The organism is Sphingomonas sp. PP-CC-3A-396 (genome assembly GCF_004343105.1).
Lineage (GTDB): Bacteria > Pseudomonadota > Alphaproteobacteria > Sphingomonadales > Sphingomonadaceae > Sphingomonas.
The window spans coordinates 1-113874 of sequence record NZ_SLYF01000002.1 but is presented as its reverse complement, the minus strand read 5'-3'; the positions used below and the strand labels follow the sequence as shown (position 1 = coordinate 113874).

Here is a 113874-nt window from a genome sequence, read left to right as displayed (position 1 = left end):
GCACCTCGTCGGCGAGCACCACGCGCTACACCTTCGGCGCGCCGCGCACCGTGATCGGTTCGGTCCACTTCGAGTTCTGACCAACACCGCCCCGTCTTCCTGCTGGGTGACTCCTGCTGGATGACGGGGCGGCCTTCGCATTGGGTCGCCGAACAGGCGGCGCATGAAAAAGGGCGGGGTGGTGACCACCCCGCCCTTTTTCATGCCTATCAGCGCTGCCCCCTCCCCTTGCGGGGGAGGGGGACAGGGTCTCCTAGAACTTGACGTTCGTGCTGACGAAGAACGCCCGGCCGTACGGGTCGTAGGTCGACGGGTAGGTGTTCGCCTGCTCCTGGTTGTCACCCATGATCGGCGGCTGCTTGTTGAAGATGTTGTTGACGCCGACCGACCAGGTGAAGCCCGGCTTGATATCGAACGCCGCGGTCAGGTCGAAATAGTGATACGCCTTGATCCGCTCGACCGCGTAGAACGTGCCGCTGTCGTCGTCCTTCACCGGCGACAGATAGCGATAGAGCACCGACACGGTCACCGGACCGGTCGAATAGGTCGTCCGCCCCGACAGCCGCCACTTTGCATAGGGATTGCCGCAGGTCTGGCCGAACTTGCCGGCGCAGTTGATCGTCAGATCGGGAATGGCGGCGAGCGGGTTGTAGTTGAACGCGATCAACCGCGTCCCGCTAAGCCGGAAGTCGAGCTTGCTCGTATCAGCCCCGAACGCACCGAAACCGAGCGGCAGGCCGTAGCGCGCCTCGAAATCGACGCCGCGGGTGGTCACGCCGCCGGTATTGGCCAGCGTGTTGACCGCGTCGGTGATCGCATAGCTGTTGGAATCGCGTGGCAGCGACGCGCAATAGCTGGCGTTGTACGGCGTATACCCGTTGTCCGCATCGCCGTAGCAGGCGCGGATCAGGTTCGTGGTGCCGACCGTCGAGATGTAGTTGGCGATCTTGATCTTGTAGTAATCCACCGTGAGCGAGAAGCGCGGCAGGAAGCGTGGCTGCAGCACGATGCCGCCCGTATAGGTATCGGAGGTTTCCTCGCGCAGCGCGGGCTTGCCGCCGTTGACCGTCTGGATCTGCGTGCTGCCGCCGTCATAGGCGGTACCGATCAGCGAGGCCGGGACGCCCGTCGAAAGGCAGCTGGCGTTGAGGTTGGTGTTCGTCACCGCGACCGCGGTCGTGCACGGATCGGTTGCCGCCGGGAAATCCTGCGACGACCCGCTGTAGAGATCGGACACGGTCGGTGCCCGGACGGCGCGCGAATACTGGCCGCGCAGCGAGAGGTCGTCGATCAGCGACCACACCACGCCACCCGAATAGGTGTTCACCGACTTCGCCGCGGTCGAATAATAGGAATAGCGGTACGCGCCGTTCACCTCGAGCTTCTTGATCAGCGGGATGTTCGCCAGCAGCGGCACCGCGACTTCGGTATAGGCTTCCTTGACGTCATAGCCGCCGCTCAGGCCTTCGCCTGCGTTGAAGCCGACGACGTCGCCCGACGACAGCGCGAAGTCGGGATTGTAGCTGCCGTGCTCACGGCGATATTCGGTGCCGAACACGATACCGACGGGGCCTGCGCCCAGATCGAACAGGTTGCGGTTCGAGATCGACGCGCTGGCGACCTGCTCGCTGATCGTGCTGGTGTTCTGCGCCGGGATGGTGATGAAATCGGCGGCGGCCGCACTGATGTTGCCCGTGCCGAAGATGTTGAGCGGTACGCACCCGTTGCTGGTATCCGAGCAGACCAGATTGCCGCTGGCATCATAGGTCGTGCGCAGCGCCTGCAGCACGCGGCTGCGGGAGACGTTGCCCGACTGGGTCTCGGTCGATTTGGTACGCGAGTAGCTGTAATAGGCGTCGTAGTTCCAGCCGCCGCCGATATCGCCATTGGCGCCGAGCACCGCGCGATAGGCGGTGTTGTCGAGGTTCGACACACGCGAGCCGACTTCGGTCAGGCGGCGGTAGATCGTTGAGGTGACATAGCCGTCGCCGTCGGTGTCGAGACCGCGAAGGAGCGACTGCGAGCCGGCCGACAGGAACGACGAATCCACATCGAGCGCGACCGATCCGGTGAACGGCGTCGGCGCGAGCTGGTTCTTCACGCGGTTGTTGATGAACTGGCCCTCGGCATACACGTTCAGCGCCGGGCTGACCTCGTAATGCGTCTGCGCACTCATCAGGAACCGCTCCTGCGGGACCTGGAGATAGTTTGCTGGGGCATAGTTATACGCGTCGGTCGATGCGTTGTACGGCGTGTAGCTGCCGTCGGTCTCGAACTTGCGGTTGACGCCGCCGAGCGCGAAGCGCGTGCCTTCGATCGAGCCCGAGCCGCCCGCGATCAGGTTGCCGTCGCCGTCGTCGACCAGCGCCTGCTTCGAATAGTCGCGCGCCGACTGGAGGATGCCGTTGCGCTTGGTGTAATCGAAATAGATCGTCGCGTTGCCGCGGCCATCTTCGAAATTGCCGCCGAGCAGCAGGTTGCCGTTGAAGGTGCCGCCGTCGCCCGCCTCGTTGATGCGGTAGTTCGCATTGGCCTGAACGCCGCTGAAGTCCTTCTTCATCACGAAGTTGACGACGCCCGAGATCGCGTCCGACCCATAGACCGCCGAGCGGCCGCCGGTGACGATGTCGACCCGCTCGATCAGCGCCGCCGGGATGGTGTTCAGATCAACGACCTGGTTCGAATCATACGCGACGTACCGGCGATTGTTGACGAGCACGAGCGTACGCGTCGAACCGAGCCCGCGCAGATCCGCGGTCGCGACGCCGCCGCCTGGGTTGTTCGAGGCACCAGTCGTGCTGGGGATCAACTGCGGCAGGTCCTTGAGGACGCTCTCGACGTTGATCTGGCCCGACAGCGCGATCTCCTTGGCGCTGACGACGGAAATCGGCGAGGCCTGCTTCAGGCTGTCGCCACCGAGGCGCGAACCGGTCACGACGATCGTGTCGCCGTCCGCAGGCTCCGCCTGACCGGCGGCAGGTGTGACGGCAGCGGGGGCAGCGGGGGCAGGATCGGCGGGCAGAGGCTCTGCAGTCTGGGCCCAGGCCGGACCGGCGATACCCAACAGGAGAGAGGACGCCAAAAGGCGTGCGCGGAAATCGAGACGCATGAATATACTCCCTGAACCGCGATCCTTGACCGCCGCGGCAGATGTTGTGGGGTACGGATAAGGTCCGCCACTCGGGTTTGCGGTGCGATCTCCCGCTCGACAAGCGGTGTTCCGGTGCTCTCCTCATTACGCCGCAAGGTGTCGTCTTGCGAACACGGTTCTATTCATCGCCTTTCATAAAACTGTCATACCGTGACGGTTGTTACAGGCTCGTAACGCAGCGCGGGTCCCGCAATACTCTTTGCAAAGACGATACGCCGGATCCGGACGCCCGGCATGGTCGGCGCGCTCCAGACGACGCGCTTCGCAGCCGCCCTGCCGGAGCGCACGATGTCGTCGAACCGGACGGTCCGGCGGATCGAGGGATACCCAGCCGCGCTCACTGGAACGTCGCCCCGGCGGCGATCGCCTTGGACGGGCTTAGCCCCTGCTGTTCGAGAAACTGGTTGAGCCCCGCGACCAGATCCTGCGCGGCGCTGCTGGTCAGCGCGATCCGGCCGACGACGACGCGGTCGACGCTCGGCGGCTGGCGCGCATGGTCGCAGCGCGCACTTTCCAGCGTCAGTACGATCACGCCGCTCAGGTTCGCCAACCCGGCAAACCCGGTCGCGAAGATCTCGGGCGCAAAGGGATTGTCGACGATCGGCGGCGAGGCGGCGGGGCGGATGGGTTCGGGTGCCGGGACACCCTTGATGGCAACGCGCATGATCGGCCTTTCTTCAGACAGGCGCAGCATTGGCCTGCACCGCGGTCGCTACCGATCACGAATGTCCTGGAAATGTCCCCGCCAGCGATCCGTGACACGACTGAGACATATCACCCCAGGCGCCCGGCGAGCGTCCCGGGTCCCAGGTCCACCCCAGGCGATATGTTGCACGGCTGCGAACTTGCGACATATCGGAACATTCCGGGGAAACATGCCCCCCATAGCGCCGCGGTTCACTCCCGGAGACGCAGGCATGATGTTCGATTTAGGCGCCGGTTCCCTGGCTTTGGCCATGGCTGGAACGATGACGACGCCGGTCGCACCCGCGCAGTCTGCCCCGCAGGCCGCCGTACCGACTGCCGCACCGACTGCCGTACCGAATGCCGTACCGAACCAGATGACGCCCGCGCCTGCGCCCGTCGGCCGCATCATCAAGACCCTGCGCGTCGAAGGATCACAGCGGATCGAACCGGAAACCGTCCTGAGCTATACCAAGCTGCGCGTCGGCAAGCCCTATAGCGCCGAAACGCTCGACCAGGCGCTGAAGGACCTGCAGGCCAGCGATCTGTTCGCCGATTACTCGATCGCCGGCGTCGCCGACGGCAACATCGTGCTGCGCGTACGCGAGAACCCGATCGTCAACCGCATACTGATCGAGGGCAACAAGGCACTGAAGAGCGACAAGATCACCAAGGAGATCAAGCTGGCGCCGCGCCAGATCTTCACCCGCACCGCAGTCCGCCAGGATATCGCGCGGATCCTCGAACTCTATCGCCGCCAGGGCCGGTTCGCGGCGGTGATCGACCCGAAGATGGTCAATCTCGACCAGAACCGCGTCGACGTCGTGTTCGTCGTCAGCGAGGGCCCGAAGTCGAAGGTTCGCCAGATCAACATCCTCGGCAACGCAGTATTCTCCGAGGCGCAGATCCGCGCGCAGATGGCGACCAAGCAGGCGCGTTTCAACCGTTTGCTGTCGTCGGCGACCAGCTACGACCAGGATCGCCTCAGCTACGACCAGCAGAAGCTTCGCCAGTTCTATCTGACGCAAGGCTATGCCGATTTCCGCGTGACCTCCGCGGTGGCCGAACTGACCCCGGACAAGAAGGACTTCATCATCACCTATGTGGTCGAGGAGGGGAAACGCTACAAATTCGGCGATGTCAGCGTCGACAGCCAGATCCGCGACTTCGACAGCAAGAAGCTGGCCGCCACCCTGCCGCTCAAGAAGGGCGACTGGTACAATGCCAAGCTCGTCGAGGATTCGGTCGACAACCTCAGCCAGACCGCAGGCCTGTTCGGCTACGCCTTTTCCGAAGTGAATCCGGAGTTCCAGAAGGACGCCGACACGCTGACGATGGGGATCAACTTCAACATCGCCGAAGCCAAGCGCACCTATGTCGAGCGCGTCGAGATCAACGGCAACACGCAGACCAAGGACAAGGTCGTCCGCCGCGAGATCCGCCTCGCGGAGGGTGACGCGTTCAACAGCTTCCAGGTGAAACGCTCGGAGGACCGGATCAATTCGCTCGGCTATTTCCAGGACAAGATGACGATCAAGCAGTTGCCGGGCTCTGCCCCCGACCGCGTCATCCTGGAAACCAACCTCGAGGAGAAATCCAGCGGCGAGCTGCAATTGTCGGCCGGCTATTCGAGCCTCGAAAGCTTCATCGCCTCGGCCAGCATCACGCAGCGCAATTTCCGCGGCATGGGCCAGGAACTGCGCGCGAACGCCAGCCTGTCGAGCTATTCGAAGTCGGTCAGCCTAGGCTTTACCGAGCCGTATATGTTCGACACCAACGTGGCGCTCGGCGGCGACATCTTCCGCCGCGACTACAGCTCGTACAGCACCACCGGCGACAGCAACGACACCACCTACGAACAGGTCTCGACCGGCTTCCAGATCCGCGCCGCCGTGCCGCTCACCGAATATTGGTCGGCCACCGCGCGCTATGGGCTGTCCTACGACCAGGTCACGCTCGACGAGGACACCTATTACACCAACGGCGTCTGCGATCCCGCGATCGCCGGGACGTATCTGTGCGACGCGGTCGGCAATCGCTGGACCTCGTCGATCGGCTATTCGCTGGTGTTCGACAACACCAACAGCCGCCTGCGTCCGACCAAGGGCAGCAAGTTCAGCGTCAGCCAGGACTTCGCCGGGCTCGGTGGCGACACCAAATACATCCGCAGCACCGCCAACTACACCAAGTACATGAACCTCGGGTCGAGCTTCATCCTGTCGGCGCATGCCGAGGGCGGGTATATCAAGGGACTGGGGCAGGACGTCCGGCTGACCGACCGCTTCTACCTAGGCGACCCGCAGATGCGCGGCTTCGACATCCGCGGTGTCGGCCCGCGCGTGACGCGGACCTACTACGATACGTCGACGGTGCCTGCGACTCTGTCTAGCACCAGCAGCTCGAACACCCAGACCGCGCTCGGCGGCACCGCCTATTATCAGGCTCGCCTCGAGCTCGAACTGCCGCTCGGCGCCGGCGCGCGCGAGCTGGGGCTTCGTCCGTCGATCTATATGGACGTCGGCGCGGTGTTCGGCGGCAAGACCCCGACGCTCACCGACACCTGCGCGACCGCCAACGCGACGTCGGTCGCGTGCGTTGCCGGCACGCGCCAATATACCAACACGGCGGGCGACCTTCTGTATCTCGATTCGGCCGGCGCCAGCACCACGACGAACACCGGCACGCCCTACACCTATTCGCTCGGCACCTATAAGGAGACCTATTCGGGCAACACCGCCAGCCCGCGCCTGTCGGTCGGCGTCGGCGTCAACTGGACCTCGCCGTTCGGCCCGTTGCGGATCGATCTGGCCAAGGCGCTCCTCAAGGCGCCCGGCGACGACAGCAAGCTGATCACCTTCAACGTCGGCGGGCAGTTCTAACGGGCATCGATCGTCCCCCGCCACGCGGAGGATCGGGAGGTCGCCAGACGTGAAGTCGGCTTGCCGGAATCACGGCGCTTGCCGCGCTCTCCCGATCCCGCCAGAACGCGGGCAAACTCAAAGAGGATGCCGCCATGTCCGTGAAGATCATCGCCTTCGTCACCGTGAAGCCCGGCAGCGAGGATGCGTTCGTCGAGGCCGCCCGCGTTTGCGTCGCCGCGTCGCGCGCCGAGCCGGGCGTGCTGCACTACGACCTGTGGCGCGAAGCGGATGGCGAACGCCGCTACGTCTTCAACGAACTCTACGCCGACGACACCGCGGTCCAGCACCACATGGCGTCCAATCATTTCAAGGCGTTCGGCCTCGCCGCGCGCGATCTTGCCGCCGCGCGCCCGGTGATCATCCAGACGCACGCCGTCGACGTCGCCGCCTGAGCGCGCGGACGATGCGCGTCGTGATGGCGGGGCTCGGCGACATCGCGCGCAAAGCCTATCTCCCAGTGTTGGCCGCGATGCCGGGGATCGAGCTCCACCTCGCCACGCGCAACCGCGATGTGCTCGCCGCACTCGGCGCGACCTACCGGATCGCGCATCGCCACGACAGCCTCGACGCGGCGCTCGCCTCCACCCGCTTCGACGCGGCGTTCGTCCATTCGGCGACGCCCGCGCACCCCGCGATGGTTGAGACGCTGCTTGCCCACGGTGCCGCGGTGCTGGTCGACAAGCCGCTCGCGGATACGTTCGACGCGGCCGCACGGCTGGTCGATCTCGCGCACCGCCAGGGTCGCCTGCTCGCCATCGGGTTCAACTGCCGCTTCGCCCCCGATTATGCCGCGCTGCGCAGCGAACCCCGCGCGTTCATGCTGATGCAGAAGCACCGCCACGCGCAGCCCGACACCCCGCGCCGAGTCATGTTCGACGACTTTATCCACGTCGTCGACACGCTCCGCTTCCTCGCCCCCGGCCCGATCGAGCGGACGCAAATCGAGACGATCGTCCGCGACGGTCTGCTGAGCGGCGTCACGCTGACGCTCGCCGGCGATGGCCATCACGCGATCGGCACGATGCAGCGCGACTCTGGGCTCGACGAGGAGCGGCTCGATATTATCGGTGGAGACCGCCGCCGCTCGGTCCTCAACCTGTCCGAGACGGGCGACCAGAACGGCACCGACACGCACGCCCGTCGCGGCGACTGGACCCCGGTCACCCGCCAGCGCGGCTTCGAAGCGATGTGCACCAACTTTCTCGCCGGCGTCCGCGAAGCCCGTCCCACCGCCGCCGAAGACATCCTCGCCACCCACCGTCTCTGCGAAGACATCGTCCGCCATGCGGAGGCAGGCAAGCAATAGGGTCAGCCGGTCTTCCACGGGCTGTCCGGAGTGGGAAGGAAAGCGGACAGGCGGCTTTCGGGCTGAAAGTTCAGCTTACTGAATTCCTAGATCAGGAACCACCTCGCCGTAGACAGAAGAGCAACCAAACTGCGGAAATATTGATTCCAGCCGCTCCGAGCGCGATCCACAGCAAACTAAGGTTGCGCTCGTGGTCTGTAGGGCAGCTAGGCACGCCGCCAGGGAGGCAATCGCCGATACCGGGACCAAGCATGGTCGAAAATGCACCTTATCCACGATGCCCCTCATAATAACCGTCTACCATCTTGTAGTGAATTACAGGCCCTACCCCTCACCAGCTAGGGTCACTGGGTATACAGGTTGCAGGTCGACGGCGTAGAGGTGGGCGCAGGATTATACATTTGAGAATAATCTCGCCGGTCGCGCACCACAAACGACGCGATATAGTGGATCGTTCGCGGAGGGGCGAGCCATGCACCGAACAGCGGCTTCGTCCGATAGTTTATCTCGACATACATCACCCCTGCGCCGCCAGGTGCCATGATGGGGGTCGAGCCGTTGTCGCTGATACCCAGCGGGAGGTCATACCCCTTGTCATTCACCGTAGCCGTGCTGCCAGCCGTCGTCGCCACGTTGGCTTTGAACTGACCGTCGAAACCCGTGCCGCTTTGAGCGCCGATACACCGCTGCCAGTGGATGCGCTGTACCGGTTGCGTGTCATAACTTTGCGCGACGTTTTCCAGGCTCGACAGCGTGATGCGCCCGTTCGCTGTCAGACTGATACCTGCACCCTGGTACCGCGCCGCTTGAAGGATATCGTTCACATCAACTTCGCGAAGCTGCTGCGTCGCCAAGTTGCTGTAAGCTCCGACACGAGAAGCGTTGTCGGCGAGGTTCAACGCGATCTGGCTGACCCGCATGTGGACTATAGCGAGGTTCGCCAATTCGACGCCGTAGCATCCGACCAACAGCACGATTGGCGCAGAAAGGGCGAACTCGATGAGCGCCAAGCCGGCTCGATCGCGATATAAGAGAAGTGCGAACCTGCGAAAATTGCCCTTGATCATGTGCATATCGTTGCGTTGGCGGAGACTGTCTGACCGGCGTAGGGCTGGTTCTTTAGCAGCGTGGTCGCTGCGATTGTCTGCATCGGCGACAATTTCATCAGCCCGGCTACTGGGAACAGACGCGGATAGGTGATCGTCATGGTGTATACCGTCACCGCGCTCGCCCCGCCTTGGCCGTTCAGGCCCGGGTCGGTATCCCATGCGCCGTTGCCGTTTACGTCCGTGTAACATTCGCCGGGATCGCGAACTCCGTTGCTGTTCGTGTCAGTAAACGGCTCGGGAGCGACCTCGCTGAAAGTGTCGTAGCTCTTGCGGGTCGAACACCACGTTCCGGTCGATCCCGAGGGCGCGCAATTATTGGTAAGATTTTTGATCAATGGCGTCATCAGCGTGATGACCTGTCCGTCAATGGTAGCGGCGTTGCTGGCGCCGCCTTCGAGCGCCGAATCCCGTGCCGCTTTCTGAATGGAACCATTGAGGATAGACTGCGCATAGGCCTGGTACAGCAGATCGCCCAGCCCCATCATTATCAACAGCATGACCGGGCAAACCAGAGCGAACTCGATCAGCGTCGCTCCGCGCCGATCTTTCGCCAGCCGCCTGCGGAGCATTACCATCACTTCGTGATCCGCAGCATGGCAAGATGCTGAGCAATCGACGTAAACGCTGCCGACAGGCCGTTGCCGCTGGTGGTGAAGAGCGCCTGGTTCGTCGTCGTCGCGCAGGTCTGCAACGGCGTCGATGTACTGGACGCGATCGCGACCGTCCACACATCGACATTGCGCGCCTTGGCGGCCGCGCACGCGGCAAGGAAGCGGGCGTTATGATAGCTCGTCAGTTTGCTGGTGTCGCCGTTGGCAACCCGCTTGTCATAATCCTCATAGCCGTACATCGAATAGGAATTGCTGTTCGGAGACATTACGCCGTCGGTAAGGAACACGATCACTCGGTTTGGCGGGTTGCGACCAGCCCATGTGGCGGTATCGTTCGCCCAAGCACCGGTGGGTGAAATCAGGCGACTGCCCCAGATCATGCCCGTGTCGTGGTAAGTGCCGCCCTGCGGCACGAAATCGGTCGCATACAGGTAATTGTAGATGTCGCTTCGCGCCATCACGCCAAGTCTCTTTACCGGCTTGCCACAGGCCGAATAGCCGCTCTGCATCATTGTAGTAGAACCCAAGCTTGGGCGGTTGTTGTTGTCGTCACCATTGGTGTAATCGGTCGCCGCGGTTCGCCAATATTCGATATCCTGCATATGCGGCCACCACCGCTTTGCCCCGCTCGGCTTCGCGTCAGGGTCGAGGTCGGAAGGCAGACTGTTTGTTGCGAAAACGGTCTGTCCGGGATTTTCAACCGGGGTTTCGACGCACCCGAGCCACTGCGTTTTAGAACCGTCAACTGCGGTGGGATCGGTCATCGACGATGCGCCGTTGACCAAGGAACTCACATCCCATTGAAGTTTCTTATATTCCCACCGTGGGCCAAGCGTATCCACCCTTTGAACGCAATAGCTGCTCGAAAAGAAACCGCCGCTCTTCCAATAGTAGTACGTGTTCGTAGCCGATCCCGATGAATTGTAGGTCAAAGGGGTAGAGGGATTGCGAACTGTTGGCCCCGTACAGGCAGTTTGCGACCTATTGTTAGGGGTACTATCGGACGTTGACGATACGTAGTCGTCAATGACACGTCGCGACTGGTAATAGGGCTGATCCGAAGACCCACCCGAACCGACAAGATAGCTGGGCGAGACGTCCAAGATCGCTTGTCCAGGATTCACGACCGAACTGTAGGAGACAAAGCCGTAGCGGACGTTCGTAGCGGGATCTGCATTAGCCGCGAATGCATCGTAGAAGCTCAGTACTGCTTTACGAAGCGCTTCCATGCGCGACACATTGCCTCCGTTCGATAACAGCTCATTTACGGCATAGCCCTTGCTGCCGGCATAGCCCGGTACGCCGCCGCTTGTCGGGCGCGTATAGGAATATGTGCCGGTCCCGCAGGTGTCGGGGCCGCCCGGTAGGCACGCCATTGAGCCCGTCGTATCCAGCACAAACATGACATCGGTGTCGGCAACGTCGTACCGGGCCTGACAATTTACCGCGATCGCTTTGTCGGGCATGTTGAAGATCTTCATCAATGTCATAGGCACCGTGGTCGAGGCGGTGCCGGCGACCTGGCTATCGCTGGTCTTGGTCGGCGTGAAGGCAACGTCGGTGCTTCCCATCCAGCCGGTCTTAAAGTTGTTAGAAAAGAAATTTTGCGCTTGCGTCACTGCAGTCGGATCGAGCGTGTTGTTGGTGCTCGTCATAAACTTGCGGCCCGCAAGGACCCCAGCATCACACGCTTGCTGAAGGCGCGCTTTGACGACGTAGAGACGCGCGACGTCTACCGCAGATCCGGCCAGTCCCAGCAGCGGAATGAGAAACGCGGCCATCATCGCCAGCGTGTTGCCGCGCCGGTCGCGGACAAGGCGCATGAGGAAGCCCGCGCGCGCGCGGTTGTCGCCAGACGTTGTCATGAAAAATCCACAAGCTCTGCCTCGTTACTTGGGGAGGCGTGTAAGCGCGCAGCCCATAAATCCGACTGAACCAAAATGATTAATTATGCGGCCACAAATCCGATAACCCACATATCCGATAACGACGTGCAGCTTTCTCCGTAGCCAATAATCAAACAATAGAGCCGCCTTCTCGCAAAGGGGATGGAGCGGGAGAGCCCCCCCCCCCGCCCGATGGTGCTGACAGCCGTCCGATTTGTTGGGTGAGACCAGACGGGAGCGCTCACCAGGCGATCCCCAAAACGCCGTCGATCCGTGTATAGGGACGCCTCCACATCACCCGAGGGCCCGCCGTTTTGCAGATCGTTACCTTGTGCCTGTTCCTGTTGCTCGCGGTCGTCATCAGCGGGATGGCGTCGCGGATGTTGCCCTCCGCACTGCCGCGGCCACTCGTTCAGATCGCGCTCGGCGCCTTGATCGGGATGGTCGCGCATGTCCGCGTCGAGCTCGATCCCGAACTCTTCTTCCTGCTGCTGGTGCCGCCTCTGCTGTTCCTCGATGGCTGGCGCATCCCCAAGGACGAGCTGTTTCGCGATCGCGGTGCGGTGCTTGGGCTGGCGCTCGGGCTCGTCTTCCTGACCGTGCTCGGCATGGGCGTGTTCATTCACTGGCTGATCCCGACGATGCCGCTCGGCGTCGCGTTCGCCCTCGCGGCGGTGGTCTCGCCGACCGATCCGATCGCGGTCTCCGCGGTCGCGCAGAAGGCGCCGATCCCGAAGCGCATGATGCACATCCTCGAGGGCGAGGCGCTGCTCAACGACGCGTCGGGGCTGGTTTGCGTGCGGTTCGCGATCGCCGCGGTGCTGACCGGTGGCTTCTCGCTCGGCGAGGCGACGCTGACGTTCGCGTGGATGGCGCTCGCGGGCGTCGCGATCGGCGTCGGCATTACCTGGGCGATCGTCGCGAGCAAGGCCGCGTTCGCGCGGAAGTTCGGCGACGAGACCGGCTCGAACATCCTCGTCAGCCTGCTGATCCCGTTCGCCGCCTATCTGGCCGCCGAGCATGTCCATGCCTCGGGCGTGCTCGCCGCCGCCGCCGCCGGGATCGCGATGACCTTTACCGGCGCCACCACCAGCGTCGCGGCGGGCACGCGGATCCGTCGCCGTGCGGTGTGGGACATGCTCCAGTTCACGCTCAACGGCGTGATCTTCGTGCTGCTCGGCGAGCAATTGCCCGAGGTGTTCGTCCGCGCGCGCGATACGGTCACGACGACCGGGCATGTCAGCCCGTGGTGGCTGGCGGTGTACGTGCTGGCGGTGGTCGCGGGGCTCGCGCTGCTCCGGTTCGGCTGGGTGTGGGTGTCGATGCAGTTCACGCTGTTGCGCGCGCGCCGCCGCAACGACGAGGCGGTCAGTCCGCCGCGACGGATCATCGCGGCGATGTCGGCGGCGGGCGCGCGCGGCGCGATCACGCTGGCCGGCGCGCTGACGCTGCCGCTCACGCTGAACGACGGCACGCCGTTTCCCGCACGCGATCTGGTGATCTTCCTTGCCTCAGGGGTCATCCTGTCGTCGCTGGTGATCGCCGCGGTCGCGCTGCCGCTGCTGTTGCGCAATCTGAACCTGCCGCCCGACGAGGGCGTGGCGGCGGCACGCGATCGGGCGCGGCTGGTGTCGGCCAAGGCGGCTATCGCCGAACTCGACCGCGTCCAGCACCAGATGGCGGAAGGCCGCGACGATCCCGACCGGTTCACCGACATCGCCGCGCGGCTGATGGATCAGTATCGCGAGCGGATCGACAGCCTGGCGACGCTGCCCGAGGATCGCACCGGACAGGCGGATGCACCGATCGAGCGCGACATGCGGCTCGCCGCCGTCCGCGCGGAACGCAATGCGATCTTCGATCTGGCAAGGCGGCGTGAAATCGGCGTGACGCTGGCGGAGCAACTCGGCCGCGAGCTCGACCTGATCGATGCGCGCCTGTCGCGACAGGGGCTTGCGTAAGCACGGGTAGAGCAGGGACACGGGCAGAGCAGGATTTTGCGCTCCGCCTGCCCGTGTGACTGAAACCGGCGGAGCGCAGAAGGTACGCGTTACTCAGCGAATCCTCTGCGGCCGCTTTGCAAGGACTTGGTGAATTTTTGGTGAACGATGGCGCCCCGCCCGTCCGTGCGACACTCTCGTATCCGGGCGGGGCGCCAAGGACGCAGCGCTTTGAGGCGCGCATCGCTGGCCATAAGCTAGCATCAGATTCTCACAGCGGAAGCACAGCCTGTCACGCGTGCGGCTCGCTTGGTCCGATATGTGTCCAAATCATGGCCATTGGCGCGCGTTTTGCCGCCAAGACCTTGTTAACGGCTGATCTTCAGTCGCCCGCGATCGTCTGCAGGGCCGTCGGATCGGGGATCTTCAGCTTTCGCAGACGGGCGATCACGTCGCGAGCGCCCGCCGGCGCGGCCTGTAGGAACAGCGCGAAAAGTGCCTCGTCGTCGAACGACTCCAGCGCGGTGCCGATCGGCAACGCAATGATCTGGCGGCTGCGTGCGCCCGGCTGCGCCTCCAGCACGATCGTCCGCCACGCCATCCCGACCGGCGGCGCACCCGTGACGTCGGCAAACTCTCCCGGCACCATGTTGCGGATCCGCAACCGCCGGTCCGCCGCCTTGCCGAACCATGCTGCGTCGCCCGCGGTCGCGATCTCGATCGCCAAATCCCGTCCGTTCATGTCGTCCTCGATCCTGCCGTTCTCCGGAGGCGGTGCTGCGGGAGCACAGCGGATGCAAGCGTTTGCGGACGCCTTCGCCACGAACTGGTGCGCAAATGCCACAATTTCCTTTTGCATAATGGAATGACGTTCTTCGCTATTGATAATAGTTATCATCAGCGGTAGCGCGCCGTCATTACGAAAGGGAACTCATGACACGACGTTTCGGCCTGGCCGTCCTGCTGGCCTCGGCAGCCGCCGCCCCGAGCTATGCACAGACCGCACCCGATGCCACCGCCAACGGCCCCGATACCGGGATCGTCGTCGTCACCGGCCAGCATCCGCGCAACCAGGCGTCGTCGGGCACCAAGACCGACACGCCGCTCGCCGAAACGCCGCAGTCGATCAGCGTCATCACCAGCGACGACATTACCGGCCGCAGCCTGCAGAACCTGAACCAGGCGCTCCGATTCGTCGCGGGCGTCACGCCCGAGACGCGCGGCGCCAGCGCGGAAGTCTACGACCAGTTCAAGCTTCGCGGGTTCGACGCGCCGGTCTATCTCGACGGGCTCAAGCAATTCGGCAGCCCATCCGGTTACGCCGTGCCGCAGGTCGACGTCTCGCGACTCGACCGGATCGAGGTCATCAAGGGCCCGGCCTCGGTGCTGTACGGCCAGTCGAGCCCCGGCGGCCTCGTGGCGGAATCGAGCAAGTTGCCGCTCGACCAGCCGCTATATGGCGCGATTAACGGCACCTACGGCAATTACGATCTCTACCGTGTCGATGCCGATATTGGCGGGCGCGCGGGCGACGGCGTGCTGTGGCGGATCAACGGCAGCGCGAACGGCGCCGACACGCAGCAGAAGTTCGGCAAGCGCGAGCGCCAGACCGTCTCCGCCGCAGTGACCGCCGGCGCCGGCAGCTCGACCAGCTTCACGCTGCTCGGCGCCTATTCACACGATCCATACAATGGCGATTACGGCGTGTTCCCGGCGAGCGGCACGTTGCTCGCCAACCCCAACGGCAAGCTGCCAACCAGCTTCGACGGGGGCGAGGCGGGCAACCGGTTCAGCCGCAAACAGGCCGCGCTCACCTACATCTTCCGCCATGATTTCGGTGGCGGCTGGGCGTTCCGTTCGTCGGGCCGGTATCAGTATGTGAAGGCGAACCTAGGGCTGATCTACACTGCAGGCGGGCTAGATGCGCGCGACCCGACCGGGCAGACGTTCCTCCGCGCCTCCTACGCGACGCGCGAACAGCTCAACAACTGGACGTTCGACAACCAGTTGAGCGGCACCGTCCAGACCGGTCCGATCAAGCACACGTTGTTGTTCGGCGTCGATCGCCAGGTCGCACATTCGATCGAGGACGCCGCGTTCGGCACGGCGCCGTCGCTCAACGGCTATGCCCCGGTCTACGGCACCGTCAGCGTCCCACGGACGCCATCGCAAGTTCCGACGGAATACGGTGTTGGCAACACGACCATCCGCCAGCGCCAACAGGGCATCTACGCGCAGGACCAGATGGCGCTCGGCGACCTCCGCGTCGTGCTCAGCGGTCGGCAGGACTGGGCGCGCGCGCAGCAGATCAACCTCGGCGTCAAGCACGACGAGAAGTTCACCTATCGCGCCGCCGCGCTGTACACGCTGCCGTTCGGGCTCGCGCCGTATGTCAGCTATTCGACCTCGTTCGAGCAGCAGGCCAGCCTGATCGAACTCAGCGACGGATCGTCGGGTCTCGCCGACCCATCGCTTGGCAAACAGCTCGAAGCGGGCGCCAAGTTCACCATACCGGGCACGCAGATCCTGCTCTCGGGTGCGTGGTTCCGGATCGACCAGACCAACGTTCTCACCTCGACGCCGAACTTCTCGCGATCGCGCCAGACCGGTGGCGTGCGGTCGCAAGGCGTCGAGTTCGAGGGTACCGCACCGTTGCCCTACGGCTTCAACGCCCGCGCCGCGTTCAGCCGTCAGCGCGTCAAGGTCACCGAGGATGCCGACAACCCGACGCGCGTCGGCCGCGGGCTCGAAACCGTCGGCCGCGGCGGTACGACGCTCGGCCTCGACTGGACCCCGCCCGAGGGTCCGCTCGCAGGGCTGACGGTCGGCGGGGCGATGCGCCATGTCGACCAGGTCTATGCAGGCGTCACGCCCGGCGAGACCGAGGGTCGCAACAGCCCGTCCTACACCGTGTACGATGCGCTGATCCGCTACGACCTGGAAAAGTTCGCACCGTCGCTGCGCGGTCTCAGCCTGGCGGTCAACGGCGCCAACATCTTCGACAAGAAGTATCTGACGTCGTGCTTCGCCAACTATAATTGGTGCTGGTACGGCAACCGCCGCACCGTCCAGGCGACGATCGGCTACCGCTTCTAAGGCCCCCTTACGATCCTCCCCCGCCAGGGGGAGGTGGCTGGCGCTTGCCAGACGGAGGGGAGGAAAGCGATAACGTCTGCGCCCTGTCCTCCCCATCCGTCACCTTCGGCGAGACCTCCCCCTGGCGGGGGAGGATCGTTCGGTTTCGACTCAGAATCCTGTCGCTTAAGAGCAATTTGCCTCGGAGATTACCCGCCCCCTCTGGAAAACCGGCTGCCTCGACGGCACTTGATGCACGTCATTCCGGATCGTCCCCGGGTTGACGCGGCCACCCCGACGCCGTCACCCTCGTACGCGTACACGTAAGGACCCCGGTTTCCCCATGCAGCTTGTCATCGTCGAATCGCCTGCCAAGGCCAAAACCATCGAGAAGTATCTGGGCAGCGATTACCGCGTCCTGGCCAGCTACGGCCATGTCCGCGACCTGCCGCCCAAAGACGGCTCGGTCGATCCCGACGACGCCTTCGCGATGACGTGGGAGAATTACGCGGACAAGTCGAAGCAGCTGAAGGCGATCACCGATCTCGCCAAGCTCGCCGACCGCCTGATCCTCGCGACCGATCCGGATCGCGAGGGCGAGGCGATTTCGTGGCATGTCCGCGAAGTGCTGCGTGCACGGAAGGCACTCCCCAAGGAGGTCGAGCGCGTCACCTTCAACGCGATCACTAAGGCGACGGTGACCGAGGCAATGAAGAACCCGCGCGAGCTCGACGACGATCTGATCGATGCCTACCGCGCCCGCCGCGCGCTCGATTATCTGGTCGGCTTCACGCTGTCGCCGGTGCTGTGGCGCAAGCTGCCCGGCGCCAAGTCCGCCGGTCGCGTCCAGTCCGTCTCGCTCCGCCTGATCGTCCAGCGCGAGCGCGAGATCGACGTCTTCAAGCCGCAGGAATACTGGTCGGTCACGGCCGAGATGGAGCATGACGGCACCGCGTTCACGTCGCGCCTAACGCAATTCGAGGGCAACAAGCTCGACCGCCTCTCGATCGGCAACGAAGGCGATGCCCTGCGCGCCAAGCAGGCCGTGCTCGACGGCAATTTCTCGGTCCAGTCGGTCGAGACCAAGCCCGCCGGTCGCAACCCGCCGCCGCCGTTCACCACGTCGACCTTGCAGCAGGAAGCCTCGCGCAAACTCGGTTTCTCGGCAGATCACACGATGCGGATCGCGCAGGGCCTCTACGAGGACGGCGCGATCACCTATATGCGTACCGACGGCGTGCAGATGGATAGCAGCGCGATTTCGGCCGCGCGTCTCGCCGTCGCGAACCGCTTCGACGCGAGCTATGTCCCCGACAAGCCACGCCAATATCAGTCGAAGGCGAAGAACGCACAGGAAGCGCACGAGGCGATCCGCCCGACCGATTTCGGCAAGGACAAGGCCGGCGGCGGCGATCACGCGCGCCTCTACGACCTGATCTTCAAGCGCGCGCTGGCGAGCCAGATGGCGTCCGCCCGCATGGAGCGCACGACGGTCGAGATGGCTGACGGCACCGGCCGCAACATCCTCCGCGCTACCGGCCAGGTCGTACTCTTCCCCGGCTACCTAGCCTTGTACGAGGAAGGGTCTGACGATTCCGCCGACGAAGACGCCCGCCGCCTGCCGCGGATGCGCGAAGGCGATGCGCCCGCCAAGAAGAAGGTCGACGCCGAGCAGCATTTCACCCAGCCGCCGCCGCGGTTTTCCGAAGCCTCGCTGGTCAAGCGTATGGAGGAACTCGGCATCGGCCGCCCGTCCACCTACGCCTCGATCATCAAGACGCTGAAGGACCGCGCCTACGTCCGGATCGAGAAGAACCGCTTCTTCGCCGAAGAGTCCGGGCGGCTGGTGACGGCGTTCCTCGAACGCTTCTTCGAGAAATATGTCGGCTACGACTACACCGCAGAGTTGGAGGAAGAACTCGACGACGTCTCCGGCGGCCGCGCGCAGTGGCAGTCGGTGCTCGACGCCTTCTGGCGCGATTTCAAGCCGCGCACCAACGAGGTGATGGAGCAGCAGCCGTCCGCGATCACCGCCGAACTCGACACCTTCCTCGCGCCGTACCTGTTCCCGGCCAAGGCGGACGGCGGCGATCCGCGTCTCTGCCCCAACTGCGGCGAGGGCCAGCTGGCGCTGCGTGGCGGCAAGTTCGGCGCATTCATCGCGTGCTCGAACTATCCCGATTGCAAATACACGCGCCGCTTCGCGCAGCCCGGCGGCGACGCCGAGGCGGATGCCGGCCCGTCGACGCTCGGCACGCACCCCGACACCGGTCAGCCGATCGAGCGCAAATCGGGACGCTTCGGCCCGTATCTGCAGATTGGCGAAGGCGAAGACCGCAAGATGGCGTCGATCCCGAAGGATATCGGCGAGCTCAATCTGGAGTGGGCGGTCAAGCTGCTCTCGCTCCCACGGACCGTCGGCAACCACCCCGAGACCGGCGAACCGATCATTTCGACGATCGGCAAGTTCGGGCCGTATCTGAAGCATGCGGGCAAGTATGCGCGGCTTCAGACCACGGCGGACGTGTTCGAGACGGGCATGAATGCGGCGGTGGTGAAGCTTGCCGAAGCGGCCGCTGGCGGCGGACGTACCGCGCGTGGGGCTCAGGCGCCGTTGAAGATATTAGGCAACCATCCGCGTACCGAGGCCGAGATTAAGCTGATGGAAGGGCGTTACGGCGCCTACGTCACCGACGGCACGACCAACGCTACGCTGCCCAAGTCGATCGAGAAGGACCAGCTGACGCTTGAGGAAGCCGCGTCTTTGATCGACGCGCGTGCCGCCGCTGCGCCGGCAACGAAGAAGAAGAAAGCGCCCGCCAAGAAGCCGGCGGCGAAGAAGGCACCGGCCAAGGACGCGGCTGAGGCGAAAGCCCCAGCCAAGAAGGCCCCGGCTAAAAAGGCCCCTGCCAAGAAAGCCGCCCCAAAGAAGAAAGCCGAAGCCTAATCCCCCTCCCGCTCGCGGGAGGGGCTAGGGGAGGGACCGAAATACCCCACGAACGCGACGTTCGCGGTGATCCCCTCCCCCGACCCCTCCCGCAAGCGGAAGGGGAGCCTTCAGCTCAAGCCGCCCGGCGTTGCGTCAACTGCATCCAATCCCGCGCGGCGCGCTGCGCCACCGAAATCTCCCGCGCGGTCATGTCCTCGGCGATCTCCGCGCGGCATTCCTGCGCCGCGATGTTCCCCGACACCGCCGCCAGGTTGAACCACTTGTGCGCTTCGATCAGGTCGAGCACGACGCCCGACGTCCCCGTCGAATACACCATCCCGAGTTCGTAGCACGCCCGGTCGTCGCCGCGCGCCGCATCCGCCAGACGGCGTTCGATCAGAAAATTCGCGTTCTTGAGACTGCTGCCCATGGTCTTGCCCCCAATGTTCTTGAAGGCATCCTGCGGTGATTCGGACTTCCAAATGGTTAATGGGTTAACGTCTGCTTTTTACAACTCGCCCGGACGGTCGATCGCGATGTTATCGATCAGCCGCGTCGCACCCATCCGCGCCGCCGCCAGCAACCGCCGCGGACGCTCCGCCGCAGGGTTCTCCGCCAGTGTCTCGGCATCCGCCAGCGCGACGTAATCGATCGTGAACCCCGCCCCGACCAAGGTCGTGCGCGCATCGTCGAGCACCGACTCGACGTCCTCGCCCTTCGCGATCGCACGCGCGGCGACGCCCAGCGCGCGCGGCAGGGCCACCGCCTGCTTGCGCTGCTCGTCGTCGAGATAGATGTTGCGCGACGACATCGCCAAACCGTCGTCGTCGCGCTGCGTCGGCACCCCGACGATATCGATCGAGAAGTCGAGATCGGCAACGAACCGCCGGACGACAGCCAGTTGCTGGTAATCCTTCTCGCCGAAATACGCCGCATCGGGGCCGACCTGGTTGAACAGCTTCGACACGACCGTCGCGACGCCGTCGAAATGGCCGGGACGCGAGGCGCCGTCGAACCCGTCGCTGACACCCGAGACGCGCACCGACGTCGCGAAGCCATCGGGATACATCGTCTCGACCGACGGCAGCCAGAGCAGGTCGCACCCGGCCTCGTTGAGCATCCGGATATCGGCCATCTCACGCCGCGGATAGCGCGACAGATCCTCGTTCGGCCCGAACTGCGTCGGATTGACGAAGATCGACGCGACGACCTTCGTCCCCGGCCGCTTCGCCGCCTCGATCAGCGCGACATGGCCGGCGTGGAGCGCCCCCATCGTCGGGACGAGCGCAACGCGCTGCCCCGCCGCACGGAAGGCGGCGACGCTTTCGCGCAACGCATTAAGGTCCCGGACGGTGTCCACGTGAAACTCCTACTCGATAAGTGCGGTCGCGGCTTCTATGAAGGGTGACTGTTACGATCAATAAGGAAACGCGCGTTGGCCACGGGCCCTGACTCACCCCAAGCTTCGACGCACGTCATCGTGTTCGCCAACGAGAAGGGCGGCACGGGCAAGTCGACGACCGCGGTGCACGTCGCGATCGCGCTCGCCGCGAAGGGTGCGCGCGTCGCGTGTCTCGATCTGGACCACCGCCAGCGCACCGTCGGCCGCTATCTCGACAACCGCGCCGAGACGATGAAGCGTAACGGCTCGGTGCTGCCGATGCCGCGCCACGCGACGCTGTCGGACCAGAGCGAGGACCAGTTCGAGGATCTCTGGCACTCGCTCTGCGAAGGCTCGGACTTCCTGGTCGTCGACACGCCGGGCCGCGACGATCCTTTTGCCCGCACCGCTGCGGCGCTGGCGAACACGCTGGTCACGCCGATGAACGACAGCTTCGTCGACTTCGACCTGATCGGTCAGGTCGATCCCGAGACGTATCAGGTGACCCGCCCAAGCTTCTATTCCGAACTCATCTGGGACGCGCGGAAGCAGCGCGCACGCGCCGACGGCACGACGATCGACTGGGTCGTCCTGCGCAACCGCCTCCAGCACATCGAGGCGCGCAACATGCGCCGCGTATCGGACGCGCTCGCGCAGCTGGCCAAGCGCGTCGGCTTCCGGATCATCCCGGGCCTCGGCGAGCGCGTGATCTACCGCGAGATGTTCCCCGCCGGCCTGACGATGATCGACTCGAAGGCGTTCGGCAGCATGGGCCTCGGCCACGTCGCTGCGCGCCAGGAACTGCGCGAGATGATGGCCGCATTGCAGTTGCCCGAGGTGGTCGCCGAGCGCGCACCGGATGTGGCTGCGTGAAGTGGATCGTAGCCGCGCTGTTTATCTGGGCGGCGTGGCATTACCTGCGCCCGAAGCCGAAGCAGCGCGTCGTCACCGATGAAGCAGAGGCTCGGTCGATCCTTGGCATAGACCGCAGCGCGGACGCAGACGCGATCCGCAGCGCACACCGCCGCCTGATCGCCTCGGTTCACCCCGACCGCGGCGGCTCTACCGACCTGACGCGGCGAGTGAACGCCGCGCGGGATCTGCTGCTGAAGCGGTCGCGCTAAACCGTTCTCCTGCGAACGCAAGGAGCCCAGGGTTACGAACGCTGTCGCTCTTGGCTCCCGGGCCCCCGCTTTCGCGGGGGAACCGCAGTGAGACATAATCGTCGAGAGGCCCATGACCCATCAGTTCGACCCGACCTCGCTCCGCGAATACGACATCCGCGGGATCGTCGGCAAAGCGCTCGGCCCCGCCGACGCCGTCGCGATCGGCCGAGGCTTCGCCACCCGCATCCGCGCCGCCGGCGGCACCCGCGTCACGGTCGGCTATGACGGCCGCAATTCCTCCCCCGAACTCGAAGCCGCGCTTGTCGCCGGCCTCACCGCCGGCGGCGTCGACGTCGTCCGGATCGGCCTCAGTACCTCGCCGATGCTCTACTACGCCGAGGCGACGCTAGAAGTGGATGGCGGCATCCAGGTAACCGGCAGCCACAATCCCCCCGAGTATAACGGCTTCAAGATGGTACACGCCCACGCGCCATTTTTCGGCGACGACATCCAGGGCCTGGCCACACTCGCCGCGTCGGGCGCCTGGAGCGAAGGCGCGGGCGAAATCACAACCGCCGATGTGCTCGACGCCTATGTCGGGCGACTGATGCTCGGCTATGCGGGCGGTGCGTACCGGATCGGCTGGGACACGGGCAACGGCGCGGCCGGCCCGGCAATCGAGAAGCTCGTCCAGCTGCTGCCGGGTGAGCATCATGTGATCTTCGCCGAAGTCGACGGCAATTTTCCCAACCATCATCCCGATCCTACCGAAGAGGCGAACCTTGCCGATCTCAAGCGCCTGGTCGCGGAGAAGAACCTCGATTTCGGACTGGCCTTCGATGGCGACGGCGACCGGATCGGCGCAGTCGACGGTTTGGGGCGGGTGATTTGGGGCGACCAGATTCTCTCCATATTGGTCGAACCTGCACTGCGCGAGCATCCGGGCGCGCCGATCGTTGCGGACGTGAAGTCTTCGCAAGCGCTGTTCGACCGAATCGCCGAACTGGGCGGCGAGCCGGTCATGGCTCCCACCGGCCACAGCCTGATGAAGACAGCAATGACCCGCACCGGCGCGCCCTTGGGAGGCGAACTCAGCGGCCACCTTTTCTTCGCCGGCGAGTATTACGGCTTCGATGATGCGCTGTATGCGGCGGTGCGGCTGATCCGTGCGGTGCATCTGTCGGGTCGCTCGCTCACCGAACTGCGCGACGGGATGCCGGCGCTGGTGGCGACGCCCGACCTGCGCTTTCCGGTCGAGGACGCGCGCAAATTCGCGGTGGTCGACGAGGTGATCGCACGGTTGAAAGAGGATGGCGCGGAGATGAACCTCACCGACGGCGCGCGTGTGACGACACCCGAAGGCTGGTGGCTCCTCCGCGCGTCGAACACACAGGCGATGCTTACGGTTCGCGCGGAGGCGAAGGATCAGGCGGCGCTCGACGCGCTGCTCGCGGAGGTCGACGCGCAACTCGCGGTCAGCGGTGTTGCGAGATCGGTACCATAACAAGGCCGCCACCCCGGCGAAGGCCGGGGCCCAGTTGGAAAGGTGGACATAACGAAGTGCCGCGTACCGTTAGCAACGTTCCCCAACTGGGCCCCGGCCTTCGCCGGGGTGTGCAGGGGGATGGGATGGTCGCAGAATTTGACGCCCGGCGAGCGCCGAGACTCGCGACGTAACGCGAAACTAACCGTTCCCCCGCGAAGGCGGGGGGCCAGGAATCACGAATGTCGTCGCCCAGAACCCTGGACTCCCGCCTCCGCGGGAGAACGGGAGGACGATTGACACGCGACCGCCCCAGCCTACCGTCCCGCCACCACCCCAAGGAGTCCCCAAGTGGAGCGCCCAGTCGACGAATTCCGCTCCAGCACGCGCCGCTGGCTGCTCGGCAGCTTTGCCGGTTGGGGCACGCTACTCACCTGCCTCGCCGGCATCGGCTTCGTCATCATCGGCATCCGCTGGCTCAAGAACCGCAGCGTTAGCTACGAGATCACCGACCAGCGCCTGATCATCAGGCGCGGAATCCTGTTCAAGACGATCGACGAGATCGAGCTCTACCGGATCAAGGACGTCCGCCTTGGCTATTCGCTGCTCAATCAGATGACCGACATCGGCACGATTACGCTCACCTCCAGCGACCGCACGACGAGCGGCGGCGAATTCATCCTCCGCGATATCCCGATGGCACGCGACCGCCGCGAGGGCCTGCGCAAACTCGTCGACCGCGCCCGCCAACGTCGCGGCGTCCGCGAGATGGATATCGACCATGAGGATGCATACGCGCTGGATTAAGCGCGCTTTTGTCCCCACATGGCGGGCATGGCGCCCCCCTACCCCAAGCCCAAACAGCAACCGCAGATGATCCGAGTCGTCGACCTGGAGACCACCGGTTCCGCCCCGCCCGCGCACGGCGTCTGCGAGATCGGCTGGCAGGACGTCGCGCTCGGCGAGGACGGCCGCTGGGAGATCTACGGCGAAGGCGGCAGCATCCTCGTCAATCCCGGCCGCCTCATCCCGCCGGTGACGCAGGCGATCCACCACATCCTCGACGAACAGGTCGCCGACGCGCCCTATTGGCATGATTGCGCGCGGCAAGTGCTCGACCCCTGGCCGCGCCGCCTCGCGCTGGCTGCGCACCGCGCCGATTTCGAGCAGAAATTCTGCACGTCTGCGCTGACCCGCGATGCCGAGTGGATCTGCACCTGGAAATGCGCGCTCCGGCTCTGGCCCGACAGCCCGAGCTTCTCGAATCAGGTGCTGCGCTATTGGCGCAAGCCGCACGGCATGGAGCATGAGCGCGGCCTGCCCGCGCACCGCGCGTTTCCCGACGCGTACGTCACCGCGTTCCACCTCCGCGACATGCTCAACGAGGCGAGTCTCGCGCAACTGCTCGAATGGTCGCGCGACCCCGGCCTCATCCCGCGCGTCCGTTACGGCCCCGATCGCGGCAAGGAATGGTCCGAGCTCGATCACGAGACCTTGATGGCGTTCATGACCGACCGCGACCCCGACATCCGCTTCACCGCCAACCACGAAATGGACCGGCGCAGCGGCGGCGGCCGCGTCGGCAAAGCCAGCGCGCAGGACCTGCTGCTGTAGCACCCCTATGATCCTCCCCCGCCAGGGGGAGGTGGCTGGCGCTTGCCAGACGGAGGGGGAGGTAAGGGAAACCGATGTTCCGTATCCTCCCCCTCCGTCGCCTTCGGCGCCACCTCCGCCTTGCGGGTGAGGATCTTGAAGCGGTCGCGCCCCTTGTTTCACGTCTAGCCAGTATCGCTGGCGTAACGACCGGCCCTGACGTAGATCGCCCCCAATGGTAAGCGTACGTCTGAAATTGCCCTCGTCGGAGGGGCGGGTCGCCCGCTGGCTGGTCGCGTTCATGACGCTCGGCTTCATCGCGCTCGCCGCCGCGGCGATCGCGATCGGCTGGATCACGATTCGCAGCCGCACCTACACCGCCGAGATCCTCCACACGCAGGACGTCCGCCAGGCGATCGCCACGCTCCAGATCCAGATGGAGCAGTCCGAGACCGCACGCCGTGGTTATGTCCTGGCGGGGAAGCCGCTCTTCGCCACCGCCTATGCGCGCAGCGCAGGCAACATCGTCCCCTCGATCGCCACGCTGCGCCGCCTGACCCACGACAATCCCGCACAGATCGCGCGACTCGACCGGATCGAGCCGCGCTTCGTCCGGTTGCGCGCGCTCAGGACCGAGTCGATGGCGCTGGTCGCGTCGGGCCAGATCGCCGAAGCACAACGCCGGTTCGCGGTCGACGCCAGCGTGCCGCTGATGCGCGGCATCCGCTACCGCCTCCAGGCGATGGCCGCCGACGAGGTCCGCCTGCTCGCGATCCGTACCCAACGCCAGCAACGCAGCAGCGCGCTGTTCCTCTCGGTCGCGGGCCTCGCCGCCGCGCTGCTGCTGGTGGTCGCGATCCTCGCGATCCTGGTGATCCGCCGCTACACCGCCGATCTCGCCGCCTCGCGCGACAGCCTGCGCGAACTCAACGAATCGCTCGAGGATCAGGTCGCGACGCGCACCGCCGATCTGAGCCGCGCGAACGAGGAGATCCAGCGCTTCGCCTATATCGTCAGCCACGACCTGCGCTCGCCCCTGGTCAACGTGATGGGCTTCACCGCCGAACTCGCGACCGCGGCCGGCCCGCTCGCCGAACTCGTCGACCGCGCCGAGGCCGAAGCGCCGCACATCCTCACCGCCGACGCCCGGCTGGCGGCGCGAGAGGATCTGCCCGAGGCGATCGGCTTCATCCGCACCTCGACGCAGAAGATGGACCGGCTGATCAACGCCATCCTCAAACTGTCGCGCGAAGGCCGCCGCACGATCGCGCCCGAACATATCGACCCCGCACAGCTGGTCGACACGATCATCGGATCGATGCAGCACGTCATCGATGATCGCGGCGCGGTCGTCCGCGTCGAACGGCCGATCCCCGCGGTCGTCACCGATCGCCTCGCGCTCGAACAGATCCTGTCGAACCTGATCGAGAACGCCACCAAATATCTCAAGCCCGGCCGCCCCGGCGAGATCGTCGTGCGCGGCCACAAGGAGCGCAACCGCGTCATCCTCTCGGTGGTCGACAACGGCCGCGGCATCGATCCGCGCGATCACCAGCGCGTGTTCGACCTGTTCCGCCGCTCCGGCCCGCAGGACCAACCCGGCGAAGGCATCGGACTCGCGCATGTCCGCGCACTCGCCTATCGTCTCGACGGCACGATCGACGTACAGTCGACGCTCGACGACGGCGCGACCTTCCGCCTCAATCTTCCCAGCGCACTGACGATCCAGGATATCACGGCATGAACCAGCACCAGACCGTCGGCATCGTCATGATCGAGGACGACGAGGGCCATGCCCGGCTGATCGAGAAGAACATCCGTCGCGCAGGGATCCTGAACGACATCAAGCACTTTACCGACGGCACCAGCGCGCTCGACTTCCTGTTCAACGCGGCCGACGGCCCTGCGAAAAGCGGCCCGGCGATGATCCTGCTCGATCTCAACCTGCCCGATATGAGCGGCACCGACATCCTCACGCGGATCAAGGCGGAGGGCAGCCCGCTCCGCCGTACGCCCGTCGTCGTGCTGACCACCACCGACGACAAGGTCGAGATCGAGCGCTGCTACGATCTGGGCTGCAACGTCTACATCACCAAGCCGGTCAATTATGAGAGTTTCGCGCAGGCGATCCGCCAGCTCGGGCTGTTCCTGTCGGTGATCCAGGTTCCAGACGTCGAGAGCTGATGCCGACGACCGTGCCTTTGTCCCCTAGCGTCCTCTATATCGACGACGACGCCGGTATTCGGCGGCTGGCGGCGCGTGCGCTCGAACGCCGCGGCTACCGCATGACCGTCGCCGAGACCGGCGCGGAGGGCGTGGTCAAGGCCGCCGCCGAGCCCTTCGACCTGATCGCGGTCGATCACTACATGCCCGGGATGGACGGCCTCGAGACGCTGGAAGCGTTGCGTCGCCTGCCCGATCATCCGCCGATCGTGTACGTCACCGGCTCCGAGGAAGGCCGCATCGCGGTCGCCGCGCTGAAGGCCGGTGCGTCGGATTACGTCGTAAAGACCGTCGGGGAGGATTTCTTCGACCTGCTCGCAGCGTCCTTTGCACAGGTCCGCGCGCGCGCCCTGCTCGAACAGGAGAAGGCGTCCGCCGAAGCCGATCTCCGCGCCAGCAACGCCCGGCTCGAAGCCCTGCTCGGCGAGGTCAACCACCGCGTCGCCAACTCGCTGCAACTCGTCTCGGCGATGGTCCGCCTCCAGGCGACCGCACTCACCGATCCATCCGCCCGCGAGGCACTCGAAGATACCCAGCGTCGAATCCAGGCGATCGCGCAGGTCCACCGCCGGCTCTACACCAGCAACGACGTCGATAGCGTCGACATGCAGGAATATCTCGGTGCGCTGGTCGACGAACTCGCCGAGACCTGGTCGACCGACGCGCTCCCGCGCGCGCTCAGCCTTGCGGCCGAACCGATCCGCCTGCCGACCGACCGCGCGGTATCGCTCGGCGTGATCGTCACCGAACTCGTCACCAACGCGTGCAAATACGCCTACCCCACCGGCGGCGGCGAAGTCCGCGTCGCACTGAGCCGGATCGACGACGACATCTTCCTGCTGGCGGTCGAGGACGATGGCTGCGGCATTCCCGAAGACGCCGTCCCACGCGGCACCGGTCTAGGCACGAAACTGATCCGCGCGATGGCGCAAAGCCTCCAGACGATCGTGGAGTACGACCCGACGCACACCGGCGTCAGAGCCACCCTCCGCGCTGCGGTACGGTAAAGGGTACGAAACCTCAGAACTCTCCTACCCCGTTGGTGCTGAACGAAGTCGAAGCACCCTCGCTTGGGGCATATCCTTCGACTTCGCTCAGGACGAACGGACAATAGCGCCAACCTGTTAGTTCGCAGGCTCCGACAACGGCGCAAACCTCGCCACCTGACGCCCGACCAGCCGCAGCTGCTCGATCACCGCAGGATCGTTCGCGCCGCCCTCGTCGTCGAACTTCGTCACCTGCGTATTGATTGCAGCCGCAAACGGTGTCGGCCACCCCCGCAGCGCATGGACGATCGAGCGCAGCGCCGCGATCGTGCTGCCGGTCGCCTGCCAGCCATAAGCCGTCGCGATCAGCCCGACCGGCATGTCCGCCAGATACGGCCGTTCGTCGCGCGACGTCTCCTCGAGCAGATCGAGCGCGTTCTTCACCACGCCCGAAATGCTGCCATGATAGCCCGGGCTGGCGATGATTACCGCCGATGCGCCGCGGACGGCCTCGACGAACGCGCGTTCGTCCGCGGTCCGCGTCGTCGCCTTCGGATCGTACAGCGGCAGCCGCGCCATGTCCGCGCCGCCGAACATCTGCGTGCGGAAACCCTGCTTCTCGACCGCATCGAGCGCGATCCGGAGTGCACGCTCGGTCGACGACACCCCGCCGATCGTGCCGCCAATGCCAACGACCAAGGGAAGAGTATCGGGAGCGGTCACGGTTTCATCCTGTTCGAACGTCATGCACCCGCTCTTCCCCGTTTCGTCGCGCGAAGACAACAGCGCTTGCGTCCGTTCTCGCTCCACGACCACCACGAACGCTGTCGCTAAGCCCCCGTACACGTTAAGCATGTGCATACGCCGGACACAGGCTTGCCCGAGCTGTCGTATGACGATAATACACCTGATGTCCGCCGCTTGGCCGACCCGCTGGAACGACCGATGCGCCCCGATCCCTTCGACACCAACCGTTCCAGCTCAAGCGGCGACCGCGAGCCCTATGCCTTTGAGCGCGAGCGGCTGATCACCGAACGCGAACGCCTGCGCCAGAAATACGATCGCGAGCGCGATGGCGAAGAGCCCGGGCCGTATGACGACCGCGATGCACTGCCGCCCTACGCGACACCCCGCGCCCCGCGACGCAAGCGCCCGATCGGTCGCTGGATCCTGCGCGGGCTGGGGATCGGCATCGTCCTGCTCGTGATCGCGATCATCTGGCTGGCGATCACTGCCCCCTTGTCGAAGTCGCTCCAGCCGCCCACCCCGCCTTCGATCACGCTGACCGCAGACGATGGCACGCCGATCGCGCGACGCGGTGCGATCATCGGCAAGCCGGTCGACGCGGCCAAGCTTCCGCCGCATGTCACGCAGGCGTTCCTCGCGATCGAGGACCGGCGCTTCTATTCGCACTGGGGCGTCGATCCCCGCGGGATCGCGCGTGCGGCGTGGGCCAACATGGGCTCGGGCGGCGTCCGCCAGGGCGGCTCGACGATCACCCAACAGCTCGCCAAGAACGCGTTCCTCGATTCGGACCGCACCGCGACGCGGAAAATCCGCGAGGCGATGATCGCGTTCTGGCTCGAGGCCTGGCTGTCGAAGGACGAGATTCTGTCGCGCTATCTCTCGAACGTCTATTTCGGCGACAACACCTACGGGATCAGCGCGGCGGCCAAGCATTATTTCGGCCGCACCCCCGACAAGCTCAACGTCGGACAGGCTGCGATGCTCGCCGGTCTGGTCAAGGCACCGTCGCGCCTCGCCCCCACCTCCAACCTCGAAGGCGCGCGCAAGCGTGAGGCCGTCGTGGTCGGCGCGATGGTCGATGCCGGTTTCTTGACCAAGGCCGAGGGCGACGCGGTCCAGCCGCAGCGCGTGCTCGGCAGCCGCCCGTCGCAGCTCCCCAACGGCACCTATTTCGCCGATTGGATCCTTCCCGAAGCGCGCGACCAGGCCGGCGAGATCAAGACCGAGGCGACCGTCCAAACCACGCTCGATCCGCGTTTACAGCGTGCGGCAGAGCGCACCGTCGCGCGTGCTGGTCTCAGGGAGGCACAGGTCGCGCTGGTCGCGATGCGTCCCGACGGCCGGGTCGTCGCGATGGTCGGCGGCAAGAACTACGCGAAGAGCCCCTTCAACCGCGCGACCCAGGCACGCCGCCAGCCCGGCTCGACGTTCAAGCTGTTCGTGTACCTCGCCGCAATGCGCCAAGGGATGACGCCCGATTCGACGATCGAGGACCGCCCGGTAACGATCGGCGATTGGACCCCCAAGAACAGCGATGGCCGCTATCAGGGCACGATCACGCTGCGCCAGGCGTTCGCGCGCTCCTCCAACGTGGCGGCGGCACGCCTCACGCAACAGGTCGGCGTGAAAGCGGTGATCAAGGCGGCGCGCGACCTCGGCATCTCGACGCCGATCCCGAGCGAGGCCACGATCGGCCTCGGCACCTCGACGGTGTCGCTGCTCGAACTGACCGCCGCCTATGCCGCCATCGCGCGCGAGCAATATCCGGTCCAGCCGCGTGGCCTCGCCGACGTGCGCGAAAAGGGCTGGTACCAGTCGCTGACCGGCGGCGCGACCGAGATGCCGAGCAAGATCCACGACGAGATGCTCGACCTGTTGGCGGCATCGATCCGCACCGGCACCGGGCGCGGCGCGAACCTGACGGTCGACGCGTTCGGCAAGACCGGCACGACGTCCGACAACAAGGACGCGCTGTTCGTCGGCTTCGCGCGCGATCTGGTGGTCGGCGTGTGGGTCGGCAACGACGACAATTCGTCGAACCCGGGGCTATCGGGCGGCGGTATCCCCGCACGGATCTGGCGCGACTTCATGCAGTCCGCGCTGGGGATCGCACCGATCGCCGCCCCTGCTCCGGCGGTGGAAGAGGTCGACCCGGATGCGCTCCCTGCGAACGACCAGGACAATTCGGTGCTGCCGCTCGGCGGCGAGATCGAAGGCCTCGGCTTCAACCTGAAGATGGGTGAAGACGGCACCATCTCCGTCGGCCCCTCCCGCCGCGACCGCGATGAGGGCCCGCCACCGCGCGACGATCGCCGGCCGCCGGAGGAAGACCCGGGAGCTTACGAGGGGCAGTAGGACTCCATAATCGCGAACTCGGTTGGGGCCTATTCGGTCGAACAAGTACACCTCCCCGGCGGAGGCCGGGGCCCAGTTGGAGAGGTCGCAGTAACGGCGCGCGGCCGTCGTCAGCAACGTTTCCCAACTGGACCCCGGCCTCCGCCGGGGAGGTGCTTGTGTTGAGGGCTCGCGTGCCGCTTCAGTCGCGACTTACCCTAACCGAATACCCCCGCGGGAGATCGCGCGGCATGGTGGATGCCGGAACAAGTCCGGCGTGACGAAAGCCCCCGTTGACGCCACCACCGCATCGCAGCATGTCCTGACCATGCGCTTCTTCTCCGACAACGCCGCCACGATCCACCCCCACGTCATGGCCGCGATCACTGCCGCCGATATGCTCGACACCGCCTATGCCGGCGACGCGTGGAGCCAGCAGCTCGACGGCCGTTTGTCGGACCTCTTCGAGACTGACGTCGCCGTCCTCTGGGTCCCCACCGGCACCGCCGCCAACTGCCTCGCGCTCGCCGCCCTCTGCCCCCCGCACGGCGGCATCGTCTGCCACCGCGACGCGCACATCCAGAACGACGAGGGCGGCGCGCCCGAATTCTACACGCACGGCGCCAAACTGTTCCTCGCCGACGGCGATGGCGCCAAGCTCACCCCCGACACGATCCGCACCGTCATCGACGCGATCCCCGACGACGTCCACCGCGTCCAGCCGCACGCGATCTCGATCACCAACGCCACCGAATATGGCCGCGTCTACCAGCCGCACGAAATCGCGGAAATCGGCGCGCTGGCGAAGGAGCGTGGGCTCGGCTTCCACATGGACGGCGCGCGGTTCGCCAACGCGATGGTCCACGCCGGCTGCTCGCCCGCCGACATGACGTGGCGCGCCGGCGTCGACGCGTTGAGCTTCGGCTTCGTCAAGAACGGCGCGATGAGCGCGGAGGCCTTGGTCTTCTTCAAGCCCGACCTCGCCGCCGTCACGCAATACCGCCGCAAGCGCGCCGGGCTGCTGCTGTCGAAGGGCCGCTATCTCGCCGCGCAGATCCTCGCGATGCTCGACGACGATCTCTGGCTCGCCAACGCCAAGGCGGCGAACGACGCCGCCGCCACGCTCGCAGCCGCTGCTGGCGACCGCCTCGTCCACCCGGTCGAAGCCAACGAAGTCTTCCTCCGCGCCACCCCCGAAGAAGCCGCAGCCCTCCGCGCAAAAGGCTTCGACTTCTACGACTGGGCGGCCGGCGAAATCCGCCTCGTCACCGCCTGGGACAGCCCGGCGGACGCGGTCGGCCTGCTCGCCGATGCGATCCGGGAGTTATGACCCCCGGCCCAACCGACCCACCACAGTCGACCCGCGCGGCCGTACTGATCCCGTTCGGCATCGTCACGCTGATCTGGGGCTCGACCTGGCTCGTCATCCGCGACCAGATCGCGGTCGTGCCGCCGAGCTGGTCGATCAGCTACCGCTTCCTCGTCGCCGGAATCGCAATGGCGATCTACGCAGGCATCAAGCGGGAAAGCTTCAAATTCGACGCGCGGGGCTACGCGTTCGCGGCGGTGATCGGCATCGCGCTGTTCACGTTCAACTTCAACTTCGTCTACCGCGCCGAGCATTATGTGACCTCGGGCCTCGTCGCGGTGGTGTTCGCGCTGCTGCTCGTCCCCAACGCGATCTTTGGCCGCATCTTCCTCAAGCAACGCCTCGGACGGCAGCTGATGGTCGGGTGCGCGGTCGCGATGGCCGGCGTCGCGCTGCTGTTCGTCAACGAAGCGCGCGTCGATCCGCACGGGCCGCGCTCGGCGACGATCGGCATCGTCCTGACGCTGTGCGGCGTGATGGCCGCGTCGGTCGCCAACGTCATCCAGGGCAGCGCGTTCGCGAAGCGCTATCCGATGGCGCCGACGCTCGCGATCGCGATGCTGATCGGAGCGACCCTCGACGCCGCGTTCGCCTGGATCACCACCGGGCCGCCGGTGTTCGAGCCGCGCTTCGGCTATGTCGCCGGCATCCTCTATCTCGGCGTGTTCGCGTCGGCGCTCGCCTTCCCGCTCTATTTCAACGTCATCCGCGCGATCGGCCCGGCCAAGGCGGCCTATTCGGGCGTCATCGTGCCGGTGATCGCAATGCTGCTATCGACGATCTTCGAGCGCTATCACTGGTCGACGCTGGCCGTCGCCGGCGCGATCCTGTCGGGCATCGGCCTTGTCATCGCACTCAGCGCGCGCAGACCGGCGCGGTAATCAGGCCAAGCGGGCGTCCAGCCGAGCACGCGCTTCGCCTTGCCGTTCGCTACCCGCCGGTTCTCGTTATAAAACCCGCGCCCCATCGCCGACAGCGCCTCGAGCGTCACGAACGGCGGCGCGGGCATCCCGAGCAGCATCGCCGCGAACGCCACCACGTCGTTCTGCGACGCGGGCACGTCGTCCGCGAGATTATACGCCCCCGCCGGCGCACCGAACCCGGCGATCACCCCCGAGACGATGTCGTCGACATGCGCGCGGCTGAACACCTGGCCGGGTTGCTCGATCCTGTGCGCCTTGCCCTGCCTCACCCGGTCGAGCGGCGAGCGACCGGGGCCATAGATCCCCGGCAACCGGAACGTCCGCGCACCAATGGCCAGCCAGTCCGCATCCGCCGCCGCCCGCGCGCTCCGACGACCGCCACCGATCGGCGCCGTCTCGTCCACCCACGCACCCTGCGCATCGCCGTACACCCCCGTCGACGACAGATACCCGATCCAAGCCCGCGTCCGCAGCAACAGCGAACCATAGCGCCCGAGCACGGGGTCCGCCTCATGCTCGGGCGGCACCGACGACAGGATATGCGTCGCCGCCGCGATCTCCGCCGTCACCGCGTCCGTATCGTCGAACCGGAGCGTACCACCCCGCCCATCCCGCGTCGTACCGACGACATGCCAGCCATCCGCCGCCAGCCGCTCGGCAAGCCGCGACGCGGTGTACCCCAGACCGAATACCAGCAGCCGGCTCATTTGCCCACCGCCGCGCCGGCCATCGGCCCCTTATACAGCGTCCCGAAATAATCGCCGGCATTCCACACAGGCCGCTGCGCGCCATCCGCGATCTCGCGCGCGATCCGGTAGTTCGCATCGACGAACCGCACGCCCTGATCCCACAGGATCGGCTGCGTCAGGTCGTCCGACGGCTTGTGATAATTATTCGCCATGAAATACGCGACCGCCGCCTTGCCCGGCCCCTTCTGACCCGGCCACAGGAACACCGACGGAATTCCCTTCTGGACGAAGCGGAAGTGATCCGAGCGGACGAAGATCCCCTCCTCCGGCATCGGATCGGGCGAGAGACCGACGCCGATCGCCGCCACCGCCTTCTGGACGATCGGGCCGATCGTCGAGCGCTCGGCGCCGAAGACCACCATGTCCTCGAACTTGTACGTCAGGATCGGCATGTCGAGGTTCACGTCCGCGACGATCGAGGTCAGCGGCACGGTCGGGTGGTTGGTGAAGTAATCGCTGCCGACCAGCCCCTTCTCCTCGCCCGTGACGGCGAGGAACATGATGGTCCGCTTGGGCGCCTGGCCGCTGGCGTTGAAGCGCTTGGCCTCCTCGATCAGGCTGGCGATCCCGATCGCATTGTCGAGCGCGCCATTGTTGAGCGCATCGCCCTTCACAGGCTTGGTGATGCCGATGTGATCGAGATGCGCCGACAGCACGACGACCTCCTTGCCGACTACCGGATCGCTGCCGGGGATCACGCCGACCACGTTGCTGCTCGCGCCGGGCACGAAGCTCGTCTTGGTCGCGACGGTTAGCGTACCGACCAAGGGCACAGCCTTGAACTTCGCATTGTCGCTGTCCGCCTGCTTGGCGACCCGGCTCCACGGCGTCTTCGCACCGGCAAACAGCTTGGCCGCGCCGGCCATGCTGACCGTGCCGAGCGACGGCGCGCCGGGAGCATCGACCTTGCCGGTGCCGTCGGGGTTCGCCCACGTCATCCGCGGCGTCGCGTAAAACTCCGCCATCTTGGCGAAGGTCCGCACCTTGGCCGAGCGCGGGCTCTCCAGCGTGATCACGCCGACTGCGCCCTTGGCCTGCGCGATCGCAGCCTTTGTCCCGCCCGAGCCGAAGAACGCACGCTCCTCGCCACCGAACCGCGCGGGCGAGCCGCCGAAATACGCGACGATCTTGCCGCGCACGTCGACACCCTTGTAATCGTCCTGACCATATTGCGGCGCGTCGATGCCGTAGCCGACGAACACCACCGGTACTGAAACGCTGGTCTCCCCCTTCGCGCCGTTCGCAGCAGGCACGTAGTCCTCACCGAACACGAGCGGCTGCGCAGGCCCGCGACCGGTCCAGACGAAATCGCCCTTGCTCGCCGCCTTGTACGACACGAGCGGCACGGTCTGGAGATACCCGCCCTGATCGCCACCGGGACGAAGGCCTGCCGCATAAAACTGCGCAGCGACATATTGCGCGGCGATGTCGAACTCGGGGCTGCCAGCCTCACGCCCCTTCATCGCATCCGACGCGAGGAACAGCACGTGCGCCTTCATCGCCGCCTGATCGGCCGGCAGCGGTGCGGCAAGCTTGGCGTTCAACTCGGCATTGTTCGGAGCCGCAACGGGCGCAGTCTGTGCGAGCGCAGAGGAAGAAAGCGCGAGCACCGCGAGCGCGCCGAGAGGACGATACATCCGGAAATCCTTGCAAAGGGAACGTGTTGCAGCGGCGTAGCATCCACCGTCACCCACGCAAGCTTTGGCTGGCGATAGGCGGCCACGGCCCTATATTCGCAAGCATATGCTCGATATCCAGAACAGTCTCGCCCACCCGCTCGTCATTCGCCGCGAGGATTACACCCCGCCGGAATGGCTGGTCCCCGAGACGAAGCTGGATTTCGACCTCGATCCGTCGACCACGCGTGTCACCGCGACCTTGTCGGTCACGCGCAACGGCGATCACGGCGCACCGCTGCGGCTCGACGGCGCTGGGCAAAAGCCACTGTCGGTCACGGTCGATGGCGTCGCGATCAACGACTGGCGGATCGACGGCGAACAGCTCGTCATCCCGCTCACCGGCGCCGCGCATATCGTCGAGACGCAGGTCGAGATCGCCCCCGATCGCAACACGCAGTTGATGGGGCTCTACGCGTCGGGCGGCAATCTCTGCACGCAGTGCGAGGCGGAAGGCTTCCGCCGCATCACGTATTTCCCCGACCGCCCCGACGTGCTCAGCGTCTATTCGGTCCGCATGACCGCCGACAGGAAGCACTTTCCCGTGCTGCTCGCGAACGGCGATCCGGTCGCACAGGGCGATCTCGAAGACGGCCGCCACTGGGCAACCTGGCACGATCCATTCCCGAAGCCCTCCTACCTCTTCGCACTGGTCGCCGGCGACCTCGCCGTAAACCGCAGCAGCTTCACGACGATGTCGGGGCGCGCGGTATCGCTCGGCATCTGGGTGCGCGAGGCCGACCTCCCCAAGACCGACCACGCTTTGAAGGCGCTCGAGCTCGCGATGGCGTGGGACGAGACGACCTATGGCCGCGAGTACGATCTGGACGTGTTCAACATCGTCGCGGTCGACGATTTCAATTTCGGCGCGATGGAGAACAAGGGCCTCAACATCTTCAATTCGCGCTACATCCTGGCCGACCCGGATACCGCGACCGACTACGACTACGACGCGATCGCCGCAGTCGTCGCGCACGAATATTTCCACAACTGGTCGGGCAACCGGATCACCTGCCGCGACTGGTTCCAGCTGTCGTTGAAGGAAGGCTTCACGGTCTATCGCGACCAGGGCTTCTCCGCCGACCAGGGCTCGCGCGCGGTCAAGCGGATCGAGGACGTCCGCGGCCTGCGTGCGTCGCAATTCCCCGAGGATTCCGGCCCGCTCGCGCACCCCGTGCGCCCGGAATCCTACCAGGAAATCTCCAACTTCTACACCGCGACGATCTACAACAAGGGCGCCGAGCTGATCCGGATGATGGCCGCGATCCTCGGAACCGAGGGCTTCCGCGCCGGCACCGACCTGTATTTCGACCGCTACGACGGCACCGCCGCCACCTGCGAGGATTTCGTCACCTCGATGGAGGAAGGGGGCAAGGTCGACCTCACCCAGTTCCGTCTCTGGTATTCGCAGGCGGGCACGCCGCGCGTCTCGGCGAGCCTGTCGCATGACGGCGACCGCGCGACCCTGCGGCTCGCCCAGCAGGTCCCCGCGACGCCCGGCCAGCCGGTGAAGTCGCCGATGGTGCTACCGTTGCGGGTGAAGCTGTTCGGTGCTGTGTCGGGCGCGGCTCTGACCGACGAGCGGCTCGTCCTGTTCGACGACACGCTCGACACGATCGAATTCGAAGGCCTGGCGGAGCGCCCGGTGCTGTCGATAAACCGCGGCTTCTCAGCTCCCGTGGTGGTCGAGAGCGACCGTACCGCCGCCGATCTCGCCTTCCTCAGCGCACACGACGACGATCCGTTCGCGCGCTACGAGGCGATGCAGCAACTGATGCTCGATACGCTGGTCGCCTCGGTCGGGGGGCGCACGGATCACGAGGGCGTGATCGCTGCGGTGGCGAACACGCTCGCCGACGCCGCGCTCGATCTGGCGTTCGTCGCAGAGGCGGTGTTGCTGCCGTCGGAAAGCTTCATCGGCGACCAGATGGCCGTCGTCGATCCCGAAGCGATCTTCCGCGCCCGCGAGGCGCTGCGCCGCGATCTCGGCACGCGGCTCGAAGCGCAATGGCGGCAGGCTTACGCGCGGGGTGAGGGCCAGCCCTACGCCTATACGCCCGAGGGCAAGGGCCTGCGCCGCCTGCGGTCGGTCGCGCTCGGCTATATTGCGGCAAGCGGCGCGGCGGATGCGGCGGACCTCGCCTTCGCGCAGTTCGATTCGGCGGACAACATGACCGACCGGATGGGCGCGCTGACGACGCTGGTCAGCAGCGCGTCGGAGATCCGCACCACCGCGCTCGACATCTTCTACAGCCAATATTGCGACAACCCGCTGGTGCTCGACAAGTGGTTCCAGGCGCAGGCACAGTCGTCGCGCGACGATACCGGCGCTGTCGTTGCCGCGCTGGCCGAGCATGCCGACTTCACCCTGACCAACCCCAACCGTGCCCGCTCGCTGATCGGCGCGTTCGGCGCGAACCAGCGTGCGTTCAATAACGCCGACGGTAGTGGCTATCGATTCCTCGCGGACCAGTTGATCGCGCTCGACCGCCTCAACCCGCAGACCGCGGCGAAACTCCTGCCGCCGCTGGGCCGCTGGCGGCGGTTCGATGCGGAACGCGCCGGGCTGATGCGCGCGGAACTGGAGCGGATCGTTCGGACACCAGGGCTGTCGAAGGACCTGTTCGAACAGGCGTCGAAGAGCTTGGAGGGCTGAGCAGAACTTGATCCTCCCCTTGCAGGGGAGGATCATGGACAATGCCCTACCGCCGATTCGCAAAGAACGCCCGCAGGATCACCGCCGCCTCGGTCTCGGCAATCCCCGCATAAATCTCAGGCCGATGATGGCACGTCGGTTGAGCAAAAAACCGCGGCCCGTATTCGACCGCCCCGCCCTTCGCATCGGGCGCCCCATAATAGAGCCGGGCAATCCGGGCATGCGCGATCGCTCCGGCACACATCGCGCAAGGCTCCAGCGTCACCCAAAGATCGCAACCCTCGAGCCGGTCGCTCCCCAACACCAACGCCGCGGCACGAATCGCCTGGATCTCGGCATGTGCGGTCGGATCGCACAGCGCGCGCGGCGCATTGGCAGCCTCCGCGATAATAACGCCGTCCTTAACGACAACGGCGCCAACCGGGACTTCCCCAGCCAGCGCCGCATCGCGTGCCGCGTCGAGCGCGCGGCGCATGGGTTCGGGAACGGGGAACATGGCCTCAGGCCCTGCCCCGCGCGTGCCCGCCCGTAAAGATCAGTTCGGTGCCTGGCTGTTGGCCGGCTTCTCGACGTTGATCGTCGGTACCGCCACGGTCTTGTTCTCGGTGCCGAGCGTGACCTTGGCGACGTCGGCCTGGAACTTCGGCGCCTGGACGACGCCCTGGCGGGTCTGGTCGATGTTGATGATCCCGAAATACATCAGGCCGACCACGACCAGCACCGCGATCGCGACCAGTGACAAGAGCGTACGCATAGGACATCCCCTTTTCTTGAACAGTTCGATAGCGTAACAACGTCGCCGAGCGCTGCCGGTTGCACAACACGTTTTACGTGAATCGGTTGACGAAAGCCGGCGTGCCAGCTATCCGCGCGCCTTTCCGGGGTTCCTCCCGACACTTGAATAGGTAATCACATGTCGCGCATCTGCGAACTGACCGGCAAGGGCCGGATGGTCGGGAACAACGTCTCCCACGCCAACAACAAGACCAAGCGCACGTTCCTGCCGAACCTGCAGAACGTCACGCTGCTGTCCGATTCGCTCGAGAAGGGCGTCAAGCTGCGCGTCTCGACGCACGGCCTGCGCACCGTCGAGCATAATGGCGGCCTCGACAACTGGCTGGTGAAGGTCTCGGACGACAAGCTGTCGCTCCGCGTTCGTCGCCTGAAGCGCGAAGTCGTCAAGAAGATCGCCGCTTCGGCCGTCGCCGCTTAACAGCGACGTCGTACTGCGATCACCGCGGCCCGCCCTGCACCTCGCAGGGCGGGCCGTCGGCGTTTGTGGGTGATGGGGTGGGCGGGGCTCGTGTCCTGCACGATACAACCTAACCCTCGCGGTACCCTCCGTTCCGCACCCGTCACCCCAGCGAAAGCTGGGGTATCCCAATTGGCGCGCGCCGCGACCCGAATGGGGAGATCCCAGCTTTCGCTGGGATGACGGTTGCGGTGTTGGAATGACGGGCAACGGGCGGGCGGCTGCCCCCCCCCCCCACGCCGCTACCGCTCCAGCCGAAACTTCAGCAACAGCGTCCGCTGGAGAACCATCTGGTTGTCGTCGGACACGATCCACACGATCGTCGCGCCGTTCTCGACCGTCGTGTCGATCCCCTCGAAATTATCGTGGATCAGCGGCGCGTCGATCGTCGCGATCAGCCGACCACGCGCGATTCGCCCCGCCGCCACATCGCGCGCCGCTACCCGCGATATCCGCGCCGAGAAGATAAACGGCAGCCGAAAACCGCGATCGAGCACCAGCAGGTCGCCATTCGGCAACGCGGTCACGTCCGATGGATCATACCGGCCATACGGTTCGTAGGCGAATCGCTCCGGCACCCCCGCCTTTGTCGGATCGCCTGCGAAGATCAGCCCCTGTCGCGTATGCAATCGCTCCTCGTCCGAACCGGACCAGTCCGGCCGCCGGACATGCGCCTCTTCGCTGATGACGACGAATCGACCATCGGGCAGCCGCGCCATCGATTCAGGCCCGCCATTCGCTGGCCATCGCCGCATCGCCTCAGGGTTCACGCGCGCCTCGTACCGCGCGAAGCCCGGCGCATAGCGCCAGATCGAATTGCTATTCTCGAACCCGACCCAGATCTTTCCCGTGACCGGATCGACCGCCATCGATTCGCTGTCGCGGTCGCGCTTCTCCCAGCCGATGCCGGGCCCCGCGGGCAGGTTCTTAAACGCGACCCGGTGTGGCAGCCAGTCGGCGCCCATGTCGAACTGGACGATGTTGCCGCCGTCGCTGAGCAGCGTGAAGCGATTGCCGCTTGCCGTCGGCGTGACGTCCATCGACGAGAAGCCGCCAAACGCCCGATCGCGGCTGGCAAGCGCCACGCCCCCCAGATACGTCAGCCCCCCGACCCGCACGTGCCGCGGGTTGGTGCGATCGAGCATCACGCGCGTCGCGGTCAGCTGCGCATGCGTGCCGAGCAGGTCGAGCCGCGCCTCCCCCGACCAAGTCGGCACGATCGCACAGACGCTCACGGCGACGAACAGGACAGTGATCAAGCGCCGCATCGCATCCCTCATAGGGTGTCCGGCGATCCGCGGAAGCATGAACAGCGGATAACGGAGGCATTCAGGCTTAGCTCAATGCGAATCACCCATAAGCGTCTCATCGAGGATGGAAGCACGGCCCCCGCCGCCGCCGAAATCCCCAACGGGAGACGCACGATGTTCAAGACTTTTACACTCGCCGCCAGTGCCCTCGCATTGGGTGCGACCGCCCTCGTTCCCGCTGCCGCCGATGCGCAGCGCTGGGGCTCGCGCTACGAGCGTGGCTACGATGGCTATCAGGGTGGCGGCTACCGCGATGGTGGCTACGACCGTGGCTACCGCGAGTATCGCGGCTACGATCGCCGCTACAATTACAACGCGCGCAGCCGTCGCGGTTGCGACAATTCGGGCGGCACGATCGTCGGCGCGCTCGCCGGCGGATTGCTCGGCAACACCGTCGCGGGCCGTGGTAATCGGACGCTCGGCGCAGTCCTCGGCGCAGCCGGTGGCGCGCTCGCCGGTAACGCGATCGATAAGTCGGATAATCCGGGGTACTGCCGCCGATAGGCCCGGCAACGCCCGGGCTGATGCAAGCGAAAGCGAGCAATCGCCGGCACGGACGGCGGGCAGGCCCAGCCTGACCCGACCCCAGGTCGAGTGGGCGACGGCTTTGCCGACGTCCCGCCCGCTTGAGCCCAACCAGTTTCCCAGTTCCCTCGCGTAGCGTATCGAGGGCGAGGGCCGGTTTCCCGTTCGGAAGCCGGCCCTTTGTTCGTCTGCAGTTGCACATTCCCCGCACCGATAGTGCCGGAGCGCCCTACTCCGTCATCCTGACGAAAGTCAGGACCCAGGGTAACTGACCATCGTCGATCTTGGCTCTGGGTCCTGACTTTCGTCAGGATGACGGTAGGTCGTAAAGATGGCGGAGGGTCGTCGGGTGGTTACGCGATCCGCTCGGGCACCTCCGCCGCATCCTCGGCGATCGCCGCGGCCGGCGCGACGGCTTCCCAAGGGAACACGAACCAGTCCTTCGTCACCGCCCGGTCGATCGTCCGCGCGCTATAGTCGATCCGCTCCGCCGAGCTGACGTTATCGATCAGCATCGCGAACCGCACCGATCCCTCGACAGCACCTGCCGCAGCGAGCGCCCCACGCAGATGCGTGATCGTCCGCCCCGAATCGTTGATGTCGTCGAGGAACAGCAGCCGCTCGCCATCCCGCGTCCGCTTGGCCAGCTTGACCAGCGGTTCGTCAGCAAAGTCCTTCACCTGGCTCGAATAATCGACCGAAAGCGTCGGCAGCCCGATCGCATGGCTGAGGAACACCGCCGGCACGAGCCCGCCGCGGCCGATGCCGATGATGTAGTCGGGTTTCCACGCGGTATCCTCGACCAGCTTGGCGGCAAGGATGTGGATCGCGGCGACGAACTCGTGCTGCGGTATGGAGGTAAAAATCGGCATCCGCGGATGCTAGCGGGTCAGGGCAAAGACTTCACCCAAAACCCGCCGCATCGCTATCTTGTTTCCCCGCGAAGGCGGGGACCCAGACTGGGCTCCCGCCGTCAGGGCCCCTTCAAAGTATTACTTTGAAGGGAGACCCTTCGCGGGAGAACATTAAGGGCAGATGCCCTCTCGGAATTAGATCGTCTCCAGCGCCTGCTCGAAATCGGCGATGAGATCGTCCGGATCCTCCACCCCGATCGAGATCCGCACGAGGTTATCGGTAATCCCCAGCGCCTGCTTCCGCGCATCGGGCACCGACAGATGCGTCATCCCCGCCGGATGGCTCGCCAGCGTCTCGGTCCCGCCGAGCGACACCGCCAGCTTGGCGATCTTCAACGCATCGAGGAACGCGAAGCTCTCGCGCTCGCCACCCTTCAGGTACAGCGAGAAGGTCGAACCACCCCCGGTGCAGTGGCGGCGATAGATGTCCGCCTGCCGCTCCATGCCCGGCTCGTCCTCGAGGAAACCGAGATACGCGACCCGCTCCACCTTCGGATGATGGCGCAGGAAGCCACACACCTTCGCCGCATTCTCGCCCGCACGGCTCATCCGCAGTTCCAGCGTCTCCAGCGATCGCAGCAGCATCCACGCGGTATTCGGATCGGTGATCGTCCCGATCGTGTTCCGCATCGTCCGGATCGTGTTGATGTGCTCCTTCGACCCCAGCACGCCGCCCGCGACCAGATCCGAATGCCCGCCGACATACTTGGTCAGCGAGTACACGACGATATCCGCACCATGCTTGAGCGGCTGGAACCACAGCGGCCCGAGGAAGGTGTTGTCGATCGCAATCGGTGGCTTCTCGCCCTTGAAGATTGCGTCCCGGCTGGCCTGGACCGCCTCGACGTCGACCAGTGCATTGGTCGGGTTCGCCGGGCTTTCCAGATAGATCAACGCGACGTTGCCGGTCGCCGCCTCGGTCATCACCGCATCGATCTCCTCGCGCGTCGCACCCGCCGGGAAGTCGAGCCACTTGACCCCGAACTTGCCGAGCACGCGGCCGATCAGCGTCTCGGTCGCCGCGTACAACGGCCCCGAATGGACGATCGTGTCACCCGGCTTGACCATCGCGAGGAACAGCGTCGCGATCGCCGACATGCCCGACGAGAAGGCGAGCGCGTCCTCCGCCTCTTCCCAGACGCCGAGGCGATCCTCGAGGATCTCCTGGTTCGGGCCGTTGAAGCGCGAATAGACGAGCCCCTCGGCACCGCCCGGACGCTTGCCGGTGACGCCTTCGAAGTGACGCTTGCCCGCCGCCGCGTTGGGAAACACGAAGGTCGAGGTGAGGAAGATCGGCGGCTTCAGCGAGCCTTCCGACAGCGACGGGTCGTAACCATGACCCATCATCAAGGTCGACGGCTTCAGCTTGCGACCGCCGATCTTCTCGACCTCGGGCTTAGGCGCGACGCGTGCCGCGACTCCGGTCAGATCGGCTTCGGTTTCCGCGGGAACTGCACCGGCGTTATTCGGGGTATCGGACATCAATAAACTCCTGCGTGGCCCGTCTTATGCGAGCCGATGTGCGGAGCCTAAACGACCGGCGCAGGCTTTGGGAGGCGTTACAGGCCGATGATGCTGATCTGACGCCCATAGGAGGGTTCGCCGCGATGGGTCGCGCGCCGATAACTGAAGAAGCGCGTCTCGCCCCCGTCTTTGGCGGCATAGGTGTCGAGCCCGAGCGCCTCGATCCGCCCGATCCCGGCGACCGCGAGCCGGCTGACGACATAGGCCTCGAGATCGAACTGGTAATGATCCGCACGGCCATCCGCAAAGAAGCGTTCGTTCTCCGGATCCGCCTCGCAGAACCGCCGGATGAAGGCGTCATCGACCTCATAGCTGGCGCGCGCGATGCACGGCCCGACAGCGGCGACGATCCGGTCGCGGTGCGCGCCGATCGCCTCCATCGCAAGGATCGTCGCATCGGTGACGCCGCCGAGCGCGCCTTTCCAGCCGGCGTGAGCCGCGGCAACGACGCCGGCCTCGCGGTCGGCGAACAGTACGGGTGCACAGTCCGCGGTGAGGATGCCGAGCGCGAGGCCGGGGCGGTTGGTGACCAGTGCGTCGGCATGCGGGCGGATCGCGTCGTCGAACGGCTCGATCACGGTGACCGCGTCGGCCGAGTGGACCTGATAGAGCCCGACGAGTTTCGCGCCCGGCAGGACGGCTTCGCTCGCGCGACGGCGGTTCTCGGCGATGCTGGCGGGATCGTCGTCGGAGCCGATGCCGACGTTGAGGCTCGCATACGCCCCGGTCGAAACACCCCCGCGACGGCCGAGAAAGCCGTGGGGAATGTCGCCGAGCGCCTTCGCGCGGATGACGTCGATGGTCATTTCAGGTCACCCAACATCAAATACATCCCCACCCCGGCGAAGGCCGGGGCCCAGTTGGGTGACGTTGCTAACAACAGGCAACGCGCCGTTACCAAGACCTTTCCAACTGGGCCCCGGCCTCCGCCGGGGTGGTGGCCTTTCGCTACGATATCTCTGGAGGCACCGATCATCACAACACGAGCCGCATAATGCGATCATCATCAGGCTGCTCGCCGACCATGAACACATACCGGCCGATCTCGACGAAGCCGTATCGCTGATAGAACCGATGCGCCCGGTGGTTGTCCACATACACGCTGAGGATTACCTCCGTCCGCCCATCGGCCCGTGCGGCCTCGATCACCCAGTCCATCAACGCCGGGCCAACACCCGCACCATGCTGGTCGCCGCGCACATAAAGCTGATAAAGTTCGATCGCGGACGCAGGCCAGTCGCCGGGAAAGGCAACAGGGCCGATCTTCGCAAACCCGACGATCTTACCCGCCTCGTCCATGGCGACGCGCACGGTGAAGGCAGGGTCGGACAGCTGCGCCGGCAAACCCTTTTCTCCGAACGCTTGCTCGAGAAACGCAGCGAGGTCTTCAGGCCGGTACAGCGTACCGAACGTATCGGTGAAAGACCGCTTCGCCATCGCGCCGAGTTCTGCACCGTCGGCGGGCACCGCATCGCGATAGGCGATCATGCAAACGCCGCCGGGGTCGGCCAAGTTGGCGCGGTGATCGCCAGCGCTTTGAAAAGCGTACCCATATCGTCCATCAACCTCCTTCGATCCGCTGCCAATGCTTCCGCCCGCGCAGGCGACGCCTTCGCCAGCGCGGACGTCCGCGAGTCGATGCCGAGCGCACCGAGCAAGTCGCGCTGCGTCACCGGCCCCCACGCGACCGCTCCCTCGGCCTGCGCCGCGGCGGCGAGCGTGGTGAAGTCGACATGCGCGGTCAGGTCGTGCTCGCCAGGCGCCTCGAACGGGTTGGCGAAGGCGTGTGCGCGCACCGCCTGCAACGTGTCGCCGAGTGCCGGCCCCTCATACCCATAGTCGATCGCGATCAGCGCACCGCCCTGCGCGGCGATCCGCTTGGCGAGGCCGCGGACGATGGTAACGGCAGCGGGTGACGTCTCGAGAATCGAGCCCGCGGGGGCATCGCGGAACGGCTCGGGAATGACTGCGTCGGGCAGCGGCTTGCCGGCGATCGGCAGGAACAGCAGGTCCTGCGCCGCGACTAGGCGTTCGTGCCACTGCGCGCGTTTCACCAATTGCCGGATCGGCAGCGCATCGAAGAACTCGTTGGCGACGACGATCAGCGGGCGATCGGTCGGCAGCGTATCGATCGTATCGTGCCAGGTCGCTATCGGCACGCGCTCGGCCTGCGCCTTCCGCAGCGCCGGGCTGGTCTCGACGAAATGGATCTCGGGGTTGAAGCCAGCCTTCGCCATCGCTCGCCCGGCGTCGGCGGCAAGCGTACCGCGGCCCGGCCCGAGCTCGACCCACGCCACGTCCGGCCGCCCAGCCCGGTCCCACAGATCGGCGCACCAAAGACCGATCAGCTCGCCAAACATCTGGCTGATCTCCGGCGCGGTCGTGAAGTCCCCCGCAGCCCCCAGCGGATCACGAGTCGCATAATACTGGGCGTTGGCCGCCGCCATATACTGCGCAACGGGAATCGGACCTGCGAGCGCGATCGCCCGGGCGAGCCGTTCCGGAAGAGCTGCTTCGATTCCCCTTCCGCTTGCGGGAGGTGTTAGCGGAGGGGCTGGAGTATCTTTGGCCATGACATTTGCGGCCATGCCCTCCCCCGACCCCTCCCGCAAGCGGGAGGGGAGCTAAGCGACGCTCTGCGTCCCCGCGATCGACTCGACCCGCACGCGCCGTTTGGCCGACGTCGCCACCAGATACCCGCCGCCAATGATCATCGGTACGCACAGCCACTGCCCCATGTGCAGCCCGGTATGCTCGGCAAACGCGCGCAGCTGCGAATCCGGCTCGCGGAAGAACTCGACGGTGAACCGCGCCAGGCCGTAGCCGAGCACGAACAACCCGACGAGCTTGCCCGGATCATACCGCGCCTTGGTCTTCCAGAACGCGAACCACAGCAGCGCGAAAAGGAGGATGCCCTCCAGCCCCGCCTCGTACAGCTGGCTCGGATGCCGCGCCGGCTCGACCATCCCGAACGGCACGGTGCGCTCGAAGATGATCCCCCAGGCGACGTTGGTCGGCTTGCCCCAGAGCTCGCCGTTGACGAAGTTCGCCAGCCGCCCGAAGAACAGTCCGAAGGGCACGCAGCACGCGATATAATCGTGCACGCGCAACCAGTTGAGCTGGTGCTTCCGTGCAAACAGGATCAGCCCGATTGACGTGCCGATCACCCCGCCGTGGAACGACATCCCGCCGTCCCACAGCCGGAAGATCCGCAGCGGATGCAGGAACATCTCGGGCGCATAGAAGATCACATAACCGAGCCGGCCGCCGAGGATGATGCCGAGCGTCGCGTAGAACACGAGGTCGTCGGCATGCCGCCGCGCCATCGGTGCGCCGGGCTGCGCGAGGAGCTTGAGCAGATACCACCAGCCGAGCAGGATCCCGCCAATATAGGCGAGGCTGTACCAGCGCAGCGTGAAGAAGCCGATCGAGAAGACGTCGGGGTGGAGCCCCAAATCCTCGAAACGGATGTGACTGCCGACGGCAGGCGCTACGCCCGCAGCGGCGGTGATGGTCGACAGGATCAAAGGCTTTTCCCCACGCGTTCGCCCCTGCATAAAGACCGATAACGATAAGACCAAGTAGGAGAGCGATATGCGGACCGAGCTGGACCTGGCTATGGATTCGACGATGGCCGCGCTGACCGCGCCCGACGGCATGCTGGCGCTTGGCTCGGTCGAGCGATTCGGCGTCACGCTGCCGACGATCGCCGCCGCGCCGCCCGCGCTCAGCTATTATTTCGCGCACTACGCCAACGAGCACCGCGACGCCGTCTTCATCGTCTCCGGCGACGAACGCTTGACGTTCGGCGAGGTCTACGCCGCCGCCGAACGCACCGCGCGCGCCCTGGTCGGCGGGTACGGCATCGCGAAAGGCGACCGAGTCGGCATCGCGATGCGCAATTCGCCGTCGTGGATCGTGCTCTACATGGGCATCGTCATGGCCGGCGGCGTCGCGACGCTGCTCAACGGCTGGTGGCAGGCGGAGGAGCTGGAGACGGCGATCGGCGAGGTCGATTGCGCGCTCGTCTTCGCCGATCCGCCCCGCGTGAAGCGACTGGCGCAGATCGCCGGCCTTGCCGCGCCGGTCGTCGAGATCGACGATTCGCGTGCGCTCGACACCGCCCTCGCGGCGGTGTTCGCGAAGGACGATCATACCGCCGACCTGCCGCTGCTCGGGCCCGAGGATCATGCGACGATCCTGTTCACCAGCGGCTCGACCGGCCAGTCGAAGGGCGCGCTGTCCGAACACCGCGCGGTCGTGCAGGGGATCTTCAATTATCTCGGCCAGGCGATGATGATGGTCGGGATCGCCACCGCGCAAGGCAATCCGCCGGTCGGCCAGCCGGTCACGCTGCTGACGATCCCGCTGTTCCATATCACCGGCGAAGTGCCGGTCTTCCTCCAGAGCTTCGCGATGGGCCGCAAGCTCGTGCTGATGCCGAAATGGGATGCGGGCGAGGCGATGCGGCTGATCGAGTCGGAGGGCGTCACCTATTTCGTCGGCGTGCCGCTCATGAGCTTCGAGATCCTCAATCACCCCGACCGCGCCAACTACGACCTGTCGACCGTCACCGATTTCGCCGCGGGGGGCGCACCCCGCCCGGTCGATCACGTCCGCCGCATCGACGAGGAGATGGGCGGCAGCGCGCCGCTGATCGGTTACGGCCTGACCGAGACCAACGCGGTCGGCACCGGCAACTGGCGCGGCAACTACCTCGCCAAGCCCAATTCCGCCGGCCGCCCCGGCGCGCCTTTGGTCGACTTGGCCATTCTCGACGACGCCGGCCACCCGGTCGACCAAGGCCAGCGCGGCGAGGTCTGCATCCGCTCGATCTGCAACTTCAAGGAATATTGGAACCGCCCCGACGCGACCGCGGCGGCGTTCACGTCGGACGGCTATTTCCGCACCGGCGACATCGGTTACCTCGACGAGGACGGCTATCTGTTCATCGTCGACCGCAAGAAGGACATCATCATCCGCGGCGGCGAGAACATCTCGTGCCAGGAGGTCGAGGCCGCCTTGTACGAGCATCCGGCGGTGGCGGAGGCGGCGGTCTTCGGGCTTGCGGACGAGCGGTTCGGCGAGGTGCCCGGTGCGGTGGTCGTGCCACAGGACGGCGAGACGCTGACCTCCGACGACCTGACCGCATTCCTCCACCAGCACATCGCCGCGTTCAAGATACCGCAGCGGATTTGGATTTCGGAAGAGCCGCTGCCAAGACTGGGGACGGAGAAGATCGACAAGGTAACGCTCAAGGCCACCTACCGAGCACTCGCCTAAATTCCCTCGCCCCTACGGGGAGAGGGAGGGAGGAGCCAATTGGCGACGGAAGGGAGAGGGGCAGTGAGACTCCCGGCACGGCCCCGGAGACCCACTCCCCCTCATCCGCCGCTTCGCGCCACCTTCTCCCCGTGGGGGAGAAGGATTAGAGCGCACCCTATGATCAGCAGGCGTGGGATATTAGTCGGCGGCGGCGCGGGGATCGGCCTTGTCGTCGCCTGGGGTCTGTGGCCGCGAATCTACGCCCCAAACCTCGTAGCCAACTCCGGCGAAACCCCGTTCGGCGCCTGGCTCAAGATCGGCACCGACGGCCACGTCACCGTCGCCGTCCCGCAGGTCGAACATGGCCAGGGCGTCTACACCAGCCTCCCCCAGATCGTCGCGGACGAGCTCGGAGCGGACTGGCGCACCGTCGGTGTCGAGCCCGCCCCGCTCAACCCACTCTATGCCAACGGAATCGCCACGCACGACCTGTTCGAAGGCCTGTTCGACCGCCTCCCGGACGGCACCCCGCAACCACCGATGCTCACCGGCGGATCGAGTTCGATCCGGATGTTCGAGCAAGCCTGTCGCGAAGCCGGCGCCCGCGCCCGCGCGCTGCTCTGCATGGCGGCAGCGAAGCGCTGGGACGCCGACTGGACCCAGGTCAACGTCGACGCCGGCTTCTGCACCTTCGGCGCCAAACGCATCCGCTTCGCCGAACTGGCCGAGGAGGCCGCGAAGTTCACTCTCCCCGCCCCCCTCCCGCTCGGCATCCAGAGCGCCGGCAAGCTGGTCGGCAAATCTGTCCCCCGACTCGACACGCCAGCGAAGATCGACGGTTCGGCGAACTTCGCTGGCGACGTCCGCCTCGCCGACATGGTCCACGCCGCGATCCGCCAGGGCCCGGTCGGCGGTCGCCTAACAAAGGTCGACCGTGCCGCCGCCGACCGCATCCGCGGCGTGCTCTCGATCGTCGAGAACCCGCGTTGGGTGGCCGCGGTGGCGACGACGTGGTGGGCGGCGCAGAAGGCGCTCGATGCCCTCGCGCCGCGGTTCGAGAATGACGCCCCCCTGCCCAATGCCAAGTCGATCGACGCGGCCCTGGACGCCGCACTCGCTCGCCCCGGTACACGAATGGCGGAAACAGGCGACGTTGCCGCAACCTTCCAGGGCGCCAAGCTTGTCACCGCGACCTACCGCGCCGGCCTTGGCTTGCACGCAGCGATCGAGACCCGCAGCGCAACCGCATTCTTCTCCAACGGCCGCCTCGAACTCTGGCTGGCGACGCAAGCACCGGGGCTCGCGCGATCGGCTGCGGCGCGCGCGGCGGGTCTCAGCGAAAACTCTGTCGTCGTTCACCCGATGCTGGTCGGCGGATCGTTCGGCGCCGCGCTGGAGCACGACGTCGCCGAGCAAGCCGCCGTCCTCGCGATCAAGCTTCGCCGGCCAGTCAGCCTCGTCTGGTCGCGCGGCGAAGACTCGCTCCACGATCGCTACCGCCCACCCGCGATCGCGAAGATGGCCGCCCGCCTCGCCCTCAACGGCGCGATCATGGGCTGGTCGGCCAACATCGCCGCCCCCTCCACCGGCGCCGAGATGGCACGTCGGATGATGCCGGGGCTCGCCACCGAAGCCGCACTGATCGGCACGAAGAGCGACCGCTACGCCGTGGCGGGTGCAACGCCCGCCTATCGTATCCCAGCCTATGCGATCGACCACCACCCGGCCGAGATCGGCATACCGACCGGCCACCTGCGCGGCGGCGCGCATGGGTACACCGCGTTCTTCACCGAATGCTTCCTCGACGAACTGGCGCGCACGGCCCAGTGCGAACCGATGTCGTTCCGGATCGGGATGCTCGGTGGCGAACCGCGACTTGCGCGCTGCCTGTCGACCGCGGCAGCCCTCGGCGGCTGGAACGGCGGCGTCGCAGGCAGCGGCCAGGGGATCGCAGCCCACGCGTTCCGAGGCAGCTACATCGCCGTGATGGCCGAGGCGCACATGGGTGCGGACCAGCGCCCGGTCGTCGACCGCCTCGTCGCCGCGGTCGACTGCGGCGCGCAGATCAACCCCGACATCGTCCGCCAGCAGATCGAGGGCGGGCTGATCTTCGGCATGGCCGCCGCGCTCGGCGCGTCGACAGGTTTCACCCGCGGCCTTGCCGACGCACGCGGGTTCGACACGATCGCCCTGCCCCGCCTCGCCGACACGCCCGACATCACCGTCGAGGTCATCCGCAGCGACGAAGCCCCCGGCGGCGTCGGCGAACTCGGCGTCCCCGCGGTCGCACCGGCAATCGCCAACGCGCTCTATGCGTCAACGGGCTTCCGCATCCGCAATTTGCCTTTAAGACCAGCGCCATGACCCTGCCCCCCGATCACCCCACGATTCCCAAGCCCCGCATCGGCGTGTTGCTGATGAACCTCGGCACGCCCGATGGCCCCGATGCGAAATCGGTGAAGCGCTATCTCGGCGAGTTCCTGTCCGATTCGCGCGTCGTCGAGATCCCGCAGATCGCGTGGCAGCCGATCCTGCGCGGCATCATCCTCAACACGCGCCCGAAAAAGTCCGCGCATGCTTATTCGCAGGTCTGGCGCGAGGACGGCTCGCCACTCGCCGCGATCACCCGGTTGCAGGCGGCCGCGCTGAAGGATTCGTTCGGCCCGGAAGTGCTCGTCGACTGGGCGATGCGCTACGGCAATCCGTCGATCTCGGACCGGCTGACCGCGATGAAGGCAGCGGGCTGCGAGCGCATCCTGCTCGCGCCGCTCTACCCGCAATATTGCGCAGCAACGACCGCGACGGCGAACGACAAGGCGTTCAAGCATCTCGCCGGTTTGCGCTGGCAGCCGGCGGTCCGCACGCTGCCACCTTACTATGACGACACGCTCTATATCGACGCGCTGAAGGACTCGCTCGAAGAGGGGCTCTCCGCGCTTGATTTCACGCCCGATGCGATCGTCGCCAGCTTCCACGGGATGCCGAAGCGGACGTTGCAGCAGGGCGATCCGTATCACTGCCACTGCCAGAAGACCGCGCGACTGCTCGGCGAGCGGATAGGGCGCGAGTTGACGATCGCGTTCCAGTCACGGTTCGGGCCGCAGAAGTGGCTGGGTCCGGCGACCGACGAGACGCTCGTCGCGCTCGCCAAGGCAGGCAAGACCAAGGTCGCGATCTTCGCGCCGGGCTTCTCCGCCGATTGCCTGGAGACGCTGGAGGAACTGTCGATCCGCGGGCGCGAGAGCTTCGAAGAGGCTGGCGGGACGCACTTCGCCTACCTTCCCTGCCTCAACGATAGCCCCGTCGGCGTGAAAATGTTGCGCAGCATTTTGGCGCGTGAGCTTGAAGGATGGGTGCGGGCTGGCTAGCCTTCGGCAAAACACTGAGGAGAGAGACTGATGGCACGCGTCGCAATTGTAACCGGTGGTACGCGCGGAATCGGCGAAGCGATCAGTCTCGCATTGCAGGACATGGGCCTGACCGTCGCGGCCACCTATGCCGGCAACGACGACCGCGCCCGCGAGTTCACCGAGCGCACCGGGATCAAGGCGTACAAGTGGGACGTCGCCGACTATGATGCGTGCCAGGCCGGCTGCGCGCAGGTCGCCGCCGATCTGGGCGACGTGGACATCGTCGTGAACAACGCCGGCATCACCCGCGACGGCACGATCCTGAAGATGACCTACCAGGATTGGAAAGAGGTGATGGACACCAATCTTGGCGGTTGTTTCAACATGGCCAAAGCCGTCTTCCCCGGCATGCGGACGCGTAAATGGGGGCGGATCGTCAACATCGGCTCGATCAACGGCCAAGCCGGCCAATACGGCCAGGTGAACTATGCTGCGGCGAAGTCCGGTATCCACGGCTTCACGAAAGCCCTCGCCCAGGAAGGCGCGCGCGCGGGCGTGACGGTCAACGCGATCGCACCGGGGTATATCGATACGGACATGGTGGCGGCGGTGCCGGCCGACGTGCTGGAGAAGATCGTCGCGAAGATTCCGGTCGGGCGACTGGGCCAGGCTACCGAGATCGCGCGAGGCGTTGCGTTCCTGTGCTCGGAGGAGGGCGGGTTCGTGACCGGGTCGACGCTGAGCATCAATGGCGGGCAGCACATGTACTGACGGGCGCAGGCAGCGCAAAGCGCAGCCGATGCCCGCGAGCAAAGCGAAGCGGGCAGCGCCCGGCACGGCCGGCGGGTCGGCTAGCCGAACCCGTCCGACGGCGGCTTTGCCGGCGGCGCCGAGTAGAGGTCTACCGGATTACCAAGGTCGGTCTTGCTTGATCCTGGGCCCCCGCCTTCGCGAGGGAACTGCCCAGCAACGACCCTAAGCGCGTATCAGGACGACCTTTCCAATTGGGCCCCGGCCTCCGCCGGGGTGGAGGAAAGGTCCAGCCTCACCCGTCGCTGGCGCGCTCGATATCCGCGCCAACGGCGCTCAGCTTCTCCTCCAACCGCTCATACCCGCGGTCGAGATGATACACCCGGCCCACAGACGTCTCGCCATCCGCCGCGAGCCCCGCCAGAATCAAGCTCATCGAAGCCCGAAGATCCGTCGCCATCACCTGTGCGCCGACCAGCTTATCGACGCCGCGCACCACCGCGGTCCGCCCACGCACCTGGATATCCGCTCCCATCCGCGCCAGCTCGGGCACGTGCATGTAGCGGTTCTCGAAGATCGTCTCGGTCAGCACGCTCGCGCCGTCCGCCTTGCACAACATCGCCATGAACTGCGCCTGCATGTCGGTCGCAAACCCGGGGTAGGGCGCGGTCGACAGCGTCAGCGGCTTCAGCACGCCGTCCGACGCCACCCGCACGCCGTCCATGGTCGGCGTCACCGAAACGCCAGCCTCGACCAGCGCATCGATCGTCGCACCCATGTCCGGGATCGCCACGCCGACCAGCTCCAGGTCGCCGCCGGTGATCGCCGCGGCACACGCGTAACTGCCCGCCTCGATCCGGTCGGGCATCACCGCATAGGTCGCACCGTGCAGCCGGTCGCGACCTTCGATCGTCAGCGTCTCGGTACCGATCCCGTCGATCGACGCGCCCATCGCGACGAGGCAGTTGCAGAGGTCGACGATCTCGGGCTCGCGCGCCGCATTCTCGATCACGCTCGTGCCCTTGGCGAGCACCGCCGCCATCACGACGTTCTCGGTCGCGCCGACCGACACGATCGGGAAACGGAAGCGGCCGCCCGGCAGGCGCCCGCCCGGCGCGATCGCCTTCACATAGCCCGCCGCCATCTCCAACTCGGCGCCAATTGCTTCCAAAGCGCGCAGATGCAGATCGATTGGGCGATTACCGATCGCGCAGCCGCCCGGCAGCGACACCGTCGCCTCGCCACCGCGCCCGAGCAGCGGCCCGAGCACCAAAATCGACGCGCGCATCTTGCGCACGATGTCGTACGGCGCCTCGGTCGAGGTCAAATTGCCCGCACGGATCGTCATCACCCGGCCGAAATCCTCGGGCCGCGTGCCCTGGATCGCGGTCGACGCGCCAAGCTGGTTGAGCAGATGGCCGAAGCCGTCGACGTCCGCCAGTCGCGGCAGATTGCGCAACGTCAGCGGCTCTTCAGTCAGCAACGCGCACGGCATCAGCGTGAGCGCGGCGTTCTTCGCGCCGGAGATGGGCAAGCGCCCGGACAGGCGATTGCCGCCGCGAATGAGAATACGGTCCATCCCGGGTGTCTATAGCGGCTGGCGTTCTGCGCAAGGGCCGCGCACCGATCGGGCGATAGGCGGACGCTGCGCAGGGCCAAGTCCCGCGCTGGGACCCGCCTTGCGCCCTCAGTAGCGCTAACGCCCCGCGCTTGATCGACTTTAATGCGCGGAAATCCTAGCTTTGCTCTGTGGTTCTTGAACATTGGGGACCATTACAGAGTGCCGGACAGCTGCTTCGCCGACCGCGTCGGCGATCTCATCGACCTGTCGATGAACGAAAAGGCTGCGCTAGCGCGGTTGGAGGACCGCCCGCGCGACTTGCGTCGCGGTGCCGTCCTCGTGCGCGAAAACGATCCGCAGGCCGAACTCTTCATCCTGCAACGCGGCATGGCGATGAGCTATGTGCTGCTCGACGACGGCAGCCGCCAGATCCTCCGCTTCCTTTACGCCGGCGACATGCTGGCGGTCTCCGCGCTGGTGTATCGCGATTCGCCCGAGACGGTGGTCGCGCTGACCGACTGCACGGTGTGCGCGTTCGATCGCTCGGCGATGACTGCGCTCGTCACCGATCATCCGCGGCTGTCGGCGATCATCATGGTAATGAACCAGATGGAGAAGGTGGCGCTGACCGACCGGCTCGCCGCGCTGGGTCGCACCTCGGCCAAGGCGCGGATCGCGGCGCTGTTGCTCGAGATGCGCAACCGGATGCGGATGCGCGACCGGGCGATGGGCAACAGCTTTACGCTCGGACTGACGCAGGAGGAGATCGGCGATGCCACCGGGCTCACCGCGGTGCACGTCAACCGGATGCTGCGACAGTTGGAAGAGGATGGGCTGATCCGGCGCGAGGCTGGTCGCGTGACGTTGCTCAACGAGGCGATGCTGGCGCAGGCGGCGAATTACATCGACCGCTTCGATCGGCTGGACCTGCGCTGGCTTCCGCCCGCGCGGTGACCACTTTCTTAGATCCTCCCCCGCCAGGGGGAGGTGGCTGGCTCTTGCCAGACGGAGGGGGCGGATACGGAACAGAGGTGGTCGCGTGCCTCCCCCTCCGTCACCTTCGGTGCCACCTCCCCCTGGCGGGGGAGGATCAGTAACAAGCTCACCTTAAACGGTTAGGCTCACGCTTTTTCGAGCGTGCACTGGAGCGGATGCTGATTCTGCCGGGCGAAATCCATGACCTGCGACACCTTGGTCTCGGCGACTTCGTAGCTGAACGTGCCACACACCCCGACGCCCTTCTGGTGGACATGCAGCATCACACGCGTCGCGGCCTCCATGTCCATGCGGAAGAAGCGCTGGAGACACAGCACGACGAACTCCATCGGCGTGTAGTCGTCGTTGAGCATCAGCACGCGGTACGGCGTCGGTTGTTTAGTCTTGGCACGCGTTTTGGTCGCGATGCCGGCACCGGTGCCGTCATTGCCATCCTCGCCACCATCGTCGCGGCGCTCGGCCATCATTACGGCCAGCTTCATTTCGGGGGTCAACACCATGCTGCCAAAATATGGCATGCCGGGGGGCAAGGGCAAGGGGGCGCCCGCACACCCCACGCGAAATCCGCGCGAAATCCGCAAACGAAAAAGGGGCGACCGTCGCATGACGGCCGCCCCCTTCTCGTCGCATCGCCCGAAGGCGTGGCGCTATCGACTTACGCCGAGATCTTCATCTTGTCGGTCGCGACCGCAACGCGGTTCGAGATCGGCTGGGCGAACTCGCCGAACATCTTGAGCATCCGCTCGGTCGAGCGCGAACCCTCGGCGATCATCGTGTCGAACGCGGTGCGCGCATAATCGCCCTGGAGCTTCATGAACTCGGTCGGCGACTTGGCCGCGGCGAGCGTCTTGGCGGCTTCGGTCGCGCTCTCGAACGAGGTCTTGGCGTATTCGGCGGCTTCATGGCCGAGCGCTTCGACGTTCTTCGCGGCGATCTTCGACGATTCGACCAGCGCCTCGATGTTGCCCTTGCCGAATGCGGTCATGTCCTCGACCATCTTCGCCGACTTCTCCATCGCGCCCTTGGCCTGCTCGCTGAATTCGCTGGTGGTGGTGCCGCTGAACCCGTTGGTGAACAGGGCCTTGGTCTTCTCGGTGATGCTCTGGATCGTGTCCATCGTGGCGTCCTTTGGTTCGCTGGCTAGGGTTTCACTAGCTGGGATCCCCGACGGCGCGACGGCCGGAATCGGGGCTGGAGTGTCCGGTTGCGGCGATACAAAAGCAGCCGCGGGAGGTGTGTCGATCGCCGGCGTCTTGGCGACCGGCCTGGGTGCCGGTTGAGCCGGCTTGGCGACGGTCCGAGGAGCCTTCGCGGTGGCGACAGGCTTCGAACCGGCCTTGGCCGTCCGTTTCACGATATCCACCATCCACGCACCTCTCTTCGGAGTTATGTCGTGGTCCTTGATACACGATTCGCGGCGTCGCACAACGAAATTGTGCACTGCACCATGACGTTAACGGAAGGTAGCGCTACCGGGTTTTGACATACTCGCCGGGCGCATCACCAAGCGCCGCGAGGGCCCCCTTGCCGGGATGCCTAACCCCTTTGGCTGCCACGGTTTTCGGATCGATCGCGCGGACCCATTCGACCCAGTCGGGCCACCAGCTTCCCTTGGTCTCGGTGGCCCCCGCGACGAAGTCCTCGAGCGTCGTGTGCGCTGAGGGATTGGTCCAAAACTGATACTTGCCCGCAGCCGGCGGGTTCACGACTCCGGCGATGTGACCCGACCCCGCCAGCACGAATTTCAACGGCCCCGCGAACAGCTGGGTCAGCTTCCACACGCTTTCGGCCGGCGCGATATGATCCTCGCGCCCCGCCTGGACGTAAGCGGGCGTCGTCACCTTGGTGAGATCGATTGGCGTCCCGTCCACCGTCATCGTGCCCGTGACCAGCAGATTGTCGCGGTAGAGATCGGTTAGATAGCTCAGGTGCCATTTCGCCGGCAGGTTGGTGGTGTCGCCGTTCCAGTGGAGCAGGTCGAACGGCACGTAATCCTGCCCCAGCAGGTAATTCTGCGTGACGTAGTTCCAGATCAGGTCGCGCCCGCGGAGCAGGTTGAACGTCGTCGCCATGTAGCGCCCGTCGAGGAACCCCTCGGGCGACAGCGACGCGACCATCTTCAGCTGCTCGTCGTCGATGAAATGCTGCAGCTCGCCCGCCTGCGCGAAATCGACCTGCGCCGTAAAGAACGTCGCGCTCGCGACCTTCGCCGCCTCGCCGCGCGCCGCCAGCAGCGCAAGCGTCGCCGCCAGCGTCGTCCCCGCCACGCAATAGCCGATCGTGTGCACCGCCGGCACCTTCAGCGCAGTCCGCACCGTGTCGATCGCATCGACCTGCGCGGCGATATAATCGTCCCAGACGATGTCCTTCATGCTCGCGTCGGCCGACTTCCACGACACCATGAACACGGTGATGCCCTGCTCGACCGCCCAGCGGATGAAGCTCTTCTCCGGCGTCAAGTCGAGGATGTAGAACCGGTTGATCCACGGCGGAAAGATGACCAGCGGCGTCGCCAGCACCTTGTCCGTGGTCGGGCTGTACTGGATCAGCTCATAGAGCGGCGTGCGCTTGACGACCTTGCCCGGCGTCATCGCCAGGTTGCGGCCAAGCTCGAACGCGCCCTCCGGCGTGTGCGTCACCTGCCCACGGGCAAGATCCGCCATCATGTTCTGCAAGCCTTTCAGCAGATTCTCGCCGCGCGTCTCGATCGTCTTCTCGATCACCTGCGGGTTGGTCAGCGCGAAATTGGTCGGGCTCATCGCATCGACGAACCCCTTGGTCGCGAACCGCAACTGCTCCTTCTGCTTGGGGTCGAGCCCGTCGACCGCCTCGACACCGCGTAGCATGTGGTCGCCGATGAGTTGATAACTCTGTCGAATCAGGTCGAACACGGGTTCGCGCCACTGCGGCGCCTTGAAACGCTTGTCGGTGACGGGCGCGGGATCGGGCGCCTTAGCGGGATCGAGAAATCGCTGCCACAACGTCAGGCTCTCGGCCCAGAAATCGCGTGCGCGTTCGAGCGTGGCGGGGTCGGTGAAGCCCGGAATCACGGGGATGCCCTCGGGCTTGGGCTGCATCGCCGCCAAGCCCTGCTCCATCATCATCTGCTGCGCACGACCCATCACCCAGGTCCAATGCTGGAGATCGGGCAGGCTCGGAGTAGGAGGAGTTTCGGCCATGACGTCCTCTGCTTTTTCCGGAGCTTACCGCAGGTGTCGGCCAAGCGGAAGGCGACTGTCACCCGCCCCTTCCGTCACTCGTCTCCGGCGTCACTCGTCTCTGCCGTCACTCGCAACAAAGCCCGCCACCCGAGAAAAGCCCGTCGCCCGAGAAAGCGCGTCGATCGCAACAAAACCCGTCACCCCAGCGAAAGCTGGGGTATCCCGGTTCGGGCCACCCCCTTCAACAACAGGGATACCCCAGCTTTCGTTGGGGTGACGGGAGAGGTGGGATTTGGAGCAACGGCGGGCTGCCTCGGCCCGCCTCCTCACAACACGCAAGCTTTCGTTGGGTGACGCCCCCGCTGACCTGCGGTACAGCACCCGCTCCTCCAACATGAGGCCGATCATGTCCGAAGACTTCTACCGCATCAAACGCTTGCCCCCTTACGTCATCGCCGAAGTGAACGCGATGCGGGCTGCGGCGCGCGCGGGCGGGGAGGACATCATCGATCTCGGCATGGGCAATCCCGACCTGCCGCCGCCCGAGCATGTCATCGAGAAGCTCGTCGAAGTCGCGCGTAAACCCAGCGCGCACGGCTATTCGCAGTCGAAGGGCATCCCAGGCCTGCGAAAAGCCCAGGCGAATTACTACGGCCGCCGCTTCGGCGTCGACGTCGATCCCGAGACCGAGGTCGTCGTGACGATGGGCTCGAAGGAAGGCCTCGCGAGCCTGGCCACCGCGATCACCGCGCCCGGCGACGTCGTGCTCGCGCCCAACCCGTCCTACCCGATTCACACCTTCGGCTTCATCATCGCCGGCGCGACGATCCGCGCGGTGCCGACCACGCCGGATGAGGCGTATTTCGAGAGCCTCGAGCGCGCGATGGCGTTCACCGTGCCCGCGCCGTCGGTGCTGGTGATGGGCTATCCGTCGAACCCGACCGCCGAAGTCGTCGACCTCGCCTTCTACGAGCGCGTCGTCGCGTTCGCCAAGAAGCACAAGCTATGGGTGATCTCCGATCTCGCCTATTCCGAGCTGTATTTCGACGGCAAGCCGACCCCCTCGATCCTCCAGGTCCCGGGCGCGAAGGATGTCGCGATCGAGTTCACCTCGCTCAGCAAGACCTATTCGATGGCCGGTTGGCGGATGGGCTTCGGGGTCGGCAACAAGACGCTGATCGCGGCGATGACGCGGGTGAAGTCGTACCTCGACTACGGCGCGTTCACCCCGATCCAGGCCGCCGCCTGCGCCGCGCTCAACGGCCCGCAGGACATCGTCGAACGCAACCGCCAGCTTTATCACAAGCGCCGCGACGTGCTGGTCGAGAGCTTTGGCCGCGCTGGCTGGGACATACCGAGCCCCCGCGCGAGCATGTTTGCGTGGGCCCCCCTGCCGCCCGCACTCGCGCACTTAGGTAGCCTTGAGTTCACCAAACAATTGCTGACTCACGCGCATGTCGCCGTTGCTCCAGGCGTGGGCTACGGCGAAAACGGCGAGGGCTATGTGAGAATCGCGATGGTCGAGAACGAACAGCGGCTCCGCCAGGCGGCGCGCAACGTGAAGAAATATCTCCAGTCGATGGGCGTCAACACGCCCGCGCGTGGCGCCGGCTGACCTTCGCCAGCGTGGATATCAATCCGTTATATTCGGTGGCCGGCGTGCTCGTCGGCCTCATCGTCGGTCTGACGGGTGTCGGCGGCGGGTCGCTGATGACGCCGCTGCTGGTGCTCGTCTTCGGCTTCCACCCCGCCACCGCGGTCGGCACCGACCTGCTCTACGCGTCGGCGACCAAGACGGTCGGGACGACGGTGCATGGCTGGCGCGGCACGGTCGACTGGCAAGTCGTGCGCCGGCTCGCCACCGGCAGCGTCCCCGCGGCGATCGCGACGTTGCTGGTGCTCAACCATCTCGGCGAGAAATCGTCCGACACCGGCCACGCGATCACCGTCGTGCTCGGCGTGACGCTCATCCTGTCGGCGGTCGCGACGTTCTTTCGCGGCAAGATCGTCGCGTGGCTGACCCCGCGCATCGGCACGGTCGGCGGTGAGCGCCAGGCGATGCTGACCGTCCTGCTCGGCGCAGTTCTCGGCGTGCTCGTCTCGCTGACCTCGGTCGGCGCTGGCGCATTGGGCATGACCGCACTGCTGATCCTGTACCCGACGCTGCCGATCAACCGGTTGGTTGGCTCCGACATCGCCCACGCCGTGCCGCTGACGTTGCTCGGCGGGATCGGCCACTGGATCCTCGGTTCGGTCGACGTCGACCTGCTCGTGTCGCTGCTGATCGGGTCGATCCCCGGCATCATCGTCGGGAGCCTGATCGCCACGCGCGTCTCCGACCGCGTGCTGGTGCCGGTGCTGGCGACGGTGCTGGCGCTGGTCGGCGTAAAGCTGATCTTCTGAGATGCGGCCGGGGTTCGCCTTCTCGACGCGTTTCCGCGTGCGCTACGCCGAGATCGACGGCCAGCGCATCGTCTTCAACTCGCGCTATCTCGAATATGCCGACGTCGCGGTCACGGAATTCTGGGAATGGACCGGGATCGCCGAAGCGCTGCCGGAGATCTGGCCGACCACCGAGTTCAACGTCCGCCGGACGGAGATCGATTACCTCAAGCCGTTCCGCTTGGGGGATACGGTCGAGGCGTTCGTCCGGATCGAAAAGCTCGGCACCACCAGCCTGACGAAGCGGTTCGAGCTGGCGCATGCAGAGACGGGCGAGCTGCATACCGTGATCACGATGGTCAGCGTGCACGTTGATCTTGAGACGGGGCGGCCGGTGCCCCTGCCCGACGCGATCCGCACGGTATTGGAAGCGTTACCGACCCAATAACCCGAAGAGAGCATGTTCCCCCGCGAGGGCGGGGGTCCAGACTGGGCTCCCGCCTTCGCGGGAGAACAAGGAAGTACGTGCGACGGCAGTTACTCTGCCGCCTCAGCCTCCACGCCCGCAACCTCCCCAGGCAGCGCCCAGATCAGGTCCCCCTTCCCCAGCACCCGGCCGTCATGCGCCCGCACCGACACCGGCTGCAACGGCCGCCGATCGCGTTCGTCGACCAGGATCGGAAACGCCGGCACGCACGTCTCCCATCGCTCGCCCCATTGCCGCAGCGCAATCATCGTCGGCAGCAGCGCGAACCCCTTGTCGGTCAGACCGTAGGCGATCTTGCGCCGATCCTCCGGGATCGGCTGCCGCTCCAGGATGCCGTGCTCGACCAGCCGCGCCAGCCGGTTAGCGAGGATATTCCGCGCGATGCCGAGCTCGGACTGGAACTCCTCGAAGTGATGAAGGCCATTGAACGCCGCGCGCAGGATCAGGAACGACCAGCGCTCGCCCATCGCTTCCAGCGCGGCGGGCAGGCTGCATTCCAGCAATGGTTCGCGCAATTTGCCCATCACGTCATCCTCATCCGCCGCGAACGTACCGCATAAGCCGCAGAAGCGAAACGCCCCGCTTATCCTACGTTATGCGCTGCCCACGAATGGCTGACGCAACCACTAGATCACAGTGATGCGACGCTTTTTGTTGCCAAAAGTCCCTGCCCGGCCCCATCTATGGCGGGTGCTGCGCCAATATGAACTGGTCGATCGCGTCCTCGACTACGATCCCGACGCCGACGAGGCGATGCTGAACCGCGCCTATGTCTTCTCGATGCAGGCCCACGGGTCGCAAAAGCGCGCCAGCGGCGATCCGTATTTCAGCCACCCGATCGAGGTGGCGGGCATCCTCACCGATCTGCACCTCGATGCCGAGACGATCGCCACCGCGATCCTCCACGACACGATCGAGGATACGGTCGCCACGCCGGAGGAGATCGAGCGGCTGTTCGGCCCGTCGGTCGCGCGGCTCGTCGACGGCGTAACCAAACTCAGCAAGATCGAGGCGCAGACCGAGAACGAGCGGGCGGCGGAAAATCTGCGTAAGTTCCTGCTCGCGATGTCCGACGACATCCGCGTGCTGCTGGTCAAGCTCGCCGACCGCCTGCACAACATGCGGACGCTGCACCACATCGCCAAGCCCGAGAAGCGCCGTCGCATCGCCAAGGAGACGATGGACATCTACGCGCCGCTCGCCGAGCGGATCGGCATGTATGAGTTCATGCGCGAGATGCAGTCGCTGGCGTTCGAACAGCTTGAACCCGAAGCCTCCGAATCGATCAATCGCCGCCTCGAACAGCTGAAAAAGGGCGACGGCGACCGCATCGCCAAGATCGCCTCCGGCCTCAAGCTGGTGCTGTCGCGCGCCGGGGTCGAGGCGGAAATCTCGGGGCGCGAGAAGCATCCCTATTCGATCTTCCGGAAGATGTCGGAGCGGCACATCAGCTTCGAACAGCTCTCCGACGTGATGGCGTTCCGCGCGATCGTGCCGACCGAGGAGGATTGCTACCGGGTGCTCGGGATCATCCATCAGCGCTGGCCGATGGTCCCGGGCCGGTTCAAGGATTACATCTCGACGCCCAAGCGCAACGGCTATCGCTCGCTGCATACCTCGGTGATCCACGCCGACAGCGCGCGGATCGAGATCCAGATCCGCACCGCCGACATGCACGCACAGGCCGAGTTCGGGCTGGCGGCGCACTGGGCGTACAAGCAGCAGATCAACGGCAGCGACCGGCAAGTCAGCTGGATCCGCGACCTCGTCGAGATCCTCGATACCGCCGAGAGCCCGGAAGAGCTGCTCGAACATACGCGGATGGCGATGTACACCGATCGCATCTTCGCGTTCACGCCGAAGGGCGAGCTGATCCAGCTGCCCAAGGGCGCCACCTCGATCGACTTCGCGTACGCGGTGCACACCGATCTTGGCGACCAGGCGGTCGGCGCGAAGGTCAACGGCCGCGTCGTGCCGCTGTCGACCGTGATCGAGAACGGGGATCAAGTGCAGATCCTGCGCTCGAAGGGCCAATCGCCGCAGCCGCAATGGCTGAATGTCGCGACCACCGGCAAGGCGCTCGCCGCGATCCGCCGTCACCTGCGTCAGAAGGAGCGTGTCGAGCAGATTGCACTCGGGCGCACGCTGTACGACGACATCGTCACGCGCCTGCCCGCGCAGATCGGGACGGATGCGCTCAGCCACGCGCTGAAGCGCCTGAAGCTGCCCGACGATTCGTCGCTGATGGTCGCGATCGCGCGCCGAACCCTGTCCGATGCCGCGGTAATGGAAGCACTAATGCCGGGCTCGGCAGGCGCGGACGTGACTCATGCACTCGCCCCACAATCGAGCGCGATCTCGATCAAGGGGCTGACCCCCGGTGTCGCCTATGACCTCGCGACGTGCTGTCATCCCGTACCGGGCGACCGGATCGTCGGCCTGCGTCGGCCGGACGCGGGGATCGAGGTCCACGCGATCGACTGCCGGGTGCTGGGTGAACTCGCCGAGCGCTCGGAGAACGAGACCGACTGGGTCGACGTGGCCTGGGGCGACGAGACCGAAGGCGCCGTCGCGCGCATATCGGTAATGGTGAAGAACGAGCCCGGCTCGCTCGGCATCGTCTCGTCGATCATCGGCAGCCACAAGGCGAACATCATCAACCTGCGGCTCGATACGCGCGACAAGAGCTTCCACACCAACGAGATCGACGTCGAGGTGCACGACGTGCAGCAGTTGATGCGGCTGATGGCAGGCCTCCGCGCGGCGGATGCGGTGCACACCGTGGAACGGGTGTAGAAACATCCGACGATGACGGCGGGCGCGACGGACGCTAGACGGGGCGAATGAACCGTCCAGCGTTATCGATTGTCGTCCCCTGCTATAACGAGGCGGCGTGCCTCGACATCCTGCACGCGCGCATTTCCGGCGCGGCCAAGGTCGCGGTCGGCGACGATTACGAGATCGTCCTCATCAACGACGGCTCGCGCGACGACAGCTGGCCCGTGATGCAGCGCCTCGCCGCCGCCGACCCGAGGCTGGTCGCGATCAACCTCTCGCGCAACCACGGCCACCAACTCGCCCTCACCGCCGGCCTGGATCTGTGCGCCGGCGAGCAGATCCTGATCATCGACGCCGACCTCCAGGACCCGCCCGAACTGCTGTCCGACATGCGCGCGGCGATGGCGGCGAGCCAGGCCGACGTCGTCTACGCCGTCCGCCGCCAGCGCGCGGGCGAAACGGTCTTCAAGAAAGCCACCGCCGCCGCCTTCTACCGCCTGCTGACGCGGATGACCGAGACGCCGATCCCGCTCGACACCGGCGACTTCCGCCTGATGAGCCGGCGGGCTCTGGATGCGTTCCTGTCGCTCCCCGAACAGGCGCGCTTCATCCGCGGCATGGTCGCCTGGATCGGCTTCCGTCAGGTCCCCTTCCCCTACGACCGCGCCGAGCGACTGGCGGGCGAGACGAACTACCCGCTGGCCAAGATGATCCGCCTCGCGTTCGACGCCGTCACAGGGTTCTCCACTGCTCCCTTGCGCTTTGCCAGCCATGCCGGGCTCGCGCTGACCGGTGTGTCGCTGCTGCTATTCGTCTATATCGCGATCGGCTGGCTGTCGGGGAGCGCGGTGCAGGGCTGGACCTCGACGATGCTCGTGACCGTGTTCCTGGGCGCGGTGCAGATGTTCGTGCTGGGGATGATCGGGGAATATCTCGGGCGGCTATACGTCGAGTCGAAGCGGCGGCCGCTGTATATCGTCGCGGACGTCGCCGGCCCGATCCAGGGCAAGGCGACCTTGGGGTTTCGTGCTAAGCCGGTGGAAATGGCGCGGTTGCCTGACACGTCTCTACCAAACCACGTAGACTGACGAACACCGCCTACCCCGATCCTCCCACCACCCCGGCGAAGGCCGGGGCCCAATTGGAAAGGTTGCAGTAACGGAGCGCGGACCTCAATTTGCCACGTCGCCCAATTGGGCCCCGGCCTTCGCCGGGGTGGTGCTTCCCTAAGAAATCCAGCGCGGGTGTCCTTCACCCCCGCCGCACCGAATTTACCGCCCATCCTCCCCTTGCAGGGGAGGTGGCAGCGCGCAGCGCTGACGGAGGGGTGACCTGCTCTCGATAGGACGTCACCCCTCCGTCGCTAGGCGACACCTCCCCTGCAAGGGGAGAATCGAGGAGGCTTATCGCGGCACCGCCAGCGTTACGATTGAGACACCAGGCGTCATCGGCATACGCCCCACCAGATGCCGCTCCAGCCGGAAGATCTTCTCGAACAGAGCATTCACCAACTTCGGCGGCGGCGAATCGTCGCTGTCTTCACGACCGGTCATCCGCCCTGCGATCCGCGCGGCCGCCGCCAGCGGGAACAGCAGCGAGTTGAAATACCCGAGCTTCTCCGGCTTCAGCCCAGCCGTCTCGATCGCCGACTTCAGCGTCGCCTTCGAGTAGCGCCGATGATGGTGGTTCACCACGTCATGCGCGCTCCACAGCCACGCATGCGCCGGCACTGCGATCAGGATCTTGCCGCCGGGCGCGAGGCAATCCGCCATCGCCTTCAACGCGGCGACGTCGTCCTCGATATGCTCGACCACATCGAGCACCGCGATCAGGTCGTAATGCTTGCGGGGCACGCCGGGGAGTTCGGGCAAGGGCGCCGCGCCGACCGGCTTGCCGAGCCGCTCGCTGGCGATCTCGCGTGCTGCGGGGTCGATCTCGATCGCATCGATCTCGCCGAACTCGGCCAGCATCGGCAGGTTATGCCCGGTGCCGCAACCGATCTCGAGGATCTTCGCATTCTTCGGCAACGCGCCGTAGCGGGTCAGGTAATCCGCGAGGATGTCGCGGCGCGCGCGGTACCACCAGTGGGTGGAATCGTGGGCGGCCATCCGGTCGTAGACGATGCGGTCCATTACTTGTCGGCCATTTCAGTTGAAAACCCAGAGACGGTTGAGCACGAACGTCACGATCGCGGCAAGGAAGACGGCGGGGATCAGAGGGATCCACGGGTGCAGGTGGAGCAACGCGGTCCCGATCCACGTGATTACCGCGTTGAGCGCGAGGCCCGAGCCCTGGACAATCACGAACTTGACGTGCCGGCCCGCGCCCGGCTCCTTCGCGTGGCCCTTGAAGCTCCACCGGCTGTGCAGGAAGAACCCGACTGTCACCGCGACGACGAACGCGAACGGCACCGCGGCCACCGCCTGGCGGGGCGGGAAGACGTACGCGGTCAGCGGCAGGTAGACGAGCGAGTACACGACGCTGGAAATGCCGCCGGCGATGCCGAAGCGCACGAGCTGGCCGAGCACGCCGCTCGCCCGCATCTGCTCAACCTGTCGCCAAATCGCCTGCATGCCCGCCTTGTTCTTTACCAACACCGCGATAGAGCGACGCGTTAGATATGCCCGCGCATCTAGAGTGCGTGTGGGCTGGAGGAAAGCGTTTTGGATCAGGCACCACCCCCCGAGCAGTCGACGCCGCGGAACACGCTGCTCGACGCACTCGACCGGCATTGGATCGCGTTGACGCTGCTCGCCTGGGTGGCGGTGGCGGCGTGGTCGATGTTCGATCGCTGGGGCCAGATCCGCTGGCTGTCGCTCGGCGATACCGACGACAACATGCGGCTGATGCAGGTCCGTGCGCTGCTGGACGGCCAGGGCTGGTACGATCTGCGCAATTACCGGATGAACCCCCCGGTCGGGTTCGACATCCACTGGAGCCGCATCGTCGACCTGCCGATCGCGGGGCTGATCCTGTTCTTCCGCCTGTTCACCACCAACAGTTGGGCGGAGCGGCTCGCGTGCGGGATCGCGCCGCTGTTGCCGCTGTCGATCGCGATGCTCGGCATCGGCGCGACGGTGCGGCGGCTGATCAGCCCTTACGCTTGGCCGCTTGCCGTCGTGATCATGGTCGGCGCGACCGGCACGATGCTGATGTTCATGCCCGAGCGGATCGATCATCACGGCTGGCAGCTGGCCATGCTGAGCCTGACGGTGGCGGGCCTGTGCGACACGAACGGGCGTCGTGGCGGCGCGATGGTCGGGCTTGCGAGCGCGGTGTCGCTGTCGATCGGGCTCGAGCTGTTGCCGTATGCGGCGATGGCGGGGGCGATCATCGCCCTGCGCTGGGTGTGGGACCGGTCGGAGGCCGAGCGGCTGTCGATCTATGCGCTGACACTGGGTGGGGGCAGCACGCTCGGGTTCGCGCTGTTCGCATCGAACGCCAACCAGGCAATGCGGTGCGATGCGCTGACGCCGGTGTGGTTGAGCGTGATGATCGCGGCGGGGATGTTGCTGTTCCTGCTGGCGCGGTTCGGGCCGGCGTCGCGGGGGGCTCGGCTTGCGCTGGCGGTTGTTGCGGGTGCGGCGATCGTTGCTGGCTTTGCGCTGGTGTTTCCGCAGTGTCTGGGGCGGCCCGAGGGGATCTCGCCCGAGCTGCAGCGCAACTGGCTGGACAATGTCCGCGAGGCCAAGCCGATCTACAAGCATAGTTTCCGGGTCGGGTTCGCGCTGGCGACGCTGCCGATCATCGGGCTGATCGGGGCTATCCTTGCAGCCTGGCGCGCGCGTCGCGACGACCGGGCGGTCGGCTGGGCAGCGGTCGCGCTGTTCACCGCGTTCGCGTGTGCGATGCTGTTGTGGCAGGTCCGCGCGGGTCCGGCGGCGCAGTTGCTGGCGATTCCGGGGGCGACGGCGCTGGGGTGGCTGATCCTGCCGCGGCTGCTCGGCAACCGATCGGTGGCGGTGCGCGTGCTGGGAACGGTCAGTGCTTTCCTGATCGTGTCGGGGCTGTTTGCCGGGATGCTGATCCAGTATTTCCCGATCGACCGGCCGAAGCCGTATGAAAAGCGCGTCAATATGGCGACGGGGAACTGCCTGCGGACGACCGTGCTGCTCGCGCTGGACAAGTATCCCCCGCAGACCGTGTTTACCTTCGTCGACATGGGGCCGCGGTTGATCACGATCACGCATCACGATGCGATCGCGGGGCCGTACCACCGCAACGGCGATGCGATCCTCGATGTGCAGCATGCGTTCGGGAGGACGCCGGACCAGGCGCATGCGATCATCAGGCGCCACGGCGCAACGATGCTCCTGCTCTGCCCCAACGCGGCGGAGTCGACCAACTACAAGGCGCGCAGCCCGAAGGGGTTCTATGCCGAGCTGGCGAAGAACGAGGTGCCGGCGTGGCTGACGCCTCTGCCGCTGCCGGCGAAGTCGCCGTTGCGACTGTTCAAGGTAGACTAACCTTCGTCCGTCATCCTGGATTCGCCCCAGGATGACGGACTAGCGCAGCACGACCGACAAGCCGTCGAGCACGAACTGCACCGCCAGCGCGGCCAGCAGCACGCCGAGCAACCGGGTGATCACCGCCTCGATCTTCGCGCCTAGGATCCGCATGATCGGCCCCGCCGCGAGCAGTGCGACCAGCGTCAGCAGCAGGATCGTGACCATCGCCGCCAGCACGACCGCCGAGCGCTCGATCCCGCTGTTGCGGCTCATCAACAGCATCACCGACGCGATCGAGCCCGGCCCGGCGATCATCGGCATCGCCATCGGGAAGATCGAGACGTCCTCGACCTCGGGATCGCTCGCGACCTTGGCGGCGCGGTCCTCACGGCGTTCGGTGCGCTTTTCGAACACCATTTCGAGCGCGATCAGGAACAGCATGATGCCGCCGGCGATGCGGAAGCTGGCGAGGCTGATGCCGAGGCCCTTGAGCAACGCCTCGCCGAACAGCGCGAACACGAACAGGATCAGCGCGGACACGCCGACCGCGCGGATCGCCATCGCCCGCTTCTGGAGGGACGAGGCGCTTGCCGACAGCCCGGCATAGATCGGCGCGCAGCCGGGCGGATCGATGACCACGAAGAACGTGATCAGCGACGAGATGTAGAGTTCGATCACAGGCTCGACTCCTCGATCGCGACGTCTTCGCGGCGGCCTGCCGAGACCAAAGTATTACGCAACAAGCAGGCGATCGTCATCGGCCCGACGCCGCCCGGCACCGGCGTGATCGCGCCCGCGACCTCGACCGCGCTCGCGGAATCGACGTCGCCGACGAGGCCGGCGTCGGTGCGGTTGATGCCGACGTCGATGACGGTCGCGCCGGGCTTGAGCCAGTCGCCCTTGATCATCAGCGGGATGCCGACCGCGGCCACGACGATGTCGGCGCGGCGGATGTGCGCGGGCACGTCCTGCGTGCGACTATGCACGACGGTGACGGTGCAGCTTTCGCGGAGCAGCAATTGCGCCATCGGCTTGCCGACGATGTTCGAGCGACCGACGACGACCGCCTCGAGCCCGCTCAGGCTCGGCAGCACGCTCTTCAACAGCATCACGCAGCCATACGGCGTGCAGGGGACGAAGCCGGGCAGACCGGTCGCGAGGCGGCCGGCGTTGATCGGGTGGAAGCCGTCGACGTCCTTGTCGGGGTCGATCGCCGAGATCACCGTCTGCTCGTCGATATGCTTCGGCAGAGGCAGTTGGACAAGGATACCGTCGATCGTCGGATCGGCGTTGAGCGTCGCGACCAGCGCGAGCAGGTCTTCGGCGGGCACGTCGGCGGGGAGCCGGTGCTCGATGCTTTCCATCCCGGCCTCGCGCGTCGCCTTCCCCTTCGAGCGGACATAGACGTTGGAGGCGGGGTCCTCGCCGACCAGCACGACGGCGAGGCCGGGCGCGCGGCCCGCCTGCGCCCTGAAGGCGGTGACGCCGTCTGCGATACGGGCCCGGAGGCCGGCGGCGAAGGCCTTGCCGTCGATGATGGTCGCGCTCATGCCCGCGGCCCATAGAGCGCGGACGCGATTTCCGCCAGCACAGTGGAGTCGCCGGCGATGTGCAGGCGCTTCAGGCGGGCGGTGTCGCCGGAGATTATCGTTACGGCGCGCCTGGGTACGCCGAAGGTCTTGGCGACGAGGGCGACGAGACCGGCGTTTGCGGCGCCATCGACGGGGGCGGCTGCCAATCGCGCGGCGAAATGCTCGGACGTTCCGGCGGCGAGTGCGTCGCGACCGCCGCGCGGGGTTACGCGGACGGCGATCGCGAGGCCGTCATCGACCGCGCGCCAGGCTGCCGGCCCGATCAACAGGCCGATCAATAGGCTGCGACGAGGTAGTTCTGCGCGATGTTCGGGATGACGATGTTGGTCAGGATGTAGAGGATCAGCAGCACGACCAGCGGCGACAGATCGAGCGCGCCGAAATCGGGGAGGATGCGGCGGATCGGGCGGTAGAGCGGCTCGGTGATCTTCTGCAGCGCGTTCCACACCGTGCGGACGAAATCGCTGTGCGTGTTGATGACGTTGAACGCGATCAGCCACGACAGCACCGCCTGGATGACGATGACCCACCAGACGAGGTTGAGCAGCAACTGGACGATCTGAAGAAGGGCGATCAAGGCAAGGGTCTCCGCTGGTGTATTGCCGATATAAGGTGGCGGGGGGAGAACGAGAAGCCCTGCTTAGGCGATAGTCCCACCAGCCCCAGCCCGTCACCCCAGCGAAAACTGGGGTATCCCGGTTGGCGGGTGCGCGGCTCGAGCCAGGAGATCCCAGCTTTCGCTGGGATGACGGATGTGGGGGGCGTGAAGAACGAGAAGTCCTGTGGTGTCGGTCGTTTTCGCCGCCGCTCGCGCGCGCCGACCGACTATCGTCACCCCATCTATCGTCACCCCAGCGGAAGCTGGGGTATCCCCGCTGGCGGGCGGGCGGCTCGAACCGGGAGATCCCAGCTTTCGCTGGGATGACGGATGTGGGGGTAGTGAGGGTGACACCCGTCGCGCGTTACCGGGTGCGCCCGTTGGCGCTGACCAAGGTCCCCGCGCCCTGCTTGGTGAAGATCTCTAGCAGCATCGCGTGGGGAACGCGGCCGTCGATGATAACCGCGGCATCGACGCCTGATTCGACCGCAGCGACGCAAGTGTCGAGCTTCGGGATCATGCCACCGGTCACCGTGCCGTCGGCGCGCAGTTCGGCGATCCGCGCGGGGTCGAGATCGGTGAGCAGTTCACCCTGCTTGTCGAGCACGCCGACGATATCGGTCAGCAGGAAGAACCGCGCCGCCCCCATCGCCGCGGCGATCGCGCCAGCCATCGTGTCGGCGTTGATGTTGTAGGTGTGGCCGTCGGCACCGATGCCGATCGGGGCGATCACCGGGATGATGTCGGCGGCGATCAGCGTGTCGAGGATCGTCCGGTCGACCGCGATCGGTTCGCCGACGAAGCCCAAATCGACGTGACGCTCGATCCCCTGGAGCTTGTCCGGCTCGCGGCCGTGGCCGACTTTCTGCGCGAGGACGAGGCCGGCGTCCTTGCCCGAGATACCGACTGCGCGACCGCCGGCCTGGCCGATCCAGCCGACGATTTCCTTGTTGATCGAGCCTGCGAGGACCATTTCGGCGATCTGCGCGGTCTCCGCATCCGTCACGCGGAGGCCATCGACGAAGCGCGATTCGACGCCGAGGCGCTTCAGCATCGCGCCGATCTGCGGGCCGCCGCCGTGAACGACCACCGGGTTGATGCCGACCGCCTTCAGCAGCACCATGTCCTCGGCGAAATCGCGCTGGAGCTCGGGGTCGCCCATTGCGTGGCCGCCGTATTTCACGACGAACGTCTTGCCGGCGTAGCGCTGCAGATACGGCAGCGCCTCGGTGAGCGTTTCCGCCTTGGCGAGCAGGGCGGGATCGGGCGTGTGATCGGTCATGCCCGCGCTTTAGCCAGTCGCAGGCGGTTCGTCATCCGAGGAACGTGCGTGGCGTGGCGTGGCGTGGCGTGGCGTAGCGTGACACATCCCACGTCGGCCCCATCCGTCATCCCAGCGAAAGCTGGGATCTCCCGGTTCGAGCCGCTGCATCCGCCCAGGGGGAGACCCCAGCTTTCGCTGGGGTGACCGGCGTGGGGGGGGGGTGACGGGCTTAGGGAGTGACGGGCTTGGGGGGATGGGCTTTGGGGGGCGATGGGCTTTGGGGGGGACGAGCGTAAAGGATGACGGGCCTAGGATGCGGCCTTCAAATCAGACCCGGTCTAGCCGCCGGCCCAGCCGCACGAAAAATGTGATCATGAACGGCACCAGCACGATCGACAGCACGACCTTGGTCAGCATCTGCCCTTCCATCAGCCCGAGGATCGGCCGTTCGCCGAGGAACGAGATGGTGATGAACAGGATCGTGTCGATGATCTGCGAGATGATGCTCGCGATCATCCCGCGCAGCCACACCAGCTTGCCGTCACCGCTGCCGACCTGTCCCGACAGCTTCGAGAAGATCAGCACGTTGAGCGTCTGCGAGATACCGTAGGAGATCAGCCCGGCGATCATCATTCGCGAGCTCTGGCCGACGACGATCGGGAACGCGTCGACTGCGGGCGGGTACATCCCCGGATCGTGCGGCAGTGCCAGCACCAGGTGGATCAGCGCCGCCGACACCAGCAGCGGGATGAACCCGAGGCGCACTAGGAACGTCGCGGTCTTCTGGCCGTGCAGCTCGGAAATCGCGCTGCTCAGCACCACTAGCAGGAGGAAGCCGAAGATCCCCGCCTCGACCGCGAGCGGGCCGAGCGCGACCTGCTTCACCCCCAGCACGCCGGCGATGCACACCATGCCGCCATACAGGACCGAGAAAACGAAGAGCGAACGCGGGAACGCGGGAACAGGCTTATCCATCGCCGGCGACGCTAGCGGAATCGCGCGCGCCGTCAAATGACCTCCCCATCATAAAGACTGGCGAGCACGCCGCTCGCGTGTCATGTCGGTCGCTTGCGCGGCCGGGGGGTCACGCGTGTCAGTTAAAATGCAGGGCGTCCATGGAAAGACTAGTCATCGGCCTTGCAGGCATCGCCGTCATCCTCGGCATCGCGGTGCTGCTGTCGAGCGATCGCCGCGCGATCCGCTTGCGCATCGTCGGCGCCGCGTTCGCGCTGCAGGTCGGGATCGCGGTGCTCGTGCTGTATTCGAGCATTGGCAAAGTCGTGCTGGGCAGCATGTCGGGCGGCGTCGCCAATCTGCTCGGCTATTCGCAGAAGGGCACCGAATTCCTGTTCGGCAAGATGGCGACGCCCGAGATCGGCGGGCAAAGTTTTGCGATCGCCGCGCTGCCGGTGATCATCTTCTTCGCCAGCCTCGTCTCGATCCTCTATTATCTCGGCATCATGCAGCTGGTGGTGCGCTGGGTCGGCGGCGGGATCGAGAAGGTCATCGGCGTCTCGAAGGTCGAATCGCTGTGCGCGGCAGCGAACATCTTCGTCGGCCAGAGCGAATCGCCGCTCGTTATCCGGCCGTATCTGGCGGGGCTGACCCCGGCGCAGCTGTTCACGGTGATGACCAGCGGCATGGCTGGCGTCGCGGGGACGATCCTCGCGGCGTATGCGTCGATGGGCATCCGCATCGATTACCTGCTCGCCGCGAGCTTCATGGCAGCGCCGGGCGGTATCCTGATGGCGAAGATCATCATGCCCGACCGCGTGATGCCGCCCGAGGGCGAACTCGCGCTCGGCGACCAGCCGGGTGAATCGGGCGCGGGCGAGCCGATGCCGCAGGCCACGCATGACGAGGAAAAGCCCGCCAACCTGATCATGGCGGCCGCCCAGGGCGCGCAGACCGGCGTGCGGCTGGCGGTTGCGGTCGGCGCGATGGTGCTGGCATTCGTGGCGCTGGTGGCGCTCGCGAACGGGTTGCTCGGCGGGCTCGGCAACATGATCGGGCTGCCGGGACTGAGCTTCCAGGGGCTGCTCGGCTATGTCTTCGCGCCGATCATGTTCCTGCTGAACGTGCCGTGGAGCGAGGCGGGGATCGCCGGCGGGCTGTTCGGGCAGAAGATCGTGCTGAACGAGTTCGTCGCCTACATCTCGCTCGGCACGCAGCAAGGGCTGAGCGCGCGGACGATCGCGGTCATCACCTTCTCACTGTGCGGCTTCGCGAACTTCTCGTCGATCGCGATCCAGATGGCGGTGACGGGCAGCCTCGCGCCGAACCAGCGGCCGATGATCGCCAAGCTCGGCTTGCGCGCGCTGGCCGCGGGCAGTCTGGCCAACTTGATGTCGGCAGCGCTAGCAGGCCTGCTGATCGGCTGACGTTCGATCCTCCCCTGCAAGGGGGGGGTGGCAGCCGCTTGGCTGACGGAGGGGTATGCCCCTATCGAGAGCGCGCTACCCCTCCGTCTGGCTGCGCCAGCCACCTCCCCTCAAAGGGGAGGAGAGTAACCGCAAACGCAATCGGGCCCGTCACCTTCCGGCGACGGGCCCGACGAAACTACCTCGTGGGGGATCGAGGCAGCTATCTCGCGGGATGCGCGATTACGGCAGCATCACCGTGTCGATGACGTGGATCACGCCGTTCGACTGCATGACGTTGGCGATCGTGACGCGGCCCTTGTGGCCCTTGCCGTCCATGATGCCCCAGCCTGCGCCGGACTTCATGAACATCAGCGGCTCGCCCTGCACCGTGGTGTAGGTCGCGGTGCCGCCGTTCGCCTTTGCCTTGGCGGCGATGTCGGCTGCGGTGATCGTGCCGGGGACGACGTGATAGGTCAGCACGGCGGACAGCTGCGCCTTGTTCTCGGGCTTGAGCAGCGTGTCGACGGTGCCGGCGGGCAGCTTCTTGAACGCCGCGTTCGTCGGCGCGAACACCGTGAACGGACCTGGGCCCGACAGCGTCTCGACCAGGCCGGCAGCCTTCACCGCGGCGACCAGCGTCGTGTGATCCTTCGAATTGACCGCGTTCTCGACGATCGTCTTGGTCGGATACATCGCGGCGCCGCCGACCTTCGGGTTGGTCGGGGCGGCGACGATCGCGCTACCGCTGACGGCGATGGCGGCGGCGACGATCGCGGTACGAAACACGTGATTCATGGCTTTCTCTCTCCTGCACGGCGCCGGTCGTCCGACGCTTTCGTGGAAAGATACGGCCGGATCGGAAGAATGATGCAGCCGCGTTTCAGATCGTTGCGATCAGCCTCTTCCACGCCGCGATCTCGTCATCATGGTGCTGCGCGATCGTCAGGTCGCTTGCCGTCGCCGTCGCGAAATCGACGTCGATCGACCCGCGCCATTCGAACGTCGCATTGCCCGACAGCGTGACCATCGCCGCCTCGCTCGCCTCAGCGCGGACGAGCCCGCCCTTGTTGAAGACGGTGGTCGGCGTGTCGTAGGCGATCCGCCCGGTCAGGCACGCAGCGTAGGTCGACGCCGCCATCGCGCTGCCGCAGCTGTCGGTGAGACCGACCCCGCGTTCGAAGGTGCGGACGAACAGGTCCGCGCCGCGCACTTCGACGAAGCTGACGTTCGCGCGGTTGGGGAGCCAGTCGGGTGCGGCCTCGCACGTCTCGCCGACGCGAACGAGTTCGGCTTCGTCGATCGCATCAACGAACGTCACGAGATGGGGGTTGGGCATGGCGACGGCGGTGAAGGCGCGGGCGGTCGGCAGGCCCGCGATCGGCGTGTCGACGACGCGGTCCGCGCCGACCTCCATCGGCCATGCGGTAACGTCGAGCGACGCGGGCCCCGCAATCTCGCGCACGGTGAACACGCCCGGCGCGATGTCGGCGTCGTGCACGACGATCGCATCGCTGGTCTTGAGCAATGCCGTTGCGGTTTCCGTGCCGGTCGCCGCGAACCCGGCGCGCGCTACGCATCGCAGGCCGTTGAGGCACGTTTCGGACTCGCTGCCATCGGAATTGAACATCCGCATGCCGAATGCGCGTGTCTCGTCGCCGCCGGTGAGCAGAAGCAGCCCGTCGCCACCGACCGGCCCGTCCCGATCCGCGAGGGCGCGCGCGACGGCCGCCCAGGCTGCATCGTCCAACGTCGACGCCCGCGCGTCGATCAGGGGGAAGTCGTTGCCGGAGCCGTGGCATTTGATGAGGTCGAAGCGCATATCCACCATTTAGTGCCGCGTGGCCGGCAAAGCGAGTGGGCGGATCGGCGCGCGAGTGTAGTCCTGTTCGTGGGGAGACTAGGCGAAGGACTTCGCTGCCGGCCCTTAACATCGGCCACAAGAAACCCGCGGCCCGGATCGTCGACCTCACGATCCTCCCCCGCAAGGGGGGAGGTGGCTGGCCCTTGCCTGACGGAGGGGAGGAAAGGGAGCACGTCCGTTGCGCGTCCTCCCCCTCCGTCACCTTCGGCGCCACCTCCCCCTTGCGGGGGGATCGAATAGTTCGCCGCCTACTACCCAATCCCATAGTGTGCGGCCAACCGGTCGAGCGCGAGCGTCAATACCAGTCGCCCTGCGCGAGCTGGCCAGTGCAGCGCCTTCTCCGCCGCGGGCAGCCCCTCCCCCGCGCAGACCACGCGCCACAGGATATCCGCGAGCCCCGGCCCCGCCGCCGCGATCGCGGTGTCGAACCGGCGTTTCGCCGCGATCTGCGCGGACGTTGGATCTAGCCCATCATGCCCGCCTCCATCGACTCGCTCCACCCAGCGCATCGTTACGCTCGGCGCGATCGAGGCGCGTTCGTAATCCACGCGCAATTGTTCTCCCGCTGCGAACTGCCGCGCGTCGACCAGTCCGCGCGACCGCAACCATCCGAGCGGCGATTCCGCCAGATTGACAGTGACCATCCGCCCACGCCGCGCGCCCGATGGCTGCGGAACGCCCTCCGAATCGATCGATCGTTCCACCAATTCGCGCATCCGCCGTCTCCCGTTGTCGCTCCACGTCACTTGCGCCGGTTGCCATATCGACATGGTTGTAGGACAGAGGAATAACCCATCTGGTTTGGAGCCTTCCGATGATCACCGTGCAATGATCACTGCCATTCGCGAAGTCCGCCGCGCTAGGGGCCTGACATTGGAGGATGTCGCACGGCGCTGTGTTCCGCCGACAACCGCGCAGACGATCGGCCGGCTGGAAACGGGCACGCGCACCGTGTCGGTCGGCTGGCTCAATCGGATCGCCACGGCGCTGGGCGTTGAGGCGGGCGATCTCGTGACGTTGCCCGACCGCGCCGACCTGCCCGTCACCGCGATCCTCGACGGCCGCGGTGTCCACGCGCCGCGCCGGACCACGACCGTGCCCCCGCCCCAGGTCGCTCCCGGACAAATCGCCGTGACGGTGGCGGGCGGGATCGGCGACTACCGCGCGGGCGACGTGATCTGGTGCGCGATGCTGGCGCCGGAGGGTTTCGCCGCAGCACTCAACCGCGACGTGCTCGTCCCGCAACCAGCTGGGCGGTTCGCGTTCGGGCGACTCACAGGAGGCGAAGGCAGCGTGACGCTGTTGCCGCCGGGCACCGGCACGCAGCCGCTGGCCATCGCAGACCCGGCCTGGATCGCGGTCGCTATGCGGCTGGTCCGCGAGCTGTAGGGATGGTGGGCGATGACGGGCTCGAACCGCCGACATTCTCGGTGTAAACGAGACGCTCTACCAACTGAGCTAATCGCCCCTCTCGGGTTGGGGTGCGATGCCAAAGCCGGGCGGCCGGGGCAAGCTAAAAGGGCGCGGATCGTCACGGAATCCGCAGGTCGGCGCCCCTGGTGGCTACGATATAGCCGCGCATCGCCTCGCTCGCGCGGTCGGAGAGCACCATGAACGCGCGCCGCCGGTCGTGCATATCGGGGCGGCGTTCGAACAGCCCCGTGTCGGTCATCCGCGCGATCCAGCGAAGCGCGGTGGTCGGCGCGACCGCGGCGGCGATGCACAGGCTCGACACCGACACGCGGCCACGCTCGAGTTCGGCGGCGTAGAGATCTAGCAGCATGTCCCAGCCGGGATCCTCGAACAATGCGGTGCCGAAGAACTGATCGCGCAACCGTCGCGCACGGATGGCACGCCGGACGTCGGCGGCGCTCGGCTCGGCCAGCGATGGCGGCGCGCCGTAGCGGTTCGTCCGATCGCCAACGATCGGCGCGGCGGGGGCATCGCCGTCGATCTCGGCACGGGTCAGCCGGGCAAGCGCTTCGGCGATCCGCGCGACCTCGGTGTTCAATCGCTCAAGCCGCGTACCGTCGGTCTCGCGCGTGACATCGAACACCCCAGCAGGACTGCGGACGCGCTCGGCGGCGACGACGATCGCTGCGATGCAGTCCGCGACGCTCGGATCGACGAGCAGGATCGTCCCGCCGCCAAGCGTTGCCGCCGCGACCGCGTCGATCTGGTCGCTCCCCATCGCGACCACCAGCCCCGCCTCCAGCACGGCCGCGCGCTCGACGATCCGCGGCAGATGTTCGGCAAGGATTGCAACGTCCACCCCCGCGGTCTCGACCACGATAACCTGCGGCGTGGCATGCAGGCCGAACGGCGCCTGCCAGTCGATCGTGGCGACCACCCGCCCCCCCATCGCGGCAAGCGCGGCGGAGAACCGGTCGGGCGCGTCGGTCGCTGCAACAAGGACCGCGGCGATACCCGTATCGTAGCGCGTGTCGTCGGCCTCGCCGTCCGGTAGGATCATGATCATCTCCGCTGTGTCGCGAAGACTAACCTCGATCATCTCCGGATTTACACTCGAACTGGATCGACTTCGGTTGGATTGGACGCCCGCCTATACGAGACCTAGTCGAGCGCCTTGACGATATCCTCGACCATCTTCTTCGCGTCCGCGAGCAACATCATCGTATTGTCGCGGTAGAACAGGTCGTTATCGACACCAGCATAGCCGACGCCGCCCATCGATCGCTTGATGAACAGCACGGTCTTTGCCTTTTCGACATCGAGCACGGGCATGCCGTAGATCGGCGACGACTTGTCGGTCTTGGCGGCCGGGTTGGTCACGTCGTTCGCGCCGATCACGAACGCGACGTCGGTCTGCGCGAACTCGCTGTTGATGTCCTCGAGCTCGAACACGTCGTCATACGGCACGTTCGCCTCCGCCAGCAGGACGTTCATGTGCCCCGGCATGCGCCCCGCGACGGGGTGGATCGCGTATTTCACGCGGACGCCTTCGGCCTTCAGCTTGTCGCCCATCTCGCGCAGGACGTGCTGCGCTTGCGCGACCGCCATGCCGTAGCCGGGGACGATGATCACTTGCTCCGCCTGGCTCATGAGGAACGCGGCATCCTCCGCCGAGCCACGCTTCCATGGGCGATCGCTGGCCGCAGCCGGACCGCCGGCATCCGACGACTGGCCGAAGCCGCCCGCGATCACGCTGATGAAGCTGCGGTTCATCGCGCGGCACATGATGTAGCTGAGGATCGCGCCCGAGCTGCCGACCAGCGCGCCGGTGATGATCATCGCGCTGTTGTGGAGCGTGAAGCCCATCGCCGCCGCCGCCCAGCCCGAATAGGAATTGAGCATGCTGACCACGACCGGCATGTCCGCGCCGCCGATCGGGACGATCAGGAGGAAGCCGATGACGAAGCTCAAGACCGTGATCGTCCAGAAGATCCACGCCGACTGATCGGTGACGAAATACGTGATCAGTCCGAGGATGCCGGCGAGCAGCGCGATGTTGATGACGTGGCGACCGGGCAGCATGATCGGCTTGCCGCCCATGTTGCCGTTGAGCTTCAGGAACGCGATGACCGAGCCCGAGAAGGTGATCGCACCGATCGCCACGCCGAGCCCGAGTTCGATCCGGCTGACCGGGTGGATGACCGCGAAGGGCTGGCCGATCAGCGGGATGACGAGGTCGGAGATCCCGAACGCCTGCGGGTTGAGGTACGCGGCGACGCCGACCAGCACCGCGGCGAGGCCGACGAGCGAATGGAAGGCGGCGACGAGCTGCGGCATCGCGGTCATCGCAATGCGGCGTGCGGTGACGAGGCCGATCGCAGCGCCTACGCCGATCGCCGCGAGGATTTCGACGACCGTGACCCAATCGATGGTGCGCACGGCCATCGCAGGTCCGGCGTCCGAAACGAGAAGACGCTGAACGACGGGCACATGCGTCACCAGCGTCGTCACGACCGCGATCGTCATGCCGATGATGCCGAAGCGGTTGCCGCGCTGGCTCGACGCCGGGCTCGACAGCCCGCGCAGCGCGAGGATGAAGCACACCCCCGCGACCAGATAGGCGAGCGATGCCCAAGGGCTGACCGTCAGTGCGTGTTCCATTCCATCCCCTTGCCGTCATGCCAGCGAACGCTGGTATCTCCCGGTAGTCGCACGCGTCCCTGCGGCACGAGACCCCAGCGTTCGCTGGGGTGACGGCCTTAAGGCTTCGCGACCGGCCGTTCCTTCTTCTTGTACATCGCCAGCATCCGCGCGGTGACTGCAAAGCCGCCGAAGATGTTGATGCTCGCCAGCACCACCGCGAGCAGCCCGAGCGCCTTCGCGACGCCCGACCCGGCACCGATCGCCCCCAGGACCGTCGGCGCCGCGGCGGCGATAAGCGCGCCGACGATGATCACGCTCGAGATCGCGTTGGTCACCGCCATCAGCGGCGTGTGCAGCGCCGGCGTCACCGCCCACACCACGAAATACCCGACGAAACACGCCAGCACGAAGATCGACAGGATCGCGATAAAGTCCATTCTATTCCTCCTGTGCGGCAAGCCGCTCGGCGGCAACCGCCACGATACCTCGAACCATCCCGTCGCAATCGTGGAAAATCTCGACGGCTGGAATGCGCAAAACGGCGATGCCACGTCCTTCGAACCAGCGATCGCGTGCAGCGTCGCGCGCTGGGCGATCACCATAATCGTGCGCCTGCCCGTCAACCTCGATGATCTGCCGCGCGACATGACAGTAGAAGTCCGCAACGTACGGACCCGAGGGATGCTGCTTCCGAAACTTCAAACCGGCCGGTCGCTCCCGCAATGCAACCCACAATGCGATCTCAGGCGGAGACATCGCCGCGCGAAGCTGCTTGGCCAGCGCTCCAATCGATCCGGTCCCCTGGAGCAAGTCTAAATCCTCCCCTGTAAGGGGAGGTGGCAGGCGCCAGCCTGACGGAGGGGTGTCGCCCGTCGTAATGGTGCGCACAATAGCGAGCGGCGATACCCCTCCGTCGCGCCAAGGCGCGCCACCTCCCCTGCAAGGGGAGGATAGAGGATCAAGACAGCAACCGCGGGTTCACGATCTTGCCGCCCTGCGTCAGCCGCACCGCGTCGCCGATCTCTGCGTCGAGCACGGGTTTGCCCGCCTCCTTGTCCCAGAAGGCGTTGAGGAAATTGAACAGGTTGCGGGAGAACAGCGCGCTGGCGTCTGCCGCCAACCGCGACGGCACGTTGCGGTGGCCGACGATCTTGACGCCGTTCACCACGACCACTTCACCCGCGACCGAGCCCTCGACATTGCCGCCCTGCTCGACCGCAAGATCGACGATTACCGAGCCCGGCTTCATGCTGGCCACCTGCGCCGCCGAAATCAGCCTCGGCGCCGGACGCCCGGGGATCAGCGCGGTGGTGATGACGATATCCTGCTTGGCGATATGACCCGACACCAATTCGGCCTGCGCCGCCTGGTATTCGGGGCTCATCTCGCCGGCGTATCCGCCCGTCCCTTCGCCCTCGATCCCAGCGACCGATTCGACGAAGATCGGTTTCGCCCCAAGCGACTGGATCTGCTCGCGGGTTGCGGCGCGGACATCGGTCGCCGACACCTGAGCGCCCAGCCGTCGTGCCGTCGCGATCGCCTGGAGTCCGGCGACACCGACGCCCATCACGAATGCCTTCGCCGCGGAAATCGTCCCCGCCGCGGTCATCATCATCGGAAACGCGCGACCATATTCGGCCGCCGCGTCGAGCACCGCCTTGTAGCCCGACAGGTTAGACTGCGAGGACAGGATATCCATCGACTGCGCGCGCGTGATGCGCGGCATGAACTCCATCGCCAGCGCTTCGTACCCGGCCGCGGCATAGGCTTCGACCCGGTCTCGCTCGCCGAACGGATTGAAACTGGCGACCACCCACGCCCCCGACGATACGCCGACGAGCGTCGCGGGATCCGCCGCCTGCACGCCGAGCACGATATCCGCCCCCGCCAGCGTCGCCGCACGGTCGCCGACCGACGCACCCGCATCGGCATAGCCAGCATCCGCGATCGACGCGGTCTCGCCCGCCCCGGCCTCCACCGCCAGCACCGCCCCCAGCGCGATGAACTTCTTCACGGTTTCCGGCGTCGCGGCGACCCGCCGCTCGCCGTCCGCTTGCTCTTTCAGGACGGCGATCTTCATGGTGTTACGAAATCAACCAGATGACGAGTGCGACGACCAGCGCGCACCCGACCGAGCCCCATTTCATCATCCCCGTCACGCTCGAATAGGTCGCGACGTGCGCCTTCATGTCTCCGTTGCCGGCCATGGTTCGTGCCCCTGTCTTTGGCCCCAATCCGCGGAGCGCCATCCTCTATGGCACCGACCTTAACCCGCACATCCGGGATCGCCAAGCACGACATTTAAGGCGCTCTTTACTAGCCTGCGCTATTGCACGTGCCGGAACGGGACAGGATTCGCCATGACGCGCAACGGCCAGCGCCTAGTATTATTGATCGACGACGAGCCTGCACAGCGCCGGCTGGTGGCGACGCTTGCCGCCCGTGGCGGCTGGCGTGCGGTGTTCGCGACCGATGGCGAGATGGCGATCGCCACGCTCGGCACGCAGGACGGGATGCAACTCGACGCGATCCTGCTCGATCATTCCGCCCCCGATGGCGACGCGACCGCGCTGATCGCCGAACTCCGCGAACGTCGCCCCGCGCTGCCGATCCTGATGCTCACCGCCAATGGCTCGGTTGCGCACGCGGTCTCGGCGATGCGCGCGGGCGCGACCGATTTCCTGGTCAAGCCGCTCGCCCCCGACCGCGTGCTCGCCGCGCTCGAGGCCGCCGTCGCCGGCACCGCGGCGGGCGAACTGCGCCCGCTCACCGAAAAGATCCCCGCCCTGCTCGCGTTCGACGAGATCGTCGGCTCCTCCCCCGATTTCCGCGCCGCGCTGGCGATCGCGGCCAAGGCGGCCCGCGCGCGCGTCGCGGTGCTGGTCGAGGGCGAGAGCGGGGTCGGCAAGGCGGTCGTCGCCGAGGCGATCCACGCTGCCTCGCCGCGCGCCAAGAAGCCGATGATCACCGTCAATTGCGCGGCGATGCCCGCCAATCTGATCGAATCGGAGCTGTTCGGCCATGAGGAAGGCGCGTTCACCGGCGCGTTCGAGCGCAGGATCGGCCGCTTCCACGATGCCGATGGCGGCACCTTGTTCCTCGACGAGATCGGCGAGATGCCGCTCGAGGCGCAGGCCAAGCTGCTCCATCTGCTCCACACCGGCGAGGTCCAGCCGATCGGCGCACGGCATGCGCGCGACGTCGATGTCCGCGTAATTGCCGCAACCAACCAGCGGCTGCTCGACGAGGTCGAGGCGGGGCGGTTCCGCGAGGACCTGTATTACCGGCTGAACGCGGTGCAGGTGACGATCCCACCTTTACGCGAACGCACCGGCGACATTCCCGCGCTGGCCCGTCACCTGCTCGCGCGGATCGCCGAGCAACCGGGGCTAAGGCCGCTCGGGATCACCGACGCCGCACTGAAGCTCCTCGTCCAGTACGACTGGCCCGGCAACGTCCGCCAATTGCAGAATGCACTCTTCCGCGCCGCCGTGCTGTGCGAAGGCGCCGCGCTGACCGAAGAGGATTTCCCGCAGATCGCCGCGCTCGGCAACCGCCAACGCGGCCCTGCCGCAGTTGCAGCGGGCGGCGGCGGCGTCACGCTGTTCCGCCCCGACGGCAATTTGCGTGCGCTCGAGGAGATCGAGGCCGACGTCATCCGCCTGGCGATCGGCCATTACCGCGGCCGCATGACCGAAGTCGCCCGCCGCCTCGGCATCGGCCGCTCGACGCTGTACCGCAAGCTCAGCGACCTGGGGATCGACAACGCCGCATGAGACAAAACGGGATGGCGACCGCCCTGTCGTCAGAATAGCCTATCCCTGGCTTGGACAATCGAGATTGCTCGAGTTGCCGTTTGTGCAGCCGATCTTACGTTTCGAGTCAGATTTTCCTGCTGGCACCAGTTCCGCAACGCCCCCGTCCGAGAAATTGATGTGCAACGTCCTCCCTTGCAGCGACCATGCATTCGCTATGCGCATCTTTCGCCAGAACCGATCGGCGACCTCGGTTGCGCGCCCGTCTAGGCATCCGACAACCGTAGTAATCGTCGCTTCGGTCCGATCGCGTTTGACCGCGCCTGCCTTGCCGGAGGGGCCCGAAAACCGCTTGAGCTCGCTGCCGCCGACATCGTTACAGACGGATGTTCCCCCGACGCCGTGATCGGCCAGGAACTGAATGGTCGCCGTTTCGGGGCGGGCGAGTTGCACCGATTTGCCGTCGAGCCGGCGAAGCGCCCATACTTCGTTGGTCGCCTCGGTTCGTGAGGTTGGCTGCTCGATGGCGGCTGATCCGCCACATCCTGAAACTGATCCGCCACATCCTGAAACGGCCATGAGGACGAAAGCTGGCCATCGGAAGGCCCGAGGAACGCCAGCGTGCCGCATCACTCAAACAGCGCCGAGGAGGATAAGGCTTTGGCTAGCATTATCCGTGTCAGGTCCGTTTTCGCCGGTTCTGGCCCGCTGCCAAGACGACGACTGCGGTCGACAGAAGAATACCGGAAACGAGCACACCGACCGAAAGCAGTCCGACAGTCGTCATACGGGCATCGAATGTCACACGGGTTCCGATGTGGACCGACACTTCGGCGGCGGGATAACTCCCGCCGCCGCTCCGTTCGATTTGCTGCAATTTCGCCATGCGTAAAACTGGGCTGTAGTTCACCGTTGGACAAGTCATTTTACGTGCGGTCGACCTGACGGCTGCTGCGACAGCCGTCTGTCGCGGTTCACGTTACCAGAGCACACCCTTGTCGGGCGTCAACGGCTCGGGTGCGGGATCGCCGATCGCCTGGAGCAGGTCGATCTCGATCGTCCGGCACATCGCGTTCAGCGGCACGTCGTGGATCGTGTCTGCGAACGGGTCGACCAGGTCGTCGCCGATCTGCAGGACGGCGAGGAACATCAGGCCGGCGATCGTCGAGCCGACCGGCGTCGCGTAACCCAGCGTCTCGACCAGGCCGATCGGCAGCAGCACGCAGAACAGTCGCGTGAACAGGCTCGGGAAGAACCGGTACTGGTTGGGCAGCGGCGTGTTCTTGATCCGCTCCATGCCGCCTTGCGCGTTGGCGATGTCGACCAGGATCGCCTCGAACTGCGTCTGCTGGATGGTGTCGATCCAGCCGTTACGGCGCGCGATGTCGATCCGGCGGCCGGTGCCGTCGAGCAGGCCGTTGGCGATGTTCGTACGCTCGAGCGCAAACGACGCCTCCTCCTTCGACAGGAAGCGCAGCACCTCGGGCGGGGCGGGCTGCTTGCGCAACTGGCAGCGCAGCGCGTTCACATACGCGATCTGGCGGAGCACGATGGTCCGCTTCATGTCGTGGCCCTCGGGCTCGGGCAGCATGTTGCGCGCCATCCGCGCGAGGTTGCGCGAGGCGTTGATCATCAGGCCCCACAGCCCGCGGCTTTCCCACCAACGCTGATACGCCGAGTTATCGCGGAAGCCGAGGAACAGCGCGAGTGCGGTACCGAAGAGGGTCAGCGGCAAGGCCGGCGCGTGGAACGGCAGGACGTAATAGGTGATCGTGACGATCACGTCCCAGACGAAGAGGCCGAGCAGCGGGCGCCAAACCTCGCTCAGGATCTGACTGAGGCGCGGTGTTGCAGTGACGATCAAACGAAAGCTCCCTTGTTTAATGCGCTTTCAATGCGCGAAGAGGCGTTTCGCTGCAATGCAGCGCCAGTTACCGTCGACGATCAGCCCCCGACGAGCGACTGATCGCGCAGTCCACGCCAGATCTTGATCGCCTGGACCGTCTCGGCGACGTCGTGGACGCGCAGGATCTGGACGCCGGCCGCCGCGCCTTTCAGCGCCAGCGCGAGCGAACCGGCAAGCCGCTGGTCGACCGGCGCTTCGTTCGAGAGCGCGCCGATCAACCGCTTGCGGCTCGCGCCCAGCATGATCGGGCAACCGAGGCCGTGGAAGATCGCGAGGCCGTTGAGCAGCGCGAGGTTCTCGGCGAGCGTCTTGCCGAAGCCGATGCCGGGGTCGACGATGATCCGCGACCGATCGACGCCGCCTGTAACGACCGCGGCGATGCGGGTTTCGAGCCAGTCGAACACGTCGGTCAGGACGTTGGTGTAGCCGCCGTCGCCGTGTCCGCCCTTCTTCGGGTCGGGAGAGTGCATCAGCACGACCGGGCAGCGGCTTTTCGCGACCACGTCGAGCGCGCGGTCATCCCAGAGGAGGGCAGCGACGTCGTTGACGATGTGCGCGCCGGCGGAGAGCGTCGCCTCCATGACCGCGGCCTTGCGCGTGTCGACCGAGACGATCGCGCCGGCACGGGCGAGGCGTTCGACGACGGGGACCAGCCGCGCGATCTCGTCGCCTTCCCACACCGCGGCGGCGCCGGGGCGCGTGGATTCACCGCCGACGTCGATCATCGTCGCGCCGGCGGCGGCCATGTCGATCCCGGCAGCCGCAGCGGCGGCAAGGTCGTCGACGTGTTTGCCGCCGTCGGAGAAGCTGTCGGGGGTAACGTTGAGGATGCCGGCGACGATCGGCTGGTCGAAGCGGAGCGTGCGTTCGCCGAGCTGGAGTGCGCTGCGGGGGGCGGTGATGGCGGCGTGGAGGCGGGCGGCGCGCTCGCCCAGTGTTGCGACGTCGGCGACGGGGATCGTACGGCGGGCGCGGCCTTCGATCACCTCGTAGGCGGCGAACCACTGCATCCCGCCCGCGAGGCGCGCGACGCTGCCGTCTGCGTGGCCGATCGGGGTGTCGACGAACTGGACGGCGCGGAGGTGGAGACTGGTCATCGGCGTGATCTACTCCAGTCCGTCCACTCCGCGAAAGACGTTGCGCTCGCTAACCGTCACGCTTGCTGGACCCGCACGTAGCCAACCCGGCACGTCTGCCAATACCCGTCATCCCAGCGAAAGCTGGGATCTCCCGCCGCATCCGTGGCGCGTCGTCGCGGGAGACCCCAGCTTTCGCTGGGGTGACGGTTTAGTCTTTGCCGGGGTGGCAGTTCTGGCTCAGACCGTGGTCGCCAGCAGATACGTCTGGCGGAGGTCGTCGATCGGTTTCAGCCCCTTGTCGCTCTCGTAATGCCAGAAGCTCCAGCCGTTGCAAGCCGGGGCGTTCTGGAGCGTCGAGCCGAGCTTGTGGATCGAACCGATCGTGCCGCAGTCGCTGAGCAGCGAGCCGTCCGCGCGGATCGTCGCGCGCCAGCGGCGCTTCGAGTCAGTCAGCACCGCGCCGGGCACGAGATACGCGTTCTCGACGAGGACGCCGAACGCGACCTTGGGCTGCGTGCGCGGGCTCATCATCGTGCGGATCGCCGATTCGTCGAGCGGCAGCGCGGCCTCGATCCGCTCGTGTGCGGCCTCGATGTAATCGCCCTCGCGGTCGATGCCGATCCAGCTGCGACCAAGCCGCTTGGCCACCGCGCCGGTCGTGCCGGTGCCGAAGAACGGGTCGAGCACGACGTCGCCGGGCTCGGTGCAGGCCAGCAGGATGCGATAGAGCAGAGCCTCAGGTTTTTGAGTGGGATGCACCTTAGTGCCGTTCTTCTTCAACCGCTCGGCGCCGCCGCAGGTCGGAAATTCCCAGTCGCTGCGCATCTGGAGCTCGTCGTTGAGCGTCTTCATCGCGCGGTAGTTGAAGTGGTATTTCGCCTTCTCGCCCTTCGACGCCCAGATCAGAGTCTCGTGCGCGTTGGTAAAGCGGGTGCCCCGAAAATTCGGCATCGGGTTGGTCTTGCGCCAGACGATGTCGTTGAGGATCCAGTAGCCGAGATCCTGCACGGCGGCGCCGACGCGGAAGATATTGTGATAGCTGCCGATGACCCAGAGCGAGCCGTCGTCCTTGAGGATGCGGCGTGCTTCCTTCAGCCATGCGTGGGTGAAGCGGTCGTAGGCGGCGAAGGTGTCGAACTTGTCCCAGTCGTCGGTGACCGCGTCCACGTGCGACCCGTCGGGACGGTAGAGCTCGCCGCCGAGCTGGAGGTTATACGGGGGGTCGGCGAAGATCATGTCGATCGAGTTCGACGGGAGCGCCTTCATCCGTTCGATGCAGTCGCCGCGCAAGATCTGGTCGAGCGGAAGGACCGGCTGAACCGTCGGTTCCGCTACTTTCTTCGCACGCGGCCGTGCGATCGTGTCGATCAAACCCATGTTTTCCGCCCCTTATCGACGCCCATAGCGGCGGAATTGTCCGACTCCGTCAAGCAAACATTCGTTAACGGCGTTTCGGCGGGATTCCATCGGTGCGACCAATCGAGTCGGCTTCGTCCAGATGTTGAGTCGTGGGAGACTCGCGGCTCAAGCCCTTGGGGTGTGGCGCGAAAGACTCAGCTCGTCGTTTCCTTTGCGAAAAGTCCCTCGCGCGCCAGATAGGCGGCGGTGACCGGCGCGAAACTGCGGCGGTGAATCGGCGTGGGGCCGTGATCGCGGAGCGCCATCATGTGGTGCGCGCAGCCATAGCCCTTGTTCGAATGCCAGTTATATTCGGGATGCACGTCGGCGGCGGCGATCATGATGAGGTCGCGCGTGTGCTTGGCGACGATCGAGGCGGCGGCGATCGACAGCGATTTCGCATCACCGCCCACCAGCGGCGTGGCGGGGTAGGTCCAGCGGGGCAGGCGGTTGCCGTCGACCAGGACGTGACCGGGCGCGTGGCCGAGTTCGACCGCGAGCGCGTCGACGGCGAGCGTCATCGCCTTCATCGTCGCCCAGTAGATGTTGAGCGTGTCGATCTCGTCAGGCTGGACGATACCGATGCCGACGATCGCACAGCCTTTGAGACGCGCGCAGAGCCGTTCGCGTTCGGAGGCTGAGAGCTTCTTCGAATCGTCGATGCCGCGGGGGACGCCTTTGGGCGGGAGAATCACGGCAGCGGCCACGACCGGCCCAGCGAGCGGTCCGCGGCCGGCTTCATCGACGCCGGCGACGGGGCCAACGCAGAGCTTTTCGTGTTTCATGCCGGGCATTCTAACTCCATCGCGCGGCAAAAGCCTGCGCATCCCAGCCGTCGGAGTTCGTTGCCGCAAGCAGGTGGTAAAAGGGGATAGTGTCGAGCCCGTGGCCCATCGGGCCGTGCCCTTGGCCGATACCTGGAGCTGCTGCAAGCGCGGCTCGGACAAACGCGATGGCGCGGTCAACGGCGGCGTCGAGTGTCATGCCCTGGGCCAGCCCGGTGGCGATGCCGCTGGCGAGCGTGCAGCCGGTACCGTGCGCGTGGCGGGTTTCGATGCGGGGGTTGGTCCAGCGGGTTTCGCCGGTGTCGGTGACGAGGCGGTCGGTGACGGAGGGGCCTTCGGCGTGGCCGCCTTTGACGAGGACTGCGGGGCCGAGTGCGCGGATTGCGGCCTCGCCGCCGAGGGCCGCAAGTTCTGGAAGGTTGGGGGTTACGAGCGTTGCTATCCGCATGAGGCGGGTGAAGGCGGCGATCGTGGCGGGATCGGCTAGGATGGAGCCGCTGGTGGCGATCATCACCGGGTCGAAGACGATGGGGATGCGTGCGGGGTGATGGTGCCCTGCCCTTCCTTGTTCTCCCGCGAAGGCGGGAGTCCAGTCTGGGCTCCCGCCTTCGCGGGAGAACAAGCTTACTAGGCGGTCCGCTACGGCGTTTGCAGTGGCTGCCGAGCCGATCATGCCGATTTTTACCGCATCCACCCCGATATCCGAGACGACGGATTCGATCTGCGCGAGGACCATGTCGGTCGGGATCTGGTGAACCGCCTGCACGCCGAGCGTGTTCTGCGCGGTGATAGCGGTAACGGCGATCATAGCGTGGCCGCCGAGCATCGTGACGGTCTTGATATCGGCCTGGACTCCGGCGCCGCCGCCTGAGTCCGAGCCGGCGATGATGAGGATTCTGGCGGTCATCACAATCGCTATGGCATACTCGCTGGTGTGTGGGACAGTGTTCGAACCAAGCCGATCGACACTCACTGATCCTCCCCCGCCAGGGGGAGGTGGCTGGCGCTTGCCAGACGGAGGGGGAGGAAAGGAAAACCTCTGTTCCGTGTCCTCTCCCTCCGTCAGGCTACGCCTGCCACCTCCCCCTGGCGGGGCAGGATCGAAGACACCGCGTCGATCTCCCCTAGTGCCGCCTTCCCGCTGCCGGCTTTTGTGGCGGTGCTTCGCCGAGCCGCGTCGGGCGATCCAGCAGCTCGCCACCACAGTTCGGGCACCGCTCGTCGAGCGCATCCGCACACTCTGCGCAGAAGGTGCATTCGAACGAGCAGATGAACGCACCCGGCGCGTCGGCGGGGAGGTCGGTGGCGCAGCGTTCGCAGATGGGGCGCATTTCGAGCATCAGGCGGCTGCCTTTCGTACGGCGTCGCAGATCCGGTCGACGACACGCTCGACCTGGCCGAGATCGTCGCCCTCGGCCATCACGCGGATCACCGGTTCGGTGCCGGACGGGCGGATGACGAGCCGTCCCTTGCCGGCGAGTTCGGCCTCGGCGTCGGCGATCACCGCCTTGACCGCGTCATGATCGAGCGGCTTGCCGCCGGCGAAGCGGACGTTCTTGAGCAGTTGCGGCAGGGGCTCGAAGCGGTGGAGCACTTCGCTGGCGGGGGCGCCAGAGCGCTTTACCTCGGCGAGGATCTGGAGCGCCGCGACGAGGCCGTCGCCCGTCGTCGCATAGTCCGACAGGATGATGTGGCCCGACTGCTCGCCGCCGACATTGTAACCGCTGGATCGCATCTTCTCGAGCACGTGGCGATCGCCCACCGCGGTGCGGACGAGGCCCAGCCCTTGCGCAGCGAGATGGCGTTCGAGGCCGAGATTCGACATCACGGTCGCGACAAGGCCACCGCCGGCGAGCCGCCCCTGCCGCGCCCAGCTTGCCGCGATCGTCGCCATCAGCTGATCGCCGTCGACGATCGTGCCCGTCTCGTCGACGACGATCAGCCGGTCCGCATCGCCGTCGAGCGCGATGCCGATGTCGGCGCCGCTGGCGACGACCGTCTCGGCAAGCGCCTGCGGTGCGGTCGAGCCGACGCCGTCGTTGATGTTGGTGCCGTTGGGCGTCACGCCGATCGCGACGACGTCCGCACCGAGTTCCCACAGCGCCGACGGTGCGACCTTATAGGCGGCGCCGTTCGCGCAATCGAGCACCACGCGCATGCCGTCGAGGCGGAGATTCTCGGGGAAGGTCGACTTGGCGAAGTGGATGTAGCGGCCTTGCGCATCGTCGATCCGGCGCGCGCGGCCGATCTGGCTGGAGGGCACGAGCGGGATATCGCCGTCGATCAACGCCTCGATCGCCGCCTCGGCTTCGTCGGACAGCTTGTAGCCATCGGGGCCGAACAGCTTGATGCCGTTGTCCGCGTACGGGTTATGGCTCGCGGAGATCATCACGCCGATATCCGCGCGCATCGACTGGGTGAGCATCGCGACCGCGGGCGTCGGCATCGGCCCGACCATGACCACGTCCATGCCGACGCTGGTGAAGCCCGCGACCAGCGCCGATTCGAGCATATAGCCCGACAGCCGCGTGTCCTTGCCGATCACGACACGGTGGCGGTGATCGCCGCGCTGGAAATAGGCGCCCGCCGCCATGCCGACCTTCATCGCCATCGCCGCGGTCATCGGCGCGGTGTTGGTGGCGCCACGAATGCCATCGGTGCCGAAGTATTTTCTTGCCATCGCGTCCGCTTTCCGTCCCGTATCGGTGTCCGATCCGTTTGATAGCGCGGTACATCACGAAGGGCGAGCATGTCGCAGACTACACGGATACTTGCCGCCCTGATCGGCGGCATCGCGATGGGCATCGCCGCGGCGGCCTGGTCGCCGGCGAACGCGATCGCGGCGACGGCGGTGACCCAGCCGATCGGATCGGGGTGGCTGCACGGTTTGCAGATGGTGATCGTGCCGCTCGTCGTGGGTCTGCTCGTGACCGGGATCGGCGCGACCACCGAGGCGGCGCGCGCCGGGCGGATCACCGTGCGGGCAATGGTGATGATCGTCGTCATCCTGTGGAGCACGACGATCATGTCCGCGCTGGTTATGCCGTTGATCCTGGATGCCTTCCCCCTGCCCCGCGCGTTGGGCTCCGCACTGCGCGCCGCGCTGACGGGTGCCGCGCCGGTCGGGCCGGTGCCGGGGATCGGCGCGTTCTTCGATACGATCGTGCCGACCAACGTCGTCGCAGCAGCCTCCAGCGACTCGTTCCTGCCGCTCACCGTCTTCGCGCTGACCTTCGCGTTTGCCGTGACGAAGCTGCCCGACGATCGCCGCCGCGTGCTGACCGGGTTCTTCCAGGCGGTGGTCGACGCGTTGCTGATCATCATCACATGGGTGCTGAAGCTGGCGCCGATCGGCATCTTCGCGCTTGCCTACGGGGTTGGCGCGCGTACCGGGACGGCGGCGTTCGGCGCGTTGCTCCACTATATCGTCTGCGTCTCGGCGATCGGCTTCGTCGTTCTGCTCTCCGCCTATCCGGTCGGGATGATCGGCGGCCGCGTCGGCTTCGGCCGGTTCGCGCGTGCGGTCGCGCCGGCTCAGGCGGTGGCGATCAGCACGCAGTCGTCGCTCGCCTCGCTGCCGGCGATGTTGAAGGCCTCGACCGATCTCGGCGCGTCGCCCGCCACCGCCGGGATCGTCCTGCCGTTGTCGGTTGCGGTGTTCCGCGCGACCAGCCCGGCGATGAACCTGGCCGTCGCGCTCTACGTCGCGCACTGGCTGGGGCTGCCGATCGGGCCGGGGCAGATGGCGGCGGGCGTGGCGACCGCGGCGATCACGACGATGGGGTCGATCTCGCTGCCCGGCACGATCAGCTTCGTCGCCTCGGTCGCGCCGGTGGCCTTGGCGATGGGTATCCCGCTCGAGGTGCTGGGCCTGCTCATCGCGGTCGAGACCATACCCGACCTGTTTCGCACCGTCGGGAACGTGACGATGGACACCGCCGTTACCATCTCCGTCGCAGCGCGGTCCGATCACGGGAACGGCGCTCAGGAGATTCCGCATGAAGTATCGCACCCTAGGCCCTGATTTCGAGGTTTCCGCACTGGGTCTCGGCTGCATGCCGATGGCCGGCATCGGCAAGGGCATGTACGGCGAAGCGAACGCCGACGAGAGCATCGCGACGATCCACCGCGCGATCGAGCTTGGCGTGACGCTGTTCGATACCGCCGAGATCTACGGCCCGCTGGTCAACGAAGAGCTGCTTGGCAAGGCGATCCGGGGCAAGCGCGATGGCGTCGTGATCGCGACCAAGTTCGGCTTCCGCTATGACGAGAATGGCATGACCGGGGTCGACTCGACGCCGGCCAATGTGCGGCGGGCGTGCGAGGGATCGCTGAAGCGGCTCGGGGTGGAGACGATAGACCTGCTGTACCAGCACCGTGTCGATCCGGGGGTGCCGATCGAGGATACGGTCGGGGCGATGGCGGAGCTGGTGCGCGAGGGCAAGGTGCGGCATCTCGGGCTGTCGGAGGCTGGGCTGGATACGATCCGGCGGGCTGCAGCGACGCATCCGATCGCTGCGTTGCAGAGCGAATATTCATTGTGGGAGCGCGATGTCGAGGACGCGATCCTGCCGCTGTGTCGCGAGTTGGGGATTGGGTTCGTGCCGTATTCGCCGCTGGGGCGCGGGTTTTTGACCGGGCAGATTACCGCGCGATCGGATCTACCCGAGGGCGATTATCGGCGCAACGATCCCCGGTATTCGGAGGAGAACTTCGCCAAGAACATGGAGATGGTCGCGGTGGTGAAGTCGATTGCTGATGCGCATGGGGCTTCGCCGGCGCAGGTGGCGCTCGCGTGGTTGCTCGCACAAGGCGACGACATCGTGCCGATCCCGGGGTCGAAGCGCCGGGTGACGCTGGAGGACAGCATGAAGGCGGCGGATATCACGCTGTCCGCGGATGATCTGGCGAAGCTGGATGCGGCGGCGCCTCGCGGTGGGACGGCCGGGCCGCGCTACGGCGAAAAGGCGCTGTCGATGACGCGGATCTGAGCTTCTCCCCTCCCGCTTGCGGGAGGGGTCGGGGGGGGGTGTGCCTCACAGGCCGGACGCCAGTACGTACGTCGCGCCCTCCCCTAGCCCCTCCCGCGAGCGGGAGGGGAATTTTGCGTCAGCCGCGCGGCACCTGCTCGCCGCGGGTGTCCAGGCCGGCAGCGCCAGGCTCGCCGAGTTCGTTCTGGCCGGCCATCGCGTGATCCACCGCACCCAGCTGGTCGAGATGCATCAGTTTGGTGACGAATGGCGCGAGCACCAGCACCACCACGCCGACGCCGATCGCGAACCAGCCTATCCGACCGTAGACTTCGAGCACCCGCCCGACGCCCGCGCCCTCGCCGCCGGTCGCCTGCGCGATCAGGCCGGCGAGGAAATTGCCGCCTGCGGTCGCCAAGAACCACGTACCCATCATCAGCCCGGTCATGCTCGGCACCGATAGCCGCGTCATCGACGACAGCCCGATCGGCGAGAAGCAGAGCTCGGCCATCGAGTGCAGCATGTAGAGCAGCACGACGAAAATCGCCGGAGTCAGGCCCTGTGCCGGCGCGCCGAGCGTCAGCACGAAGAAGCCTGCGCCGACCAGGATCAGGCCGATGCCGAACTTGAACGGCGCGCTCGGCTCGAACCCGGCCTTGCCGAGCCTGGTCCAGAGCGCCGCGAACACCGGCGCCAGCGTGATGATGAAGAACGGATTGACCGACTGGAACACCGAGGCCGGGATAGTCCAGCCGAACACGACGCGGTCGACCGACTGGTCGGTGTAGACGTTGAGCGACGAGCCGGTCTGCTCGAACAGCGCCCAGAACAGCGGCGCCAGCGCGATCAGGAACAGTGCCGCGAAGATCCGGTCGCGGTCGACGCGCGGCAGCTTCGCGACCGCGGTCCATAGGATGTAGCCGACCGTGACGAGCGACGCGACGATCAGCGCGGTGCCGACCACGCCTTGGCTGCGCACCAGCCACCACGAGACGGCGACGCCGACGATCCCGCCGAGATAGATCAGCCATTCGATCGACAGCCCGCCAACCGGCTTCGACGCGAGTACGGCGGCGTCGGGCGCTTCGCCGACACCGTGCAGCTCGCGCTGGAACAGGATGAACATGACCAGCCCGAGCGCCATGCCGATGCCAGCTGCGCCGAAACCGTACGACCAGCCGACCGTCTCGCCGAGGATGCCGACCGCGATCGGGCCGACGAACGCGCCAGTGTTGATGCCCATGTAAAAGATCGAGAACGCCCCATCGCGCCGCATGTCCTCGCGCGCGTAGAGCTTGCCGACGAGCACAGAGATGTTCGCCTTCAGGAAGCCGGTGCCGACGATGATGAAGGCGAGGCCGAGATAGAAGCCGTTGAGGGCAGCGCCGTGCACGCCCTGCGGCGCCTCGACGATCGCCAGCAGCAGATGGCCGAGCGTGATGAAGATGCCGCCCGCGAGCACCGCTTTGCGTGGCCCCAGGAAGCGGTCGGACAGATAACCGCCGATGATCGGCGTGATGTAGACCATCGAGGTATACGCGCCGTAGATCGCGTAGGACGGCTCGTCGCCAAACAGGAAATGCTTGGTTAGATACAGCACCAGGATCGCGCGCATGCCGTAGAACGAAAACCGCTCCCACAGCTCGACGAAGAACAGCATGAACAGCCCGCGCGGGTGCCCGAAAAACGTCTTCGCATCGGCAGGAACGCCGCTGCTTCCAATAGCGCTGGCCATGGGGTGGTGATGCTCCGTGTGTACGCCGCTGACGGGCGCTCGATCGCGCGCAACTTAACGACAAAGCCCGGACTGTAAATATCACACATCAGGGCCTATCTGCGGAGCCATGCTCAACGATCGCTCCACGCCGCTCTCGCTGCTCGCCACCCGCCGTTCGGGCAAGCCACGCGACCTGATCTCCCCCGGCCCCGATTCCTACCAGCTGGCGACGATCCTCGAGATCGCGGCGCGGACGCCCGATCATGGCAAGCTGGCGCCGTGGCGGTTCGTCGTGGTTGGGGACGAACACCGCAAGGCGCTGTCGGCGCTGATCACCGACGCGTATCTCGCCGATCGTCCCGACGCGTCGCGGCTCGAGCTGGAGTCGCTCGACCAGTTCGCGCATCAGGCGCCGACCTTGGTGGTCGTCCTTTCGTCGCCCAAGGAGAGCAAGATCCCGCTGTGGGAGCAGGAATTGTCTGCGGGCGCAGCTTGCATGAACCTGCTTCATGCGGTCCATGCCGAAGGGTTCGCGGGCGGCTGGCTGACCGGCTGGGCGGCGTTCTCGGACACCGTGCGCGATGCGTTCGGGTCAACGTCGGAGCGGATCGCGGGCTTCATGTTCATCGGCACGCCCTCGCGCGCGCTCGACGAACGGCCCCGCCCGGATATGGCACGGTTGGTAAGCCATTGGGGTTCCTGAGGACTCGACTTCCTACGCAATTACTGTATTAAGTCACCATGACAGCGCTCAGCAGCGACGACAGCCCCGTATATATCCGCCTTCGCAGCACGATCGCCGCGGGGATTTTACGCGGTAACTATCGTGCGGGCGACCAGCTTCCGTCGGTACGCGCGTTCGCCGCCGAGCAGGGCGCGAACCCGCTGACGGTCGCCAAGGCGTATCAGAGTTTTCAGGACGACGGCTATGTCGAGGTCCGGCGCGGGGTCGGGATGTTCGTGATGCCGGGCGCGGCGGAAGCGCTGCGGGTGGCCGAGCGCGAGAATTTCGTGACGACGCAGTGGCCTAGGATTTTGGGGCATATCGACTTGCTGGGGTTGGATGCGCATGACCTGCTGGAGCGTGAGCGGGCCTGAACGTATGCCGCCTTTCATCGCTTCTCTGCCACCCGCCGCTCGTCTTGCCCCTCCGCCGTTCGTCCTGAGTAGTCATCGAGTAGGCGCGAAACGGCGTATTGAGAGGACGTATCGAAGGACAGGTTGGCGCGCGGAACCCATGCTTCGATACACGCCCTCGATACGCTTCTGCGAAGCTACTCGGTCTCTACTCAGCACGAACGGGAGTGGGGGGCGGACTTCATGCTTGAGGCTCGGGACCCCAGAGCCTGGACCCAGGCTTCAGAAAATCCCCAGCGCGGCGACATCCTCGACGCTCAGGTCGATCCCGAACAACAGGCTCATGCGTATCCGGTACACGCGCGGGTCGGTGACCTCGCCGACGCTGGTGTCGGTCCCCGAGCGCCGCCGGTAATTGCGCCCGATCAGCGAGGCGAAGCCGTTGGGCAGGACGATGCTGGCGATCGGCGTGTGCGTGAAGCGGCTCGACGGCGCGGTCGAGGTCCAGTGGTTCGACAGCGCGAGATCCGCGTCGAACACTTGCGCGAGCGTGAAGCTGTATTGCGGCTGGAACCCCTCGCCTGCCCCACGGCCGTCGGTGGTCATGGGATCACCATCGCGGAGCAGCATCCAGCCGTTTTCGGTCGCCTCGAGGCGGAAGCGTGCGCCGTCGGGCGCGGTCGCCTCGGCACCGTCCGCGAGCGGGAGGACGGGCGTGTAGCTGCCGCCGAACCCGGTGTCGGCGATCCAGTCCTGCCCGTCGATCGTCACCAGCGCGAAGGTGTGGGTGAGCGGTGGCGGCACGTCGGTCGCGGCATACCAGACGCGCGCGAGCAGCGGGCGGGCAGTGAAGCCGAGCTCGGCCAGCCCGTCGAGGAACAGGCGGTTATGCTCGAAGCAATAGCCGCCGCGGCGTGCCGTCACGAGTTTCGCGAACACCGAAGCGCTGTCGATCGCGAGGCCGCGACCGAGGACGACGTCGAGATCCTCGAACGGGATGGTTTGCCGATGCGCGAGTTGCAGGCGGCCGAGACCGATCGAGTCGAGCGTCGGCCGCGCGGGCATCGCGATGCGGTGGAGGTAGGCGTCGAGGTCGAACATCGGTCGGCTGGTTCCCTTGCTGCCACTTCCCCATAGTGTTGGTCGCGAGGGGTAGTCGAGTGGCGAGGACCAGATGCGGCACTTGGCGCAACCACACCCGCCCCCGTTCGTGCTGAGCGAAGTCGAAGCACCTGTGCGCGGGTCATACCCTTCGACTACGCTCAGGGCGAACGGGAAAGAGGGGCCGTCATCCTCACGAATAAGGATGACGGATTTGTAGAGGCTGACTCAGGCCGCGAACAATTCCGGCTCGATCGAGTACAGCACCGCCGCACTCGCATTGGCGGCCGCGTTCAGGCCCATCGCCTCGGGGACGATCTGGTCGAGGTAGAAGCGCACCGCCGCGGTCTTCATCCGGCCGAAATCGTCGGCGCCGGCGACCCCGCCCTGCCGCTCCATCAGCCAGCCGCAGGTCGCGACCGACAGCATGGTGAGGAACGGATAGCTCGCGGCGAGCTTGTCGTCGGCGTCCGCGGTGGCGAGCCTGCGCCCGATCGCTTCGCAGGAGTCGACCAGCGCAAGCAGGCGCTCGTCCTTCGCTTCCGCGCGGATGTCGGCGATCAGCGTGGCAAACGCGCCACCGTTGTCCAACCCCAGTTTACGCCCGACCAGATCCGCGGCCTGGATGCCGTTCGTTCCCTCGTAGATCGGCGTGATGCGCGCATCGCGGAAATACTGCGCGGCGCCGGTTTCCTCGACATAGCCCATGCCGCCGTAAACCTGGATGCCGAGCGACGCGACTTCGTTGCCGAGATCGGTGCCGTGCGCCTTGGCGAGCGGGGTGACGAGTTCGAGCCGGTTGCGCGCGGCGTGGTCGCCGAGATTGGCACGGTCGACCTGCCCCGCGGCGTAATAGACCAGCGCGCGCGCCGCCTGCGTCTGTGCCTTCATCCGCATCAGCATGCGGCGGACGTCGGGATGCTCGACGATCTTGACCGACTCCTTGTTCGGCGAGCCAGCACGTGCCGACTGTACGCGGTCGAGCGCATAGGCGACCGCACCCTGGGTGGCGCCCTCAGCGACCTGCACGCCCTGGAGGCCGACGTTGAGGCGTGCGTTGTTCATCATCGTGAACATCGCGCGGATGCCGCCCAATTCCGCGCCGATCAGCTCGCCGATGCAGTCGTCGTTATCGCCGAAGCTCAGCACGCAGGTGGGCGAGGCGTGGAGGCCCATCTTGTGCTCGATCGAGACGACGCGGACGTCGTTGAAGGCACCCGGCGTGCCGTCTTCGTTCAACCGATATTTCGGGACCAGGAACAGCGAGATGCCCTTCGTGCCCGCTGGCGCGCCCGGCGTCCGCGCAAGGACAAGGTGGACGATGTTCGGCGCCATGTCGTGATCGCCGAACGAGATGTAGATCTTGGTGCCCTTGATGCTCCACTTGCCGTCGCCGAGAGGCGTCGCGGTCGCACGCAGCGCGCCGACGTCGGAGCCGGCCTGCGGCTCGGTCAGGTTCATCGTGCCGGTCCATTCGCCGGTCGCGAGATGGGGGAGGTAGAGTGCCTGTTGCTCGGGCGAGCCGTGATGCTGGAGCGCCTCGATCGCGCCGACGGTCAGCGTCGGGCAGAGCGCGAAGCCCATGTTCGCGGAGCCGAGCGTGTCGAGCACCGCAGTCTGGATCGCGAACGGCAAGCCCTGGCCGCCCCATTCCTCCTCGACGCCGATCGTGCCCCAGCCGCCGTCGACATAATCCTTGTACGCCTGCGCGAACCCGTCGGGCATGACCACGCCGTCGGGGGTCCACTTCGCGCCGACGGTGTCGCCGGTGCGGTTGAGGGGGGCCCATTCGCCGGCAGCGAGCTGGCCGACGCCTTCGAGGACCGCGTCGACGACGTCGTCGCTGGCGGCGGCATAGCGTTCGGTTGCGCCAAGTTCGCCGATCCGCACGACATGGTCGAGCACGAAACGCTGTTCGGTGGTTGCTGGAGTGAAGGCCATCGCATCCTCTTATCGCTACGGTTTGGACCCGCTATAGGCCCTCAGGATGACCCGTCCACACCCCCGGATTTTACCTTACGGCACGGCCGCGATCGCCGAGGCCGCCGCGCTGATTCGCGACGGGGGAATCGTCGCGGTGCCAACCGAGACGGTGTATGGGCTCGCCGCGGACGCCACGAATGCGGAGGCAGTAGCGCGGATTTATGCCGCGAAGGGCCGCCCGAGTTTCAATCCGCTGATCGTGCATGTGGCGGATCTGGCGGCGGCGGAGCGGATCGCGGTGTTCGATGCGGATGCGTTGGCGCTGGCAGAGGCTTTCTGGCCGGGGCCGTTGACGTTGGTGCTGCCGGTGCGGGGGGATTCGGGGATCGCTTCGCTGGTGACGGCGGGGTTGGATACGATCGCGATCCGGGTGCCTCGGCATCGGGCCATGCAGGCGTTGATTGCGGAATCTGGGCGGCCGTTGGCGGCGCCGTCGGCCAACGCGAGCGGGGGGATTAGCCCGACGTGCCCCGCGCATGTGGCGGGGAGTCTCGGGGAGAACGTGCCGTTGATCCTCGACGATGGGGCTACCGAAGCTGGACTAGAGTCGACGATCGTAGCGGGGCGGACTGTGCTGCGGCCGGGACCGGTGACGGCGGCTCTCATTGCAAAGCACCTCGCCGGCGGAGGCAGGGGCCCAATTGGAACGTCGGATGTAACCGTGCGCAACGGCGATCATGACCGTCCCCCAACTGGGCCCCGGCCTTCGCCGGGGGGACGTGAGAATGGGGTGACGGCGCCGGGGCAGCTTGAGAGCCATTATGCGCCGAGGAAGCTGCTTCGGTTAAATGCAACCGAGTCAGGCTCGGACGAATGGTTGATCGGGTTTGGTGAAGTGCTGGGCGACGTGACGCTATCCGCTTCGGGAAATCTTATCGAGGCCGCTGCCGAGCTGTTCGACCTGCTTCACACCGCGGACGCGAACTCAAGCGCCCGTATCGCCATCGCGCCGATCCCGACCGAAGGCATCGGCGAGGCAATCAACGACCGCTTGCGCCGCGCCGCTCACCGTTAGCTCCCGTTCCCCCTCGGAGGCGGGGGTCCAGGAGCCAAGTTGGATTACGGTATTTAGCTGGGCCCCCGCGTCCCGGGGGGAACGGCTATCGGTCCGATCTTACGCGTTCACCGCCGCCTTCGACCGTGCGGCGAAGCTCTTGCGCAGCTTCTGCAGCTTGGGCGGGATCACCGCCATGCAATACGGGTTCGAGCGGCCCGACGTCTCCCAGTAATCCTGGTGATAGCCCTCGGCCTCGTACCACGTGTCCATCGACTCGATGGTGGTAACGATCGGCTTGGGCGAATCCGCCTGCGCCCGCTCAAGCGCCGCTTCCATCTCGGCCTTCTGCGAGTCGTCCGCCGGGAACATCGCCGAGCGGTACTGCGTCCCGACATCGTTGCCCTGCCGGTTCAGCGTCGTCGCGTCGTGCGTCGCGAAGAAGATGTCGAGCAGGTCGCCGAGCTTCAGCTGCTCAGGGTCGAAACCGATCCGGATCGCCTCGGCATGGCCGGTGTCGCCACCGCAGACCTGCTTGTAGGTCGGGTTGGGCACGTGCCCGCCAATATACCCGCTCTCGGCGCTCTCCACACCGATCACATCCTTGAACACAGCCTCGGTGCACCAGAAGCAGCCGCCGGCGAGCGTTACATAATCCGTCATTACGATCTCCTTTCCGCCAATGTAGGAAGCCGCTACCGCGCAACAAAGAGGAGACGCGTATGATCGACGGTAAGGTTATGGTCACCGGCGGCGCCGGTTACATCGGCAGCCATGCGGTATTGGCATTGCTCGACGCTGGATACGACGTCGTGGTGCTCGACAACCTCGTCACGGGATTCGACTGGGCGGTCGATCCCCGCGCGGCGCTGGTCGAGGCGAACGTCGCCGACGATGCGAAGGTCCGCGCGGCGATCCGCGACCACAACGTCAAGGCGATCATGCATTTCGCCGGCTCGGTGGTGGTCCCCGAATCGGTCAGCGATCCGCTCAAATATTACCGCAACAACACCGCCGCCAGCCGCGCGCTGATCGAAAGCGCGGTCGTCGAGGGCGTGCCGCACTTCATCTTCTCGTCGACCGCCGCGACCTATGGCACGCCCGAAAAGGTGCCGGTCGCGGAGGGTGACCCGACCGTGCCGATCAACCCGTACGGCATGTCGAAGCTGATGACCGAGGCGATGCTGCGCGACGTCGCGGCGGCGCACCCGATGAACTACGCGGCGCTGCGGTATTTCAACGTCGCAGGTGCGGATCCGCAGGGACGCAGCGGCCAGTCGACGGTCGGCGCGACGCATCTGATCAAGATCGCTGTCGAGGCGGCAACCGGCAAGCGCGGCCATGTCGGCGTCTACGGGACCGATTTCGACACCCCCGACGGCACCGGCGTGCGCGATTACATCCACGTCACCGACCTCGCCGCCGCGCATGTCGCCGCGCTAGAGGTGCTGATCGCCGAACCCGCAAAAAGCCACACGCTCAACGCGGGCTACGGCAAGGGCTTCTCGGTGCTCGACGTGCTCGATGCGGTCGACAAGATCACCAACCGGACGATCGAACGCCGCTTCGAAGGGCGTCGTGCGGGCGACCCGGCGATGCTGATCTCGGACAATCGCGCGATCCTGGAGACGCTCGACTGGACGCCGCGCCACGCCGATCTCGACGGCATCGTCCGCGATGCGCTGGCGTGGGAGCGGTCGCTGGCAGAGAAGGGCCGGTGAGACTGCGCTCGCTGCTGTTCGTGCCCGGTGACCGGCCGGAACGGATGATCAAGGCACTCGGGTTGGGGGCTGATGCAGTGATCCTCGACCTGGAGGATTCAGCCGCCCTCGAAGGCAAGCTAGCGGCGCGCGCATGTCGCCGCGTTCCTTGGCCAGCCTCGGACGGTGCCGCTGTTCGTGCGGATCAACCCGCTCGATTCGGGGTTGGCGGACGACGATCTCGCGACAGTTCTGTCCGCCAAACCCGACGGCATCATGCTCCCGAAGGCGGAGGGGGCCGCTAGCCTCGCCGCGCTCGATGCTAAGCTGAGCGGCGACATCCGCATCCTGCCGATCGCGACCGAGACGCCCGCGGCGATCTTCGCGCTCGGCAGCTATGGTGGCGTGACGGACCGGCTCGTCGGGCTGACCTGGGGTGCGGAGGACCTGCCGGCCGCGATCGGTGCGGCGACATCGCGAGGCGGATGGGTCTTACACCGCGCCGTACCAGCTCGCCCGGTCGCTGACGCTGTTCGGCGCACATGCGGCGGGGGTGCCGGCGATCGAGACGGTCCATCCCGACTTTCGCGATCTCGACGGGCTCGCCGCCTATGCCGCGCGGGGCCGGCGCGACGGGTTCATGGGGATGACGGCGATCCACCCGAGCCAGGTCGCGGTGATCAACGCCGCCTTCACGCCTTCCCCTGAGGAGCGCTTGAATGCCCAGGCGATCGTCGACCTGTTCGCCGCCAATCCGGGCGCGGGGGCGCTCCAGATGGACGGCAAGATGGTCGACGCGCCGCACCTGAAGGCAGCGAAGGCGGTGCTAGCGCTCGCCGCCGATTGAGCTGCGGATGCGGGCGGTCGCGAGCCACCACGCGAGCGCCCAGAGCGTGCCGAAGCTCCAGCCGGCGAGCACGTCGCTCGGCCAGTGGACGCCGAGATACACCCGGCTGCACCCGATCGCGCCGACCAGCAGGATCGCGACGATCAGCATGTAGCGCCGCGTCGCGCGATCCGGCGTCACTTGCGAGGCGAGGCCGGCGAGCGTCAGGTAAACGATCGCGCTGTTGGCCGAATGCCCGCTGGGAAAGCTCATATGCGTGACAGCGACGAGGTGGGTGACGATGTCGGGGCGCGGGCGGGCGACGTGCGCTTTAACCAGCTCGACGACGATATTGCCGCTGACGCTCGCCGCGACGATCGCGAGCGCGGTCAGCCAGAGGCGCTGGACGATCAGCAGGCCGGCGACGATCACGACGATGATCGTCAGGACAATGCCGCCACCAAGCGCGGTGACGTCGGCGGCGACTTTCGGCAGCCAGGACGGACCGCCCCAGGCGCGCAGGCCGAGGATGATCGAGCGATCGAACGCGAACGGCCAATGATCGACCGCGAGACCAACGAGCAGGATGAGGACGATGCCGACCGCGGCGACCGAGGCACCGGCGAGAACCGCGGGTACGCGTCGTCGTTCGCCCCGTTCGGGCGGGCCGCCGATGGTGGGTCCGCCGGGGCTCGAACCCGGGACCTCTCGATTAAAAGTCGCTTGCTCTACCAACTGAGCTACGGACCCCCGCCATCGTCGACCGCGCACCTAGTCTCGCGGCCGCTTTCGGTCAACCATCTGTGCCAATTGGCGGATCGTCCGCCCGCTCAGCGGATCGCACCATTTCGGGATGAGCGTCGCGAGCGGACCGAGCACAAAGCTGCGCATGCGGAAGGCGGCGTGCGGAATGGTCAGGCCGGGCGACGACCAGGCACCCTGCGACCAGAGGACGATGTCGAGATCGATCACCCTGCTGCCCCAGCGACGACCGGCGCGGCGGCCGAACGCGCGTTCGATCGCTTTCAGACGAACGAGTAGCGTCGCGGGATCTTCCGCGGTTTCGATCAGCGCGACGGCGTTGGCGTAACGGCGATTCGACGGCCCGAGCGGGGCGCTCGCGATCGTTGGAGACGCTGCGACGATCCCGCCGACCGCCTCCAGCGCGGCGGCGATCTCCGCTTCGGGCGCACCGTGCCGGCCCCGCCGGTTCGAGCCCAGCGCGATCGCGTAGGTCTGGAGCGGGGTTGCAGACGCCATGTTGCCCGCCTAGCGCAGGCCGCATGGAATTCACACCTGCCCCGACCGCACCGATCGATGCCGAGACGGAGATCGACGTCACCACCGTGTTCGTCCCCGTCTCCGCCCTGCCCGAGACCGAACCGTCGCACGACTGCCCGCTCTGCCCCCGCCTCGCCGGCGTGCGCGAGCAATTACGGACCGAGTTTCCGGGCTGGTGGAATGCGCCGGTTCCCGCGTTCGGCGACCCCGCGGCGTGGCTCGGCATCATCGGCCTCGCACCCGGCAAGCATGGCGCGAACCGGACCGGGCGGCCGTTCACCGGCGATTATTCGGGTCAGGTGCTGTTCGAGACGCTCGGCCGGTTCGGGTTGGCGAACGGCGTGTATGGCGCCAAGGCCGGCGACGGCGTGACGCTGGACGGCGCGATCATCCTCAATGCGGTGAAGTGCCTGCCGCCCGAGAACAAGCCGACGCCCGAGGAAATCCGCACGTGCCGGCCGTTCCTCGAGACGCAGGCGGACGCCGTGCCGAGTGCGCGCGTGTTCGTGGCGCTGGGGCATATCACGCACCAGTCGGCGGTGAAGATGCTTGGCGGACGGTTGCCCAAGGCGCGGTTCGCGCATGGCGCCGAGCACCGCATGCCCGATGGCCGCATCCTGATCGATAGCTATCATTGCTCGCGCTACAACATGAATACGGGCGTGCTGACGGCGGAGATGTTCGACGCGGTGTTCGCGCGGGCGCTGGAGTTGCGCGGGGAGGGTTGAGCTCGTGGCAAGCGGACTCGTCATCCGAGCGTCTTGCTGAAAGCTTTTGCCTCCCCGGCGAAGGCCGGGGTCCAGGTGGGGACCAGGGTAACTGCGGACGATCCTTCGTTACGCCGACCTTTCCAACTGGGCCCCGGCCTCCGCCGGGGAGGTGCTTGGTGCCAAGCCCTGCTCTTACTCGATCACCCAAGCCTCACCCGCTCCCGGAGTCCGGAACCGCCCCGCTTCGATGTGCTCGCGCGCCAGCGCAGAGCGGAGATGCTCGGGTGGTTCGTCGATACCCTCGGCGGTCAGTTCGAACGTGCCCCAGTGGACGCCGATCGCATAGGCTGCGCCGAGTTGCTCGAACGCGGTCACCGCCTGGTCGGGGCCGATATGGTTGTCAGTCTCGTGCCCCGCGAAATGATACGCACCGATCGGCAGGATCGCGAGGCGGACCGGGCCCGCGGCGCGTGCCTCGGTTGCCCAGCGCATGTCGCCGGGACCGGTGTCGCCCGCGAAATAGAGATTGCCGCCGGGCAGCGTCACAGTGAAGCCGGCCCATAAAGTCTTGTTGCGGTCGCCCGGGTCGTATTCGCTCCAATGGTGCGCGCGGTCGACGATCACGTCGATGCCGGTGCGGAGCGCGACCCGCCCGCCCCAGTCGCGCGACACCGCGTGGATGCCGCTGCGCCGGAGGATCTGGTCGGTGCCTAGCCCCGTCACGATGAGTGGTCTGTCACGGTGCCAGAGCCGGCGCATCGCGGTCATGTCGAGATGGTCGCGGTGATCGTGGCTGAGCAGGATGAGGTCGATCCTGGGAAGGTCGGCGATCCGCACGCCGGGCTGGCGCACCCGCTTCACGCCAAGGAACTGGACCGGCGACGCGCGCTGAACCCAGAGCGGATCGGTCAGGATGTTCAGCCCCTGCGTCTGGACCAGCATGGTCGAATGGCCGATCCAGGTAACGCGCATCGTCTGGCCATCGACGCGCGCAGGCGGATGCGAGGGGGTGACCGGCACGCTTTTCGGCCAGGTGCGATAGGGCGGTTTCACGAGATTGCGGAACAGCGCGATGGGGCCCTGCTTCTGCTCGCCGCTACTGCCCTGCACGCCGTCGGGGTTGAAGAATCGCGTGCCGTCGAAATGATCGCTCGGAGGTACGGTCTTCAGCGACGGGGTCGCGCAACCAGCGAGAAGGAGCAACGGCGCGTAGCGAAGGTGGGCGAGTGTCATGCTGCGCTTAAAATTATGTCATCCCTTCATCAGCGTCTAGTCACGCGGACCGGCGCAAGGCGACAGGCATGGATGACGATTACGAAGTGCGCGGGTTGCACGAGCAACTGTCGGAAGAGCGCGCCAAGTCTGGCGAGGCGCTCGACAAGCGGATCGCGCTGTTCACCGCCGTTCTGGCGACGCTGGCGGCGGTGACGAGCTTTCTCGGCGGGCATACGCAAAACGAGGCGTTGCTGCACAAGAACGAGGCGGTGCTGATCAAGGCGCAGGCGTCGGATGCGTGGGGCTATTACCAGGCCGAGGATCTGAAGCGGCACATGGCGCAGATCGAGGTCGATCTCGACCCGGCGCAGGCGTCGCTGCACGCCGCGGACGTCGCGCGGTACCAGGCGCGCGGGGCCGGATTGAAGGCTCAGGCCGAAGCGCTCGATCGGCGATCGACCGCGGCGGACGAGGAGTCGGACGATGCGCTCCGGCCGCATACCAAGCTCGCGCTGGCGGTCACTGCGTTACAGGTGGCGATCGCGCTGGCGTCGATCACCGCGCTGACCGGGCGGCGCTGGTTGCTGTGGGTCGCGGGCGCCGCGGCGGTGACGGGCGCGGTGTTCGCCGGGCTGGCGTGGGTCTGAGCGTCAGATGTCCTGGACGAGCCGGCCGTAGAGCTCCGGGCGGCGATCGCGGAAGAAGCCGAACGCGGCGCGGTGGCGCTTGACGATGTCGAGGTCGATCGTCGCGGTGATCACGCCCTCGTCGTTGCGGCCGAGCTCGGCAAGGATGTCGCCGCGCTCGTCGGCGATGAAGCTGGTGCCGTAGAAGGTCTGGCCGTGCTCGACGCCGACGCGGTTTGCGGCGACGATCGGCACGACGTTGCTGACCGCGTGGCCGACCATCGCGCGACGCCACAGCCGGGCGGTGTCGAGCGAGGTGTCGTGCGGCTCGCTGCCAATCGCGGTCGGGTAGAACAGCATCTCCGCGCCCATCAGCATCATCGCGCGCGCCGTCTCCGGGTACCATTGGTCCCAGCAGACGCCGACGCCGAGCGTTGTCCGCCCTGCTTCCGACGCGTGCGGCCAGACCTTGAAGCCGGTGTTGCCGGGGCGGAAGTAGAATTTCTCCTCGTAGCCAGGGCCGTCGGGGATGTGGCTCTTGCGGTAGACGCCTTGCACGTTGCCGTCGGGGCCGATCATCGCGAGGCTGTTGTAATGATGCGGGCCGTCCGCCTCGAAGAAGCTGGTCGGGATCGTCACTTTCAACGCCTCGGCGAGCGCCTGCATCGCGAGCACCGCCTTGTGTTCGCCGACCGGGGCGGCGTTGGCGAAGAGCGCCTCGTCCTCGACGCGGCAGAAATACTCTCCTTCGAACAGCTCGGGCGGGAGGATGACCTGCGCGCCATTCGCAGCGGCCTCGTGGACGAGCCGCGAGACGTTGGCGATGTTGCGGTCGATGTTCGAGGTGAAGCCGAGCTGCAGCGCGGCGACGGTGATCTTGGTCATGGCGGCGCATATAAGGGGGGGCGCTGCGGAGTGCGAGCCTTTGATGATACCGTTCCCCCGCCTTCGCAGGGGAACGACGTGCGATTGACACTCCCCTGCCCCGTCCGACATGCCGCTAGGATGATCGACTACCCTATTCCCGAAAGTTGGCAGGCGCTGCGGGCCGAGTTCGAGGCGCCGTACATGCAAGCGCTCGATGCGTTTCTGGAGGCCGAGCGGGCCGCGGGTGCTCGCGTATTTCCCGGGGAGGTGGACCGGTTTCGGGCGCTGGAGCTGACGCCGCTCGACCAGGTGCGGGTCGTGATCCTGGGGCAGGATCCGTATCATGCCGCGGGGCAGGCATATGGGCTGAGCTTCTCGGTCCGAAAGGGCATGCGGACGCCGCCTAGCCTGGTGAATATCTACAAGGAGCTGGAGGCGGATCTCGGAATCCCCCGCGCATCGCACGGCATGCTCGATTATTGGGCGGCACAGGGCGTGCTGCTGCTCAACGCGGTGCTGAGCGTACGGATCGGCGAGGCCGCGTCGCATCAGAAGCGTGGATGGGAGCGGTTTACCGATGCCGTGATCGCGGCGGTGAACGCGCAGCCGAAACCGGTCGTGTTCCTGCTGTGGGGATCGTATGCGCAGAAGAAGGCGGCATTCGTCGATGACGTGAGCAAAGGCGGGCGGCATCTGGTAATCCAGTCGGCGCATCCGTCGCCGTTGGCGGCACGGACCGGGTTCTTCGGATCGCGGCCGTTCAGTCGGGCCAACGCCTTTCTCGAAACCCACGGGCGCCCCCCGATCGACTGGGCGCTGCCGGAGACTGAATGATGAGTGACGGCGAATACGTCTATGACGAAGCAACGGGCGAGTGGGTCAAGGGCGGCGGCGCAGTCGTAGCGGACACCGAGACCGTGACGGTCCGCGATTCGGTCGACAATGTGCTCGCGGACGGCGACCAAGTGACTCTGATCAAGGACCTGACCGTGAAGGGTGCGGGGCAGACGCTGAAGCGCGGGACGCTGATCAAGGATGAGGGTCCCTCGGTTTCTCATCCAACCTTAAGGTGAGTTTCCGGCCTTCATTCGGCCGCTTTGATGGCCTCGGCAGCAGCATATTCGACCGGCGTCATCCAGCCAAGCGATGTGTGAGGACGCCTCTCGTTATAGTCCCGTCGCCAAGCCTCGATCTTGGCTCGAGCGTCGGCGATGAAGAGGAACCAATGTGCGTTCAGGCATTCGTCGCGAAGGCGACCGTTGAATGACTCTACGAAGGCATTGTCCGTCGGTTTGCCCGGTCGGCTCAAGTCCAACGTCATGCCATTCTCGTACGCCCAGCGGTCGAGTGCCTTCGAGATGAATTCGGACCATTGTCCACGCGAATGGTCTTGGGAGCGCCGCGGATCGACGAGATCCGTGCCATCGCCTCGACCACCTATCCGTCCTTGATGCCCTGGTCGACGTCAATTGCCAGAGCTTCGCGCGTGAAGGCGTCGACCACGGTCAGAGCTCGTAACCGCCGACCATCGAACAGGGCGTCTGAGACGAAATCCATCGACCACATCTCGTTCGCAGTCAGCGCCGCAGGTTGCTGCTCGCGGTTGGCAGCGCTGACGTTTCGCCGGGTCTTCTTGAGCCGAAGGCTCAGTCCATCATTACGGTAGAGCCGGTCGACGCGCTTGTGGTTCACGATCCATCCTTCCCTTCGCCGCAGGATGTAGATCCGGAAATAGCCATAGCGCGTTCGCGTCGCCGCCAGATCACGGATGCGCATCACCAGCGGCGTCTGATCCGACTTGTGCGAGATGTAGCGCACCGACGACCGCTCGACGCCCAGCGCCGAGCAACTGCGCCGTTCGCTCAATGCATGGGACGCCTGGACGTGCGCGACGAGCTCGCGCCGTCGTCCAGGCGTCAGAGCTTGTGGGATGGTCCGCCCCCTTACGGTTTGGACGAGTCGGGTGCATCATAAGCGCCTTCATATCGAGGGGGACCGTCATGACAGAAGCAGCAGTGGTCGGCATCGACATTGGCAAGACCTCGTTTCACCTGATCGGCTTGAATATCGCGGGATCCATCCAGTGGAAGAAGAAGCTTAGCTTGTTAGGACGACCGTGCGCGTATCCCATCATGGCCAGGGATCGAGATGTCTCACAAACAGGCCGGATACATTTACGCAGACTGTGCAGCCTATCGCGTTTCATACTTGCCAGACGGGGGCGGACCATACATTTTTTGACAGGACATCTTGCAAAATGCGCTTGTCCAGACTGAGGTCCGCAATTAGCAGTTTTAACTGCCGGTTCTCATCCTCGAGCTGCTTCAGGCGCCTCAGCTCGCCGACACCGAGACCGCCGTACACTTTCTTCCAGCGGTAGAACGTTTGCTCCGAGATTCTCATTCGCCGGATTACCTCGGCCACTAGCGTACCGGTTTCCGCTTGCTTCAGCGCGAAGCCGATCTGCTCGTCCGTGTACCTAGATTTCTTGATTTCCAGCTCCTCGCCCGAAGGCTTCTCAAGGCCGGAAAACTCTCGCTTAAATGGACTAATGAACAGGGGGGACGTCAAAAGTCATGAACAAGGTAGAGCAGCTTGCCGAGCGCCTGCTTCGCCTCAATCTCGTCGTCCTCGACGAGCTGGGCTACTTATCCGATAAGACTGGCAAACGCGATCGAACCGCGCCGCACTCACGCTGATTTGGTGGATCGGACCTTAACGAATTCATCAGGCATCCTTACCACAGCGCCGATATCTCCGTAACGGTAGGCAAAGATGAGACAGCACCAAATAGGCAGCCAAGAGAATTAGAGCATCTCCTATCTGCCGCCATCAACGCCGATAATCGCTCCCACCGCCGACACTGAACGCGGGAAGCTCCGCTATGGCAAAAGGCCGGCCTTCACTGATAGCACCGGTACCGCAATTACCAAGTGTACTGGCTAGTCCAAAGAGCGCTCCGCGAGCGCGTTTGTTTAGATTTGCAAACTGCGGCAAGTTGGACTTCGACAAGCCCGGCAAAGCAGCTTTTACTGTCGAACAACCGCACTCCGACGAGACTGCAACCATCGCGAACGCGGCTTCATAGTCCTGAGTCTTCGACCCCTCTGGAAGGCGGCCAGCCGCGCGAGCAAGGTGATCAGCAATTATCAACGCTTCCTCTCTCGTTGGAACATATGACGCATTCCGGATAGCGGATGATGGCGTGCAAACGGCCGCAACTTGAACAGGCGGGGTCTCCGTTACCGGAACCGCGGCAATTGAACGCGCAAATGGGACAGCCACCGATGGCAACGGTGCGGTAGGTACTGGCGTTTTCATCGCTATTGCCGGCGTCGAGGGAACGATCGCGACCGTCTTGGTTCCTCGAATGACCTTCGTTACCGTAACGTTGGCTGGCCGCGAACGATCAACACGATGCAGTGGCGCACGCTGCAAAACTGCGACGCTCGCTCCAGCCGCACCAACGGCTAAAGCGGCTCCAACCATCAACGTCATTTTTGACAACACAGTACAAACTCCAACGTAACTATCCGAATAGTTAAATTATCTTTTAAAAATATTATTAACTAAGCTTATAATATATTCTTACTTCTCAAAAATCAATTTTTATAACGTGTAATGATTACGGAATCACCTAATTTTGCCTGAGCAAAAAGTAGCTTTGCAAATTCCACTGGCACTCCAATGCACCCATGCGATGCCGTTCCCCATGAAACCTTACTCCCATGAATCGCGACGCCATCGTTGGTCAATCGTAGCATATACGGCATCGGAGCATGGTATATGTTCGACTTATGATCTGCGTCTTTTTGCAATATTTGGAACGATCCAAGCGGCGTGGGATGGCTGGGAACACCATAAAGAATTGCAGCAACGCCTATCTCATAGCCCCCCCGGAACACCGACAGCGTTTCAGCTTTAAGATCCGCGGCTATGGTGATGCGGCCTTTCGGCGCCCCCTCCGGCCGCCAGACATAATCACCATGTCGCAGCGGCTGCTCCAGTTTCAGTACGCGACGAACCTGAAACCGCGTTGGCTTGGCTTTTTTCGGACTTCCGTGACCGGCACCTGCTTCGGCGCCAGCGTAAACTGGCGTGCCAAAGCAAGCTAGGGGTGCGAACATGGTAAGGGCAATAACTTGTCGCAGAATACAATTTCCTATCACCATCCGAATTTATTAACCCTATTGCGATAATCCTATACATGGCTTCGATAAAATGTGCAATGGATACCGTAGTTTGAGATCCGCTGTGTAGACATGAACTCAGGAATGGCGTTCAAGCAGGCTTGCTATGATTAATGCCCGCCGCTAGCCTAATGTCCGAACCGGGCGGGCGCTCTTACATATCCGCAATTGTACAGATATTTTATGCACCGCATGGCTATCGCGAAACTGCGCGATTGACCGTGATCGGCTTGTGGGCCTGATACTCAGGCGCGATGGCCGGTGACCTTCTCCCCGTTTTCAGGCCCTGATAACTTAGCTTCGGTTTCCATATGCCCCTGGCGGGAGAGGTGGCTCGGGTTGTCTGCACAGGCTCGCGGCTTGGATAAGTGGACTGCCGCTGGTTGATCATGACGCTGCGAGAAGCGGCGGGTGGAAGT

105 protein-coding genes, 2 tRNA genes and 4 pseudogenes (1 of these 111 only partly in view) are annotated in these 113874 nt (G+C 65.8%); 47 read left to right on the top strand and 64 right to left on the bottom strand.

Annotation, left to right across the window (positions count from 1 at the left end):
• Positions 1-80, top strand: the final stretch of a protein-coding gene (locus tag C8J40_RS04260) for a TonB-dependent receptor (protein WP_243693199.1). 1669 nt of this gene lie to the left of the window's left edge; the window shows 80 of its 1749 coding nt (coding positions 1670-1749); its start codon lies off the left edge, out of view; its stop codon occupies positions 78-80.
• A gap of 173 nt (positions 81-253) precedes the next feature.
• On the opposite strand, the gene C8J40_RS04255 is transcribed toward C8J40_RS04260, so the two are convergent.
• Together C8J40_RS04255 and C8J40_RS04250 are read right to left on the bottom strand one after the other, a co-directional pair.
• Positions 254-3109 carry a TonB-dependent receptor gene (locus C8J40_RS04255; RefSeq protein ID WP_132895951.1) on the bottom strand — a complete coding sequence of 952 codons (2856 nt, stop codon included), beginning with the start codon at positions 3107-3109 and terminating at the stop codon, positions 254-256.
• Between the two features lie 379 nt (positions 3110-3488).
• On the bottom strand, positions 3489-3815 hold the full coding sequence (locus C8J40_RS04250) for a hypothetical protein (protein ID WP_132895950.1): 327 nt from the start codon (positions 3813-3815) through the stop codon (positions 3489-3491).
• A 304-nt stretch (positions 3816-4119) separates the two neighbouring features.
• Here C8J40_RS04250 and bamA point away from each other — a divergent pair, with 304 nt between their 5' ends.
• From bamA to C8J40_RS04235, 3 genes are all read left to right on the top strand, one after another.
• The gene (bamA, locus tag C8J40_RS04245) at positions 4120-6714 is read left to right on the top strand and encodes an outer membrane protein assembly factor BamA (RefSeq protein ID WP_243693198.1); all 2595 of its coding nucleotides are present in this window, start codon (positions 4120-4122) and stop codon (positions 6712-6714) included.
• Positions 6715-6848: 134 nt separating this feature from the next.
• Entirely contained in the window at positions 6849-7148 is a 300-nt protein-coding gene (locus C8J40_RS04240; protein WP_132895948.1) for an antibiotic biosynthesis monooxygenase family protein, read from the top strand.
• Between the two features lie 11 nt (positions 7149-7159).
• On the top strand, positions 7160-8062 hold the full coding sequence (locus C8J40_RS04235) for a Gfo/Idh/MocA family oxidoreductase (RefSeq protein WP_132895947.1): 903 nt from the start codon (positions 7160-7162) through the stop codon (positions 8060-8062).
• 344 nt (positions 8063-8406) lie between these two features.
• Here the strand turns inward: C8J40_RS04235 and C8J40_RS04230 are convergent, their stop codons facing one another.
• The 3 genes from C8J40_RS04230 to C8J40_RS04220 are packed head-to-tail and all read right to left on the bottom strand — an operon-like array spanning position 8407 to position 11647.
• Positions 8407-9129: a hypothetical protein gene (locus C8J40_RS04230; protein WP_132895946.1), complete on the bottom strand. Its 723-nt coding sequence runs from the start codon at positions 9127-9129 to the stop codon at positions 8407-8409.
• Positions 9126-9740 carry a TadE family protein gene (locus C8J40_RS04225; RefSeq protein ID WP_132896248.1) on the bottom strand — a complete coding sequence of 205 codons (615 nt, stop codon included), beginning with the start codon at positions 9738-9740 and terminating at the stop codon, positions 9126-9128. Before C8J40_RS04225 ends, C8J40_RS04230 begins: the two co-directional genes overlap by 4 nt.
• A 5-nt stretch (positions 9741-9745) precedes the next feature.
• The gene (locus C8J40_RS04220) at positions 9746-11647 is read right to left on the bottom strand and encodes a TadE/TadG family type IV pilus assembly protein (RefSeq protein ID WP_132895945.1); all 1902 of its coding nucleotides are present in this window, start codon (positions 11645-11647) and stop codon (positions 9746-9748) included.
• Positions 11648-11982: 335 nt separating this feature from the next.
• Here C8J40_RS04220 and C8J40_RS04215 point away from each other — a divergent pair, with 335 nt between their 5' ends.
• Positions 11983-13629: a Na+/H+ antiporter gene (locus C8J40_RS04215; RefSeq protein ID WP_207894136.1), complete on the top strand. Its 1647-nt coding sequence runs from the start codon at positions 11983-11985 to the stop codon at positions 13627-13629.
• Positions 13630-13990: 361 nt separating this feature from the next.
• Here the strand turns inward: C8J40_RS04215 and C8J40_RS04210 are convergent, their stop codons facing one another.
• Positions 13991-14350, bottom strand: coding sequence for a hypothetical protein (locus C8J40_RS04210; protein ID WP_132895944.1), 360 nt, complete (start codon positions 14348-14350; stop codon positions 13991-13993).
• A gap of 191 nt (positions 14351-14541) precedes the next feature.
• Between C8J40_RS04210 and C8J40_RS04205 the strand changes: the two genes are divergently transcribed.
• On the top strand, positions 14542-16704 hold the full coding sequence (locus C8J40_RS04205) for a TonB-dependent siderophore receptor (protein WP_132895943.1): 2163 nt from the start codon (positions 14542-14544) through the stop codon (positions 16702-16704).
• A 322-nt stretch (positions 16705-17026) separates the two neighbouring features.
• The gene (gene topA, locus C8J40_RS04200; RefSeq protein ID WP_132895942.1) at positions 17027-19630 is read left to right on the top strand and encodes a type I DNA topoisomerase; all 2604 of its coding nucleotides are present in this window, start codon (positions 17027-17029) and stop codon (positions 19628-19630) included.
• Between the two features lie 115 nt (positions 19631-19745).
• On the opposite strand, the gene C8J40_RS04195 is transcribed toward topA, so the two are convergent.
• Both C8J40_RS04195 and panC read right to left on the bottom strand, forming a co-directional pair.
• Positions 19746-20042: a sel1 repeat family protein gene (locus C8J40_RS04195; RefSeq protein WP_132895941.1), complete on the bottom strand. Its 297-nt coding sequence runs from the start codon at positions 20040-20042 to the stop codon at positions 19746-19748.
• A 78-nt stretch (positions 20043-20120) separates the two neighbouring features.
• The gene (panC, locus tag C8J40_RS04190; RefSeq protein WP_132895940.1) at positions 20121-20972 is read right to left on the bottom strand and encodes a pantoate--beta-alanine ligase; all 852 of its coding nucleotides are present in this window, start codon (positions 20970-20972) and stop codon (positions 20121-20123) included.
• A gap of 75 nt (positions 20973-21047) precedes the next feature.
• On the opposite strand from panC, the gene C8J40_RS04185 reads away from it, so the two are divergent.
• The 8 genes from C8J40_RS04185 to C8J40_RS04150 all read left to right on the top strand — a co-directional run bounded on the left by C8J40_RS04185 (position 21048) and on the right by C8J40_RS04150 (position 28405).
• Positions 21048-21866 (top strand): division plane positioning ATPase MipZ, encoded by an 819-nt coding sequence (locus C8J40_RS04185; protein WP_132895939.1) that lies wholly within the window; start codon positions 21048-21050, stop codon positions 21864-21866.
• A complete protein-coding gene (locus C8J40_RS04180) occupies positions 21863-22117 on the top strand; it encodes a DnaJ domain-containing protein (RefSeq protein WP_132895938.1) in 255 nt (84 codons plus the stop codon). Before C8J40_RS04185 ends, C8J40_RS04180 begins: the two co-directional genes overlap by 4 nt.
• A gap of 112 nt (positions 22118-22229) precedes the next feature.
• Positions 22230-23603: a phosphomannomutase/phosphoglucomutase gene (locus C8J40_RS04175; protein WP_132895937.1), complete on the top strand. Its 1374-nt coding sequence runs from the start codon at positions 22230-22232 to the stop codon at positions 23601-23603.
• A gap of 330 nt (positions 23604-23933) precedes the next feature.
• Entirely contained in the window at positions 23934-24389 is a 456-nt protein-coding gene (locus C8J40_RS04170) for a PH domain-containing protein (RefSeq protein ID WP_132895936.1), read from the top strand.
• Positions 24390-24416: 27 nt separating this feature from the next.
• The gene (locus C8J40_RS04165; protein ID WP_132895935.1) at positions 24417-25196 is read left to right on the top strand and encodes an exonuclease domain-containing protein; all 780 of its coding nucleotides are present in this window, start codon (positions 24417-24419) and stop codon (positions 25194-25196) included.
• A 214-nt stretch (positions 25197-25410) separates the two neighbouring features.
• The gene (locus C8J40_RS04160; RefSeq protein ID WP_132895934.1) at positions 25411-26919 is read left to right on the top strand and encodes a sensor histidine kinase; all 1509 of its coding nucleotides are present in this window, start codon (positions 25411-25413) and stop codon (positions 26917-26919) included.
• Positions 26916-27359, top strand: coding sequence for a response regulator (locus C8J40_RS04155; RefSeq protein ID WP_132737071.1), 444 nt, complete (start codon positions 26916-26918; stop codon positions 27357-27359). Before C8J40_RS04160 ends, C8J40_RS04155 begins: the two co-directional genes overlap by 4 nt.
• Complete coding sequence (locus tag C8J40_RS04150; protein ID WP_132895933.1) at positions 27359-28405, top strand: histidine kinase dimerization/phosphoacceptor domain -containing protein; 1047 nt, start codon at positions 27359-27361, stop codon at positions 28403-28405. The genes C8J40_RS04155 and C8J40_RS04150 overlap by 1 nt, the downstream gene beginning before the upstream one ends.
• Positions 28406-28522: 117 nt before the next feature.
• Here C8J40_RS04150 and C8J40_RS04145 read toward each other — a convergent pair whose 3' ends face one another.
• Complete coding sequence (locus C8J40_RS04145) at positions 28523-29131, bottom strand: NADPH-dependent FMN reductase (RefSeq protein WP_132737065.1); 609 nt, start codon at positions 29129-29131, stop codon at positions 28523-28525.
• Between the two features lie 198 nt (positions 29132-29329).
• On the opposite strand from C8J40_RS04145, the gene C8J40_RS04140 reads away from it, so the two are divergent.
• The 3 genes from C8J40_RS04140 (at position 29330) to C8J40_RS04130 (ending at position 33715) form a co-directional block, all read left to right on the top strand.
• Positions 29330-31486, top strand: coding sequence for a transglycosylase domain-containing protein (locus C8J40_RS04140; protein ID WP_132895932.1), 2157 nt, complete (start codon positions 29330-29332; stop codon positions 31484-31486).
• 307 nt (positions 31487-31793) lie between these two features.
• Positions 31794-32795 carry a beta-eliminating lyase-related protein gene (locus C8J40_RS04135; RefSeq protein ID WP_132896247.1) on the top strand — a complete coding sequence of 334 codons (1002 nt, stop codon included), beginning with the start codon at positions 31794-31796 and terminating at the stop codon, positions 32793-32795.
• Positions 32792-33715 carry an EamA family transporter gene (locus C8J40_RS04130; RefSeq protein WP_132895931.1) on the top strand — a complete coding sequence of 308 codons (924 nt, stop codon included), beginning with the start codon at positions 32792-32794 and terminating at the stop codon, positions 33713-33715. Before C8J40_RS04135 ends, C8J40_RS04130 begins: the two co-directional genes overlap by 4 nt.
• On the opposite strand, the gene C8J40_RS04125 is transcribed toward C8J40_RS04130, so the two are convergent.
• Together C8J40_RS04125 and C8J40_RS04120 are read right to left on the bottom strand one after the other, a co-directional pair.
• Entirely contained in the window at positions 33628-34464 is an 837-nt protein-coding gene (locus C8J40_RS04125; RefSeq protein ID WP_132895930.1) for an NAD(P)-dependent oxidoreductase, read from the bottom strand. The two genes, C8J40_RS04130 and C8J40_RS04125, sit on opposite strands and share 88 nt — an antisense overlap.
• The gene (locus C8J40_RS04120; protein ID WP_132895929.1) at positions 34461-36143 is read right to left on the bottom strand and encodes a M28 family metallopeptidase; all 1683 of its coding nucleotides are present in this window, start codon (positions 36141-36143) and stop codon (positions 34461-34463) included. The genes C8J40_RS04125 and C8J40_RS04120 overlap by 4 nt, the downstream gene beginning before the upstream one ends.
• 106 nt (positions 36144-36249) lie before the next feature.
• On the opposite strand from C8J40_RS04120, the gene pepN reads away from it, so the two are divergent.
• Positions 36250-38838 carry an aminopeptidase N gene (gene pepN, locus C8J40_RS04115; protein ID WP_132895928.1) on the top strand — a complete coding sequence of 863 codons (2589 nt, stop codon included), beginning with the start codon at positions 36250-36252 and terminating at the stop codon, positions 38836-38838.
• Between the two features lie 46 nt (positions 38839-38884).
• Here the strand turns inward: pepN and C8J40_RS04110 are convergent, their stop codons facing one another.
• Complete coding sequence (locus tag C8J40_RS04110) at positions 38885-39313, bottom strand: nucleoside deaminase (protein ID WP_132896246.1); 429 nt, start codon at positions 39311-39313, stop codon at positions 38885-38887.
• A 60-nt stretch (positions 39314-39373) separates the two neighbouring features.
• A complete protein-coding gene (locus tag C8J40_RS04105) occupies positions 39374-39592 on the bottom strand; it encodes a hypothetical protein (RefSeq protein WP_132895927.1) in 219 nt (72 codons plus the stop codon).
• 159 nt (positions 39593-39751) lie between these two features.
• Here C8J40_RS04105 and rpmB point away from each other — a divergent pair, with 159 nt between their 5' ends.
• Positions 39752-40051 (top strand): 50S ribosomal protein L28, encoded by a 300-nt coding sequence (gene rpmB / locus C8J40_RS04100; RefSeq protein WP_056053386.1) that lies wholly within the window; start codon positions 39752-39754, stop codon positions 40049-40051.
• A 281-nt stretch (positions 40052-40332) separates the two neighbouring features.
• Here the strand turns inward: rpmB and C8J40_RS04095 are convergent, their stop codons facing one another.
• A complete protein-coding gene (locus C8J40_RS04095; protein WP_243693197.1) occupies positions 40333-41358 on the bottom strand; it encodes an esterase-like activity of phytase family protein in 1026 nt (341 codons plus the stop codon).
• Positions 41359-41514: 156 nt separating this feature from the next.
• Between C8J40_RS04095 and C8J40_RS04090 the strand changes: the two genes are divergently transcribed.
• Positions 41515-41904 carry a glycine zipper 2TM domain-containing protein gene (locus tag C8J40_RS04090; RefSeq protein WP_132895926.1) on the top strand — a complete coding sequence of 130 codons (390 nt, stop codon included), beginning with the start codon at positions 41515-41517 and terminating at the stop codon, positions 41902-41904.
• 374 nt (positions 41905-42278) lie between these two features.
• Here C8J40_RS04090 and C8J40_RS04085 read toward each other — a convergent pair whose 3' ends face one another.
• From C8J40_RS04085 to lgt, 6 genes are all read right to left on the bottom strand, one after another.
• Entirely contained in the window at positions 42279-42797 is a 519-nt protein-coding gene (locus tag C8J40_RS04085) for a phosphoribosyltransferase family protein (protein WP_132895925.1), read from the bottom strand.
• A 177-nt stretch (positions 42798-42974) separates the two neighbouring features.
• Positions 42975-44321: a cystathionine gamma-synthase family protein gene (locus C8J40_RS04080; protein ID WP_132737047.1), complete on the bottom strand. Its 1347-nt coding sequence runs from the start codon at positions 44319-44321 to the stop codon at positions 42975-42977.
• A gap of 77 nt (positions 44322-44398) precedes the next feature.
• Positions 44399-45169 carry a peptidoglycan editing factor PgeF gene (gene pgeF / locus C8J40_RS04075; protein ID WP_132895924.1) on the bottom strand — a complete coding sequence of 257 codons (771 nt, stop codon included), beginning with the start codon at positions 45167-45169 and terminating at the stop codon, positions 44399-44401.
• 169 nt (positions 45170-45338) lie between these two features.
• On the bottom strand, positions 45339-45851 hold the full coding sequence (locus tag C8J40_RS04070) for a GNAT family N-acetyltransferase (protein ID WP_132895923.1): 513 nt from the start codon (positions 45849-45851) through the stop codon (positions 45339-45341).
• Positions 45848-46810 (bottom strand): SAM-dependent methyltransferase, encoded by a 963-nt coding sequence (locus C8J40_RS04065; RefSeq protein WP_243693196.1) that lies wholly within the window; start codon positions 46808-46810, stop codon positions 45848-45850. The genes C8J40_RS04070 and C8J40_RS04065 overlap by 4 nt, the downstream gene beginning before the upstream one ends.
• 177 nt (positions 46811-46987) lie before the next feature.
• Entirely contained in the window at positions 46988-47890 is a 903-nt protein-coding gene (lgt, locus tag C8J40_RS04060) for a prolipoprotein diacylglyceryl transferase (protein WP_132895921.1), read from the bottom strand.
• Positions 47891-47957: 67 nt separating this feature from the next.
• On the opposite strand from lgt, the gene C8J40_RS04055 reads away from it, so the two are divergent.
• From C8J40_RS04055 to phbB, 4 genes are all read left to right on the top strand, one after another.
• Positions 47958-49646, top strand: coding sequence for a class I adenylate-forming enzyme family protein (locus tag C8J40_RS04055; protein ID WP_165911362.1), 1689 nt, complete (start codon positions 47958-47960; stop codon positions 49644-49646).
• A 159-nt stretch (positions 49647-49805) separates the two neighbouring features.
• On the top strand, positions 49806-51992 hold the full coding sequence (locus C8J40_RS04050) for a molybdopterin cofactor-binding domain-containing protein (RefSeq protein WP_132895920.1): 2187 nt from the start codon (positions 49806-49808) through the stop codon (positions 51990-51992).
• Entirely contained in the window at positions 51989-52996 is a 1008-nt protein-coding gene (gene hemH / locus C8J40_RS04045; RefSeq protein ID WP_132895919.1) for a ferrochelatase, read from the top strand. Before C8J40_RS04050 ends, hemH begins: the two co-directional genes overlap by 4 nt.
• Before the next feature lie 30 nt (positions 52997-53026).
• Positions 53027-53749 carry an acetoacetyl-CoA reductase gene (gene phbB / locus C8J40_RS04040; RefSeq protein WP_056066403.1) on the top strand — a complete coding sequence of 241 codons (723 nt, stop codon included), beginning with the start codon at positions 53027-53029 and terminating at the stop codon, positions 53747-53749.
• Positions 53750-54023: 274 nt separating this feature from the next.
• Here the strand turns inward: phbB and murA are convergent, their stop codons facing one another.
• Complete coding sequence (murA, locus tag C8J40_RS04035; protein WP_132895918.1) at positions 54024-55307, bottom strand: UDP-N-acetylglucosamine 1-carboxyvinyltransferase; 1284 nt, start codon at positions 55305-55307, stop codon at positions 54024-54026.
• A 252-nt stretch (positions 55308-55559) separates the two neighbouring features.
• Here murA and C8J40_RS04030 point away from each other — a divergent pair, with 252 nt between their 5' ends.
• A complete protein-coding gene (locus tag C8J40_RS04030) occupies positions 55560-56243 on the top strand; it encodes a Crp/Fnr family transcriptional regulator (protein WP_243693230.1) in 684 nt (227 codons plus the stop codon).
• 167 nt (positions 56244-56410) lie between these two features.
• Here C8J40_RS04030 and clpS read toward each other — a convergent pair whose 3' ends face one another.
• The 3 genes from clpS to phaC form a co-directional block, all read right to left on the bottom strand.
• The gene (gene clpS, locus C8J40_RS04025) at positions 56411-56749 is read right to left on the bottom strand and encodes an ATP-dependent Clp protease adapter ClpS (RefSeq protein ID WP_131587736.1); all 339 of its coding nucleotides are present in this window, start codon (positions 56747-56749) and stop codon (positions 56411-56413) included.
• A gap of 191 nt (positions 56750-56940) precedes the next feature.
• Positions 56941-57402: a phasin family protein gene (locus C8J40_RS20175; protein WP_165911361.1), complete on the bottom strand. Its 462-nt coding sequence runs from the start codon at positions 57400-57402 to the stop codon at positions 56941-56943.
• 352 nt (positions 57403-57754) lie between these two features.
• A complete protein-coding gene (gene phaC / locus C8J40_RS04015; RefSeq protein WP_132895915.1) occupies positions 57755-59464 on the bottom strand; it encodes a class I poly(R)-hydroxyalkanoic acid synthase in 1710 nt (569 codons plus the stop codon).
• Positions 59465-59852: 388 nt separating this feature from the next.
• On the opposite strand from phaC, the gene C8J40_RS04010 reads away from it, so the two are divergent.
• Genes C8J40_RS04010 through C8J40_RS04000 form a run of 3 tightly spaced genes read left to right on the top strand, consistent with a single transcriptional unit; the run spans position 59853 to position 62276 of the window.
• On the top strand, positions 59853-61061 hold the full coding sequence (locus C8J40_RS04010; protein ID WP_093398371.1) for an LL-diaminopimelate aminotransferase: 1209 nt from the start codon (positions 59853-59855) through the stop codon (positions 61059-61061).
• A gap of 11 nt (positions 61062-61072) precedes the next feature.
• A complete protein-coding gene (locus C8J40_RS04005) occupies positions 61073-61849 on the top strand; it encodes a sulfite exporter TauE/SafE family protein (protein WP_132895914.1) in 777 nt (258 codons plus the stop codon).
• Between the two features lies 1 nt (position 61850).
• Positions 61851-62276, top strand: coding sequence for a thioesterase family protein (locus C8J40_RS04000; RefSeq protein ID WP_132895913.1), 426 nt, complete (start codon positions 61851-61853; stop codon positions 62274-62276).
• A gap of 89 nt (positions 62277-62365) precedes the next feature.
• Here the strand turns inward: C8J40_RS04000 and C8J40_RS03995 are convergent, their stop codons facing one another.
• Positions 62366-62839 carry a helix-turn-helix domain-containing protein gene (locus C8J40_RS03995; protein WP_132895912.1) on the bottom strand — a complete coding sequence of 158 codons (474 nt, stop codon included), beginning with the start codon at positions 62837-62839 and terminating at the stop codon, positions 62366-62368.
• Positions 62840-63005: 166 nt separating this feature from the next.
• Here C8J40_RS03995 and C8J40_RS03990 point away from each other — a divergent pair, with 166 nt between their 5' ends.
• Together C8J40_RS03990 and C8J40_RS03985 are read left to right on the top strand one after the other, a co-directional pair.
• Positions 63006-65111, top strand: a complete 2106-nt coding sequence (locus C8J40_RS03990) for a bifunctional (p)ppGpp synthetase/guanosine-3',5'-bis(diphosphate) 3'-pyrophosphohydrolase (protein ID WP_132895911.1) — start codon at positions 63006-63008, stop codon at positions 65109-65111.
• 47 nt (positions 65112-65158) lie between these two features.
• The gene (locus C8J40_RS03985) at positions 65159-66181 is read left to right on the top strand and encodes a glycosyltransferase family 2 protein (RefSeq protein ID WP_132895910.1); all 1023 of its coding nucleotides are present in this window, start codon (positions 65159-65161) and stop codon (positions 66179-66181) included.
• Positions 66182-66496: 315 nt separating this feature from the next.
• On the opposite strand, the gene C8J40_RS03980 is transcribed toward C8J40_RS03985, so the two are convergent.
• Both C8J40_RS03980 and C8J40_RS03975 read right to left on the bottom strand, forming a co-directional pair.
• Positions 66497-67225, bottom strand: coding sequence for a class I SAM-dependent methyltransferase (locus tag C8J40_RS03980; protein ID WP_132895909.1), 729 nt, complete (start codon positions 67223-67225; stop codon positions 66497-66499).
• A gap of 15 nt (positions 67226-67240) precedes the next feature.
• Entirely contained in the window at positions 67241-67666 is a 426-nt protein-coding gene (locus C8J40_RS03975; RefSeq protein ID WP_207901155.1) for a GtrA family protein, read from the bottom strand.
• 90 nt (positions 67667-67756) lie between these two features.
• Between C8J40_RS03975 and C8J40_RS03970 the strand changes: the two genes are divergently transcribed.
• On the top strand, positions 67757-69559 hold the full coding sequence (locus C8J40_RS03970; protein ID WP_132895908.1) for an AcrB/AcrD/AcrF family protein: 1803 nt from the start codon (positions 67757-67759) through the stop codon (positions 69557-69559).
• Between the two features lie 39 nt (positions 69560-69598).
• Here the strand turns inward: C8J40_RS03970 and C8J40_RS03965 are convergent, their stop codons facing one another.
• The 6 genes from C8J40_RS03965 to C8J40_RS03940 form a co-directional block, all read right to left on the bottom strand.
• Positions 69599-70219 (bottom strand): MarC family protein, encoded by a 621-nt coding sequence (locus C8J40_RS03965; RefSeq protein ID WP_132895907.1) that lies wholly within the window; start codon positions 70217-70219, stop codon positions 69599-69601.
• Positions 70216-71091: a bifunctional methylenetetrahydrofolate dehydrogenase/methenyltetrahydrofolate cyclohydrolase FolD gene (gene folD / locus C8J40_RS03960; RefSeq protein WP_132895906.1), complete on the bottom strand. Its 876-nt coding sequence runs from the start codon at positions 71089-71091 to the stop codon at positions 70216-70218. Before folD ends, C8J40_RS03965 begins: the two co-directional genes overlap by 4 nt.
• A complete protein-coding gene (locus C8J40_RS03955) occupies positions 71088-71399 on the bottom strand; it encodes a DUF167 family protein (RefSeq protein WP_132895905.1) in 312 nt (103 codons plus the stop codon). Before C8J40_RS03955 ends, folD begins: the two co-directional genes overlap by 4 nt.
• 8 nt (positions 71400-71407) lie before the next feature.
• Positions 71408-71710: a YggT family protein gene (locus tag C8J40_RS03950; protein WP_056053469.1), complete on the bottom strand. Its 303-nt coding sequence runs from the start codon at positions 71708-71710 to the stop codon at positions 71408-71410.
• Positions 71711-72095: 385 nt separating this feature from the next.
• Complete coding sequence (gene argB, locus C8J40_RS03945; RefSeq protein WP_132895904.1) at positions 72096-73013, bottom strand: acetylglutamate kinase; 918 nt, start codon at positions 73011-73013, stop codon at positions 72096-72098.
• Between the two features lie 309 nt (positions 73014-73322).
• Complete coding sequence (locus C8J40_RS03940) at positions 73323-73970, bottom strand: queuosine precursor transporter (protein ID WP_132895903.1); 648 nt, start codon at positions 73968-73970, stop codon at positions 73323-73325.
• Between the two features lie 140 nt (positions 73971-74110).
• On the opposite strand from C8J40_RS03940, the gene C8J40_RS03935 reads away from it, so the two are divergent.
• Positions 74111-75376: a nucleoside transporter C-terminal domain-containing protein gene (locus tag C8J40_RS03935; protein ID WP_132895902.1), complete on the top strand. Its 1266-nt coding sequence runs from the start codon at positions 74111-74113 to the stop codon at positions 75374-75376.
• 222 nt (positions 75377-75598) lie between these two features.
• Here the strand turns inward: C8J40_RS03935 and C8J40_RS03930 are convergent, their stop codons facing one another.
• From C8J40_RS03930 to C8J40_RS03920, 3 genes are all read right to left on the bottom strand, one after another.
• On the bottom strand, positions 75599-76153 hold the full coding sequence (locus C8J40_RS03930) for a fasciclin domain-containing protein (RefSeq protein ID WP_132895901.1): 555 nt from the start codon (positions 76151-76153) through the stop codon (positions 75599-75601).
• Between the two features lie 85 nt (positions 76154-76238).
• On the bottom strand, positions 76239-77177 hold the full coding sequence (gene dapF / locus C8J40_RS03925; protein ID WP_132896242.1) for a diaminopimelate epimerase: 939 nt from the start codon (positions 77175-77177) through the stop codon (positions 76239-76241).
• A gap of 293 nt (positions 77178-77470) precedes the next feature.
• Complete coding sequence (locus C8J40_RS03920) at positions 77471-77935, bottom strand: DUF6456 domain-containing protein (RefSeq protein WP_132895900.1); 465 nt, start codon at positions 77933-77935, stop codon at positions 77471-77473.
• A 112-nt stretch (positions 77936-78047) separates the two neighbouring features.
• Here C8J40_RS03920 and C8J40_RS03915 point away from each other — a divergent pair, with 112 nt between their 5' ends.
• On the top strand, positions 78048-78608 hold the full coding sequence (locus tag C8J40_RS03915) for a helix-turn-helix transcriptional regulator (RefSeq protein ID WP_132895899.1): 561 nt from the start codon (positions 78048-78050) through the stop codon (positions 78606-78608).
• A 3-nt stretch (positions 78609-78611) separates the two neighbouring features.
• Here the strand turns inward: C8J40_RS03915 and C8J40_RS03910 are convergent.
• From C8J40_RS03910 to C8J40_RS03880, 7 genes are all read right to left on the bottom strand, one after another.
• Positions 78612-78687, bottom strand: a tRNA-Val gene (locus tag C8J40_RS03910).
• 63 nt (positions 78688-78750) lie between these two features.
• Entirely contained in the window at positions 78751-79692 is a 942-nt protein-coding gene (locus tag C8J40_RS03905; RefSeq protein ID WP_132895898.1) for a MarR family winged helix-turn-helix transcriptional regulator, read from the bottom strand.
• Positions 79693-79793: 101 nt separating this feature from the next.
• Complete coding sequence (locus C8J40_RS03900) at positions 79794-81293, bottom strand: NAD(P)(+) transhydrogenase (Re/Si-specific) subunit beta (RefSeq protein WP_132895897.1); 1500 nt, start codon at positions 81291-81293, stop codon at positions 79794-79796.
• A 98-nt stretch (positions 81294-81391) separates the two neighbouring features.
• The gene (locus tag C8J40_RS03895; RefSeq protein ID WP_132742385.1) at positions 81392-81712 is read right to left on the bottom strand and encodes a proton-translocating transhydrogenase family protein; all 321 of its coding nucleotides are present in this window, start codon (positions 81710-81712) and stop codon (positions 81392-81394) included.
• Position 81713: 1 nt separating this feature from the next.
• Positions 81714-82085 (bottom strand): DUF559 domain-containing protein, encoded by a 372-nt coding sequence (locus C8J40_RS03890; protein ID WP_243693195.1) that lies wholly within the window; start codon positions 82083-82085, stop codon positions 81714-81716.
• A gap of 148 nt (positions 82086-82233) precedes the next feature.
• Positions 82234-83355, bottom strand: a complete 1122-nt coding sequence (locus tag C8J40_RS03885; RefSeq protein ID WP_132895896.1) for an NAD(P) transhydrogenase subunit alpha — start codon at positions 83353-83355, stop codon at positions 82234-82236.
• A gap of 4 nt (positions 83356-83359) precedes the next feature.
• The gene (locus C8J40_RS03880) at positions 83360-83524 is read right to left on the bottom strand and encodes an aa3-type cytochrome c oxidase subunit IV (RefSeq protein WP_279432581.1); all 165 of its coding nucleotides are present in this window, start codon (positions 83522-83524) and stop codon (positions 83360-83362) included.
• Between the two features lie 111 nt (positions 83525-83635).
• Between C8J40_RS03880 and C8J40_RS03875 the strand changes: the two genes are divergently transcribed.
• Positions 83636-85051, top strand: coding sequence for a sigma-54 dependent transcriptional regulator (locus C8J40_RS03875; RefSeq protein ID WP_132895895.1), 1416 nt, complete (start codon positions 83636-83638; stop codon positions 85049-85051).
• Positions 85052-85090: 39 nt separating this feature from the next.
• Here C8J40_RS03875 and C8J40_RS03870 read toward each other — a convergent pair whose 3' ends face one another.
• The 9 genes from C8J40_RS03870 to glmM all read right to left on the bottom strand — a co-directional run bounded on the left by C8J40_RS03870 (position 85091) and on the right by glmM (position 92878).
• Entirely contained in the window at positions 85091-85609 is a 519-nt protein-coding gene (locus C8J40_RS03870) for an META domain-containing protein (RefSeq protein ID WP_165911359.1), read from the bottom strand.
• A 100-nt stretch (positions 85610-85709) separates the two neighbouring features.
• Positions 85710-85916, bottom strand: a complete 207-nt coding sequence (locus C8J40_RS03865; protein WP_132895893.1) for a hypothetical protein — start codon at positions 85914-85916, stop codon at positions 85710-85712.
• Between the two features lie 93 nt (positions 85917-86009).
• Positions 86010-86894: a bestrophin family ion channel gene (locus C8J40_RS03860; RefSeq protein ID WP_132742392.1), complete on the bottom strand. Its 885-nt coding sequence runs from the start codon at positions 86892-86894 to the stop codon at positions 86010-86012.
• 80 nt (positions 86895-86974) lie between these two features.
• The gene (gene folP, locus C8J40_RS03855; protein WP_132895892.1) at positions 86975-88033 is read right to left on the bottom strand and encodes a dihydropteroate synthase; all 1059 of its coding nucleotides are present in this window, start codon (positions 88031-88033) and stop codon (positions 86975-86977) included.
• A gap of 219 nt (positions 88034-88252) precedes the next feature.
• Positions 88253-89392 carry a site-specific DNA-methyltransferase gene (locus C8J40_RS03850; RefSeq protein ID WP_132895891.1) on the bottom strand — a complete coding sequence of 380 codons (1140 nt, stop codon included), beginning with the start codon at positions 89390-89392 and terminating at the stop codon, positions 88253-88255.
• Positions 89393-89568: 176 nt separating this feature from the next.
• Positions 89569-90207: a ribonuclease HII gene (locus C8J40_RS03845; RefSeq protein ID WP_132895890.1), complete on the bottom strand. Its 639-nt coding sequence runs from the start codon at positions 90205-90207 to the stop codon at positions 89569-89571.
• Position 90208: 1 nt separating this feature from the next.
• Positions 90209-91108, bottom strand: a complete 900-nt coding sequence (locus C8J40_RS03840) for a bifunctional hydroxymethylpyrimidine kinase/phosphomethylpyrimidine kinase (RefSeq protein WP_132896240.1) — start codon at positions 91106-91108, stop codon at positions 90209-90211.
• A 214-nt stretch (positions 91109-91322) separates the two neighbouring features.
• Positions 91323-91538, bottom strand: a complete 216-nt coding sequence (locus C8J40_RS03835) for a DUF1272 domain-containing protein (RefSeq protein ID WP_132895889.1) — start codon at positions 91536-91538, stop codon at positions 91323-91325.
• Positions 91538-92878: a phosphoglucosamine mutase gene (gene glmM / locus C8J40_RS03830; protein ID WP_132895888.1), complete on the bottom strand. Its 1341-nt coding sequence runs from the start codon at positions 92876-92878 to the stop codon at positions 91538-91540. The genes C8J40_RS03835 and glmM overlap by 1 nt, the downstream gene beginning before the upstream one ends.
• Positions 92879-92947: 69 nt before the next feature.
• On the opposite strand from glmM, the gene C8J40_RS03825 reads away from it, so the two are divergent.
• Entirely contained in the window at positions 92948-94222 is a 1275-nt protein-coding gene (locus tag C8J40_RS03825) for a cation:dicarboxylase symporter family transporter (protein WP_132895887.1), read from the top strand.
• Complete coding sequence (locus tag C8J40_RS03820; protein WP_132895886.1) at positions 94197-95189, top strand: aldo/keto reductase; 993 nt, start codon at positions 94197-94199, stop codon at positions 95187-95189. The genes C8J40_RS03825 and C8J40_RS03820 overlap by 26 nt, the downstream gene beginning before the upstream one ends.
• 118 nt (positions 95190-95307) lie before the next feature.
• On the opposite strand, the gene C8J40_RS03815 is transcribed toward C8J40_RS03820, so the two are convergent.
• Positions 95308-96903, bottom strand: a complete 1596-nt coding sequence (locus C8J40_RS03815; RefSeq protein WP_132895885.1) for a peptide MFS transporter — start codon at positions 96901-96903, stop codon at positions 95308-95310.
• A gap of 109 nt (positions 96904-97012) precedes the next feature.
• Here C8J40_RS03815 and C8J40_RS03810 point away from each other — a divergent pair, with 109 nt between their 5' ends.
• Both C8J40_RS03810 and C8J40_RS03805 read left to right on the top strand, forming a co-directional pair.
• On the top strand, positions 97013-97588 hold the full coding sequence (locus tag C8J40_RS03810) for a nitroreductase (protein ID WP_132895884.1): 576 nt from the start codon (positions 97013-97015) through the stop codon (positions 97586-97588).
• Between the two features lie 38 nt (positions 97589-97626).
• Positions 97627-97983 carry a GntR family transcriptional regulator gene (locus C8J40_RS03805; RefSeq protein ID WP_132895883.1) on the top strand — a complete coding sequence of 119 codons (357 nt, stop codon included), beginning with the start codon at positions 97627-97629 and terminating at the stop codon, positions 97981-97983.
• 261 nt (positions 97984-98244) lie between these two features.
• On the opposite strand, the gene C8J40_RS03800 is transcribed toward C8J40_RS03805, so the two are convergent.
• Complete coding sequence (locus tag C8J40_RS03800) at positions 98245-99063, bottom strand: arylamine N-acetyltransferase (RefSeq protein WP_132895882.1); 819 nt, start codon at positions 99061-99063, stop codon at positions 98245-98247.
• 228 nt (positions 99064-99291) lie between these two features.
• Positions 99292-101004, bottom strand: a complete 1713-nt coding sequence (locus C8J40_RS03795) for an acyl-CoA dehydrogenase (RefSeq protein ID WP_132895881.1) — start codon at positions 101002-101004, stop codon at positions 99292-99294.
• Positions 101005-101050: 46 nt separating this feature from the next.
• Here C8J40_RS03795 and C8J40_RS03790 point away from each other — a divergent pair, with 46 nt between their 5' ends.
• Positions 101051-102061, top strand: coding sequence for an L-threonylcarbamoyladenylate synthase (locus C8J40_RS03790; protein WP_132895880.1), 1011 nt, complete (start codon positions 101051-101053; stop codon positions 102059-102061).
• A 99-nt stretch (positions 102062-102160) separates the two neighbouring features.
• On the opposite strand, the gene msrA is transcribed toward C8J40_RS03790, so the two are convergent.
• Positions 102161-102703 carry a peptide-methionine (S)-S-oxide reductase MsrA gene (gene msrA / locus C8J40_RS03785; RefSeq protein ID WP_132895879.1) on the bottom strand — a complete coding sequence of 181 codons (543 nt, stop codon included), beginning with the start codon at positions 102701-102703 and terminating at the stop codon, positions 102161-102163.
• Between the two features lie 59 nt (positions 102704-102762).
• Here msrA and galE point away from each other — a divergent pair, with 59 nt between their 5' ends.
• Positions 102763-103761, top strand: coding sequence for a UDP-glucose 4-epimerase GalE (gene galE / locus C8J40_RS03780; RefSeq protein WP_132895878.1), 999 nt, complete (start codon positions 102763-102765; stop codon positions 103759-103761).
• Positions 103758-104587 (top strand): annotated as a pseudogene (locus tag C8J40_RS03775) (CoA ester lyase). The gene galE and the pseudogene C8J40_RS03775 overlap by 4 nt, the downstream one beginning before the upstream one ends.
• Here the strand turns inward: C8J40_RS03775 and C8J40_RS20170 are convergent.
• From C8J40_RS20170 to folK, 3 genes are all read right to left on the bottom strand, one after another.
• Positions 104567-104998, bottom strand: a complete 432-nt coding sequence (locus C8J40_RS20170) for a phosphatase PAP2 family protein (protein WP_165911358.1) — start codon at positions 104996-104998, stop codon at positions 104567-104569. The pseudogene C8J40_RS03775 and the gene C8J40_RS20170 overlap by 21 nt on opposite strands.
• Before the next feature lie 242 nt (positions 104999-105240).
• Positions 105241-105316: transfer RNA gene (locus C8J40_RS03765), tRNA-Lys, on the bottom strand.
• 21 nt (positions 105317-105337) lie between these two features.
• On the bottom strand, positions 105338-105826 hold the full coding sequence (gene folK, locus C8J40_RS03760; protein WP_132895876.1) for a 2-amino-4-hydroxy-6-hydroxymethyldihydropteridine diphosphokinase: 489 nt from the start codon (positions 105824-105826) through the stop codon (positions 105338-105340).
• 23 nt (positions 105827-105849) lie between these two features.
• Here folK and C8J40_RS03755 point away from each other — a divergent pair, with 23 nt between their 5' ends.
• Entirely contained in the window at positions 105850-106575 is a 726-nt protein-coding gene (locus C8J40_RS03755; RefSeq protein ID WP_132895875.1) for a uracil-DNA glycosylase, read from the top strand.
• A gap of 174 nt (positions 106576-106749) precedes the next feature.
• On the opposite strand, the gene C8J40_RS03750 is transcribed toward C8J40_RS03755, so the two are convergent.
• Complete coding sequence (locus C8J40_RS03750) at positions 106750-107790, bottom strand: MBL fold metallo-hydrolase (protein ID WP_132895874.1); 1041 nt, start codon at positions 107788-107790, stop codon at positions 106750-106752.
• A gap of 68 nt (positions 107791-107858) precedes the next feature.
• Here C8J40_RS03750 and C8J40_RS03745 point away from each other — a divergent pair, with 68 nt between their 5' ends.
• Entirely contained in the window at positions 107859-108419 is a 561-nt protein-coding gene (locus tag C8J40_RS03745; RefSeq protein ID WP_132895873.1) for a DUF4337 domain-containing protein, read from the top strand.
• A gap of 3 nt (positions 108420-108422) precedes the next feature.
• Here C8J40_RS03745 and aguB read toward each other — a convergent pair whose 3' ends face one another.
• Positions 108423-109283 (bottom strand): N-carbamoylputrescine amidase, encoded by an 861-nt coding sequence (gene aguB, locus C8J40_RS03740; protein WP_132895872.1) that lies wholly within the window; start codon positions 109281-109283, stop codon positions 108423-108425.
• Between the two features lie 120 nt (positions 109284-109403).
• Here aguB and ung point away from each other — a divergent pair, with 120 nt between their 5' ends.
• Together ung and C8J40_RS03730 are read left to right on the top strand one after the other, a co-directional pair.
• A complete protein-coding gene (gene ung / locus C8J40_RS03735) occupies positions 109404-110099 on the top strand; it encodes a uracil-DNA glycosylase (protein ID WP_132895871.1) in 696 nt (231 codons plus the stop codon).
• Positions 110099-110299, top strand: a pseudogene (locus C8J40_RS03730) (PhnA domain-containing protein); the annotation flags it as partial. The gene ung and the pseudogene C8J40_RS03730, both read left to right, overlap by 1 nt.
• A gap of 50 nt (positions 110300-110349) precedes the next feature.
• On the opposite strand, the pseudogene C8J40_RS03725 reads toward C8J40_RS03730, so the two are convergent.
• Together C8J40_RS03725 and C8J40_RS03715 are read right to left on the bottom strand one after the other, a co-directional pair.
• A pseudogene (locus tag C8J40_RS03725) lies at positions 110350-111191 on the bottom strand (IS3 family transposase); the annotation flags it as partial.
• Positions 111192-111494: 303 nt separating this feature from the next.
• A pseudogene (locus C8J40_RS03715) lies at positions 111495-111758 on the bottom strand (transposase); the annotation flags it as partial.
• 83 nt (positions 111759-111841) lie between these two features.
• Here C8J40_RS03715 and C8J40_RS20900 point away from each other — a divergent pair.
• Positions 111842-111964, top strand: coding sequence for a hypothetical protein (locus C8J40_RS20900; protein ID WP_279432580.1), 123 nt, complete (start codon positions 111842-111844; stop codon positions 111962-111964).
• A gap of 903 nt (positions 111965-112867) precedes the next feature.
• Here C8J40_RS20900 and C8J40_RS03705 read toward each other — a convergent pair.
• Positions 112868-113392, bottom strand: coding sequence for a L,D-transpeptidase family protein (locus C8J40_RS03705; RefSeq protein ID WP_243693194.1), 525 nt, complete (start codon positions 113390-113392; stop codon positions 112868-112870).
• Between the last annotated feature and the right edge of the window lie 482 nt (positions 113393-113874).

Bases quoted from the DNA above. Each gene is read 5' to 3' on its own strand.
- C8J40_RS04255 (WP_132895951.1), bottom strand. From the start codon at position 3,109: ATGCGTCTCGATTTCCGCGCACGCCTTTTGGCGTCCTCTCTCCTGTTG.
- C8J40_RS04250 (WP_132895950.1), bottom strand. From the start codon at position 3,815: ATGCGCGTTGCCATCAAGGGTGTCCCGGCACCCGAACCCATCCGCCCC.
- bamA (WP_243693198.1), top strand. From the start codon at position 4,120: ATGACGACGCCGGTCGCACCCGCGCAGTCTGCCCCGCAGGCCGCCGTA.
- C8J40_RS04240 (WP_132895948.1), top strand. From the start codon at position 6,849: ATGTCCGTGAAGATCATCGCCTTCGTCACCGTGAAGCCCGGCAGCGAG.
- C8J40_RS04235 (WP_132895947.1), top strand. From the start codon at position 7,160: ATGCGCGTCGTGATGGCGGGGCTCGGCGACATCGCGCGCAAAGCCTAT.
- C8J40_RS04230 (WP_132895946.1), bottom strand. From the start codon at position 9,129: ATGATCAAGGGCAATTTTCGCAGGTTCGCACTTCTCTTATATCGCGAT.
- C8J40_RS04225 (WP_132896248.1), bottom strand. From the start codon at position 9,740: ATGCTCCGCAGGCGGCTGGCGAAAGATCGGCGCGGAGCGACGCTGATC.
- C8J40_RS04220 (WP_132895945.1), bottom strand. From the start codon at position 11,647: ATGACAACGTCTGGCGACAACCGCGCGCGCGCGGGCTTCCTCATGCGC.
- C8J40_RS04210 (WP_132895944.1), bottom strand. From the start codon at position 14,350: ATGAACGGACGGGATTTGGCGATCGAGATCGCGACCGCGGGCGACGCA.
- C8J40_RS04205 (WP_132895943.1), top strand. From the start codon at position 14,542: ATGACACGACGTTTCGGCCTGGCCGTCCTGCTGGCCTCGGCAGCCGCC.
- topA (WP_132895942.1), top strand. From the start codon at position 17,027: ATGCAGCTTGTCATCGTCGAATCGCCTGCCAAGGCCAAAACCATCGAG.
- C8J40_RS04195 (WP_132895941.1), bottom strand. From the start codon at position 20,042: ATGGGCAGCAGTCTCAAGAACGCGAATTTTCTGATCGAACGCCGTCTG.
- C8J40_RS04175 (WP_132895937.1), top strand. From the start codon at position 22,230: ATGACCCATCAGTTCGACCCGACCTCGCTCCGCGAATACGACATCCGC.
- C8J40_RS04165 (WP_132895935.1), top strand. From the start codon at position 24,417: ATGGCGCCCCCCTACCCCAAGCCCAAACAGCAACCGCAGATGATCCGA.
- C8J40_RS04160 (WP_132895934.1), top strand. From the start codon at position 25,411: ATGGTAAGCGTACGTCTGAAATTGCCCTCGTCGGAGGGGCGGGTCGCC.
- C8J40_RS04155 (WP_132737071.1), top strand. From the start codon at position 26,916: ATGAACCAGCACCAGACCGTCGGCATCGTCATGATCGAGGACGACGAG.
- C8J40_RS04150 (WP_132895933.1), top strand. From the start codon at position 27,359: ATGCCGACGACCGTGCCTTTGTCCCCTAGCGTCCTCTATATCGACGAC.
- C8J40_RS04145 (WP_132737065.1), bottom strand. From the start codon at position 29,131: ATGACGTTCGAACAGGATGAAACCGTGACCGCTCCCGATACTCTTCCC.
- C8J40_RS04140 (WP_132895932.1), top strand. From the start codon at position 29,330: ATGCGCCCCGATCCCTTCGACACCAACCGTTCCAGCTCAAGCGGCGAC.
- C8J40_RS04135 (WP_132896247.1), top strand. From the start codon at position 31,794: ATGCGCTTCTTCTCCGACAACGCCGCCACGATCCACCCCCACGTCATG.
- C8J40_RS04130 (WP_132895931.1), top strand. From the start codon at position 32,792: ATGACCCCCGGCCCAACCGACCCACCACAGTCGACCCGCGCGGCCGTA.
- C8J40_RS04125 (WP_132895930.1), bottom strand. From the start codon at position 34,464: ATGAGCCGGCTGCTGGTATTCGGTCTGGGGTACACCGCGTCGCGGCTT.
- C8J40_RS04120 (WP_132895929.1), bottom strand. From the start codon at position 36,143: ATGTATCGTCCTCTCGGCGCGCTCGCGGTGCTCGCGCTTTCTTCCTCT.
- pepN (WP_132895928.1), top strand. From the start codon at position 36,250: ATGCTCGATATCCAGAACAGTCTCGCCCACCCGCTCGTCATTCGCCGC.
- C8J40_RS04110 (WP_132896246.1), bottom strand. From the start codon at position 39,313: ATGCGCCGCGCGCTCGACGCGGCACGCGATGCGGCGCTGGCTGGGGAA.
- C8J40_RS04105 (WP_132895927.1), bottom strand. From the start codon at position 39,592: ATGCGTACGCTCTTGTCACTGGTCGCGATCGCGGTGCTGGTCGTGGTC.
- rpmB (WP_056053386.1), top strand. From the start codon at position 39,752: ATGTCGCGCATCTGCGAACTGACCGGCAAGGGCCGGATGGTCGGGAAC.
- C8J40_RS04095 (WP_243693197.1), bottom strand. From the start codon at position 41,358: ATGCGGCGCTTGATCACTGTCCTGTTCGTCGCCGTGAGCGTCTGTGCG.
- C8J40_RS04090 (WP_132895926.1), top strand. From the start codon at position 41,515: ATGTTCAAGACTTTTACACTCGCCGCCAGTGCCCTCGCATTGGGTGCG.
- C8J40_RS04085 (WP_132895925.1), bottom strand. From the start codon at position 42,797: ATGCCGATTTTTACCTCCATACCGCAGCACGAGTTCGTCGCCGCGATC.
- C8J40_RS04080 (WP_132737047.1), bottom strand. From the start codon at position 44,321: ATGTCCGATACCCCGAATAACGCCGGTGCAGTTCCCGCGGAAACCGAA.
- pgeF (WP_132895924.1), bottom strand. From the start codon at position 45,169: ATGACCATCGACGTCATCCGCGCGAAGGCGCTCGGCGACATTCCCCAC.
- C8J40_RS04070 (WP_132895923.1), bottom strand. From the start codon at position 45,851: ATGATCGCCTATCGCGATGCGGTGCCCGCCGACGGTGCAGAACTCGGC.
- C8J40_RS04065 (WP_243693196.1), bottom strand. From the start codon at position 46,810: ATGGCGGCGGCCAACGCCCAGTATTATGCGACTCGTGATCCGCTGGGG.
- C8J40_RS04055 (WP_165911362.1), top strand. From the start codon at position 47,958: ATGCGGACCGAGCTGGACCTGGCTATGGATTCGACGATGGCCGCGCTG.
- C8J40_RS04050 (WP_132895920.1), top strand. From the start codon at position 49,806: ATGATCAGCAGGCGTGGGATATTAGTCGGCGGCGGCGCGGGGATCGGC.
- hemH (WP_132895919.1), top strand. From the start codon at position 51,989: ATGACCCTGCCCCCCGATCACCCCACGATTCCCAAGCCCCGCATCGGC.
- phbB (WP_056066403.1), top strand. From the start codon at position 53,027: ATGGCACGCGTCGCAATTGTAACCGGTGGTACGCGCGGAATCGGCGAA.
- murA (WP_132895918.1), bottom strand. From the start codon at position 55,307: ATGGACCGTATTCTCATTCGCGGCGGCAATCGCCTGTCCGGGCGCTTG.
- C8J40_RS04030 (WP_243693230.1), top strand. From the start codon at position 55,560: ATGAACGAAAAGGCTGCGCTAGCGCGGTTGGAGGACCGCCCGCGCGAC.
- clpS (WP_131587736.1), bottom strand. From the start codon at position 56,749: ATGGCCGAGCGCCGCGACGATGGTGGCGAGGATGGCAATGACGGCACC.
- C8J40_RS20175 (WP_165911361.1), bottom strand. From the start codon at position 57,402: ATGGACACGATCCAGAGCATCACCGAGAAGACCAAGGCCCTGTTCACC.
- phaC (WP_132895915.1), bottom strand. From the start codon at position 59,464: ATGGCCGAAACTCCTCCTACTCCGAGCCTGCCCGATCTCCAGCATTGG.
- C8J40_RS04010 (WP_093398371.1), top strand. From the start codon at position 59,853: ATGTCCGAAGACTTCTACCGCATCAAACGCTTGCCCCCTTACGTCATC.
- C8J40_RS04000 (WP_132895913.1), top strand. From the start codon at position 61,851: ATGCGGCCGGGGTTCGCCTTCTCGACGCGTTTCCGCGTGCGCTACGCC.
- C8J40_RS03995 (WP_132895912.1), bottom strand. From the start codon at position 62,839: ATGGGCAAATTGCGCGAACCATTGCTGGAATGCAGCCTGCCCGCCGCG.
- C8J40_RS03985 (WP_132895910.1), top strand. From the start codon at position 65,159: ATGAACCGTCCAGCGTTATCGATTGTCGTCCCCTGCTATAACGAGGCG.
- C8J40_RS03980 (WP_132895909.1), bottom strand. From the start codon at position 67,225: ATGGACCGCATCGTCTACGACCGGATGGCCGCCCACGATTCCACCCAC.
- C8J40_RS03975 (WP_207901155.1), bottom strand. From the start codon at position 67,666: ATGCAGGCGATTTGGCGACAGGTTGAGCAGATGCGGGCGAGCGGCGTG.
- folD (WP_132895906.1), bottom strand. From the start codon at position 71,091: ATGAGCGCGACCATCATCGACGGCAAGGCCTTCGCCGCCGGCCTCCGG.
- argB (WP_132895904.1), bottom strand. From the start codon at position 73,013: ATGACCGATCACACGCCCGATCCCGCCCTGCTCGCCAAGGCGGAAACG.
- C8J40_RS03940 (WP_132895903.1), bottom strand. From the start codon at position 73,970: ATGGATAAGCCTGTTCCCGCGTTCCCGCGTTCGCTCTTCGTTTTCTCG.
- C8J40_RS03935 (WP_132895902.1), top strand. From the start codon at position 74,111: ATGGAAAGACTAGTCATCGGCCTTGCAGGCATCGCCGTCATCCTCGGC.
- C8J40_RS03930 (WP_132895901.1), bottom strand. From the start codon at position 76,153: ATGAATCACGTGTTTCGTACCGCGATCGTCGCCGCCGCCATCGCCGTC.
- dapF (WP_132896242.1), bottom strand. From the start codon at position 77,177: ATGCGCTTCGACCTCATCAAATGCCACGGCTCCGGCAACGACTTCCCC.
- C8J40_RS03920 (WP_132895900.1), bottom strand. From the start codon at position 77,935: ATGCGCGAATTGGTGGAACGATCGATCGATTCGGAGGGCGTTCCGCAG.
- C8J40_RS03915 (WP_132895899.1), top strand. From the start codon at position 78,048: ATGATCACTGCCATTCGCGAAGTCCGCCGCGCTAGGGGCCTGACATTG.
- C8J40_RS03905 (WP_132895898.1), bottom strand. From the start codon at position 79,692: ATGATCCTACCGGACGGCGAGGCCGACGACACGCGCTACGATACGGGT.
- C8J40_RS03900 (WP_132895897.1), bottom strand. From the start codon at position 81,293: ATGGAACACGCACTGACGGTCAGCCCTTGGGCATCGCTCGCCTATCTG.
- C8J40_RS03895 (WP_132742385.1), bottom strand. From the start codon at position 81,712: ATGGACTTTATCGCGATCCTGTCGATCTTCGTGCTGGCGTGTTTCGTC.
- C8J40_RS03885 (WP_132895896.1), bottom strand. From the start codon at position 83,355: ATGAAGATCGCCGTCCTGAAAGAGCAAGCGGACGGCGAGCGGCGGGTC.
- C8J40_RS03880 (WP_279432581.1), bottom strand. From the start codon at position 83,524: ATGGCGCTCCGCGGATTGGGGCCAAAGACAGGGGCACGAACCATGGCC.
- C8J40_RS03875 (WP_132895895.1), top strand. From the start codon at position 83,636: ATGACGCGCAACGGCCAGCGCCTAGTATTATTGATCGACGACGAGCCT.
- C8J40_RS03870 (WP_165911359.1), bottom strand. From the start codon at position 85,609: ATGGCCGTTTCAGGATGTGGCGGATCAGTTTCAGGATGTGGCGGATCA.
- C8J40_RS03865 (WP_132895893.1), bottom strand. From the start codon at position 85,916: ATGGCGAAATTGCAGCAAATCGAACGGAGCGGCGGCGGGAGTTATCCC.
- folP (WP_132895892.1), bottom strand. From the start codon at position 88,033: ATGACCAGTCTCCACCTCCGCGCCGTCCAGTTCGTCGACACCCCGATC.
- C8J40_RS03850 (WP_132895891.1), bottom strand. From the start codon at position 89,392: ATGGGTTTGATCGACACGATCGCACGGCCGCGTGCGAAGAAAGTAGCG.
- C8J40_RS03845 (WP_132895890.1), bottom strand. From the start codon at position 90,207: ATGCCCGGCATGAAACACGAAAAGCTCTGCGTTGGCCCCGTCGCCGGC.
- C8J40_RS03835 (WP_132895889.1), bottom strand. From the start codon at position 91,538: ATGCTCGAAATGCGCCCCATCTGCGAACGCTGCGCCACCGACCTCCCC.
- glmM (WP_132895888.1), bottom strand. From the start codon at position 92,878: ATGGCAAGAAAATACTTCGGCACCGATGGCATTCGTGGCGCCACCAAC.
- C8J40_RS03825 (WP_132895887.1), top strand. From the start codon at position 92,948: ATGTCGCAGACTACACGGATACTTGCCGCCCTGATCGGCGGCATCGCG.
- C8J40_RS03820 (WP_132895886.1), top strand. From the start codon at position 94,197: ATGAAGTATCGCACCCTAGGCCCTGATTTCGAGGTTTCCGCACTGGGT.
- C8J40_RS03815 (WP_132895885.1), bottom strand. From the start codon at position 96,903: ATGGCCAGCGCTATTGGAAGCAGCGGCGTTCCTGCCGATGCGAAGACG.
- C8J40_RS03810 (WP_132895884.1), top strand. From the start codon at position 97,013: ATGCTCAACGATCGCTCCACGCCGCTCTCGCTGCTCGCCACCCGCCGT.
- C8J40_RS03805 (WP_132895883.1), top strand. From the start codon at position 97,627: ATGACAGCGCTCAGCAGCGACGACAGCCCCGTATATATCCGCCTTCGC.
- C8J40_RS03800 (WP_132895882.1), bottom strand. From the start codon at position 99,063: ATGTTCGACCTCGACGCCTACCTCCACCGCATCGCGATGCCCGCGCGG.
- C8J40_RS03795 (WP_132895881.1), bottom strand. From the start codon at position 101,004: ATGGCCTTCACTCCAGCAACCACCGAACAGCGTTTCGTGCTCGACCAT.
- C8J40_RS03790 (WP_132895880.1), top strand. From the start codon at position 101,051: ATGACCCGTCCACACCCCCGGATTTTACCTTACGGCACGGCCGCGATC.
- msrA (WP_132895879.1), bottom strand. From the start codon at position 102,703: ATGACGGATTATGTAACGCTCGCCGGCGGCTGCTTCTGGTGCACCGAG.
- galE (WP_132895878.1), top strand. From the start codon at position 102,763: ATGATCGACGGTAAGGTTATGGTCACCGGCGGCGCCGGTTACATCGGC.
- folK (WP_132895876.1), bottom strand. From the start codon at position 105,826: ATGGCGTCTGCAACCCCGCTCCAGACCTACGCGATCGCGCTGGGCTCG.
- C8J40_RS03755 (WP_132895875.1), top strand. From the start codon at position 105,850: ATGGAATTCACACCTGCCCCGACCGCACCGATCGATGCCGAGACGGAG.
- C8J40_RS03750 (WP_132895874.1), bottom strand. From the start codon at position 107,790: ATGACACTCGCCCACCTTCGCTACGCGCCGTTGCTCCTTCTCGCTGGT.
- C8J40_RS03745 (WP_132895873.1), top strand. From the start codon at position 107,859: ATGGATGACGATTACGAAGTGCGCGGGTTGCACGAGCAACTGTCGGAA.
- aguB (WP_132895872.1), bottom strand. From the start codon at position 109,283: ATGACCAAGATCACCGTCGCCGCGCTGCAGCTCGGCTTCACCTCGAAC.
- ung (WP_132895871.1), top strand. From the start codon at position 109,404: ATGATCGACTACCCTATTCCCGAAAGTTGGCAGGCGCTGCGGGCCGAG.
- C8J40_RS20900 (WP_279432580.1), top strand. From the start codon at position 111,842: ATGAACAAGGTAGAGCAGCTTGCCGAGCGCCTGCTTCGCCTCAATCTC.
- C8J40_RS03705 (WP_243693194.1), bottom strand. From the start codon at position 113,392: ATGTTCGCACCCCTAGCTTGCTTTGGCACGCCAGTTTACGCTGGCGCC.